105 protein-coding genes, 1 tRNA gene, 1 other RNA gene and 1 pseudogene (1 of these 108 only partly in view) are annotated in these 114,378 nt (G+C 70.6%); 69 read left to right on the top strand and 39 right to left on the bottom strand.

Features of this window, described 5'->3' with window-relative positions; genetic code table 11:
* Positions 1-78 precede the first annotated feature (78 nt).
* The gene (locus KSO97_RS07235; RefSeq protein WP_232677452.1) at positions 79-777 is read right to left on the bottom strand and encodes a hypothetical protein; all 699 of its coding nucleotides are present in this window, start codon (positions 775-777) and stop codon (positions 79-81) included.
* Positions 778-890: 113 nt separating this feature from the next.
* Between KSO97_RS07235 and KSO97_RS18255 the strand changes: the two genes are divergently transcribed.
* From KSO97_RS18255 to KSO97_RS07255, 4 genes are all read left to right on the top strand, one after another.
* Positions 891-2,957 (top strand): histidine kinase, encoded by a 2,067-nt coding sequence (locus tag KSO97_RS18255; RefSeq protein WP_232677453.1) that lies wholly within the window; start codon positions 891-893, stop codon positions 2,955-2,957.
* Positions 2,954-3,607, top strand: a complete 654-nt coding sequence (locus KSO97_RS07245) for a response regulator transcription factor (protein ID WP_232677454.1) — start codon at positions 2,954-2,956, stop codon at positions 3,605-3,607. The genes KSO97_RS18255 and KSO97_RS07245 overlap by 4 nt, the downstream gene beginning before the upstream one ends.
* 131 nt (positions 3,608-3,738) lie before the next feature.
* Positions 3,739-5,226 (top strand): GTPase HflX, encoded by a 1,488-nt coding sequence (gene hflX, locus KSO97_RS07250; RefSeq protein WP_232677455.1) that lies wholly within the window; start codon positions 3,739-3,741, stop codon positions 5,224-5,226.
* A gap of 32 nt (positions 5,227-5,258) precedes the next feature.
* Positions 5,259-6,287 (top strand): hypothetical protein, encoded by a 1,029-nt coding sequence (locus KSO97_RS07255; RefSeq protein WP_232677456.1) that lies wholly within the window; start codon positions 5,259-5,261, stop codon positions 6,285-6,287.
* On the opposite strand, the gene KSO97_RS07260 is transcribed toward KSO97_RS07255, so the two are convergent.
* The gene (locus tag KSO97_RS07260; protein ID WP_232677458.1) at positions 6,284-6,790 is read right to left on the bottom strand and encodes a hypothetical protein; all 507 of its coding nucleotides are present in this window, start codon (positions 6,788-6,790) and stop codon (positions 6,284-6,286) included. The two genes, KSO97_RS07255 and KSO97_RS07260, sit on opposite strands and share 4 nt — an antisense overlap.
* A 146-nt stretch (positions 6,791-6,936) precedes the next feature.
* Between KSO97_RS07260 and KSO97_RS07265 the strand changes: the two genes are divergently transcribed.
* Positions 6,937-7,653 carry an SGNH/GDSL hydrolase family protein gene (locus KSO97_RS07265; protein ID WP_232677459.1) on the top strand — a complete coding sequence of 239 codons (717 nt, stop codon included), beginning with the start codon at positions 6,937-6,939 and terminating at the stop codon, positions 7,651-7,653.
* A gap of 65 nt (positions 7,654-7,718) precedes the next feature.
* Positions 7,719-9,695, top strand: a complete 1,977-nt coding sequence (locus KSO97_RS07270; RefSeq protein WP_232677460.1) for an ATP-dependent DNA helicase — start codon at positions 7,719-7,721, stop codon at positions 9,693-9,695.
* Between the two features lie 22 nt (positions 9,696-9,717).
* On the opposite strand, the gene KSO97_RS07275 is transcribed toward KSO97_RS07270, so the two are convergent.
* From KSO97_RS07275 to lexA, 4 genes are all read right to left on the bottom strand, one after another.
* Positions 9,718-11,058: an alkaline phosphatase family protein gene (locus KSO97_RS07275; protein ID WP_232677461.1), complete on the bottom strand. Its 1,341-nt coding sequence runs from the start codon at positions 11,056-11,058 to the stop codon at positions 9,718-9,720.
* Positions 11,059-11,119: 61 nt separating this feature from the next.
* Positions 11,120-12,826 (bottom strand): alkaline phosphatase, encoded by a 1,707-nt coding sequence (locus KSO97_RS07280; protein ID WP_232677462.1) that lies wholly within the window; start codon positions 12,824-12,826, stop codon positions 11,120-11,122.
* 26 nt (positions 12,827-12,852) lie between these two features.
* Positions 12,853-14,526 (bottom strand): MXAN_6640 family putative metalloprotease, encoded by a 1,674-nt coding sequence (locus KSO97_RS18445; protein ID WP_374198475.1) that lies wholly within the window; start codon positions 14,524-14,526, stop codon positions 12,853-12,855.
* 249 nt (positions 14,527-14,775) lie between these two features.
* Positions 14,776-15,540 (bottom strand): transcriptional repressor LexA, encoded by a 765-nt coding sequence (gene lexA / locus KSO97_RS07285; RefSeq protein WP_232677463.1) that lies wholly within the window; start codon positions 15,538-15,540, stop codon positions 14,776-14,778.
* 311 nt (positions 15,541-15,851) lie between these two features.
* Here lexA and KSO97_RS07290 point away from each other — a divergent pair, with 311 nt between their 5' ends.
* Positions 15,852-16,235 carry a LysM peptidoglycan-binding domain-containing protein gene (locus KSO97_RS07290; protein ID WP_232677464.1) on the top strand — a complete coding sequence of 128 codons (384 nt, stop codon included), beginning with the start codon at positions 15,852-15,854 and terminating at the stop codon, positions 16,233-16,235.
* Between the two features lie 138 nt (positions 16,236-16,373).
* On the opposite strand, the gene KSO97_RS07295 is transcribed toward KSO97_RS07290, so the two are convergent.
* The 5 genes from KSO97_RS07295 to KSO97_RS07315 form a co-directional block, all read right to left on the bottom strand.
* Positions 16,374-17,549, bottom strand: a complete 1,176-nt coding sequence (locus tag KSO97_RS07295; protein ID WP_308188268.1) for a sn-glycerol-3-phosphate ABC transporter ATP-binding protein UgpC — start codon at positions 17,547-17,549, stop codon at positions 16,374-16,376.
* 4 nt (positions 17,550-17,553) lie between these two features.
* Positions 17,554-18,408: a carbohydrate ABC transporter permease gene (locus KSO97_RS07300; RefSeq protein WP_232677465.1), complete on the bottom strand. Its 855-nt coding sequence runs from the start codon at positions 18,406-18,408 to the stop codon at positions 17,554-17,556.
* A 2-nt stretch (positions 18,409-18,410) separates the two neighbouring features.
* A complete protein-coding gene (locus tag KSO97_RS07305; RefSeq protein WP_232677467.1) occupies positions 18,411-19,343 on the bottom strand; it encodes a carbohydrate ABC transporter permease in 933 nt (310 codons plus the stop codon).
* A complete protein-coding gene (locus tag KSO97_RS07310) occupies positions 19,340-20,653 on the bottom strand; it encodes an extracellular solute-binding protein (RefSeq protein ID WP_232677469.1) in 1,314 nt (437 codons plus the stop codon). Before KSO97_RS07310 ends, KSO97_RS07305 begins: the two co-directional genes overlap by 4 nt.
* 87 nt (positions 20,654-20,740) lie before the next feature.
* Complete coding sequence (locus KSO97_RS07315) at positions 20,741-21,703, bottom strand: alpha/beta fold hydrolase (RefSeq protein WP_232677470.1); 963 nt, start codon at positions 21,701-21,703, stop codon at positions 20,741-20,743.
* Positions 21,704-21,858: 155 nt separating this feature from the next.
* Here KSO97_RS07315 and KSO97_RS07320 point away from each other — a divergent pair, with 155 nt between their 5' ends.
* The gene (locus KSO97_RS07320) at positions 21,859-22,689 is read left to right on the top strand and encodes a triacylglycerol lipase (protein ID WP_232677471.1); all 831 of its coding nucleotides are present in this window, start codon (positions 21,859-21,861) and stop codon (positions 22,687-22,689) included.
* 94 nt (positions 22,690-22,783) lie between these two features.
* On the opposite strand, the gene glpX is transcribed toward KSO97_RS07320, so the two are convergent.
* Entirely contained in the window at positions 22,784-23,794 is a 1,011-nt protein-coding gene (gene glpX, locus KSO97_RS07325) for a class II fructose-bisphosphatase (protein WP_232677709.1), read from the bottom strand.
* An 84-nt stretch (positions 23,795-23,878) separates the two neighbouring features.
* Entirely contained in the window at positions 23,879-25,132 is a 1,254-nt protein-coding gene (locus tag KSO97_RS07330) for an SLC13 family permease (RefSeq protein WP_232677472.1), read from the bottom strand.
* A gap of 97 nt (positions 25,133-25,229) precedes the next feature.
* Between KSO97_RS07330 and KSO97_RS07335 the strand changes: the two genes are divergently transcribed.
* Entirely contained in the window at positions 25,230-25,895 is a 666-nt protein-coding gene (locus tag KSO97_RS07335) for a DUF4245 family protein (RefSeq protein ID WP_232677473.1), read from the top strand.
* On the opposite strand, the gene KSO97_RS07340 is transcribed toward KSO97_RS07335, so the two are convergent.
* The 3 genes from KSO97_RS07340 to KSO97_RS07350 are packed head-to-tail and all read right to left on the bottom strand — an operon-like array spanning position 25,892 to position 29,111.
* Complete coding sequence (locus KSO97_RS07340) at positions 25,892-26,146, bottom strand: exodeoxyribonuclease VII small subunit (RefSeq protein ID WP_232677474.1); 255 nt, start codon at positions 26,144-26,146, stop codon at positions 25,892-25,894. The two genes, KSO97_RS07335 and KSO97_RS07340, sit on opposite strands and share 4 nt — an antisense overlap.
* Positions 26,146-27,420: an exodeoxyribonuclease VII large subunit gene (gene xseA, locus KSO97_RS07345; RefSeq protein ID WP_232677475.1), complete on the bottom strand. Its 1,275-nt coding sequence runs from the start codon at positions 27,418-27,420 to the stop codon at positions 26,146-26,148. The genes KSO97_RS07340 and xseA overlap by 1 nt, the downstream gene beginning before the upstream one ends.
* A 32-nt stretch (positions 27,421-27,452) precedes the next feature.
* On the bottom strand, positions 27,453-29,111 hold the full coding sequence (locus KSO97_RS07350) for an FAD-dependent oxidoreductase (RefSeq protein WP_232677476.1): 1,659 nt from the start codon (positions 29,109-29,111) through the stop codon (positions 27,453-27,455).
* 67 nt (positions 29,112-29,178) lie between these two features.
* Here KSO97_RS07350 and truA point away from each other — a divergent pair, with 67 nt between their 5' ends.
* From truA to KSO97_RS07365, 3 genes are all read left to right on the top strand, one after another.
* Positions 29,179-29,991: a tRNA pseudouridine(38-40) synthase TruA gene (gene truA, locus KSO97_RS07355; protein ID WP_232677477.1), complete on the top strand. Its 813-nt coding sequence runs from the start codon at positions 29,179-29,181 to the stop codon at positions 29,989-29,991.
* Entirely contained in the window at positions 29,984-30,595 is a 612-nt protein-coding gene (locus KSO97_RS07360; RefSeq protein ID WP_232677479.1) for a class I SAM-dependent methyltransferase, read from the top strand. Before truA ends, KSO97_RS07360 begins: the two co-directional genes overlap by 8 nt.
* 119 nt (positions 30,596-30,714) lie before the next feature.
* Positions 30,715-32,229 carry a metallophosphoesterase gene (locus KSO97_RS07365; RefSeq protein WP_232677480.1) on the top strand — a complete coding sequence of 505 codons (1,515 nt, stop codon included), beginning with the start codon at positions 30,715-30,717 and terminating at the stop codon, positions 32,227-32,229.
* 116 nt (positions 32,230-32,345) lie between these two features.
* On the opposite strand, the gene KSO97_RS07370 is transcribed toward KSO97_RS07365, so the two are convergent.
* On the bottom strand, positions 32,346-33,125 hold the full coding sequence (locus KSO97_RS07370; protein WP_232677481.1) for a helical backbone metal receptor: 780 nt from the start codon (positions 33,123-33,125) through the stop codon (positions 32,346-32,348).
* Complete coding sequence (locus KSO97_RS07375) at positions 33,122-33,628, bottom strand: thioesterase family protein (RefSeq protein ID WP_232677482.1); 507 nt, start codon at positions 33,626-33,628, stop codon at positions 33,122-33,124. The genes KSO97_RS07370 and KSO97_RS07375 overlap by 4 nt, the downstream gene beginning before the upstream one ends.
* Before the next feature lie 66 nt (positions 33,629-33,694).
* On the opposite strand from KSO97_RS07375, the gene mfd reads away from it, so the two are divergent.
* From mfd to KSO97_RS07400, 5 genes are all read left to right on the top strand, one after another.
* On the top strand, positions 33,695-37,252 hold the full coding sequence (gene mfd, locus KSO97_RS07380) for a transcription-repair coupling factor (RefSeq protein WP_232677483.1): 3,558 nt from the start codon (positions 33,695-33,697) through the stop codon (positions 37,250-37,252).
* Positions 37,249-37,989, top strand: a complete 741-nt coding sequence (locus KSO97_RS07385) for a hypothetical protein (protein WP_232677484.1) — start codon at positions 37,249-37,251, stop codon at positions 37,987-37,989. The genes mfd and KSO97_RS07385 overlap by 4 nt, the downstream gene beginning before the upstream one ends.
* A complete protein-coding gene (locus KSO97_RS07390; protein WP_232677485.1) occupies positions 37,986-38,393 on the top strand; it encodes a MazG nucleotide pyrophosphohydrolase domain-containing protein in 408 nt (135 codons plus the stop codon). Before KSO97_RS07385 ends, KSO97_RS07390 begins: the two co-directional genes overlap by 4 nt.
* A gap of 138 nt (positions 38,394-38,531) precedes the next feature.
* Positions 38,532-39,671, top strand: a complete 1,140-nt coding sequence (locus tag KSO97_RS07395; protein ID WP_232677486.1) for a collagen-like protein — start codon at positions 38,532-38,534, stop codon at positions 39,669-39,671.
* A 100-nt stretch (positions 39,672-39,771) separates the two neighbouring features.
* Positions 39,772-40,350 (top strand): hypothetical protein, encoded by a 579-nt coding sequence (locus KSO97_RS07400; protein ID WP_232677488.1) that lies wholly within the window; start codon positions 39,772-39,774, stop codon positions 40,348-40,350.
* 18 nt (positions 40,351-40,368) lie between these two features.
* Here the strand turns inward: KSO97_RS07400 and KSO97_RS07405 are convergent, their stop codons facing one another.
* A complete protein-coding gene (locus KSO97_RS07405; RefSeq protein ID WP_232677489.1) occupies positions 40,369-41,454 on the bottom strand; it encodes a glycosyltransferase in 1,086 nt (361 codons plus the stop codon).
* 11 nt (positions 41,455-41,465) lie between these two features.
* A complete protein-coding gene (locus KSO97_RS07410; RefSeq protein ID WP_232677490.1) occupies positions 41,466-42,035 on the bottom strand; it encodes a tetratricopeptide repeat protein in 570 nt (189 codons plus the stop codon).
* Positions 42,036-42,245: 210 nt separating this feature from the next.
* Between KSO97_RS07410 and KSO97_RS17860 the strand changes: the two genes are divergently transcribed.
* The 12 genes from KSO97_RS17860 (at position 42,246) to KSO97_RS07475 (ending at position 54,774) form a co-directional block, all read left to right on the top strand.
* The gene (locus KSO97_RS17860; protein ID WP_269782144.1) at positions 42,246-43,586 is read left to right on the top strand and encodes an exosporium glycoprotein BclB-related protein; all 1,341 of its coding nucleotides are present in this window, start codon (positions 42,246-42,248) and stop codon (positions 43,584-43,586) included.
* A gap of 132 nt (positions 43,587-43,718) precedes the next feature.
* Positions 43,719-44,858 carry a hypothetical protein gene (locus KSO97_RS17865; protein WP_269782145.1) on the top strand — a complete coding sequence of 380 codons (1,140 nt, stop codon included), beginning with the start codon at positions 43,719-43,721 and terminating at the stop codon, positions 44,856-44,858.
* A gap of 96 nt (positions 44,859-44,954) precedes the next feature.
* Positions 44,955-46,115, top strand: a complete 1,161-nt coding sequence (locus KSO97_RS07430; protein ID WP_232677492.1) for a TetR/AcrR family transcriptional regulator — start codon at positions 44,955-44,957, stop codon at positions 46,113-46,115.
* 214 nt (positions 46,116-46,329) lie between these two features.
* A complete protein-coding gene (locus KSO97_RS07435; RefSeq protein WP_232677493.1) occupies positions 46,330-47,766 on the top strand; it encodes a hypothetical protein in 1,437 nt (478 codons plus the stop codon).
* Positions 47,767-47,877: 111 nt separating this feature from the next.
* The gene (eno, locus tag KSO97_RS07440) at positions 47,878-49,155 is read left to right on the top strand and encodes a phosphopyruvate hydratase (protein WP_232677494.1); all 1,278 of its coding nucleotides are present in this window, start codon (positions 47,878-47,880) and stop codon (positions 49,153-49,155) included.
* 302 nt (positions 49,156-49,457) lie between these two features.
* Positions 49,458-50,030, top strand: a complete 573-nt coding sequence (locus KSO97_RS07445) for a septum formation initiator family protein (RefSeq protein WP_232677495.1) — start codon at positions 49,458-49,460, stop codon at positions 50,028-50,030.
* A 43-nt stretch (positions 50,031-50,073) separates the two neighbouring features.
* The gene (locus KSO97_RS07450; protein WP_232677496.1) at positions 50,074-50,592 is read left to right on the top strand and encodes a DUF501 domain-containing protein; all 519 of its coding nucleotides are present in this window, start codon (positions 50,074-50,076) and stop codon (positions 50,590-50,592) included.
* The gene (locus KSO97_RS07455) at positions 50,589-51,518 is read left to right on the top strand and encodes an exopolyphosphatase (protein WP_232677497.1); all 930 of its coding nucleotides are present in this window, start codon (positions 50,589-50,591) and stop codon (positions 51,516-51,518) included. The genes KSO97_RS07450 and KSO97_RS07455 overlap by 4 nt, the downstream gene beginning before the upstream one ends.
* A 57-nt stretch (positions 51,519-51,575) precedes the next feature.
* Positions 51,576-52,724 carry a peptide deformylase gene (locus KSO97_RS07460; protein ID WP_232677498.1) on the top strand — a complete coding sequence of 383 codons (1,149 nt, stop codon included), beginning with the start codon at positions 51,576-51,578 and terminating at the stop codon, positions 52,722-52,724.
* A complete protein-coding gene (locus tag KSO97_RS07465) occupies positions 52,724-53,944 on the top strand; it encodes a glycosyltransferase family 39 protein (RefSeq protein WP_232677499.1) in 1,221 nt (406 codons plus the stop codon). Before KSO97_RS07460 ends, KSO97_RS07465 begins: the two co-directional genes overlap by 1 nt.
* A gap of 11 nt (positions 53,945-53,955) precedes the next feature.
* Positions 53,956-54,028, top strand: a tRNA-Leu gene (locus KSO97_RS07470).
* A gap of 53 nt (positions 54,029-54,081) precedes the next feature.
* Positions 54,082-54,774, top strand: a complete 693-nt coding sequence (locus KSO97_RS07475) for a cyclopropane-fatty-acyl-phospholipid synthase family protein (protein ID WP_232677501.1) — start codon at positions 54,082-54,084, stop codon at positions 54,772-54,774.
* A 16-nt stretch (positions 54,775-54,790) separates the two neighbouring features.
* On the opposite strand, the gene KSO97_RS07480 is transcribed toward KSO97_RS07475, so the two are convergent.
* The gene (locus tag KSO97_RS07480; protein WP_232677502.1) at positions 54,791-56,989 is read right to left on the bottom strand and encodes an acyltransferase family protein; all 2,199 of its coding nucleotides are present in this window, start codon (positions 56,987-56,989) and stop codon (positions 54,791-54,793) included.
* Between the two features lie 201 nt (positions 56,990-57,190).
* Here KSO97_RS07480 and KSO97_RS07485 point away from each other — a divergent pair, with 201 nt between their 5' ends.
* The gene (locus KSO97_RS07485; RefSeq protein ID WP_232677503.1) at positions 57,191-58,048 is read left to right on the top strand and encodes a Bax inhibitor-1/YccA family protein; all 858 of its coding nucleotides are present in this window, start codon (positions 57,191-57,193) and stop codon (positions 58,046-58,048) included.
* A gap of 159 nt (positions 58,049-58,207) precedes the next feature.
* Here KSO97_RS07485 and KSO97_RS07490 read toward each other — a convergent pair whose 3' ends face one another.
* Positions 58,208-59,215, bottom strand: coding sequence for an SGNH/GDSL hydrolase family protein (locus KSO97_RS07490; protein ID WP_232677504.1), 1,008 nt, complete (start codon positions 59,213-59,215; stop codon positions 58,208-58,210).
* Between the two features lie 81 nt (positions 59,216-59,296).
* On the opposite strand from KSO97_RS07490, the gene KSO97_RS07495 reads away from it, so the two are divergent.
* Positions 59,297-60,694: a cystathionine beta-synthase gene (locus KSO97_RS07495; protein ID WP_232677505.1), complete on the top strand. Its 1,398-nt coding sequence runs from the start codon at positions 59,297-59,299 to the stop codon at positions 60,692-60,694.
* Positions 60,695-60,788: 94 nt separating this feature from the next.
* On the opposite strand, the gene KSO97_RS07500 is transcribed toward KSO97_RS07495, so the two are convergent.
* The 5 genes from KSO97_RS07500 to KSO97_RS07525 all read right to left on the bottom strand — a co-directional run bounded on the left by KSO97_RS07500 (position 60,789) and on the right by KSO97_RS07525 (position 65,352).
* Entirely contained in the window at positions 60,789-61,187 is a 399-nt protein-coding gene (locus KSO97_RS07500; protein WP_232677506.1) for a hypothetical protein, read from the bottom strand.
* Positions 61,184-61,594: a flagellar export chaperone FliS gene (gene fliS, locus KSO97_RS07505; RefSeq protein ID WP_232677508.1), complete on the bottom strand. Its 411-nt coding sequence runs from the start codon at positions 61,592-61,594 to the stop codon at positions 61,184-61,186. Before fliS ends, KSO97_RS07500 begins: the two co-directional genes overlap by 4 nt.
* Before the next feature lie 184 nt (positions 61,595-61,778).
* Positions 61,779-63,113 (bottom strand): flagellar filament capping protein FliD, encoded by a 1,335-nt coding sequence (gene fliD, locus KSO97_RS07510; protein WP_232677510.1) that lies wholly within the window; start codon positions 63,111-63,113, stop codon positions 61,779-61,781.
* A 112-nt stretch (positions 63,114-63,225) separates the two neighbouring features.
* Positions 63,226-64,353, bottom strand: coding sequence for a flagellin (locus KSO97_RS17870; RefSeq protein ID WP_269782147.1), 1,128 nt, complete (start codon positions 64,351-64,353; stop codon positions 63,226-63,228).
* Positions 64,354-64,533: 180 nt separating this feature from the next.
* Positions 64,534-65,352, bottom strand: coding sequence for a sigma-70 family RNA polymerase sigma factor (locus tag KSO97_RS07525; protein WP_232677512.1), 819 nt, complete (start codon positions 65,350-65,352; stop codon positions 64,534-64,536).
* Between the two features lie 311 nt (positions 65,353-65,663).
* Between KSO97_RS07525 and KSO97_RS07530 the strand changes: the two genes are divergently transcribed.
* From KSO97_RS07530 to csrA, 5 genes are read left to right on the top strand one after another with little or no spacing between them, the layout of a single operon-like run.
* Positions 65,664-66,143: a flagellar protein FlgN gene (locus tag KSO97_RS07530; RefSeq protein ID WP_232677514.1), complete on the top strand. Its 480-nt coding sequence runs from the start codon at positions 65,664-65,666 to the stop codon at positions 66,141-66,143.
* Positions 66,144-66,151: 8 nt separating this feature from the next.
* A complete protein-coding gene (gene flgK, locus KSO97_RS07535; protein WP_232677516.1) occupies positions 66,152-67,558 on the top strand; it encodes a flagellar hook-associated protein FlgK in 1,407 nt (468 codons plus the stop codon).
* Positions 67,555-68,445 carry a flagellar hook-associated protein FlgL gene (flgL, locus tag KSO97_RS07540; protein ID WP_232677517.1) on the top strand — a complete coding sequence of 297 codons (891 nt, stop codon included), beginning with the start codon at positions 67,555-67,557 and terminating at the stop codon, positions 68,443-68,445. Before flgK ends, flgL begins: the two co-directional genes overlap by 4 nt.
* A 44-nt stretch (positions 68,446-68,489) precedes the next feature.
* Positions 68,490-68,912 (top strand): flagellar assembly protein FliW, encoded by a 423-nt coding sequence (gene fliW / locus KSO97_RS07545; protein ID WP_232677518.1) that lies wholly within the window; start codon positions 68,490-68,492, stop codon positions 68,910-68,912.
* A 50-nt stretch (positions 68,913-68,962) separates the two neighbouring features.
* On the top strand, positions 68,963-69,208 hold the full coding sequence (csrA, locus tag KSO97_RS17875) for a carbon storage regulator CsrA (RefSeq protein WP_269782148.1): 246 nt from the start codon (positions 68,963-68,965) through the stop codon (positions 69,206-69,208).
* A gap of 2 nt (positions 69,209-69,210) precedes the next feature.
* Here csrA and KSO97_RS07555 read toward each other — a convergent pair whose 3' ends face one another.
* From KSO97_RS07555 to KSO97_RS07575, 5 genes are all read right to left on the bottom strand, one after another.
* The gene (locus KSO97_RS07555) at positions 69,211-70,143 is read right to left on the bottom strand and encodes a Ku protein (protein ID WP_232677519.1); all 933 of its coding nucleotides are present in this window, start codon (positions 70,141-70,143) and stop codon (positions 69,211-69,213) included.
* A gap of 62 nt (positions 70,144-70,205) precedes the next feature.
* Positions 70,206-71,291 (bottom strand): beta-galactosidase, encoded by a 1,086-nt coding sequence (locus KSO97_RS07560; protein ID WP_232677522.1) that lies wholly within the window; start codon positions 71,289-71,291, stop codon positions 70,206-70,208.
* A 7-nt stretch (positions 71,292-71,298) separates the two neighbouring features.
* Complete coding sequence (locus KSO97_RS07565) at positions 71,299-72,258, bottom strand: SDR family oxidoreductase (protein WP_232677523.1); 960 nt, start codon at positions 72,256-72,258, stop codon at positions 71,299-71,301.
* On the bottom strand, positions 72,255-73,199 hold the full coding sequence (locus KSO97_RS07570; protein ID WP_232677524.1) for a bile acid:sodium symporter family protein: 945 nt from the start codon (positions 73,197-73,199) through the stop codon (positions 72,255-72,257). The genes KSO97_RS07565 and KSO97_RS07570 overlap by 4 nt, the downstream gene beginning before the upstream one ends.
* A gap of 5 nt (positions 73,200-73,204) precedes the next feature.
* A complete protein-coding gene (locus tag KSO97_RS07575; protein WP_232677527.1) occupies positions 73,205-74,536 on the bottom strand; it encodes an NAD(P)/FAD-dependent oxidoreductase in 1,332 nt (443 codons plus the stop codon).
* A 58-nt stretch (positions 74,537-74,594) separates the two neighbouring features.
* On the opposite strand from KSO97_RS07575, the gene ligD (KSO97_RS07580) reads away from it, so the two are divergent.
* From ligD (KSO97_RS07580) to KSO97_RS07640, 13 genes and pseudogenes are all read left to right on the top strand, one after another.
* Complete coding sequence (ligD, locus tag KSO97_RS07580) at positions 74,595-75,593, top strand: non-homologous end-joining DNA ligase (protein ID WP_232677529.1); 999 nt, start codon at positions 74,595-74,597, stop codon at positions 75,591-75,593.
* Entirely contained in the window at positions 75,590-76,495 is a 906-nt protein-coding gene (gene ligD / locus KSO97_RS07585) for a non-homologous end-joining DNA ligase (RefSeq protein WP_232677530.1), read from the top strand. The genes ligD (KSO97_RS07580) and ligD (KSO97_RS07585) overlap by 4 nt, the downstream gene beginning before the upstream one ends.
* Before the next feature lie 70 nt (positions 76,496-76,565).
* Complete coding sequence (locus KSO97_RS07590; RefSeq protein ID WP_232677532.1) at positions 76,566-77,258, top strand: response regulator transcription factor; 693 nt, start codon at positions 76,566-76,568, stop codon at positions 77,256-77,258.
* A 161-nt stretch (positions 77,259-77,419) separates the two neighbouring features.
* Positions 77,420-78,724: a CpaF family protein gene (locus KSO97_RS07595; protein ID WP_232677713.1), complete on the top strand. Its 1,305-nt coding sequence runs from the start codon at positions 77,420-77,422 to the stop codon at positions 78,722-78,724.
* Positions 78,724-79,593: a type II secretion system F family protein gene (locus KSO97_RS07600; protein WP_232677533.1), complete on the top strand. Its 870-nt coding sequence runs from the start codon at positions 78,724-78,726 to the stop codon at positions 79,591-79,593. Before KSO97_RS07595 ends, KSO97_RS07600 begins: the two co-directional genes overlap by 1 nt.
* A gap of 512 nt (positions 79,594-80,105) precedes the next feature.
* Positions 80,106-80,462, top strand: a pseudogene (locus KSO97_RS07605) (type II secretion system F family protein); the annotation flags it as partial.
* A 25-nt stretch (positions 80,463-80,487) separates the two neighbouring features.
* A complete protein-coding gene (locus KSO97_RS07610) occupies positions 80,488-82,038 on the top strand; it encodes a recombinase family protein (protein WP_232677534.1) in 1,551 nt (516 codons plus the stop codon).
* Positions 82,039-82,048: 10 nt separating this feature from the next.
* Positions 82,049-82,243, top strand: a complete 195-nt coding sequence (locus tag KSO97_RS07615) for a hypothetical protein (protein ID WP_232677535.1) — start codon at positions 82,049-82,051, stop codon at positions 82,241-82,243.
* Positions 82,244-83,213: 970 nt separating this feature from the next.
* Entirely contained in the window at positions 83,214-84,257 is a 1,044-nt protein-coding gene (locus tag KSO97_RS07620; protein ID WP_232677536.1) for an AAA family ATPase, read from the top strand.
* A 505-nt stretch (positions 84,258-84,762) separates the two neighbouring features.
* On the top strand, positions 84,763-85,071 hold the full coding sequence (locus tag KSO97_RS07625; RefSeq protein ID WP_232677537.1) for a hypothetical protein: 309 nt from the start codon (positions 84,763-84,765) through the stop codon (positions 85,069-85,071).
* Between the two features lie 98 nt (positions 85,072-85,169).
* A complete protein-coding gene (locus KSO97_RS07630; RefSeq protein WP_232677538.1) occupies positions 85,170-86,300 on the top strand; it encodes a hypothetical protein in 1,131 nt (376 codons plus the stop codon).
* Positions 86,301-86,405: 105 nt separating this feature from the next.
* Complete coding sequence (locus tag KSO97_RS07635) at positions 86,406-86,726, top strand: hypothetical protein (RefSeq protein ID WP_232677539.1); 321 nt, start codon at positions 86,406-86,408, stop codon at positions 86,724-86,726.
* A 383-nt stretch (positions 86,727-87,109) separates the two neighbouring features.
* The gene (locus tag KSO97_RS07640) at positions 87,110-91,705 is read left to right on the top strand and encodes a hypothetical protein (RefSeq protein ID WP_232677541.1); all 4,596 of its coding nucleotides are present in this window, start codon (positions 87,110-87,112) and stop codon (positions 91,703-91,705) included.
* A gap of 52 nt (positions 91,706-91,757) precedes the next feature.
* Here the strand turns inward: KSO97_RS07640 and KSO97_RS07645 are convergent, their stop codons facing one another.
* Together KSO97_RS07645 and KSO97_RS07650 are read right to left on the bottom strand one after the other, a co-directional pair.
* Positions 91,758-91,913: a hypothetical protein gene (locus tag KSO97_RS07645; protein ID WP_232677542.1), complete on the bottom strand. Its 156-nt coding sequence runs from the start codon at positions 91,911-91,913 to the stop codon at positions 91,758-91,760.
* 262 nt (positions 91,914-92,175) lie between these two features.
* Positions 92,176-93,039: a hypothetical protein gene (locus tag KSO97_RS07650; protein ID WP_232677544.1), complete on the bottom strand. Its 864-nt coding sequence runs from the start codon at positions 93,037-93,039 to the stop codon at positions 92,176-92,178.
* Between the two features lie 142 nt (positions 93,040-93,181).
* Here KSO97_RS07650 and KSO97_RS07655 point away from each other — a divergent pair, with 142 nt between their 5' ends.
* The 6 genes from KSO97_RS07655 (at position 93,182) to prfB (ending at position 96,422) form a co-directional block, all read left to right on the top strand.
* Positions 93,182-93,376: a hypothetical protein gene (locus KSO97_RS07655; protein ID WP_232677546.1), complete on the top strand. Its 195-nt coding sequence runs from the start codon at positions 93,182-93,184 to the stop codon at positions 93,374-93,376.
* Entirely contained in the window at positions 93,373-93,774 is a 402-nt protein-coding gene (locus tag KSO97_RS07660; RefSeq protein WP_232677548.1) for a TadE/TadG family type IV pilus assembly protein, read from the top strand. Before KSO97_RS07655 ends, KSO97_RS07660 begins: the two co-directional genes overlap by 4 nt.
* Positions 93,775-93,779: 5 nt before the next feature.
* Positions 93,780-94,229, top strand: a complete 450-nt coding sequence (locus KSO97_RS07665) for a TadE/TadG family type IV pilus assembly protein (RefSeq protein ID WP_232677550.1) — start codon at positions 93,780-93,782, stop codon at positions 94,227-94,229.
* Positions 94,230-94,237: 8 nt separating this feature from the next.
* Positions 94,238-94,675 carry a pilus assembly protein TadG-related protein gene (locus tag KSO97_RS07670; RefSeq protein WP_232677552.1) on the top strand — a complete coding sequence of 146 codons (438 nt, stop codon included), beginning with the start codon at positions 94,238-94,240 and terminating at the stop codon, positions 94,673-94,675.
* 73 nt (positions 94,676-94,748) lie between these two features.
* Entirely contained in the window at positions 94,749-95,237 is a 489-nt protein-coding gene (locus KSO97_RS07675; RefSeq protein ID WP_232677554.1) for a CAP domain-containing protein, read from the top strand.
* A gap of 66 nt (positions 95,238-95,303) precedes the next feature.
* Positions 95,304-96,422 carry a peptide chain release factor 2 gene (gene prfB, locus KSO97_RS07680; protein ID WP_232677555.1) on the top strand — a complete coding sequence of 373 codons (1,119 nt, stop codon included), beginning with the start codon at positions 95,304-95,306 and terminating at the stop codon, positions 96,420-96,422.
* 116 nt (positions 96,423-96,538) lie between these two features.
* Here prfB and KSO97_RS07685 read toward each other — a convergent pair whose 3' ends face one another.
* Positions 96,539-97,174 (bottom strand): hypothetical protein, encoded by a 636-nt coding sequence (locus tag KSO97_RS07685; RefSeq protein ID WP_232677556.1) that lies wholly within the window; start codon positions 97,172-97,174, stop codon positions 96,539-96,541.
* Positions 97,175-97,224: 50 nt separating this feature from the next.
* Here KSO97_RS07685 and ftsE point away from each other — a divergent pair, with 50 nt between their 5' ends.
* From ftsE to KSO97_RS07710, 5 genes are all read left to right on the top strand, one after another.
* Positions 97,225-97,914: a cell division ATP-binding protein FtsE gene (ftsE, locus tag KSO97_RS07690; RefSeq protein WP_232677557.1), complete on the top strand. Its 690-nt coding sequence runs from the start codon at positions 97,225-97,227 to the stop codon at positions 97,912-97,914.
* Positions 97,915-97,931: 17 nt separating this feature from the next.
* Complete coding sequence (gene ftsX / locus KSO97_RS07695; protein WP_232677561.1) at positions 97,932-98,846, top strand: permease-like cell division protein FtsX; 915 nt, start codon at positions 97,932-97,934, stop codon at positions 98,844-98,846.
* A 67-nt stretch (positions 98,847-98,913) separates the two neighbouring features.
* Positions 98,914-100,191, top strand: coding sequence for a peptidoglycan DD-metalloendopeptidase family protein (locus KSO97_RS18260; RefSeq protein WP_232677562.1), 1,278 nt, complete (start codon positions 98,914-98,916; stop codon positions 100,189-100,191).
* A gap of 45 nt (positions 100,192-100,236) precedes the next feature.
* Positions 100,237-100,716, top strand: a complete 480-nt coding sequence (gene smpB / locus KSO97_RS07705; RefSeq protein WP_232677565.1) for an SsrA-binding protein SmpB — start codon at positions 100,237-100,239, stop codon at positions 100,714-100,716.
* A complete protein-coding gene (locus tag KSO97_RS07710) occupies positions 100,709-101,644 on the top strand; it encodes an amidohydrolase family protein (RefSeq protein ID WP_232677567.1) in 936 nt (311 codons plus the stop codon). Before smpB ends, KSO97_RS07710 begins: the two co-directional genes overlap by 8 nt.
* Here the strand turns inward: KSO97_RS07710 and KSO97_RS07715 are convergent.
* Both KSO97_RS07715 and KSO97_RS07720 read right to left on the bottom strand, forming a co-directional pair.
* Positions 101,631-105,413 carry a SpoIIE family protein phosphatase gene (locus KSO97_RS07715; RefSeq protein ID WP_232677569.1) on the bottom strand — a complete coding sequence of 1,261 codons (3,783 nt, stop codon included), beginning with the start codon at positions 105,411-105,413 and terminating at the stop codon, positions 101,631-101,633. The genes KSO97_RS07710 and KSO97_RS07715 overlap by 14 nt on opposite strands.
* Entirely contained in the window at positions 105,410-105,799 is a 390-nt protein-coding gene (locus tag KSO97_RS07720) for an STAS domain-containing protein (RefSeq protein WP_232677571.1), read from the bottom strand. Before KSO97_RS07720 ends, KSO97_RS07715 begins: the two co-directional genes overlap by 4 nt.
* Before the next feature lie 126 nt (positions 105,800-105,925).
* Here KSO97_RS07720 and KSO97_RS07725 point away from each other — a divergent pair, with 126 nt between their 5' ends.
* The 4 genes from KSO97_RS07725 (at position 105,926) to ssrA (ending at position 109,520) form a co-directional block, all read left to right on the top strand.
* Positions 105,926-107,095 carry a serine hydrolase gene (locus tag KSO97_RS07725; protein ID WP_232677573.1) on the top strand — a complete coding sequence of 390 codons (1,170 nt, stop codon included), beginning with the start codon at positions 105,926-105,928 and terminating at the stop codon, positions 107,093-107,095.
* On the top strand, positions 107,092-108,459 hold the full coding sequence (locus KSO97_RS07730; protein ID WP_232677575.1) for an NAD(P)/FAD-dependent oxidoreductase: 1,368 nt from the start codon (positions 107,092-107,094) through the stop codon (positions 108,457-108,459). The genes KSO97_RS07725 and KSO97_RS07730 overlap by 4 nt, the downstream gene beginning before the upstream one ends.
* A 25-nt stretch (positions 108,460-108,484) precedes the next feature.
* On the top strand, positions 108,485-109,126 hold the full coding sequence (locus KSO97_RS07735; RefSeq protein ID WP_232677577.1) for a maleylpyruvate isomerase family mycothiol-dependent enzyme: 642 nt from the start codon (positions 108,485-108,487) through the stop codon (positions 109,124-109,126).
* A gap of 24 nt (positions 109,127-109,150) precedes the next feature.
* Positions 109,151-109,520, top strand: a transfer-messenger RNA (tmRNA) gene (ssrA, locus tag KSO97_RS07740).
* Positions 109,521-109,806: 286 nt separating this feature from the next.
* Here ssrA and KSO97_RS07745 read toward each other — a convergent pair.
* Positions 109,807-110,238: an Hsp20/alpha crystallin family protein gene (locus KSO97_RS07745; protein ID WP_232677584.1), complete on the bottom strand. Its 432-nt coding sequence runs from the start codon at positions 110,236-110,238 to the stop codon at positions 109,807-109,809.
* Between the two features lie 62 nt (positions 110,239-110,300).
* On the opposite strand from KSO97_RS07745, the gene KSO97_RS07750 reads away from it, so the two are divergent.
* Both KSO97_RS07750 and KSO97_RS07755 read left to right on the top strand, forming a co-directional pair.
* Positions 110,301-110,648 (top strand): MerR family transcriptional regulator, encoded by a 348-nt coding sequence (locus KSO97_RS07750; protein WP_232677585.1) that lies wholly within the window; start codon positions 110,301-110,303, stop codon positions 110,646-110,648.
* A 95-nt stretch (positions 110,649-110,743) separates the two neighbouring features.
* The gene (locus KSO97_RS07755; RefSeq protein ID WP_232677587.1) at positions 110,744-111,148 is read left to right on the top strand and encodes a hypothetical protein; all 405 of its coding nucleotides are present in this window, start codon (positions 110,744-110,746) and stop codon (positions 111,146-111,148) included.
* A gap of 122 nt (positions 111,149-111,270) precedes the next feature.
* On the opposite strand, the gene KSO97_RS07760 is transcribed toward KSO97_RS07755, so the two are convergent.
* Positions 111,271-111,954 (bottom strand): TetR/AcrR family transcriptional regulator, encoded by a 684-nt coding sequence (locus KSO97_RS07760; RefSeq protein WP_232677589.1) that lies wholly within the window; start codon positions 111,952-111,954, stop codon positions 111,271-111,273.
* Between the two features lie 126 nt (positions 111,955-112,080).
* On the opposite strand from KSO97_RS07760, the gene KSO97_RS07765 reads away from it, so the two are divergent.
* The 3 genes in view from KSO97_RS07765 to KSO97_RS07775 are tightly spaced (each overlapping or abutting the next) and all read left to right on the top strand, a layout consistent with a single transcriptional unit that may run on beyond the window.
* Positions 112,081-113,214, top strand: coding sequence for a VOC family protein (locus KSO97_RS07765; protein WP_232677598.1), 1,134 nt, complete (start codon positions 112,081-112,083; stop codon positions 113,212-113,214).
* The gene (locus tag KSO97_RS07770; RefSeq protein WP_232677600.1) at positions 113,211-114,158 is read left to right on the top strand and encodes a fumarylacetoacetate hydrolase family protein; all 948 of its coding nucleotides are present in this window, start codon (positions 113,211-113,213) and stop codon (positions 114,156-114,158) included. Before KSO97_RS07765 ends, KSO97_RS07770 begins: the two co-directional genes overlap by 4 nt.
* Positions 114,158-114,378 carry the beginning of a bifunctional 3-(3-hydroxy-phenyl)propionate/3-hydroxycinnamic acid hydroxylase gene (locus KSO97_RS07775; RefSeq protein WP_232677602.1) on the top strand. Its footprint extends 1,303 nt past the window's final position, so only the first 221 of its 1,524 coding nucleotides appear in the window; the start codon lies at positions 114,158-114,160; its stop codon lies beyond the right edge, outside the window. The genes KSO97_RS07770 and KSO97_RS07775 overlap by 1 nt, the downstream gene beginning before the upstream one ends.

Genomic DNA, 114,378 nt, shown 5'->3' on the forward strand with positions numbered 1-114,378 from the left:
CGGGTCAACGCGAAACCGACCGTTGACCCGTCTCCAGGTAGAGACGGGTCAACGGCGTTGTCGGGTCTGGCGGACGGGTCAGCGGTTGATGGTGCTCTTCCCGAAGGCCAGGCCGGCGAAGGCGACGATCAGCCAGAGTCCGCTGGAGACGCCGGGGAAGCCGGGGAGACCGAACGCGGCGACGGTGACGACGACGGGCAGGATCGGCAGGATCGAGAAGATGCCGATCCATCGCGAGACCAGGCGCTCGCGCAGCGACATCCAGACGACGGCGCCGGCGGCGACCGTGACGCCGAGGTAGCCGATGTAGGCACCGAAGTCGTTCAGCACGTAGAGGACGTAGAGCCCCTGCTTGTCGAAGGCGCCCTCCTCGTTGCCGAGGTAGAGGCCCAGCGCCCCGCGCCAGCCGTACCCGAGCGAGAGCGCGCCGGCCGCCGCCGTCAGCCCCAGCGGCACGACGCGCGCCGCGGTGCTGGCGAGCGCCCTCGGCTCGACATGACGGCGCCACGCGGCGGCGAGCACGAGCAGCAGCGCGACGGTGATGTAGCCGACGACGACGCTGGCGTGCGCCTTGCCCGAGCTGATCTCGTCGACGACGTCGACCGTGTAGGTGTCGTCGGCGTTCCACGACGTCGGGTGGATGTCGAGCACGAGGGTGCCGACGATCGCGCCGACGCCGGCGGCGACGCCGAGCAACGGCCACCGGCCGCGGCCCAGCGTCGAGCCGGCGTTGACGGGGGAGTGGGACGGGGCGGGAGTGGAGATCGATGTGGTCATGGACAGACCATCGGGCGGGAGGGATCCCAGGACCCAGGGACATGCGTCCCGACCTTCGGGGAGGCTCGCCCGGTTCTGTTCCGGGATGCCGTTCGGGCTGCCAGCATGACGACGTGCCCGCCTCGACCACCCCGCTCGACGACCCCGGCGCGCCGGCGGGCGGCGCCTCCGGCGGAAGTTCGGACGTCGTCCACGTGCGCGCGGCGGCAGCCCTCGTGGCGGTGGGCGCGATCGCGACCGTCGCCGCGTCGGTCCTGCGACTGCTCGCCGAACAACGAGCGAGCGATCTGCAGCCGATGGGGTATGCGAACCTCGTCATCGGCTTCACCTGGCCACTCGCGGGGTGGGTGGTCGTGCGATCGAGCCCCCGCAACGCCTGCGGGTGGCTGCTGCTCGCCACGTCGTGGCTCGCGGTGTACGGGCTGATCGGCGAGTACTCGGTCTGGAGCCACTACGTCGCCGCGCTGCCCGGAGCGGTGGTCGCCGACTGGGTCTCCTCGTGGGGGTTCGCGGTCTACCTCCTGGTGCTGCCGCTGGTGCCGATGACCTTCCCCGACGGCCGGTTGCCGTCGCCGCAGTGGCGCCCCATGGCCGGCGTGGTGATCGCCGGGGCCGTGCTCATCGCGGTGGCCCGGATGTTCGTCCCCGGTGGCAGCGACATCAACGTCGAGATCGAGAATCCGCTCGGCATCCACGGCATGGACTGGCTCAACTACCTCGTGCTCGCCGGAGCGCTGGTCTGCAACGGGCTCGGCATCCCGGCCGGGATCGTCGCGATCGTGGTGCGCACCCGGCGGGCTGTCGGCATCGAACGCATCCAGCTCCAGTGGCTGATGCTCGGCGGCCTCATGCTGCTCATGGGCATGGTGATCGGCCTGATCCTGGGCAACGACGCACTGTTCTCGGTGGGACTGCTCGGCCCGCCGGTCGCCGTGGGGGTCTCGGTGGTCCGGCACCGTCTCATCGACGTCGATCTCGCCCTGCAGCGCACCGCGGTCTTCCTCGCCGTCGTCGTACTCGTCGGAGCCGGTGGCGCGTGGCTGCTCCTGCGTCTGGATCCCGGCGTGACCGCGACGCGTGCCGGTGTGCTGCTGGTGGCCGGGCTCGCTGTGGCGATCGTCGCCGTCTGGAGCCTCACGCAGCGGTGGATCGACCGGCGCTGGTTCCCTCACAGGCAGACCGCCGCCTCCCTCGGCGCCCGCGTGCTGATCGCCGCGCGTGACGCCGGCGAGCCGCAGGAGGCGCTGGAGTCGTTGGTGCGGGCCACCGCCGCGACGCTGCGCCTGCCCTATGTCGCATTCGTCGGCGCGCGCGGTGACCGCACCGCCTCCGGACTGCGGCCGGACCGCGTCGTCTCGCTCGACGGCGTCGCGATGGGTCGGGTCGTCGGCGTCCTGGAGGTGGCGCCCCGCGCCGGCGCCGAGGGCTTCTCGCGCAGCGAGCGGCAGGTGCTGGAGCAGGGCGCTGCCCAGGCCGCGATGCTCGGCTACGCGGCGACGCTCGTGGCCGACGTCGCGTCGAGCCGGCGCTCGATCGTCGCGGCCCGGGAGGAGGAGCGTCGTCGACTGCGCAACGACCTCCACGACGGCGTCGGACCGAGCCTGGCGGGCATCGCCCTCCAGGTCGACGCGCTGGCGGTGGGTCTCGACGTCGAGTCGCCCGACGCCGCGGCGCGGGTGCGTGCCGTCCGCGACCGGATCCGCGACGCCGTGGCCGAGGTGCGCGCGGTCTCCCACGGCCTGCGCCCACCGGTCCTCGACCAGCTCGGTCTGGAGGAGTCGCTGCGCCAGCTGGTGCGCGGCGCCGAGCCGATCGGCGGCGTGGCCGACGTCGGTGACCTGGGCGAGGTCTCCGCGGCGAGCGAGGTGGCCGCCTACGCGATCGCCGCCGAGGCGGTGGGCAACGTCGTCCGTCACAGCGGTGCCTCGCACCTGCGCGTCGAGGCCGATCGGGTCGGCGAGGAGCTGCGGGTGCGCGTGGTCGACAACGGCCGCGGCATGCCCGGCACCGTCGTCGGCGGGGTGGGCACCGCGAGCATGCGGCAACGGGCCACCGAGATCGGCGGCCGGGTCGTCCACGAGCCCAACCCCGGCGGCGGCACCGCCGTCCTCGCCGTGCTGCCGGTGCAACCCGCGCCGCCCGGTGCGGTACCACCCGAACTCGCAGGAGCCCGACCATGATCTCCGTCCTCGTCGTCGACGACCACGCGCTCTTCCGAGCCGGCCTGACCTCGGTGCTCGAGGCGCTGCCCGACGTCGCACTGTGCGGCGAGGCCGACAGCGGGGAGACGGCGCTCGAGCAGGTCGCGACGCTGCGCCCCGACGTCGTGCTGATGGACCTGCGGATGCCGGGCATCGGCGGCCTCGCGGCCACCGCCCGGATCGCCGATCAGCACCCCGACGTCGCCGTCGTCGTGCTGACGATGAGCGAGGATCCCGACTCGGTGTTCGCCGCCCTCCGAGCGGGCGCGCGCGGGTACCTGCTCAAGGAGTCCGGCGCGGATGACGTGCACCGCGCGCTGACCGGCGTCGCCCGCGGCGAGGCGGTGTTCGGTCCACGCGTGGCCGAGCAGGTGCTGCGCTTCTTCGCCGCCGGGCAGGTCGGCGGCGGTGGCACCGAGGCGTTCCCCGACCTGACGGCGCGCGAGCGCGAGGTGCTCGACCTGATGGCGCGCGGACTGGACAACGCGAGCATCGCGCGACGGCTCTTCCTCTCGGAGAAGACCGTGCGCAACCGGGTCAGCGACATCCTCGCCAAGCTCCGCGCGCGCACCCGCGCCGAGGCGATCGCCCGGGCGAGGGACGCCGGATTGGGCACCGAACCGGGCTGAGGGGAGTCTGTCCGATGGGCTCCGGCTTCCTCGGCCTCCTCGATCGCCGTAGGTCGTGGTCTGGTCCTGCGGGTCCGGTGGACCGATATCGGGTCGCGGCCCGCACAGGTGCGACCTAGGCTGGGCCACGTATGAGCAACCAGACTGAACACTTCACCCTCGACGACGAGCTCGAGGAGACCTCCGACTGGCTGGACGGCGACGACTTCGTGTCGGGCTACGCCGATGAGCCCGACCCCGAGGAGGAGCTCACCCTCGGCGCGATGGAGCTCGCCGAGCGGCATCAGCTGCGCCGCGTCGCCGCACTGCGCACCGAGCTCGAGGACATCACCGAGGTCGAGTACCGCCAGCTGCGGCTCGAGCGCGTCGTCCTCGTCGGCGTCTGGACCGAGGGCAGCGTGCAGGACGCCGAGAACTCGATGGCCGAGCTCGCCCTCCTCGCCGAGACCGCCGGCTCGGAGGTGCTGGAGGCGATCTACCAGCGCCGTACCAAGCCCGACCCGGCCACCTACGTGGGTCGAGGGAAGGTGGAGGGGCTCGCCGAGATCGTCCAGGCCACCGGCGCCGACACCGTCATCTGCGACGGCGAGCTGGCGCCGAGCCAGCTGCGCAACCTCGAGGACCGGCTCAAGGTCAAGGTCGTCGACCGCACCGCGCTGATCCTCGACATCTTCGCCCAGCACGCGAAGAGCAAGGAGGGGCAGGCGCAGGTCGAACTCGCCCAGCTCAACTACATGAAGCAGCGCCTGCGCGGCTGGGGTGGCAACCTCTCGCGTCAGGCCGGTGGTCGCGTGGCGGCCGGTGCGGGTATCGGCGGTCGCGGTCCCGGTGAGACCAAGATCGAGACCGACCGTCGTCGCATCAACGACAAGATCGCCAAGCTGCGTCGCGAGCTCAAGGCGATGGCCGGCACCCGCGCCACCAAGCGGGCCGACCGCCAGCGGCACCGCATCCCCAGCGTGGCGATCGCCGGCTACACCAACGCCGGCAAGTCCTCGCTGCTCAACCGCCTCACCGACGCCGGTGTGCTCGTCGAGGACGCCCTCTTCGCGACCCTCGACCCGACCACCCGCCGCACCACCACCGCCGACGGCCGCATCTACACGATGAGCGACACCGTCGGTTTCGTCCGGCACCTGCCCCACCAGCTGGTCGAGGCGTTCCGCTCGACCCTGGAGGAGGTCGGCGACGCCGACCTGGTGCTGCACGTCGTCGACGGCTCCCACCCCGACCCCGAGGGCCAGATCACGGCCGTACGCGAGGTCTTCGCCGAGATCGGCGCCGACTCGGTGCCCGAGATCATCGTGGTCAACAAGGCCGACGCCGCCGGCCCGCTGGTGCTCGCCCGTCTCCAGCAGCGCGAACCGCACAGCGTCGTGGTCAGTGCGAAGACCGGGCAGGGCATCGCCGCAGCCCTGGCGCTCGTGGAGAGCGAGCTGCCGCGGCCGGGAGTGGAGTTCCACGCCCTGCTGCCCTACGAGCGCGGCGACCTGATCAACCGGCTCCACCAGCACGGCGAGATCGACTCCCTCGAGCACACCGGCGAGGGCAGCCTCGTCCGCGGTCGCGCGAACGAGGATCTCGCGGGCGAGCTCGCCCCCTACGCCGTCACCGCCTGACGGGCGTCCTGTCGGGCCGTCATGATGGCGCCGTGACGTCGCGCCAGCGCAGCCTGCCGGAGATCGTCGACGCCCTGATCGCCGCGGGGCTCGTCGACGCCGGACGGCGTGCCGCCGCGCTCGACGTCCTCGCGGCCGACGAGGCGGCCGTGGAACCGGGCGCGGGTGCGCCGGCGAGCGGACCCGTGCCGCAGCACCGCTGGTGGGTCGAGGTGGCCGGCTACGTCGGTGGGGCGATGGTGCTGGCCTCGGTCGCGGTACTGCTCGCCCAGACCTGGTCGGACCTCTCGTTCGGCGCCCAGAGCGGGCTGCTCGTGGTCGTGTCCCTGACGCTGGCCGTCGCAGCCGGGATGGTGCGGGGGCGTGACGCAGAGGACCGCGCCGATCCGGTGCGCCGCCGTCTCGCCGCGACCCTGGGCACGGCCGCGGTGCTGGCCGCATCGGGCCTGAGCGCGCTGGTCGTCGACCGTGTCCTCCACGACTACACGGCCTGGCCAGGCGCGGTCGCCGGAGTCGTCCTGACGGTGGGTGGCCTTCTCGCCTATCGCCACGCGCCGAGCGTGATCGGCCAGGGCGTGGTGCTGTGGGGAGTGATCCAGACCGCCGTCCTCGTGCTCGAGGATCTCGCTCGAGATGCCTTCGATGTCGTGCCGGCGAATCTCGACGTCGCTGCGCTGCTGCTGCTCACCGGGCTCGCCTGGTGGTGGCTGGCATCGCGCGGCACGTGGCGAGAGGACGTCGTGGCGCGCGTGATCGGTGCGATGCTGCTGGGTCTCGGCTCCCAGTGGCCCGTGATCGACGGGGAGCATCGGGAGTGGGGATATGCGCTGAGCGTCGCGGTCGCCGTCGCAGCGTTGGTGGTCTACCAACGCCACGGGCACTGGAGTCGGTCCGCGCTCGGCATCACGCTGCTGGCGCTCACCGTCCCCGAGGCGCTGATCGACTGGACCGACGGCGCACTGGGCGGTGCGGGCATCCTCCTGGTCTGCGGCCTCGCCCTGCTCGGAGCCGCGACGGCAGGCCTGGGTCTGCGCCGTCGGAGCGAGGAGCCGGCCGGCTAGGTGGTCGAGGATGCCGCCGACGCCTCGTCGCACGCGGTGGCGAAGTCATCGAGGAGGCGCCTCTCCGCGCTGATCAACGCGGCGACCTCGCTCGACGACGGTCCGGACGACCCGGCGCCGTCCTCGATCAGGCGCTGGGCGGCGGTGCGGGTGCGGCTCCAGGCTCCGATCAACGCCGTGGCCGCATCGAGGAGGGAGGCATCGACGTCGGCGTCGCCGATCTTGTCGGTGGCCGTGGCGATCGCGGCTGCGTAGTCCTGCACCACGCCGGGGCCCGAGCGGGACCCGCTCAGCTCGGCCTGCGATGAGTCCAGCGAGGCTCCGGTGAGCTGCACGACCCGGCAGGCGGACGCCGTCGCCTCGGCGCGCTCGCGCGCCTCCTCGTCGGCACCGTCACCGCACGCCGCGAGCGTCGCGAGACCGAACGCCGCCGCGACGACGGGCGCGGTACGAGCGAGGTGAGCGGTGCGGAAGGCGCGAGGTGGGCGTGAGGTGGCCGGCATGAGCGCCGCCTACCCCACACGCGCCGTGAACACACGTCGGGTGCGGTGCGCCGCAGATACCGAGTCGAATGACTAGACCGGTCTAGTCATTCGACTGCCCCGACGGACCATGGTGCGAGAGACCTGCGAGCCAGAGAATCTCTGGTGTGTCCTCGGGGGTCGCTGCGCGCGTTCGGCGCGACATCATGCCGGCGTTGCTCGCCTCGGCACTCGCCGTCGCGCTGACCGGCTACGTCGTCGTGCGTGCCGAGGGGGACGACGTCGGTCGGTGTCGCGCCTTCGCCGACGCGTCGGCGTCGCGGCTGGCCCACGAGGCGCCCGCCGTGGGAGCGGGACGCGTCGTGGTGATCGGCGACTCCTACTCGGTCGGTCTCGGCCTGGACGATCCCCTGACGTCGTGGCCGAGCCGGCTCCCCGGTCGGGTGCGCGTCGCCGGCTTCTCCGGGTCCGGGTTCAGCGCTGCGGCGAGTCCCTGTGGCTCGGTCTCCTTCGCCGACCGCGCACCGGTCGCGGTCTCGCCGGGTGCCGACATCGTCGTGGTCGAGGGCGGGCTCAACGACTGGGACCGCAGCCCAGGCGAGATCCGCACCGGCTTCCGCGCGCTGATGTCGACGCTCGAGGCTCCGGGACGGCGCGTGCTCGTCGTCGGCCCCGCGTCGGCGCCGGCGCGCGTCGCGCAGGTGCCCCGGGTCGACGCCCAGCTGCGGCGTCTCGCGCGGGATGCCGGGGTCGCGTACCTGTCGATGGCCGACCTCGACCTGACCTACCTCGCGGACCGCCTGCACCTCACTCCTGCGGGCCACGACACGTTCGGCGCACGCGTCGCGGACGCCGTCCGATCTCTGAATCGCCCCCTCGCCTGATCGCGGCGCCGGGAGCGGGGGACGGCGCGAGCGGGGCGACGCGCGACCCCACTACTGTGTCGCGGGTGCCTGAACCTCGACCATCCGTGACCGAGGTGCTCGCGCAGGCGGTGTCGGCGCTCGGCGGTGCCGAGCGCGCGGGGCAGGTCGAGATGGCGGAGGCCGTGGCTGCCGCGCTCACCGGAGAGCGGCACCTCGTCGTCCAGGCCGGTACCGGAACCGGGAAGTCGCTGGCCTATCTCGTGCCCGCCCTCGTGCACGACCAGCGCGTCGTCGTCGCGACGGCGACGCTGGCGCTGCAGCACCAGCTCGTCGAGCGCGACCTGCCGAGACTGGTCGAGGCGGTCGCAGACGTTCCCGGCCTCGACACCAGCTACGCGGTGCTCAAGGGCCGCTCGAACTACGCCTGCCTGCACCGCATCCGCGAAGGCGTGCCGGACGACCAGGGCACGCTGGTCGACGTCCCGATCGGCTCGATGGCCGAGAAGGTGCTCGAGCTGCGCTCGTGGGCGGAGGAGGAGCACGAAGTCGGGGGCTCGGGCGAGCGGGACGCCGCTCCCCGACACACCGACCGCGAGTGGCGTCAGGTCAGCGTCGGTCACCGCGACTGCCTCGGCGCCCAGAAGTGCCCGTACGGCACCGAGTGCTTCGTGGAGCTGGCACGGGAGAAGGCGCACCGCTCGCACGTGATCATCACCAACCACTCCCTCCTCGCGATCGACGCGATCGAGGGAGTGCCCATGATCCCCGACTACGACGCCGTCGTGATCGACGAGGCGCACGAGCTGTCCGCCCGGGTCACCCAGGCCGCGACCGACGAGCTGAGCGTGCCGGACGTCGAGCGTGCGGCACGGCGATCCCAGCGCCACGTCGACGGGCCCCAGGCCGACGATCTCGCCGATGCCGCGGGGGCGCTGCGCTCGGCGATCGAGGGCGCTCGGCCCGGCCGCTTCGTCACCACGCCCGACGAGGTCGCTGATGCTCTCGAGCTCGTGCGCGATGCCGCCCGGGCCTGCCTGTCGGCCTATCCCAAGGGCGGCGCCGACGACGGGCCGGATGCGGGGATGACCCAGGCCAAGGGGTCGGTGCAGGAGGTGTTCACGATCGCCGAGCGGATGGCGGCCGGGGCCGAGCGCGACGTCCTGTGGTTGAACGAGGGCGGCGAGCGGATCCCGCCGCGACTGTGCGTCGCGCCGTTGGAGGTCTGGGGGCAGATGCGCGACCGGCTGCTCGCCGACAAGACGGTGGTGATGACGTCGGCGACCCTGATGCTCGGCGGCGACTTCGGTGCCGTCGCCACCACCGTGGGACTCAAGCCCAGCGAGCGCGTGTTGGACGCCGACGTCGAGATCGCGCCCGAGGAGGGCGTGGAGCCCTGGGTCGGGCTCGACGTCGGATCGCCGTTCGACTACCGGCAGCAGGGCATCGTCTACGTCGCCCGGCATCTCCCGCCGCCGGGCCGAGACGGACTGATGCCCGCGCATCTCGACGAGATCGTCGAACTCGTCGACGCGGCGGAGGGCCGCACGTTGGGGCTCTTCTCCAGTCGTCGCGCCGCCGAGGCGGCGGCCGAGGCGGGGCGCACCCGGCTCCCGCACCTGACCACGCTCGCGCAGGGCGACGCGCAGCTTCCCGGGCTCGCGCGCCAGTTCGTCGGCGATCCGCACACCCGCCTCTTCGGCACCCTCAGCCTGTGGCAGGGCCTCGACGTGCCGGGCGACACCTGCCAGCTGGTGCTGATCGACCGCATCCCGTTCCCGCGTCCCGACGATCCGCTCATGAGCGCGCGCCAGCAGGCCGCCGACAAAGCCGGAGGCAACGGCTTCATGCAGGTCGCTGCCACGCACGCGGCGCTGCTGCTGGCCCAGGGTGCAGGTCGTCTCATCCGGACGACGAGCGACCGCGGTGTCGTCGCGATCCTCGACTCCCGGGTGTCCACGGCTCGCTACGGCTCGTTCCTGATGAACAGCCTGCCGCCGATGTGGCCCACCACCGACGCCGCGCTCGTGCGGCAGGCGCTCCGCAGGCTCGCGGGGTCCTGAGGCCGGCGGGGGCGAGACCCGCTCAGGCGAGCAGGTCGACGCCGTCCCAACCGCCGCGGGGCGCACCGGAGAGGCCGAAGAAGGACGCGACCGTCGGGGCGACGTCGATGGTGCGCGCCGTCCGCGTCGAGGCTCGGCGACGAGGCACCGCGGAGTGGCCGCCTCCGATGAAGAACGGGATCGCGTGCGTCGCCGGGTGGCCGTGGTTGCCGGGGATCGGGTTGTCGGTCACGGGGTCGGGATCGCTGAAGCGCCAACCCGCCTTGCAGTAGACGAGCACCTCGCCGGCCTCGGGCCCCAGCCGCAGCTCGGGCTCGCGGCGGTCGTGGGCCACGAGCACGCCCTCGACTCGTTCGGCGACCGCGCGCATGCGGCGGATCGCCTTCTCGCGCTGGTTCCTCGGGCCGGTCCAGTAGAGGAGGTCGGCACCGCCGTTGCAGGCGATCTGCACCTTCCCGCGCAGGAACGGGTCCTTGTCCAGGGGGCCGGCGAGGGACACGACACGGTGTGGCAACGACCAGTCCATCGAGTGATCGGCGAGCACCACGACGATCGAGTCCTGCCACTTGCCACTCGACTTGAGTCGTCCGATGAACTGCCCGATCAGCGCGTCGGTGCTGGCCAGGGCGATACGCCGCAGCGCCTTGATGCCGACCCCGCCGGTCACGTCGGTGTGCCCGAACCGGTCGATGTCGCCGAGGTTGACGAACATCAGGTGGGGGTCGACGTCGTCGAGCATCGCCAGCGCCGCACGCATGGTGAAGACGTCCGGGGCGTGGCCCGAGATCGGGATGATCGGCGCCGGCTCCCAGCGCGCCGTCGCCCGGCCGCCGAAGACCCCGTAGAGGTAGTCCTTGGAGAGCACCGTTCCCGTGCGCAGCCCGTTGCGACCCATCCGCTCGATGACGGTGTCGACCTTGATGTCGCTCGGCCGTTCGATGGTGCGGACGTCCTTGAGCTTGCGGTCGTAGATCGTGTTGGACGGCACCCCGGTCCGGTCGGGGCGCACGCCGGTCATCATCATCACGTGGTTGGGGATGGTCTCCATCACCGGCATCGACCGCGCCTGCGGGAACCGCAGCCCGCCGTCGCGCAGCTTCTTCAGGTTCGGTGTCAGGCCACCGTCGATCTCCTCCGGCAGGCACCCGTCGATGACCAGCACATAGGCACGCTTGGCTGTCCGACGTCCCCGCCCGGGTGCGGCGTCCGCGATCGGCGCGCCGGCCAGTGCTGCGGTGGAGAAGGCGATCGCGCCCCCTGCCGCGCCCAGCAGCGCCCGACGTCCCGTGGCGATCTCGGCGGCGCCGCGCTCGAACGGCGTCGGCTCTCCGGTCGGTCGTCGGGGGGTGCAGCAGTCGCTCATCGAACTCTCTCCTGTGCTTCGCGGCGGCGTGCGTCGCGGTGTGTCGGGTGCGCGTCGGTGCTCATCGAACGGGCTTGGAGACCTGGGTCACCGTATTGGTGCCGACCTTGGTCGCGTAGGACGCCGACCAGCGGATCGAGGTGTTCTTGTCGGCACGGTCGCCGATCACGTACCAGTCCATCTGGGCCCGCTTCGCCGTCAGGTCCAGCACGGAGAAGCCGTGGTCGTCGAAGTTGAGGTACTTCAGGTGACGGTTGTTCAGCCGGATGACGGCCTCGACGGCGAGGCTCGCGGTCCGGCGCGGCGCGGCGATGAGGTCTTTGAGGTTGTTCGAGGTCACCGAGCTGCACACGAACTCCACCCCGGCCGAGCCGGAGAGGGGGTAGGAGCCGACGTCGAAGGGCAGGTCGGAGGCCCACCCGGAGTGGATGTCGCCGGTGACGAAGAGCGCGTTCTGCACCTGGTGGTCGCGGATGTGCTGCACGATCTCGCGGCGATCGGCGGTGAAGCCGTCCCACTGGTCGACGTTGTAGGGGAACCCGTCGCTCGGCAGCAGACCGGTGACGTCGTTGATCGGGCCGAGCAGGTCGCCGGGCACCTGAACGAAGGTGATGGGCGCGATCATCACCGGGTTTCCCACCACCTTCCACAGCGCATCGGTCTCGCTGAGGGAGCGCTTGAGCCAGCGCATCTGCGCCTTGCCGGTGATGGTGCGGTCGGGGTCGCTGACCTCGGCCTGGATCGCCGGCACCGGCGTCGGGGCGAGGGTCTCGACGTTCATCGACCGGTAGGTACGCAGATCGAGCATGCTGAACTCGGCGAGCTTGCCGAACCGCAGCCGGCGGTAGAGCCGGGTGCCGTCCCCGAGCTCGGCGGTCGCGTTCATCCGCACGGGCATCCACTCGTCGTAGGCGCGGTGGGCGCGGGCCCGGCGACGCAGGTAGTCGCCCTCGCGGCCGGGCTGGTGGTTCTCGGCTCCGCGGGCCCACTGGTCGTTGGTGACCTCGTGGTCGTCCCAGGTGATGATCCAGGGGAACTTGGCGTGGGCGTCCTGCAGGTCGGGGTCGGTCTTGTACTGGGCGTGCCGACGTCGGTAGTCCTCGAGGGAGACCATCTCGCGCCGCGGGTCGTGGGTGCGGATGTCGCGGTCGTTGAAGCCGTAGCCGTACTTGCCCGGGCCGTACTCGTAGAGGTAGTCACCCAGGTGCAGGACGGCGTGCAGGTCGTCGCGCTCGGCCAGGCCGCGATAGGCGGAGAACCACCCCGCCTGCCAGTTCGCGCAGCTGACGACGCCGAAGCGCAGGTTGCCCGGGGAGGCGTTCTCGGCGGGAGCGGTCCGCATGCGGCCGACGCGACTGCGCTCACCGCGATAGGTGAAGCGGTAGTGGTACCAGGTGGCCGGTCGCAGCCCATCGACGTCCAGCTTGACGGTGTGGTCGCGGCTCGGGCCGGTGACGAACGTGCCACGGTTCACGATCGAGGTGAACCCGCGGTCGCGGGCCACCTCCCAGGTGACCTCGACGCGCGGGCCCTTGCCCGAGCCGGGCGTCGACGACGCCGTCGGGGTGACGCGGGTCCAGATCACCACGCGGTCGGGCAGCGGGTCGCCCGAGGCGATGCCGTGCCGGAAGTACCGGGGACGGTCGGGGCGCGCTGCCTCGGCGGCACGGGTGCCCGACACGGCGACGGCGACGGCACCGGCGGTGCCTGCGGTTCCGGTCGCCAGGACGGCGCGGCGGTCGAGGGCGCGAGGAGGTGGGGTGCTCACGGGAGGATTCAACGACCTGACACGTGTCAGGTCATGGTCGTCTCAGGCGAATCCGCCAGGAGATCACCTGAGGATCGCGCGATGTTCACCTCCGAGGGGCACACCGAGGGCATCACCCGCCCGGACGCACCGCCGTCGCGGTGAGCTGGACGGCGCGCCCGTCGTCGCGGGAACGCCCGCGGCAGGAGAACGTCGTGCCCTGCTGGCAGCGGTACCTCTCGCCCCCGTTGACCAGCGTCACCTCGACCGCCTTGACCGTCGAACGGGTCAGGTTGACCTGATGGCTGACGCGCCCCTGGGCGTTGAGGCTCAGCACGATGCGGCGCGGAGCGGCGTCGTGGCGGATCACCGTGATGCGCGCGGCCGCTCCCCGCGCGGGCGGGGCCCCGCCGTCGAGGCGGAGCCGCAGTCGCCACTGACCGCGCAGCGTCGGAGCCGAGGGCCCCCGGGAGGGCGGCGCCGTCAGGTNGTTCCTCCTGGACGGCCCGGGTGGTCGCCGACGTCAGGTGGTCGAGGCGGAACGAGCGGGTCGTCGACCTGCTCGCCGCCGTCAGGCGCGTGGTCGCGGCCAGACGGGCGCTCGGGTACCGACCCGCACGACCCTCCGCGAAGGTGCGGCCGGGCATACGTGCGTCCTGTGCGAAGTTCGCGAGCGCAGCGCCGAGGCTGGTGCCGCGACCACGCAGCACGGCGCTCAGCGCCTGGAGCGAGTACTCGCCGCGTCCGCCGGGCGCAGCGTCCATCCGGCGCCAGACGTCGCGCACCAGGGTCGGGAGTCCGCCCGCCGCCGCCCGGTAGCGCTCGGTGAGGTGGCGGAAGACGATCCACACCCCGTAGGACCACGACCCGCCGATGTCGTCCCACGGCCGGTCCGGGGTGCTGAGCGGGCTGGAGCGCAGGAACTGGCGGTTGTCGTCGACGTCGTCGAACAACTCGTCCTCCGCCCAGGCCGCCGTCGCCTCCATCAGCCAACTGTCGGCCGCGTAGTCGTAGGCGAACTGGATGGCATGGAAGTACTCGTGTGCCGCGGTCACCGAGAGGAGCTCGCGCGGGTCGCCGTCGAACTGCGACGTCGCGTAGTCGTTGTCGAGCACGCAGTAGGCCGGCTGGGGGCCGCGGCCGGGGTTGGGCGCGTCGGTGGCGCAGTAGCCGTACAGGCCGTCGCGACCCACGTCCGAGAGGTAGACGTCGAGCCGCCCGTCGCCACCGGTCGCCCCGTCGGTGACCGGTGCCCGGTAACCGGCGGCGATGTAGGCGCGATGGACCGACGTCACGACGTTCCGGGTGAGGGAGACCTGATCGGGCACGCCGTCGCCGTTGCGGTCCGCGGGCGGTGGGGCATCCACACCCGTGGCGACGTAGTGGACGCACACGACGTCGGAGCACAGCGGCGGCTCCATCGCCTGCTCGTAGCCGTCGCCCTGCGGATCGCTCGGGTCGTCGGGCCGGGCGAGCAGGCGGTCCACCTGCCTCCGCGCCGCGATCGGCAGGGTGTCCCGGCGCAGGGACAGATCACGCAGCGCCAACGTCCGGTCCGGCGCGGCCTCCAGGATCGCGAGCGGGTCGGCCGAGTCCTGCGCGACCAGCCCGGTCGCGCCCGCGGGCCGCGGCCCGGTGGGCTCCGCCGTCGCCGGCGCGCCCGCTGTCGCCGTCAGGGTGAGAGCGATCAACACGACGAGAGCGACGAGGCGGGCTGGCACGCGCCCGACCCTACGCGGCAGGTCCGCGCCGGTGGTCGAGGTCGCGCGGCGGTTCAGGAGCGGGCGTCTCGGACCCCACCGGTGGTCGAGCTTGTCGAGACCCTCACCGGGTTTCGTGACGCGGGTCGACACTTCGTACCGGTTCCTGAGGAGCCGAGGGACGAGGCGTCTCGAAGGGCAGTGTCGACCCGCTCCTCAACCTCCTCGCGCTACGCGTCCGCTCCTTCGTCGCGGACGCTGCGCTCGGACTCAGACCTTCCGGAGGACTGCGGTGACGACGCCGAGGATCGAGGCGTGCGTGCCGTCGATCGGCTCGAACGCGGGGTTGTGGGGGAGCAGCCAGACCTGGCCGTTCTTGCGCTGGAGGGTCTTGACGGTCGCCTCGCCGTCGAGGAGCGCCGCCACGATCTCGCCGTTCTCGGCGGTCTGGGCCTTGCGGATGACGACGTAGTCGCCGTCGCAGATGGCGGCCTCGATCATCGACTCGCCTGAGACCTCGAGCAGGAAGAGCTCGCCGTCTCCGACCAACTGACGGGGGAGCGGGAACACCTCCTCGTAGCGCTCCTCGGCGAGGATCGGACCACCTGCGGCGATCCGCCCCAGCAGCGGCACGTGCGTCGCCGCGGCGACGACGTCGCCGATGCCGGTCTCGTCGACGCTGGACTCCTCGGCACTGGAGATCGAGCGCCGCGCGGCCATCACCTCGGGCAGGAACACCTCCAGCGCGCGGGGCCGGTTCGGGTCGCGCTTGAGGTAGCCCTTCTCCTCCAGGACCCGCAGCTGGTGGGCCACGCTGGAGGTGCTGGTCAGGCCGACGGCGGCGCCGATCTCACGCATGCTCGGCGGATATCCGCGCTGCTCGATGCTGTCCTTGATATGGGCGAGCACCCGCTGCTGGCGCGGCGTGAGACCCGTCGCGTCGGGGGGCCCGTCGGGGAGTTCGCTCACGCGTCGGTCGGCCCTCGGAGGGGTCGAGGACGCCGGCTCGCCGTGCGGGTCGTCAGGAGTCGCCATGCCCCGCAGGCTCCCACGTCCGGACGCACAGTTCAAACACATGTTCGAAGCGGGCGTGTCGCGTCGAGCGACGTCGTTCGAGCGGGTTGTTCGACAATGTGTTCGAAGAAGGGCTTGATTTCATTCGAACACCTGATCTAGTCTCGCTCATGTGTTCGATCGAACGTCTGATCGAACCTCCGGTCGGCCGGATGGCCGAGTGCCGACGAGCCGGCTCGTTGTCGGTGGTCGCCACTAGACATCGGAGCAGGCCGACAAGCCGTACCCGTTCACAGCATCGCCCACCGCCCCTCCTTCCCCAGGAGCACGTCATGACCACCACCACCGCCGTCCTCCACCCCGACGAGCTGAGCGACTTCGAGGCCGTCTTCGCCGCGTCCGCGGCGCGACGTGTGCCGACATACCGGCTGACCCGTCGTGGTCGCCTGGTCGTCTTCGGCTTCGCCCTGGTGATGCTGGCGGCGATCGGTATCGCGTTCGCCAGCGGCTCGATGGCGACCGAGGAGAAGGCGGTGACCGAGACCATCGTGGTGGCGCCTGGCGACACGCTGTGGGACATCGCCGGTGAGGCCGCCGCGGTCACCGGCACCGACGACGTGCGGGAGATGATGCGCCACATCGAAGGCCTCAACGACCTCGACGGCGTCTCCCTGGCCGTCGGCCAGCGTCTGATCGTTCCGACTGCGGCGCAGTAGCGCGGCCCCTGGACCCGGACCGGTTCGGCCTCGACCCCTGAACCGGTCCGGACCCAGGGGCCGNCCGAGGAGCCGACTCCATCAGGAGTCCGCCCTCGGCCGTCGTGCTGTGCAGTCGTGCGCTCGCCCGGGCCGTCGTCAGCCGACCGTGAGGTTGGCTCCCGACGCGGGGTCGAAGAGGTGCATCGACGAGGTGTCGATCCAGATCTCGGCCTCGTCGCCCGCGGTGACGCCGCTGGAGGCGTCGAGGGAGACCACGACCTGGGTACGCAACGACTCTCCGTCCAGGTCGCGCTCGAGCTGAGCGAGCTGCTCGGTGACCTCGTCGGGGGCCTCGAACGGCAGGTAGGCGTAGGCCTGGTTCCCGAGCCACTCGACGACGTCGACCTGCGCACGGAAGGTCGACCCACCGCGCTCGGTGTCGAGTACCGAAGCGTCCTCGAAGTGCTCGGGTCGGATCCCCGCGATCAGCGGGCCGCTCACGCCCAGCCGCTCGACGGCGTCGGCGACCATCCGTGCCCTCTCCTCGGGCAGCTGCACGGTGCCGAACGGCAGGGTGACGGTCGGCCCCTCCACGGTGGCCGGCAGGAAGTTCATCGGCGGGGAGCCGATGAATCCGGCGACGAAGAGATTGACCGGCTTCTCGTAGAGCTCGCGCGGGGTGGCGAGCTGCTGGAGCACGCCACGCTTGAGCACCGCCACGCGATCACCGAGGGTCATCGCCTCGGTCTGGTCGTGGGTGACGTAGACCGTCGTGATGCCCAGGCGCTTCTGCAGACGAGCGATCTCGGTCCGCATCTGGCCGCGCAGCTTCGCATCGAGGTTGGAGAGCGGCTCGTCGAAGAGGAAGGCATCGGCGTCGCGCACGATCGCGCGACCCATGGCCACGCGCTGGCGCTGCCCGCCGGACAGGTTCCCCGGCTTGCGATCGAGGTGCTCGTCGAGCTCGAGCGTCTTCGATGCCTCCCGCACCTTGGCGTCGACGGTCGCGTCGTCGACCTTGGCGAGACGAAGCGGGAACGCGATGTTCTCGTAGACGGTCAGGTGCGGGTACAGCGCGTAGTTCTGGAACACCATCGCCAGGTTGCGATCGCGGGGAGCGAGGTCGTTGACCCGTTTGCCGCCGATCACCATGTCGCCGGAGGTGATGTCCTCCAGGCCGACGATCATCCGCAGCAGCGTCGACTTCCCGCAGCCTGAGGGACCGACCAGGATCACGAACTCGCCGTCGGCCACGTCGATGCTGACGTCGTTCACGGCCGGGAACCCGTCGCCGTACTTCTTGACGATGTTCTTCATCTCAATGGAGGCCACGGGCTTATCCCTTCACGGCGCCGGAGGTGAGCCCGGCGACGATCTTTCGCTGGAAGAGCAGGACGATGACGATGATCGGGATCGTCGAGATGACGGCACCCGCCGCGAGCAACGACGCCGGCCGGTTGAACGGATCGGATCCCACGAAGAACGACAGCGATGCCGGGATCGGTCGGGCGTTCTCGGTCGAGGTGAGCGAGATCCCGAAGACGAAGTCGTTCCAGGCGAAGAAGAACGTGAGGATCGCTGCGGTGAAGACCCCCGGTGCGGCGAGCGGCACGATGACGCGCCGGAACGCCTGCCAGGACGTGGCGCCGTCCACCTGGGCGGCCTGCTCCATCTCCCAGGGGATCTCGCGGAAGAAAGCGGAGAGCGTCCAGATCGCCAGCGGCAGCGTGAACGACATGTAGGGGATGATCAGGCCCGGCCAGGAGTCGTAGAGCCCGATCGTGCGCCACATGTCGAACAGCGGCCCCACCAGCGAGACGACCGGGAACATGGCGAACGCCAGCGCCATCGAGAGCACCAGCTTCTTGCCCCGGAACTCCAGTCGCGCGATCGCGTACGCCGCGAGAGTCGCGATCGCGACGGAGAGCAGCGTCGCGATCAGGCTGATGCCGATCGAGTTGAAGATCGCGCGTCGGAACTGGTCGTTGTCCCAGACGTCGCGGTAGTTCGCCCACCCGGCGAAGTCGCCAGACGCCGGGAAGAAGCCCGGGCTCCCGTTGGTGATGGCGATCTGGGACTTGAAGGAGAGCGAGATGATCCAGACGACGGGTAGGAGACACCAGGCGAGGATGAGGACGCAGCCGAGCGCCGTGCCGCTGCGACGGAGCCAGTTCGGGGTGGTCGCGGCCATGGTCAGCCCTCCTGCCGTGCTTGGGCGAGGTCGACTCGGAAGAGTTTCACGATGACCACCGCGATCAGCAGGACGGAGAGGAAGAGCAGCACCGACAACGCCGACCCGATGCCGAGCTGGAACTGCTCGATGGTCTGGCGGTAGGTCAAGAAACTGATCGACTCGGTGTTCACCGCGCCGTTGGTCATCACGAAGATGTTGTCGAAGATCCGGTAGGCGTCGAGCGCGCGGAAGAGGACGGCGACCATGATCGCCGCACGCATGTTCGGCAGGATCACGCGCGTCATCCGCTGCCACCAGCTGGCGCCGTCGACCTTTGCCGCCTCGATCATGTCCTCCGAGACCTGCGCCAGGCCCGCGAGGAGCAACAGCGACATGAACGGCGTCGTCTTCCAGATCTCCGAGACGCAGATCGCGATGACCGCCGGCGTCTGCTCGCCGAACCAGTTGAAGTCGGCGCCGACGAACGGCAGCCACTGGTTCACGAAGCCGTTCTGGGCGGTGAAGGCGAACTGCCAGGCGAAGCCGGAGACGACCGTGATGATGCCGTAGGGGATCAGGATCGAGGTGCGGATCACGCCGCGGGCGAAGATCACCCGATGCATCACCAGGGCGAACACGAACCCGATCACGAGCTCGAACGCCACCGTGACGACCATGTAGAAGACGGTGATGGCGGTGTCGCGCCACAGCAGCGGGTCGGTCAGCGCGACGATGTAGTTCTCCAGGCCGACGAACTCACGATCGTCCGGCGCCGTCAGGGAGTAGCTGAACAGCGAGAGGTAGAGCGCACGCAGCATCGGGAACGCCGTCACCAGGAGCATCAGCACGATGGCCGGTGCCACGAGGCGGCGGCCGAGCCGGGCCTCGGCGCGCGAGCGGTCGGAGACGGCGGGTCGAGCCTGGCTCCGCGTGGCCGTGGCGTGGGCGTTCACAGCAGCGCCTTCCCGTCCAGGACGTCGCGCAGGAACCGCGCCGACTTCGCCGGAGTGTCCTGGTCGACCGAGGTCGGTGAATGCCACCGGGCCTGCACCGCCGCCGAGATCAGGGCATAATAGGCGCTCTTCGGACGCGGTCCGCCGTCCTGCAGGCTGTCCTGCCAGAGCTTGAGCAGATCGTCGGGGTACTCCGACAGCTCGGGGGAGGAGTACACCTCGGCGCGCGCCGGCATCAGACCCTCGTCTCGGGCCAACGCCTCCTGTGCCTGGGACGTCGTGACGCACTGAGCGGCCTCCAGTGCCCACTCGGGGTGCTGGGAGTAGGCGCCGACGCCGATGTCGATGCCGCCCACCGGAGGACGTGACGCTTCACCGGCGACCGTGCGCGGGTAACGGACCCACCCGAGGTCGTCGAACTCGTCTTGGGTCAGGGAGCCGTCGTCGACGAGACCGAGGTAGTTCTTGTAGACGAAGGTCCAGTTGACCATGAACTCACCGGGGCCCTCGGCGGGGAACATCTGCCCGAGGCTGGTGCCCTCGTTGGAGACGCTGAGGTCGGGCTGGGCGGCCGAGGACTCGGCCAGCTGCTCGATGATGCCGGCGGCGGCGCGGCCCGCATCGGAGTCGATATCGACCTGCGCATCCTTGCCGGCCTCGGTGTCGGAGACGATGTCGCCGCCCGCGCCGAGCACCATCGCGTTGATCCAGACCATGTAGGCCTCGTACTTGTTGGCCTGGACCCCGACCGTTCCGCCGGCCTTCGCCGCGGCGTCGATGACCTCCCCCCACGTGACCTGGTCCGACATCGAGAGCCCCGCGGCCTCGGCGAGCGACTTGCGGTACCAGAGCACCTGGGTGTTGGCCCACTGCGGCGCTGCGTAGACCTTGTCCTCCCAGGTGACGGTGTCGAGCGGTCCGTCGAGCACGCCCTCGGTGACCGCGCGCGCGGCGTCCTCGGGGAACTCCTGCAGCCACCCCGCGCTGGCGAACTCGGGGACGAAGACCGGATCGAGACTCATCAGGTCGGTGGAGGAGTCGCGCGCGGCGAGCCGGCGCGCGAGCTGCGTGCGCTGGTCGGTCGCCCCGCTGGGCAGCAGTTGGATCTGGATCCGGTAATCCTCGGTGCTGCACTGCTCGGCGAGCTTGGTGAGGGTCGCGACACCGTCGGGATTGACGTACCAGTTGAGGACGTCGTCCTCGGAGCCGCACGCGGCCAGCAGGCTCGCTGCCAGCGCGAGCGTCGCTGCGGGCACGACCCGGCTCGCGCGGATCGCGCGATGCCGACGGCGGTGGGGGGAACGCCGCATCAGATCACCTCCGAGTGTGAGCGTCCTCACAACCTCCACGGTCCGCCGGAGTTTGTCCACCCCCTCCCGGCGACAGGCGCCGTCCGGCTAGCAGGAGGTCGCGCGGTCGGCGGTGCGCCGGATGCCGCGCGCGACGAGGTCGTGCAGCGCGGGCGGAAGGTCGTGACCCATGCCGTCGATCAGCATCAGCTCCGCGCCGCGGATCGCAGCGGCGGTGGCCCGCCCACCTGAGACGTGCACCATCTTGTCGGCGGTGCCGTGCACGACGAACGCCGGCACCCGCAGCGCCCGCAGGGCCGCCGTCCGGTCAGGCTGGGTGAGGATCGCCGCCATCTGACGCAGGACGCCCGCATTGCTGACCCCGCGGTCGAAGGTCTCGCCGGCCCGCTCGACGATCTGCTCGCGCGGCGTCGGGTAGGCGGGAGAGGAGATCAGCGTCCAGACCGCCACCGAGCCCTGGATGTAACCGTCACGGCCGCGACGGGAGGAGAGCAGGGACGGCACCAGGCTGGGGTGCTGCCACCCGGCGGTACGGCGCCCGGTCGTCGACATGATGCTCGTCAACGACCGCACGCTCTCGGGATGGGCGATCGCCAGGGTCTGCGCGATCATCCCGCCCATCGACACCCCCGCGACATGGGCCGAATCCAGCCCCAGGTGCGCGAGCAGCCCGACGACGTCGTCGGCCATCGCCCGAAGCGGGTAGGGGGTCGGTGTCGGGAGCCCCGCGAACGCACGTACCAGGGTCGAGCGCCGCACGCGACCCTGAGCGCGGCTGGACCGGCCGACGTCACGGTTGTCGAAGCGGATCACGTAGAAGCCGTCGACGGCGAGCAGCCGGCACAGGTCGTCGTCCCACCAGGTCATCGGGCAGCCGAGCCCCATCACGAGCAGGAGCGGCTCGTCGGCCGGGTCGCCGAAGGTCTGGTAGCACAGCTCGATCTCGGCGGAGACGGGCGCGAAGAGCTCCTCGGAGACCAGGACCTCGGCACGCCGGGCCACGATCTCGGGGTCGTGGGCGCGGTGGGAACGAGGTGCGCGGGTCGGCATGGGCCGAGTGTGGCGCATCGAGGTTGCACCCACATCACCACCCGGTCAGGCGGTCTGATCCGTTCGGGCCAGGGCGCGGATGGTCCGAACACGGTCCAGACCAGATCCACGAAGGTGCTGCGGCGCACGGTTACATGGTCGTAATCTCCCCGACCATGACCGACAGCCCGCTGGCCTCCTTCCTGCTCCCCGACGGGTTCGCGAGGCCTGGCCTGGCAACGCTCCTCAACGAGACGAGCCTGGGCCCGGAGCTCGCGCGCTACGTCCTGCGAGCCCACGACCAGCGTCTGAGCCGGCTCTCGCGCCCCCACCACCGTCGCCCCGCGCACCGGGCGACCGAGCCCGTGCTGCTGGTGCCGGGCTTCCTCGCGGGCGACTGGACCCTCACGTTGATGGCCAAGACGCTGCGCGAGCGCGGCTTCCGTACCTACCGTTCCGGCATCACCGCCAACGTGGGATGCACCCTGGACGCCGCCACCCTGCTGGAGAGCCGGCTGGAGGAGATCGTCGATCGCACCGACCGCCGCGTGCAGATCGTCGGGCACAGCCTCGGCGGCATGCTCGCCCGCGGCATCGCGGTGCGTCGTCCCGATCTGGTCTCGGGCATCGTCACGATGGGCAGCCCGATGCTGGCCCCCGGCGCGCACCACGGCCTGCTCTCCCGCGGGGTCGAGGCCCTGGTCGCCCTGAACCGGTTCGGCGTGCCCGGCGTGATGTCGGCGGAGTGCGTGGCGGGCTCGTGTGCTCGGGAGAGCTTCGAGGAGAGCCGCGAGGCGATGCCGGACGGCGTCGGTTTCACCGCGATCTACTCCCGCCGCGACGGCATCGTCGACTGGCGTGCCTGCGTCGACCCCGAGGGCCACCCGGTGGAGGTGACGGCCTCGCACGTCGGGATGGCCGTCGACCCGCGCGTCATCGACCACGTCGGCGCTGCGCTGCGCCGTCAGGCTGACGTCGCCAGCACGCCGTCGCTGCGGATCGCCTGACCCACCGTTCTGCGTTGACCCGTCTCTATCTGAAGACGGGTCAACGTGAATCGGACGGTTGACCCGTCTTTACTTGAAGACGGGTCAACGCAGATCAGGCGCCGAAGTCGATGGCGGCGAACGGCTTGAGCTTCTCCAGTCGGTGCTCGGCGGAGATGGTGCGGATCGTGCCGCTGCGCGAGCGCATCACCAGCGACTGCGTGCTGGCACCGCCCGCCCGGTAGCGGACGCCGCGCAGCAGCTCGCCGTCGGTGATGCCGGTCGCGACGAAGAAGCAGTCGTCGCCGGTGACGAGGTCGTCGCCGGTCAGCACGACGTCGAGGTCGAGGCCGGCGTCGAGGGCCTTCTGCCGCTCGGCGTCGTCCTGGGGCCAGAGCCGACCCTGGATCGTGCCGCCCAGGCACTTCATCGCGCAGGCGGCGATGATCCCCTCCGGGGTACCGCCGATGCCCAGGAGCAGGTCGATGCCGGTGTCGGGGCGCGCCGCCATGATGGCGCCCGCGACGTCGCCGTCGGTGATGAACTTGATCCGGGCACCGGTCGCACGGATCTCGTCGGCCAGCTGCGCGTGGCGCGGCCGGTCGAGCAGCACGACGGTGACATCCGAGGGGCGGGAGCCCTTCGCCTTGGCCACGTTGTTGATGTTCTCGGCGACCGAGTAGCGCAGGTCGACGACGTCGGCCGCCTCCGGCCCGGTGACCAGCTTCTCCATGTAGAACACCGCGGAGGGGTCGTACATCGTGCCGCGCGGTGCGACGGCGAGCACCGAGATCGCGTTGTTCATACCCTTGGCCGTCAGCGTCGTGCCGTCGATCGGGTCGACCGCGACGTCGCACTCGGGGCCGGTGCCGTCGCCGACCTGCTCGCCGTTGAAGAGCATCGGCGCGTCGTCCTTCTCGCCCTCGCCGATCACCACGGTGCCGCGCATGCCGATCGAGGAGATCATCACCCGCATCGCGTTGACGGCGACGCCGTCGGCGTCGTTCTTCTCCCCGCGACCGACCCAGCGGCCGGCGGCCATCGCCGCGGCCTCGGTGACCCGCACGAGTTCCAGCGCAAGGTTGCGGTCGGGAGAGGACGGTGCGACGGCGAACTCGGGCGGCATGCTCATGGCGCGGATCCTATCGGTCTCCGCGGCACCTTCCGGGCGCCGTTCAGCGGCGGCTGACCCGCCTCGGAGCAGGCGTGCTCACGACGTCACGGCCAGTACCGCGACGGCGACCGTCACGCTCACCGGCGTCAGGAGGAGACCGATCCGATGCAGCTCGCCCAGGCGTACAGGCGCGTCGCAGGCGGCCATCGTGCGGCGCCAGAGCAGGTTGGCCAGCGACCCCGACAGGGTCAGTCCCGAGCCGACGTTGAGTCCGATCAGGGCCGCCAGCACCGCGACGTCGCCCAGTGGCGCGACCAGCGGTACCACGAGCAGCGTCGCGGAGAGATTGGTGAGCAGGTTGGCCAGCGCCGTCGCGACCGCGGCGATGACCAGCAGGTCGACGAAGCCGATGCCGGCCGGCAGCAGGGAGGTCACGGCGTCGCCGAGCGCCCCGACGCTCAGGGCGGCGACGACGAGACCCAGCGCGAGCACGAGGAGGGAGAACTCCGGGCGTGCCGCCGCGACGGCGTCCGGCACGGCGATGAGGCCGCGCCGGGCGGCCCACGCCGTCAGCGTCACCGTGGCGATGCCGGCGACCCAGAACGGCTCGACGTGCCAGGGCGATGTCGCGACGAAGCCGACGAGCATCGAGGCGACGACGGCGGCGGGAACGATCGGGAGGGTCGGCGTCGAGGTCGGAGTGCTCGGCACCGCGTCGGGTGGCGGCGGGCACCCGCCCGACGGCGCCAGCTCGCGGCGCAGCAGCAACCGCAGGCCGACGTACTCGACCATCAGCACCGCGGTCAGCACCGGCGCCATCGCGAGCGCGAACCCGGCGAAGGAGAGCTCGAGGTGGGGAACGGCGAGCAGGTTCGTCAGGTTCGAGACCGGGAGGAGCAACGACGCGGAGTTCGCCATCCGCAGGCAGGCGTACCCGCCGGGGGACACGGGGTATCCCGGCCGCCTCGCAGCGGCCACCACCACCGGTGTGAAGAGGACGACGGTCGCGTCGAGGTTGAGCGTGGACGTCACGGCTGCCGCGATCACGAACGCGACGGTGAACACCCGCACCGGATCGCCGTGGATCAGTGCGCCCAGCGCCTCGAACAGCCCCGCGCGGCCGCAGATCTCCGAGATCGTCAAGATGAACGCCAGGAACAGCACGACAGGCGCCAGGTCGAGCACGGTGCGCCGCGCGGCGTCGAGTTCGAGCACGCCGGTCGCGATGACCAGCAGTGCCGCCGCGATGGCCACGCCGCCCTCGACGGCCCGACGCGGGTTGCGATAGGCGATCGCGAGCAGTGCCGCGAGACCTGCCAGGGCGATGAGTTCACCGGCCGTCGACGACACGATCACGCACTATCGCACCTCTGACGCCCGCGACCGCCGCGGGCCGCCACCCGGTCGGCGTGGTGGCCGGGGCACGGGGGTGCGCGAGAATGGTGGGGTGAGCCAGCAGACCCCGACCGCGTCGGATGCAGCCGGACAGGAGCCGTCCGGGCGCCCGGGCCGCTACCCGCGCACCTTCGGCGGGCTGATCGCCTCGATGATCGTCATGGTCGCGGTGGTGCTGGCGTTCGTGTTCGCGCGCAGTCTGGTGACCGACGAGCCCGACATCCGGACCCCGGATGCGGTCGAGTACCTGCCGGCCATCGCCCAGGTGCAGACCGGCGACTACGACGCGGTGTATCCGTCGAGCCTGCCCACGGACTGGCGGGTCACCGGCTTCACCTTCGCCCCGGGGGACCGACCCTCCTACGGCCTCAACCTGTTCACCGACGACGGGCGGTTCGTCGGCATCCGCCAGGCCGATCGCGACGTCGAGGACATGCTCGCCGAGTTCGTCGACCCCGAGCCCCGTGAAGGCGAGGCGCTCGCCGAGCCCGTCCTAGGAGCCACCTGGACGAGCTGGTCGGACGCCGGTGGCGACCGCGCCTACTCCGCCACCCTGGCCGAGCTCGGCGCCAGCGGTGACCAGACGGTGGTCGTGTTCGGCGACGTCAGCCTGGACCGGCTCGCGGAGCTCGTCACCCTGCTCACCATCGACCCGGTGCCGGATCCCGAGCGTCCGGCGACCGGTGGCGGGTCGACGTCGGGTCCCGCCGCCGACTAGTCGGCCGCGCGGTCGCCGCGGTCCAGGACGGCGTCGAGGCGGGCCCGAGCGCCGTCGAGCCAGTCCTGGCACACGACCGCCAGCTTCTCGCCGCGCTCCCAGAGCGCCAGCGACTCCTCCAACGGCAGGCCGCCTGCCTCGAGACGACGCACGACGTCGACGAGCTCCTCGCGCGCCTCCTCATAGGAGGGGCGTTCGGTCGCCGCCGATGCGGCGTCTGCCGGGCTGGAGGATGTCTTCTTCGCTGGCATCAGTGCTCGCTCGATTCGTCGGGGTCGGGGTCGTGCTCGGACGGGGACGTCGAGGTGGCGCCGTCGACGGTCGTGATCTCGGCGTGTACCCGGCCGTCGGCGACCCGCACGCTGACCGCGGCTCCGCTGGCCAGCCCCGCGATCGAGGTGACGACGTGACCGGCGTCGTCCTGCAGCACGGCGTAACCGCGCTCGAGGGTCGCCAGCGGGGAGAGGGCTCGGGCGCGTGCACGGTGGTGGTCGATCTCGTCGGCGGCGCGGTCGAGGCGGTGGCCCACGGTGCGTCGGGCGCGGTCGAGCAGTCCGTCCACCTCGGCGGCGTGCCGGTCGAGCAGGGTGCGCGGATCGGCCAGCACCGGTCGCGATCGGAGGGCGTCCAGGCTCGCCTGCTCGCGGGTGAGACCGGCCAGCATCGCCCCGCGCAGACGTTCGCGCGCCGTCATCACCGCCGTCGCCTCGGCCGCGACGTCGGGCACCACGATCTTGGCGGCATCCGTGGGGGTCGAGGCGCGGACGTCGGCCACGAGGTCGAGGAGCGGTTGGTCGGGCTCGTGCCCGATCGCCGAGACCACCGGCGTGCGGACGGCAGCCACGGCGCGCAGGAGGCCTTCGTCGGAGAACGGCAGCAGGTCCTCCACCGACCCGCCGCCGCGGGCCACCACGATGACGTCGACAGCGGGGTCGGCGTCGAGCCGCTCCAGCGCCGCGATCACCTCCGCAGCCGAGCGGGGTCCCTGCATGGTGGCGTGCAGGGTGCGGAACGCGACGGCGGGCCAGCGCCGCGTCGCGTTCTCCACGACGTCGCGCTCCGCGGCCGAGTTCGGCGCCGTCACCAGGCCGACCGTGGTGGGCAGGAACGGCAGCGGTCGCTTGCGCACCGGGTCGAAGAGCCCCTCGGCGGCCAGCAGCTGGCGCCGACGTTCGAGTTGGGCGAGCAGCTCGCCGAGGCCGACCATGCGGATGTCGCGCGCCTGCAGCGAGAGCGTGCCGCGGTTGGGGTAGAACGACGGCTTCGCGTGCAGCACCACGCTCGCCCCCTCCACCAACGGCGTGGCGAGGGAGTCGAGCAGCGCCCGCGGCGCGGTGACCGGGATCGAGATGTCGGCCACCGGATCGCGCAGGGTCAGGAAGACCGTGTTGATGCCGGGACGGCGGCTCAGCTGCGCGATCTGTCCCTCGACCCAGACTGCGCCGAGGCGGTCCACCCAGCCGCCGATCGCCAGCGCGATCTGGCGGACCGGCGCCGGCTTCTCCGCGGAGGTCTCCAGGGCCACGCCCGAATCCTGCCGGATCCCGCTGGATCCGGTCAGTCCCCGGCGAGCCAGCGGTGCACCGACGGAACGACCGAGGCGCCCTCGCCCGAGGCGGACGCGACCCTCTTCATCGAGCCCGACCGCACGTCTCCGACGGCGAACAGCCCGCCGATCGCCGTCGCCAGCGGCTCCGGCGGCCTCTCGCCGTCCCACAGATCGGGCGGTAGGTCGGCACCGGTCAGCACGAAGCCGTGGTCGTCGCGGGCGACGGCGTCGGGGAGCCAGTCGCAGGTCGGCGCCGCGCCGAGCAGCAGGAAGAGCGCTTGGGCGTCCTGGCGGGAGACCTCGCCGCTGACGACGTCGCGCAGGTCGAGCCACTCCAGGCGGGCCGCGCCACCGCCCTCGACGACCTCGCAGTGCGGCCGCACGGTGATGCGGGGGTTGTAGGCGATCTCGTCGATCAGGTACTGCGACATGGTCGCCGCCAGGGAGTCGCGGCGGATCACGATCTGCACCGACCGGGCGAACCGCGCGAGGTGGAGTGCCGCTTGGCCGGCGGAGTTCCCGCCGCCGACGACCACGATGTCGTAGTCCTCGCACTCGCGTGCCGCGCTCATCACCGAGCCGTAGTTCACGCCCAGCCCCACCAGCGACTCGACCGACTCGCAGCCGAGCTTGCGGTAGGCGACACCGGTGGCCAGCACGACGCTGCGTGCGCGCACCGTGCCGCCGTCGGTGTGCACCAGGTGCGGCCCGCCCTCGCGCATCTCCAGCCGGTCGACCGGCCAGCCGGTGAAGAAGCGGACGCCGAACCGGATCGCCTGGTTCCGGGCGCGCTGGGCCAGCCGCATCCCGGAGATGCCGCGCGGGAAGCCCAGGTAGTTGCGGATCATCGAGCTCGTGCCGGCCTGGCCGCCGACGGCCTCGGCCTCCACGACCACCGTGCTGAGCCCCTCCGAAGCGGAGTAGACGGCGGCCGCCAGCCCGGCCGGCCCCGCTCCGATGATGACGACGTCGACCACCTCGTCGACGTCGATGTCGGACGGCGCGCCGTAGATCGACGTCGCGACGTCGCGCACCGAGCGCGCCACGATCGGAGCGCGATGCATCGCCGACACCACGGGGTGCCCGGCGGGGTCTTCGGCGAGCTGCGCGAGGAGGGCCGCGCCGACGTCCGAGGTGGGCGCGTAGACCCGGGTCGGGAGTCCCATCCGCTCGCACAACTCGCGGATCGCCGTGCTCAACGCCCCGCCGTCGGACACGATCCGGACGGTGTCGACCTCTGGCGTGGCGACCGTCGAACCCCAGTCGGAGAGCAGCTCGGTGATGGCGCCGTGGAACTCCTCGTCGCGGGGACCTCGCGGCATCAGGAGGAAGGCGTCGAACTTGCCCTTGGCGAGCCCGGGGCGCAGTTCTGGAGCCTGCTCCTGGAAGTGGTCGTAGGGCGCGGCGATGACGCGTCGGGCGGTGGGCGTGAGGGCACGCCACGCGCCGAAGGCGGCGAGGGCGTGGGCGTCGGGCAGTTGCCCGTCCTGCACGATGAGGGCCACCTGCCCGCGGCCGGCCCGGACGCGTTCGATCTCGGCCAGGGCGTCGGCGCACGACGCCGCGAACCGGACGTCGTAGTCGGCGGCGTAGCGGCCGAACTGGTCGCGCAACGTCGCGACGTGATGCTCGGAGACGAGCAGGATCACCGGCTGGTCGATCGCCATGAGACCCACGCTACTGAGAATCTCCGGCGGTGGGAGCCCGCACCGCGACGGGTGGGAGACTGGCCCCGTGAGGCTGCGGATCGACCTCGCCTACGACGGCGCCGGGTTCAAGGGATGGGCTGCCCAACCCGGACTCCGCACCGTGCAGGGCGAGCTGAGCGCCGCACTGGCGACGGCGTGGCGGGTGCCCGCGGTCGCGGTGGTGTGCGCGGGACGCACCGATGCCGGTGTCCACGCGCGAGGTCAGGTGGTGCACGTCGACGTGCCCGACGACGTCCCTCCCGAGCAGGCCAGGCACCCCACGCTGCTCCGGCGGCTCAATGGCATCCTGCCGCCCGACGTCCGGGTGCGGTCGCTGCGCGAGGCACCGATCGGCTTCGACGCGCGATTCGGAGCACTCTGGCGCCGCTACGCCTATCGGGTCGCGGATCGCCCCGACCTCGTCGACCCGCTCACGCGGGGTCACGTGCTGGCCTGGACCCGCCCACTCGACCTCGACGCGATGAACACGGCGTCGGCCCTGCTGCTGGGCCGCCACGACTTCGCGAGCTTCTGCAAGCAGCGCGAGGGCGCGACGACCATCCGCACCCTGCTGGAGTTCGACTGGCGGCGCGACGAGACGGGAGTGGTGGTCGGCGGAGTCAAGGCCGACGCGTTCTGTCACTCGATGGTGCGGGCGCTGGTGGGCTGCCTGCTCGCCGTCGGAGACGGGCGGCGCGAGCCCGCCTGGGCCGGCGAGGTGCTGGGCGCCGGCCGCCGCGACGCCGGCGTCGCCGTCGTCCACGCGCACGGGCTGACACTCGAGGAGGTCGCCTATCCGCCGGACGACGAGCTGGTCGCCCGGGCCGAGCAGACGAGAGCGAAGCGAGCCCATGTCTGACCAGGACCTGGAGCACTACTTCAGTGCCGACCCCTCGGTGCCGTTCGAGCGTGAGCGGATCCGGGTCGAGGTGTGGGATCGCGATCTTTCCCTGGACACCGGCTCCGGCGTATTCGCCCGCGGCCGGCTCGACGTCGGCACCGCGGTGCTGTTCCGCGAGACCGAGCCACCCGTCGACGTCGATCGGGTGCTCGACCTGGGCTGCGGGTACGGCGTGATCGGGCTCGCGATCGCCTCCCACCTGCCGAAGGCGCAGGTGACGGCGGTCGACGTCAACGAGCGAGCCCTCCTGCTGGCCCGCGAGAACGCCGAGAGGCTCGGCGTCGCCGACCGCTTCACCGCCTCGACACCGGACGCCGTCGCGCCCGACGCCGTCTTCGACGAGATCTGGTCGAACCCGCCGATCCGGATCGGCAAGCAGGCCCTGCACGAGCTCCTCCTGGCCTGGCTCCCACGCCTGTCCGAGGGCGGACGTGCCGTGCTGGTGGTCGGCAAGAACCTCGGCGCCGACTCGCTGCAGCGCTGGCTCGCCGAGCAGGGTTGGCCCGCCGACCGGCTGGCGAGCGCGAAGGGCTTCCGTGTGCTCGAGGTGCGCCGCGCCTGACGCGGGTCCGGCCGATCATCGAGCTCGTCCCGGTCATCGAGCTCGTCCCGGTCATCGAGCTCGTCGAGATGGCGCGAAGTTCACCCGCTGGCGCTCCACGTGCGGTAGGACTGACGCCGATGTGCCAGGTCAATCTCACCCGACGCCAGCTCGGCCGCTATGCGGCGCTGGTCAGCGCGACCTTCCCGGCCGCGGGGGTCGCGGCCTACGAGACCGGGTGGAGCCTGGAGGCCGAAGCTGCGTCGTCCGGGCTCGCCGTCCCGATGCATCTGGAGCTGGTGACCGTCACCGACACGACCGCGACGATCACCTGGTTCACCGGGGATCCGACCCGGCTCGACGAGTTCGGTCGGCCGCGTCCGGTGAAGGCACCGGGGCGGGTGCTGATCGGCACCAGTCCGGTCCCGACCCGGTGGACCGAGGTGGGGCGCCATGCCGCCACCGCCTACCACTACGTCGAGATCACCGGCCTGAAGCCCGGCCGCACCTACTACTGGCGCGCCGAGAGCAACGGCCTCCCCGCCATCCCGACGTCGCTGACGCCGACGCAGCCGATCGCGGGAGCGGCTCCGTTCCGGTTCACCACGTTGCGCCCGCCGCCGGGCGAGGAGATCGGTCGCGTCGCCTGGCTCAACGACCTCCACTTCGGCGAGCAGGTCGCGGGCCTGGCCTACAGCAACGCGGCGCTGCCCGGGGGCGGCATCCCGGCCGGCTTCCCCGTCGACCCCGATCACCCCTACTGGCGGTTCATGGGCCAGGGCGCGGTGCGCGACGCCAAGCGGCGCGGCTGCACGGTGCTGTTCGCCAACGGCGATCTGTCGAACGAGTCCGAGAAGGGTGCGCTCGGCGAGTGCAAGCGCACCCTCGACGCGTTCGGCACCCTCGGACTGGACCCGCGGCGTCAGCGAGCAGGCGACGACTGGATCCGTCCCGACGGTCAGCGTCGCTACTTCGTCACGCGTGGCAACCACGACATCGTCCGCGACGTCGCGGGCCACCGCGGCCTCGTCGACCGGTTCGACGACGCGTTCTCGGCCGGGTTCGACCGCGGCTCCCAGCACTTCTCGGTCTCGGTCGGGAACGCACGTGCTCGGTACCGCTTCGTCGGCCTCGACTCCAACGACGGCCAGACCACCGGAGTACTGCGTGCCTCCGAACTGGACTACCTCGACGCCGAGCTCAGCCGCGGCGAGGCGACCATCCCGCTCTTCCACCACCCGGCCAGCGCGGCCGCGACGCTGACGACGATCCCGCCCCTGCTCGGTGCGCTGCCGCCCGACAACGCGCAGCGGTTCCGCCGTCTGCTGGGGCGCCACGACAATGTCGCCGGCGTCTACGCCGGCCACACCCACCGCACCAGCCTCTCGCGCAATGTCGAGACCGGCAGGCTGCCGTACTTCGAGGGCGGGGCGGTCAAGGAGTACCCCGGCGGGTTCACCGTCGTCCGCCTCTTCGAGGGCGGCTACATGGTGAACTTCCACAAGACCCGCAGCCCCGATGCCCGGGCCTGGTCCGAGCGCTCGCGCGGTGAGTACTACGGCCTGGCGCCGATGTATCTGCTCGGCGGGCTCGGCGAGCGCAACTGGGTGTACCGGATCGACGCGCGACGTCGCGAGCGCGCGACATCTCGTTGACCCCGACGGTGGTTGAGGAGCCCCGCGAGGAACGAGCGGGGCGTCTCGAAACCCCTGACAGCCGAGGTCGGCGCTCGCCTCACCGGGTTTCGTGACGGCCTCGTTCCTCGGCCTCCTCAATCACCGGGGCAGCGCAGGCGGGCGGCCTCCAGCAGCGACGGCCCGTACCAGGTCAGCAGCCGGCCCTCCACGAGCTCGGTGGGGACGGTGAACGCCTCGGGCCCGTCGTCGGCTGAGAACACATAGGGCTCGTCCGGCAGCAGGACGACGTCGGGGGAGCGTTCCTCGATCTGCACGACGTCGACGCCGGGGTAGCGGCTCAGATCGGCGAAGACGTTGACCCAGCCCAGGCGGCGGCACAGGTCGGAGGTGAAGGTGTCGCCGCCCACCACGATCCACGGGTCGCGCCAGATCGGGATCGCCACGCTGCGCGAGGGTGGAGCCGACTCCCCGCACCAGGCCTCGCGTGCGCCGTCCAGCCACGCGGGCTCGGGCCACCCGAACGCTGCGAAGATCCGGGCGATCGAGGCGAGGGCTCCCGGCACGGTGTCGATCTCGGTCACCCAGACGGCGACGCCTGCCTCGCGCAGTCGACGCACGTCGAGCTCGCGGTTCTCCTCCTTGTTCGCCACCACGACGTCGGGCGCGAGCGCGCGGATCGTCGCGAGGTCTGGATTCTTGGTGCCGCGGACCCGTGTCACTCCGCGGGCGTCGAGGTCGCCGGGGTGGGTGCACCAGTCGGTGGCACCGACGAGCGCATCCGGACGCACCGAGACGAGCGCCTCGGTCAGCGAGGGCACCAGCGAGACGACGCGCCGCACCTCGCCGTCCGGCAGGACGACCGACGCCCCGAGGTCGTCCTTGTGCGTTCGCGCGGGCGTCCCCGACCCGGTCACGAGCGTCGCAGGGTGAGCCCGGTCGCGAGGGGGCGTACCCAGGCGTCGGTCGCGATGGCCTCGTCGATGGCGGACGCGAGGTCGTCGGGGATGGCGACGGCCCGGCGCGACTCCAGGGAGACGTGCACGTACATCAGCTCAAGGAAGCACGCGATCGTCGCGCGCTCCTCGTCGATGACGAACGAGGCGAGGTGCAGCGCCTTGTCCGAGCGCTCCACCAGCGCGGCGCGCGTCGTGTAGTGCTGCCCGTGCCGCATCTCCGAGTGGTAGCCCAGGCGCTGCTCGACGGTGAAGAACGAGAGCCGCCTCTCGTCGAGGTACCGCTGCCCCATGCCGAGGCCCTCCAGGCGCTTCCACGGCGCCCAGATGCCCCAACGAAAGTAGGAGGTGACGTTCATGTGGCCGTTCTCGTCGATGTCGTCGTCCTCGACCCGCCGGTCGAACTGGGCCGCCAGGCCCATCGCACGCTGCACGGTCTCGGGGTCGCGAACATCGCCAGTCACGACGGTGACGGTAGCGGCGGGCCTCCTCGCCAGCACTGTCGGAGTGCGCCAGTAGTCTCGGCAGACGTGTCGCTGTCTGGTCTCTCCGACCTCGTTCTCGCCGAACCCACGCTCGCCGGTGCGCTGGCCGAAGCCGCGGACGGGAAGGTGCGCACCGCCGACCTGGTCGGACCCGGCGGCCTGCGCTCGTTCCTGGTCGACGGTCTGGCGCGCACCGGCCGCACGGTGCTCGCCGTCACCGCCACGACCCGCGAGGCGGAGGAACTGACCGCCGAGGTGGCCGACCTCCTCGGCACGCACGCCGTCGCACACTTCCCGAGCTGGGAGACGCTCCCGCACGAGCGGCTCAGCCCGCGGAGCGACACCGTCGGCAAGCGGCTGGCGGTGCTGCGCCGGCTCGCTCACCCCAGCCCCACGAGCTCCGGCGACGAGGCGACCGGCGCAGTCCGCGTCGTCGTCGCACCGGTCCGCTCGCTGCTGCAGCCGCAGGTGCGCGGCCTGGGCGACCTCGCCCCGGTGGAGGCCCGTGCCGGTGACACGATCGAGCTCGAGGAGCTCGCCGCTGGCCTGGCGGGTGCCGCCTACACGCGCGTCGACCTGGTGGAGAAGCGTGGCGAGTTCGCCGTACGCGGCGGCATCGTCGACGTCTTCCCGCCCACCGAGGAGCACCCGCTTCGCGTCGAGCTGTGGGGCGACGAGGTCGAGGAGATCCGCACCTTCTCCGTCGCCGACCAGCGCACCCTGGAGAAGGTCGACCGGCTCTGGGCGCCGCCGTGTCGTGAGCTGCTGCTCACCGACGACGTGCGTGCCCGTGCCGCCGAGCTGGGTCGCGAACACCCCCAGCTGCTCGAGCTCACCGACAAGATCGCCGCGGGCATCGCGGTGGAGGGCATGGAGTCGCTCGCGCCGGTCCTGGTCGACGAGATGGAGCTGCTCGTCGACGTGATGCCGGCCGACAGCCACGTCCTGGTGCTCGATCCCGAGCGCGTGCGCAGTCGTGCGCACGACCTCGTCGCCACCAGCGAGGAGTTCCTCGGCGCGAGCTGGGCCGCGGCCGCCTCGGGCGGCACCGCGCCGATCGACCTCGGTGCGGCCTCCTACCGCTCGCTCGGCGACGTGCGGGAGCGTGTGCTGGATTTGCGCCACGGGTGGTGGAGCTTCAGCCCCTTCGGCCTCGACGGGGACGATGGATCGGCGGGTGGAGGCGACGGCGACCGCATCACGGCGCTCCCGTCGGCCGCCGCGCCGTCCTACCGGGGCGAGGTCGACAAGGCCCTCCACGACCTGGACGCCTGGCGGTTGGGGGGCCACCACGTCGTCGTGGTGCACCCCGGCCACGGGCCTGCCCAACGACTCGTCGGGGCCGCCCCGGAGCGGGAGATCCCCGCGATGCTCGCCGACGACGTCGCCACGGCGCCGCCGATCGGCACGGTCACCGTCACCTGCGGTGCGCTCACCCAAGGCTTCGTCGACCCGGTCGCCAAGGTCGCGGTCGTCACTGGCGAGGACATCTCGGGCCAGAAGGGCGCCTCCACCCGTGACATGCGCAAGATGCCCGCGCGGCGCAAGCGGCAGATCGACCCCCTCGAGCTGAAGACCGGCGACTACGTCGTCCACGAGCAGCACGGGGTCGGTCGGTTCGTGGAGATGAAGCAGCGCGAGGTCCAGGGCGCCGTCCGGGAGTACCTCGTCCTCGAGTACGGATCCTCCAAGCGGGGCGCCCCGCCGGACCGGCTCTTCGTGCCGGCCGACGCCCTCGACCAGGTCACCCGCTACGTCGGTGGCGAACAGCCCAATCTCGACCGGCTCGGCGGCGCGGACTGGGCCAAGCGCAAGAGCCGCGCCCGCAAGGCGGTGCGGGAGATCGCCGCCGAGCTGATCAAGCTCTATGCGGCGCGTCAGGCCAGCAAGGGGCACGCCTTCGGTCCCGACACGCCCTGGCAGCGGGAGTTGGAGGACGCCTTCCCCTTCACCGAGACCGCCGACCAGCTGAGCACGGTCGACGAGGTGAAGTCCGACATGCAGCAGGTCGTGCCGATGGATCGCCTCGTGTGTGGCGACGTCGGGTACGGCAAGACCGAGATCGCCGTCCGGGCGGCGTTCAAGGCGGTGCAGGACGGCAAGCAGGTGGCTGTCCTGGTGCCGACGACCTTGCTGGTGACCCAGCACCTCTCGACCTTCGCCGAGCGGATGAGCGGCTTCCCGGTCACGGTCCAGGGGCTGAGCAGGTTCCAGACCGACAAGGAGGCCAAGGCGGTGATGGCGGGCATCGCCGACGGCAGCATCGACATCGTCGTGGGCACCCATCGCCTGCTCAACCCCGACATCCGCTTCAAGGACCTGGGTCTGCTGATCGTCGACGAGGAGCAGCGCTTCGGCGTCGAGCACAAGGAGCAGATGAAGCGGCTGCGCACCTCCGTCGACGTGCTGGCGATGAGCGCGACGCCGATCCCGCGCACCCTGGAGATGGCGATCACCGGCATCCGGGAGATGTCGACGATCACCACTCCGCCCGAGGAACGGCACCCGGTGCTGACCTACGTCGGGGCCTATGAGGATCGTCAGGTGATCGCGGCGATCCGGCGCGAGCTGCTGCGCGACGGTCAGGTCTTCTTCATCCACAACCGGGTCAACTCGATCGAGAAGGCCGCCGCCCGCATCCGCGAGTTGGTGCCGGAGGCACGGGTGGCGACCGCGCACGGTCAGATGAACGAGAAGGCGCTGGAGCAGACGATGCTCGACTTCTGGGAGAAGAGCTTCGACGTCCTGGTGTGCACCACCCTCGTCGAGTCCGGTCTCGACGTGTCGAACGCCAACACGATGCTCATCGAGCGAGCCGACACCCTCGGCCTCTCCCAGCTCCACCAGCTGCGCGGCCGTGTCGGCCGCAGTCGCGAGCGGGCCTACGCCTACTTCCTGTATCCGCCGGACAAGCCGCTGACCGAGACCGCGCACGAGCGCCTCGCCACGCTGGCCCAGCACTCCGACCTCGGCGGGGGCATGGCGATCGCGATGAAGGACCTGGAGATCCGCGGCGCCGGCAACCTGTTGGGCGGTGAGCAGTCGGGCCACATCGCCGACGTCGGCTTCGACCTCTACGTCCGCCTGGTCGGCGAGGCCGTCGCCGACTTCAAGGGCGAGGGCGAGCCGGAGCTCAACGAGGTGCGCATCGAGCTGCCCGTCGAGGCCCACCTGCCGCACGACTACATCCCGAGCGAGCGGCTGCGGCTGGAGATGTACAAGCGCTTCGCCGAGGTGCGCTCCGACGAGGACGTCGACGCCATCGCCGAGGAGCTGCTCGACCGCTACGGCGAGCCGCCGGTCGAGGTGGTCTCCCTGCAGCTGGTCGCCCGGTTCCGGGCGCGGGCGCGCCAGGCCGGCATCGGCGAGGTCACCATCGCCGGTCGCAACGTGCGCTTCGCCCCGGTGAGCCTCCCGGAGTCGCGCACCATCCGGCTCCAGCGGCTCTATCCGAAGTCGATCGTCAAGCAGAGCGTCGACACCGTGCTGGTGCCGCGTCCGGGCACCCCGGGCGCGACCGGCAAGCCGCTGGAGGGGATCGCCCTGCTTGAATGGGCGCGCGGTGTGATCGACGCCGTCCTCGACCCGAAGGAGACCCCGTGAGGTCCCAGCACCCTCGCACCCTCCGTGCCCTCGCCGTATCAGCACTCGGCCTCTCGCTCACCGCGTGCGGCGTCGCCGGCACCCAGTTCGAACCGGGAGTCGCCGCCCAGGTGGGCGAGACCACGCTGCTGGTCAAGGAGGTCGACGCGCCGATCGCCGACATCTGCGCCTACTTCGCCGATCAGGCCGCGACCCAGGCGCCGCTGCAGGGTGCTTCCTCCTTCCCCCGCGCCCAGATCAAGCAGAAGCTCACGGCTCTGCTGATCCAGCGCGCGATCGTCGAGCAGGTCATCGCCGAGACGGGTGCCGAGCTGGGCGCCGACTACGGCAGCGCGTTGGCCGACCTCGCCGACGTCTACGGCGATGCTCCGGAGGAGCAGACCGAGGCCATGGGTGTGGGAGACGAGGCGGTCACCTACATCAACATCGGTCTCGGCGCCATCGGCTCGCAGTTGCTGGAGGACGAGGGCACGCAGGCCACCGATCCGGGTGCGGCATTCCAGCGCGGTGCTCAGGCCGTGCAGGAATGGATCGAGAGCAACGACGTCGAGATCAATCCGGTCTACGGGCTCAAGGTCGACGGCGGCGACGTCGTCCCGGTCGCCGACGACGTCTCGGTCGCGGTGAGCCCGTTCGCGGCGCTCGCAGCCACCGACACCGAGGCAGCCGGACCTGACGAGCAGGCCGAGTTCAACCGCTACGTGGCCTCGCTGCCCGACACCCAACGCTGCGGTTGAGTCACACGTCGGCCGTCGGCGAGCTCGTCGCGATGATGCGACGGCTGCGCGTCGAGTGCCCGTGGAAGACCGAGCAGACGCACGCCTCGCTCCTCCCGTACCTGGCCGAGGAGGCCGAGGAGGTCGCCGAGGCGGTCGCCGAGTTCGACGCGACGGGTGATGCGGCACATCTCCGGGAGGAGCTGGGCGACCTGCTGCTGCAGGTCGTCTTCCACGCGGCCGTCGCCGAGGAGCGAGGCGACTTCACGCTGGACGACGTCGCCCGCACGCTGATGGCCAAGTTGCGGCGTCGCAACCCGCACGTCTTCGACCCGGCGAGCCTGGGGCGGGCGGATGACGCCCCGCCGTTGACGGCGGCCGAGGTGGATGAGATCTGGCAGCAGGTCAAGCGCGCCGGCGGCTGACCAGAGCCCCGTCGTAGCCCGCTCGGGCCATCCTCGGCGCCGACCGGTCGAACTTGCCCGGCAACGGCGAGTACGCCGCAGTGGCGCCCGTACGTTGGGACCTCGAGCTGTGAGGGCAGCTCTGAGGAGGGAGCACCGATGCGTGCGCACAGAGTCCACTTCGCCCCGATGGCGGCCGTCTTGTCGGTGTCGTTCTTCGCGACCGGGGTCACCGTCGCACCCGCGCAGGCGGCCGCGCGCAAGACTGCGAGTGTCGACAACCTGGTCATGTGCATGGACCGGTCGGATGGGACGCTCCGTCTGGCCAGCAAGCGCAACGGCCCCGGACGGGGTACCTGCCCCAAGGGCGAGCGTGTCCTCACCTTCCAGCCCGAGCTCACCGTCGGTCCACCGGGAGCCGCCGGCGCCACGGGCGCTCCGGGCGCGACCGGAGCTGCTGGCGCACCAGGAGCGACTGGTGCTCCCGGTGCCACCGGCGCAGCCGGCGGGATCGGGCCGACCGGCGCCACGGGCGCTACCGGTTCGATCGGGGCCACGGGTGCGACCGGAGCTCCTGGCGCGACCGGAGCTGCTGGTGTCACCGGTGCGACCGGCTCGATCGGTCTGACGGGAGACATCGGTCCGACGGGACCGCAGGGGCCGACCGGTGCCACAGGTGCCACCGGTCCCCAGGGCGACCTCGGGCCGACCGGTGCCACGGGTGCCACGGGTGCTCCGGGCACCTTCGCCGAGCTGGTCACCTATGACGTCGTGGCCGCACCGACCTACGTCGTCGGTCAGCTCGTGACCTACGGCGGCGGTACCTACCTGGTGAACACGGCTCCGCCTACCGGCGCCCCGATCTCCTCCCCGGACTACACGACCATCGCAGCCCCTGGCGCGACCGGTAGCGCTGGGCCGACCGGCGTCGCGGGACCGACCGGCGCGGCCGGCGACCCCGGGCCGACCGGTTCGGCGGGCGGCGGATCCGCACCGAGCTACGTCGTGCGCTCCAACGCGATCGCCAAGGGTGGCAGCGCCTGGACGATCGCCTACGCCGACTGCGGCGCGGGCGGCACCGCGCTCGGCGGTGGATTCAGGACCACGGCCAACGACGGCAGCACCAGCTATCTCTTCTTCGGCGACTCCTACCCGGCGGCCTCGGCAGCGGGAGCGGCTGTCGCCGATGGCGCCGGCGCGGCGCGGTACTGGGCGGTCGAGACCTTCTTGGACTCCTCGTCACCGACCGCGAGCGAGAGCCTCGATGTCTTCGCCACCTGCGTGAGCGTCGTCCCGTAGCGATCGCGAGCGCGCGCCGGCGCCGTCGCTGGACGGCGTCGTATGCTCGCCGCCGGCGAGCCTCGACGATGGGCTGCGCCCACGCGAGAGGGGACGGTCGATGAGGCATCGCGGACCGGCGAGGTCGGCGGCGTACGTCGTCGCGGCGTTGGTCGCCGTGGCCGTACTGGGTGGCTGCTCCAACGGCGACGCCCCGGGGGAGCCGGGCACGCCCGAGGACAGCGCCACGCAGACGACCAGCCCGGAGGACGCGCTCATCGCGACGGGGCTCGAGCAGATCGAGGGCGGCAAGTTCGCCGAGGCCGAGGTGACCTTCCTGAGCCTGATCACGCTGGATCCCGACAACGTCTACGGGCTCTACAACCTCGGCTACCTGGCACAGACCCAGGGCAACACCAGGTCGGCGATCGTGCGCTACACCGAGACGCTGAGCGTGGACGGCGACTTCGCGCCGGCGCTCTACAACCTCGCCCTGCTGACCGAGGCCGACGACGTCCGCGCGGCGGTGCTCCTCTACCGCCGAGCCGTTGCGGCCGCGCCGGACGACGCGGCGGCGCACATGCGCCTCGGTTTCGCTCTCCAGCACCTGGGCAAGCAGCGCGAAGGACAGCAGATGGTGGACCGGGGGATCGAGCTCGACCCCGCGATGGCGGACGTCGAGCCCCCGCGTTACCGCTGACACCCACCCGTCGGGGCGTCAGGACGTGAGCTTGTCCTGGCACCAGGCGAGATTGGCGCGGAGCCGGTCGTCGTCCGGCCTGACCTTGAGCGCCTTCTGCGCTGCGATCGCGCCGTCGGCGTAGCGGCCGGTCCAGTAGGAGCTGATCGCGAGCTCGTCCCACGCGCGCCACGAATAGGCCTCGGAGTCGACGAAGAGCGCCTCGCCTCCGGGCAGGGGGAGCTTGGTCGCGGGCCGCGCGTAGAGCAGAGCGACGGAGTAGCGCTCGCGCAGGCGCTCGATCCGCGCCAGCTCGATCAAGGGTTCGGCTCGCCACGGGCACGCCTGGTGGGCCGCGAGGAAGGCGTCGAGCACCTCGGTCACAGGGCGCTGGAGCCCTTCGAGGAGCCGAGCGGTCTCGAACAGCGCGCAGTAGCGCTCCTGGTCCCAGCCGCGCGGGTTGGCGATACGGATGGCGTAGGCGGCGAGCGCGCGCTCGGGCTCGCCGGCGTCGCGCCAGGACTGGGCGAGGTAGAACTGCAGCCGGGGATTGTCGGAGTCCTCACGCAACGCGTCCTCGATCAGCGCCGCGTCCTTGCGGTAGGTGTCGGGGTCGTGGGCGCGGGCGCCGTCGTGGGTCACGAGCACCCCGGGGGACGTCAGCGTGCCGTGGCTGGCGCTCTCCAGCGCCAGGTACTCGTGGATCGGCCCCTCCCAACGCCACGGCCGGTCGAGCCGGACGAGCGCGAGCCGTGCGTAGGTCGTCGTCCCGTAGGTGACCGAGAGGAAGTAGCCGTCGTGGCCGAGCTCCGGCAGCGCGTCGGGGACGTCGACCAGTTGCTCGTCCGCGTCGATCCACAGCACGTAGTCGTCGTCACCTGCGTTCGAGGAGGCACGCGCCAGGTCGAGCACCTCCTGGCGGTTATGACCGAAGTTGACCCACGGGCGCTCCACCACCTCGCCGGGGACGCCGGCGAGGCAGGCGCGCACGAGGTCCTGGGTGCCGTCGGTCGAGCCCGTGTCGGCGATCACCCACCAGTCGATGAACGGACGGACCGACCGGAGGCAACGCTCGATGACGTGTGCCTCGTTCTTGACGATCATCATCAGACCGATGCCGGGCATGACCGCCCCGCTCAGTCGTAGGTCGGCGGCTCGGCGTTCGCCAGAGCCGGATTGAGCTCGAAGCCCCGGTCGAGCATCTCCTGGCCCTCGGTCTTCTCGCCCAGGTGGATCAGGGCGTATCCGAGCCGGACGTGGCTCGCCGCGTCGTCCGGGCTGGCCTCGATCACCCGTCGGTACAGCGCGACCGCCGCCTCGAGGTCGTCGGTCTCGGTGAGGATCGCGAGGTTGAACAGCGCGGGCGCGAAGGCGTCGTCGGAGGCGAGCGCCTGCTCGTAGCGCTGACGCGCCTCGTCGTCGCGACCCTCGAGTTGGGCGATGTAGCCCAGGTTGTAGTGGGCGTACACGTTGCTCGGGTCCAGGGCGAGCACCGAGGTGAATGTGCCCTGAGCGCCCGCGTAGTCCTGGGCCTGGATCTGGGTCAGTCCCGTGGAGATCAGCGTGGTGGTCGCATCGGCGGCGCCGGTCGAGGAGGTGCCGCCGGCCGGCGCCGCGGCGGGATCGTCGTCCGCGCACCCGGCGACTCCTGCGGCCAGGGCACCGACGAGGGTGAGCGCGGCGAGGCGATGCGGGGTGCGCGACATGGGGGCTCCAGGAGGGCGACGAACGGGTGACGGTCGGTCGGGCGGAGCATAGGTCACCAGGGCGCTGCGCGGATCCGCCCGGCGCATGCCGGTCTGCAGGCCGTCCGCTGGCATCTGGTCGAAACGGTGGCGCAGGGGGCCTCGGGAACTCATACTCCTCGAAGGAGGTCGGACGCCCGGGTCTGACGCCTTGATCACTGGAGGACCGCGATGGCGGGCACGTCTGCGTTGCGCAAGAGTCTGTTCTCGGTGGCAGTGATGGCCACGGTGGGCTCCTCGCTGCTCGTGTCCACCCCCTCGGCAGGTGCCGCAGGTGCGGTCGTCGGCTGTGTGGACCGCGCCGGTGAGGTGCGCATCGTGAAGAAGGCCCGAGCGTGTGGGCCCGGCGAGCGCGTCGTGCGGTGGTCGACCCGTGGCCGACCGGGCCGTGACGGTGTCGACGGCACGTCGATCACGACCGGTGTCGGAGCGCCCACGCGCCGTGACGGTTCTACCGGCGACTACTACATCGACACCGACACCGGCGTGATGTACGGCCCGAAGACCGCGAAGGGCGCGTGGCCGACGGTCTACCAGCTCGGTGCGGGCGAGACGGGCGCCACCGGTGCCACGGGCGCGCAGGGTGCGGCCGGTCCCGTGGGCGCGACCGGCGCGACCGGAGCCGCGGGCGTGAACGGTTCGGCCGGCCCTGTCGGCGCGACCGGCGTCACGGGCGCGACCGGCGCCATCGGCCCGACGGGTGCTCAGGGTGCGACGGGCGTCGCGGGCCCCACGGGTGCGACCGGGGTCACCGGCGCCACGGGCGTCACCGGTGACATCGGTCCGACGGGCCCGACCGGGCCCACCGGGGCGACCGGGGCCACCGGGCCGACCGGCGTCTCGGGCTCGGACGGCGCGACGGGCGCCACCGGGGTGACTGGTCAGATGGGAGACCTCGGGCCCACGGGACCGACAGGGGTCACCGGCGCCGAAGGCCCGACCGGACCCACGGGGCCGACCGGTTCTGCCGGGCCGACCGGTGCGCCCGGCGCTGCCGGGTCCGGCGCGATCCTGACCAACAGCTCCGGAGCCGACGCTCCGTTGACGACCATCGCCGGCGGCCTCCAGGGCATGTCGTGGGTCGCGCCGCCGTCCGGCTCGGGCGGAGTGAGCACACCGCTGACCGGGGGAACCCTGGACGCGACCGGCGACGCCGGCCGGTGGGTCCAGAGCATGCCGCGCGACACGACGGTCACGTCGATCTCGGGCTTCGCCTCGACCACGGTCGCCCTTACCTTGGTCGGCTCGACCGCCACGATCACCGCTCAGCTCTACGCCTCGCCGTCGCCGGGCAACACCCTGACGCCGGTGCCAGGGGCGTCCTGCACGATGGCGCCGCCCCTGACCGGGGTCCTCGCGATCGGGACCACAACGAGCTGTGTCACCTCTGGGCTCGCGATCCCGATCACCGCGGGGACGCAGATGGCGATGGTCTACTCCGCGGCCGCGACGGGACTCAGCTTGATCAACACGGTGACGGTGCACCTCTCCGGTGGTATCGCCGTCTCCTGACCGAGAATCTCGGCCCGAGCGGATCGCTGGTTCTCGTCGCTGGCGTACCTGCTCGGTTCGCGAGTAGCGTCCGACGTCACCGGACCGTGGTCCCGCTCGAGGGATCGCGGCCGCTGGCTGGAGGTGGCTGGGATGTCGCGTCGTTGGTTCGGTTCGCAGGTCACGTTCTCGTTGGCGGTGATGGCGACGTCGGCGTCGGCGTTGCTGGTGACGGTTCCGGGTGCGGATGCCGCGCGTCCGAAGCTGGTGGGATGCGTCGATCGCGCGAGTGGCGAGGTGCGTATCGTCGATCGTGCTCGTCAGTGCGAGCGTGGTGAGCGTTCGGTGGCGTGGCGAGTGCGGGGGCCGCGTGGTGCTGACGGCGCTACCGGCGCCCGTGGTCCGGCTGGCCCTGCCGGACCGGCGGGGATCCAGGGCCCGGCGGGTGTGACGGGTGCGCAGGGTCCGGCAGGTGTGACGGGTGCGGCCGGCTTCCCCGGCGCTCCGGGCGCTGCCGGTGCGACGGGCGCGACCGGCGCGATGGGGAGTATCGGCATCACGGGCGCGACGGGTCCTGCTGGCCCGACCGGGGTCACTGGAGCGACCGGCGCGACGGGGGTGACGGGTGACATCGGTGTCACGGGACCGACCGGTCCGGTGGGTGTCACGGGTGCGACGGGTGCTGACGGCGTGACCGGTGCTGCGGGCCCGACCGGCGTGACGGGCAGCATCGGGGTCACCGGACCGACGGGTGAGGTGGGTGCGACCGGCGAGGTCGGACCGACGGGAGCGACCGGCCAGACGGGCGTCACCGGCCCGACCGGACCTGCGGGAGCGGGCCAGCCGCTGCTCGCACTGCGACGGGACTCCGCGTCGACGACGCCCAACGCCGACCTCGGCGTCGACAACTTCGTCACCGTCCACAACTCGATCGGTGCCGTGGTCAACCCGTTCGGCGGTGTGACCGTCTCGACGTCGGGCCTGCACCAGATCTCCTTCGGTTGCAACGTCGCACCGACCGCGGCCGTGACGACGTCCTACGGCGCGGGGGTCAACCCCCGGCTCGCCATCTACGACAACGGCACCGAACTCGCATCGGCGCCGGTATCGATCTTCAACGTGAACGCCGCGCTCCTCCTGACTCTGCGCGCGCCGGTCAGCGGACGCGTCGTGGCCGAGAGGACGGCCACCCTCGCGGCCGGCGACGTCCTGACCTTCGAATACCGGGCGGTCGGGGCCCCGAACGCGTTCAACCTGGAGCAGTGCGAGGTCACGGTGGAGCGCCGCAGCTGACGACATCTCGGTCGCGGTGAGCACGCTCTCGCAGGTGACGGCTCCGACGCTGCGCTGGTCGGCGAACTGCGATGAGGCGCGTCCTACAGTGAGGAAGTGGTGAAGGCGTCGAAAGGCGAGGAGACCAGGGCACGTCTGCTCCACATCACGATCGACGCCCTCCGCGATCTTGAGGTCGAGGATCTGCTCTCGGCCGTCGGAACGCGGGAGATCGCTCGGAGAGCCGGTGTCAGTGCCGGCACGCTGTTCCATCACTTCGACTCTGTCGAGGGCCTCGCCGACGCGGTGCTGAACGCGATCTACGACCCGGACTGGGAGCCCGCTGTTCAAGGACCGCGGCAGGTGAGCCACATCGCCTCGTCGCCGACGCTGCCCCAGGACTCGATGGCGTTCCATCGCAGTGAGTTCAACCGGCTCCTCGATGACCCTCGGCAGCGCGTGCGGGTGGGGCTGTGGGCATTCGGCGGCGATGAGGCGCGGTCGCGGTACGGCTCCTTCCTCCGTCTCACCGATGCGAGCTATGCAGCGGGTGCTCGCGAGTACTTCGACAACATCGGTCAGGAGATGCGCCCGCCGTTCACTGTCGAGGATCTGGTCGCGGCGCACGTGTCGTTGGTGCGCGGAGCGGTGATCCACGCCGCGGCCGATCGCGACGCCGCCGATCCTGACCGACACGCGCGCAGCGCCACGGCGCTCAGCCTGGTGATGATGCGGACGCCGGGCGACGATCGCGACCTCGACGACCAGCTCATCGTCCTGATGGGTCGCCGGGACGCCCGAGCCGGCCTGCCCGCCGACGTCCGGGCTCGGGCTCTGGCCGTCGCGGAGGCGCTGTTCGTCGAGCTCGGCTACGAGACGACCTCGTTGGTGGGAATCGCGAGGGCGGCCGGCGTCGGGGCGACCACGCTGTACAAGGCCTTCGGGAGCAAGGCGCAGGTCGCGCTCGACCTGATCGCACGGCGCGCCGAGGAGATGGTGTCGCCCGACCCTGAGCGACGCTGCGCCGACGTGGTGGCGGTGATGATCCGCTGCGCGTCGTACCTCGAGCCGTTGCTGGTCGACCTGGCGCTCGGCAACGCTGTCGATGACGCGCACCCTCTGGTCGCTGCGCTCGCCGAGGACGGCGCGGAAGCGGGCAGCATCGGCGAGGCGTTGCTGGTGTTGGGACGGCGGGTTCGCGTGGCCGGCGCATCGCCCCCGCCCGAGACCGTCGATGCTCTGGTGGCGTGGCTGCGCAGCGCGGTCACTGTGGTCTAGACGTGTGGGCGATCGTTGTTGAGCGACCGCTCGGTTTGGAGCGACTTTCCGGCTTGTTGGTGGGGGGTCGTGGAGCGGAATCGATTCCGGGTCTGCGGGGCGGGCGATCCGGTTCGCTGTGCTCTCGCGGTCGGCTGATACTGAGCTGATCGTGGGCCCCAGCGCCTGATCGTTCCGTGGCTGGTCGTTGAGTGAATTCTTGAGAGGTCTCCCCGTGTCTGACATGTCTCGTGGTCGCCGTTCGTTGTTGTCGCTGGCGGTGATGGCGACGTCGGCATCGGCGTTGTTGGTGATGGTGCCGGGGGCTGATGCTGCGCCGAAGAAGCGGACGTTGGTCGGCTGTGTGGATCGTGGCGGTGAGGTGCGGATCGTCCGGGTCCCGGGTGGTTGCGAGGCCGATGAGCGGGTGGTGCGCTGGGAGGCGCGGGGCAAGAAGGGCAAGCCCGGTCCGGCGGGTGCGGATGGTTCCTCGATCCTGACCGGTGATGGTGTTCCTGCTGCGGGTCTTGGTGAGGCTGGCGACTTCTACATCGATACCGACACCGGTGTGCTGTACGGCCCGAAGACGGCGTCGAACTCCTGGCCGACGGTGTATCAGCTGGGTGCGGGTGCGGCGGGGCCCCAGGGTGCGACCGGCGCTACGGGTCCGGCTGGCGCGACGGGAGCTGCGGGCGTCAATGGTCCTGCGGGTGTCACGGGCGCGACCGGCGCCACGGGTTCGGTCGGGCCGCAGGGCGCGACCGGCGCGACGGGGGCCACGGGTGCTGGAGCCACCGGAGCGACCGGAGCCACGGGTGCGACCGGCGCCACCGGCCCGACGGGGGCTACGGGTCCGACCGGGATCGGCATGACGGGCGCCACCGGGCCGACAGGCGCGACGGGTGCGACAGGCGCCACCGGTGCGACCGGGAACACCGGGTTGATCGGGGTCACCGGTGCGACCGGGCCGGCGGGTGCGACCGGGCCGACCGGTGCCACGGGCCCGACCGGCGGGGGCGGTCCCACGGGCGCGACGGGCCCCGCTGGGACGTCGATCATCAGCGGCGCTGTCGCTCCTACGAGTGCCGACGGGAACAACGGCGACTTCTACGTCGACACCACCAACAACCTGCTCTACGGCCCGAAGGCGGCGGGCACATGGCCGACGCCCGGCATCTCGCTCGGCGGAGCCAGCGGTGGCACGACGCTGCTCGTCGACGCTTGGGTCGGCTCGCCGCAGACGACGTTCCCGCTGTCAAACGGCTCCAACCAGCCGACGACCAAGGTCGTGTTCGGCACCGAGGTCGCTGACACCGGCGATGCCTGGGACGGCGACGAGTTCACCGCCCCGAGTGCGGGTCTGTACCTCGTGGAAGCGCAGACCGTCTCGCCGGACCATGCCACCCCGTCCAGTACGGTCGGCTTGTACCTCCAGGTCAACGTCGTCGGCGACAGCTCCTACGACCGATCGATCTTCAGCCACTACCCGCCGACTACTGCCGGCAGCAACCTTCCATCCGGGCTCAGGGGCATCAGCGCCGTCAACGGCACGATCCCGCTAGCGGCCGATGAGAAGATCTACGTCGGTGCGCTCGGCGCCAACAGCTCGACTCCTACGACGGGCACGCGCGCGACCCCGGCCAGCCGGATCCGGATCTACAAGGTCGGCTGAACCGCGCGCCTGAGCCGGCTTCCGACACCCGGTGAGACCCGGTGTCGGACGCCGGCCCGCCCGGCCTAGGCTCGGCTCGACCATTCGTCACCGAATCCAGGAGCAGTCCCAGTGGCCAGCATCGAAGCCGTCGGCGCGCGCGAGATCCTCGACTCCCGCGGCAACCCCACCGTCGAGGTCGAGGTGCTCCTCGACGACGACTCCTTCGCCCGGGCCGCCGTGCCCAGCGGCGCCTCCACCGGTGCCTTCGAGGCCGTGGAGCTGCGTGACGGCGGCGACCGCTACGTCGGCAAGGGCGTGCACCAGGCCGTCTCCGCGGTGATCGACACGATCGGCCCCGCCCTCGAGGGCCTGGACGCCGACGACCAGCGCCTCGTCGACCAGACGATGCTCGGCCTGGACGGCACCCCGAACAAGGCGAATCTCGGCGCCAACGCGATCCTCGGCGTCTCTCTCGCCGTCGCGCGCGCGGCCGCGCAGTCGGCCGAGCTGCCCCTGTTCCGCTACGTCGGGGGCCCCAACGCGCACGTCCTCCCGGTGCCGATGATGAACATCCTCAACGGCGGTGCGCACGCCGACACCAACGTCGACATCCAGGAGTTCATGATCGCGCCGATCGGCGCACCCACCTTCGCCGACGCCCTGCGCAGCGGCGCCGAGGTCTACCACGCGCTGAAGTCGGTGCTGAAGAAGCAGGGCCTGGCCACCGGAGTGGGCGACGAGGGCGGCTTCGCCCCCGACCTCGCCTCCAACCGCGCTGCGCTCGACCTCATCGCCGAGGCCATCGGCAAGGCCGGCTACACGCTGGGCTCCGACATCGTGCTCGCCCTCGACGTCGCAGCCACCGAGTTCTGCACCGACGGCGTCTACACCTTCGAGGGCGCGGGCAAGTCCGCCCAGGAGATGACCGCCTACTACGCCGACCTCGTCGCCTCCTACCCGATCGTGTCCATCGAGGACCCGCTCGACGAGGACGACTGGGAGGGGTGGAAGTCCATCACCGACGAGCTCGGCACGAAGACCCAGCTGGTCGGCGACGACCTGTTCGTCACCAACGTCGAGCGCCTCCAGCGCGGCATCACCGGGGGCCAGGCCAACGCGCTCCTGGTGAAGGTCAACCAGATCGGTTCGTTGACCGAGACCCTCGACTCCGTCGAGCTGGCCCACCGCAACGGCTACCGGTGCATGATGAGCCACCGCTCCGGTGAGACCGAGGACACCACGATCGCGGACCTGGCCGTGGCCACCAACTGCGGACAGATCAAGACCGGTGCCCCGGCCCGCTCCGAGCGCGTCGCGAAGTACAACCAGCTGCTGCGCATCGAGGACCAGCTCGGCGACGCCGCGCGGTACGCCGGCGCGGGGGCCTTCCCGCGCTTCACGCGCTGATCGCCACACCCACACGCTGACGAGGCGCGCCCGAACTCGCGCCGTCCCGCCGGGAGCGGTGAGTCTGAGGCGGTTTGACGCACGTCGACCGTCCCGGACTCACCGCTACCCCGGCGGCTGAGGACCCGGCGGTGAGTCTGAGGCGATTCGCCTGCCACTATCCGTACCAGACTCACCGCTCCCGGTGCCGTCCCGCGACACCAGCCGACCGGCCACGGCAGCACCCGCTCCGCGGCGCCCGGCATCTCCTCCTCGGCGTTTCGGACCGGAATCGCATGCACCGCTGGGCGAGGATGGACCACATGGCTTCCCCGAGCGATAAGCGCCGTCCTGCGCGCACGCCGTCGCGGGGGCCACGACGGACGGCGGCGACGTCAACCCGCCCCGCGCGTGCCAGCATCCCCCGTCGCCCCGACCCCGTCGTCGCGACCCGCTCCCGGCCGACCAGCCGGGCCGTGATCCTGGTGCTGGTGCTCGCCGTGCTCGCGGTGTCCTACGCCTCCTCGTTGCGCGCCTACCTGCAGCAACGGGCGCACATCACCGACCTGCAGTCGACCATCGACGAGCGCGAGCAGCAGATCGACGTGCTCGAGCGCGAGAAGCGGCGGTGGTCCGACGACGAGTACATCCGCGCGCAGGCGCGCGAGCGGCTCGGCTACGTCAAGCCCGGCGAGACCCCGTTCGTCGTGCTGGAGGACGGCAGGCCACTGCAGACCAGCAGTGCGCTGAGCGAGCCGCGCACCGAACCCAGCGTGGACGAGGCCTGGTGGGACAAGGCGTGGGCGACCATGGAGGTCGCCGGCAAGCCCCCGCGGAAGGCCACGCCCCTCCCGGAGACGAAGGTCGCCGACCCCGAGGGCGCGCCCCGGGACTGAGCCCGACGTGCGCGGCTCGGACCGCGCGCACGACAATGGCACGGTGATCGACGCCGACGACGAGGCCACCATCGCGCTCCAGCTGGGGCGCCCCCCGCGCGCCATCCACGGGGTGGGCCACCGCTGCCCCTGCGGCAACCCGGACGTCGTGACGACCGAGCCGCGCCTGCCCGACGGCACGCCGTTCCCCACGACGTTCTACCTGACCTGCCCCCGGGTCGCGTCGCTGATCGGCACGTTGGAGAACTCGGGCCTGATGAAGCAGATGCAGGACCGGCTCTCCGAGGACGAGCAGCTCGCGGCGTCCTACCAGGCCGCCCACGAGTCGTATCTGGCGTTCCGCGCGGGTCTGGGCGATGTCCCGGAGATTGAGGGGATCTCCGCCGGCGGGATGCCTCGCCGGGTCAAGTGTCTGCACGTGCTCGCCGGCCACGCTCTGGCCGCAGGCCCGGGCGTGAACCCGCTCGGCGACGAGGTGTTGGAGCTGCTCGGGGAGTGGTGGGCCTCGGGGCCGTGCGTGCGGTCGGGAGCCGACGTCGTCGAGGACGCGGATCCCGCGTGAGCACGATCGCCGCGATCGACTGCGGCACGAACACCATCAAGCTCCTGATCGCCGAGATCGCTCCCGACGCCGGTCTGGTCGAGCGGGTGCGTGCGGCCCACATGGTGCGTCTGGGGGAGGGCGTCGACCGCACCGGTCGTCTCGACGACCAGGCCCTGGTGCGCACCTTCGCCGCCGTCGACGACTTCGCAGGACTCATCACCAAGCACGGGGTCGAGCGGATCCGGTTCTGCGCGACCTCGGCCAGCAGGGACGCCGAGAACGCCGAGGTCTTCACCGACGGCGTGCGAGCGCGGCTCGGCGTGGAACCCGAGGTCGTCTCGGGTGCCGAGGAGGCCGCTCTCGCATTCGGTGGCGCCGTACGCCACCTGCGCGCTGATCTCGACAGCGCGCCGGGCCCCGTGCTGGTCGTCGACATCGGGGGAGGGTCGACCGAGCTGATCCTCGGCGACCCGTCCGCAGCGACGCCGGAGTCGGCGTTCTCGATGGACATCGGGTCGGTCCGCCTGCACGAGCGGCACCTGCACAGCGATCCGCCGTCCGCTGCCGAGATCGCCGCGGTGCGCGCCGACATCGACGCCGGCCTCGCCGCCTGCCCGGTCGACCCCGCCCAGGCGCCGACGGTCGTCGGCGTGGCCGGCACGGTCACCACCGTCGCCGCGGGCGTCCTCGGGTTGGCCGCCTACGACCGTGCCGCCATCGACCGGTCGCGCCTGCCCGTCGAGGCGGTCGGATCGCACGTCGCCGGCCTGGTCGCCATGACCGTGGCGGAGCGGCGCGCGTTGCCGTGGATGCACCCAGGGCGTGCCGACGTCATCGGAGCGGGGGCGCTCATCCTCGAGCGGGTGCTGGCGCGCGCGACCACCACCGAACTGCTCGTCTCCGAGGCCGACATCCTCGATGGCATCGCCTGGTCCCTGGTCTGACGGCGGCTGCCGCCCACCAGGGCCCGGCGTCGCACCGAGCCTGCGAGAATGCCTGGCGTGACCCGCCCCGACAGCACCGCGTACGCCATCACCGTCCTCGGCCACGACCGCCCCGGCATCATCGCCGAGACCACCGAGCGCCTCGCGGACCTCGGCCTCAATCTCGAGGACTCCACGATGACGCTCCTGCGGGGGCACTTCGCGATGATGCTGATCTGTGCCGGAGGGGTCGGCGGGCCGCAGATCGAGCAGGCGCTCGCGCCGCTCGCTGCCGACGGCACTCTCTCGGTCACGGTGCGTGCGGTGCCGGAGGAGCAGGCCGCGCCGGTGGCAGGCTCGGGATGGGTGCTCACCGTGCACGGCGGGGACCGTCCGGGCATCGTCTCCGCGGTGGTCGCCGAGGTCGCCCGCGTCGGCGGCAACATCACCGACCTCACGACGCGCCTGGCCGGCGACCTCTATCTCCTGATCGCCGAGATCGACCTGCCCGCGTCCGCCGACGCTGCGGCGGTGGAGCAGGCCATCGGTGCGGCCGCGGCCGCCGTCGGCGGCGGCGCCGCCCCGGGGCCGGCGGGCGCGCGGGCCCGCCGCCGGCGTCGGCGCGACCCTGCGCCCGGCGGAGACCGACGAACTGTGAGCGAGACGAGCAGCGGCCTGCACCCGGTGGTGCAGGCCTGGACCGAGGCCGACCTCGGTGTCGCGGGCCGCGTGCGCGACGTCGTCCGTGCGCCCGACCCGGTGCTGTCGACGCCGGGAGCCGACGTCGACCCGACCGCGCCGGACGTCGTGCAGCTGGCGGCCGACCTGGTGGCGACGATGCGGGTCAGTCCTGGTTGCGTCGGCCTCGCGGCCAACCAGGTCGGTGTCGGCGTGCGGGTGTTCTGCGTCGACGTCTCCGAGCACCCCAAGACCCGCGACAACCACGGCACCTTCGTGCTGTGCAACGCCGAGGTCGTGGAGTCCAGCCGCAACGAGAAGGCGCGGGAGGGCTGCATGAGTGTGCCCGACCTGACCGGTGACGTGAAGCGGGCCAGCCGGCTCGTCGTTCGCGGCCAGATGCCGGGCACGGGCGAGCAGGTCGAACTCGCCGCCACGGCGTTCGAGGCCCGCGCGTTGCAGCACGAGATCGACCACACCGACGGCCTGCTCTTCCTCGACCGCGTTGCGGGCGCGCACGCCGTCTACCAGCGCCAGACCTACCTCTGATGCCCGCGGCGACCCGCGTCCGCCGCGCGGTCTCCACGCTCGGTGGCGCGCCGGCTCTGCTCGCTCTCGGGCTCGTCGTGGTCGCGGGCGCCACCATCCGCATCCTGGCTCATGCCGGTGTGGCGTACTCGCCGGCGGACGAGGGGGTCTACGCGGCGTTCTCGTGCGGCGTGGAACGCGGTGGCCTGGGCGTCTACCCGGACCTCGTGCGCGGGTACCTGGCCGACCCCGGCGCCCACGTGTTCCCCTCCCCGATCCGCTGGGGCCAGGTCCTTCTCGGGGCGCTCGCGTTCGAGGTGCGCGGCTGCGACCCGGCCGCCCTGGCCTGGGTGAGCACGTTCGCCGGCATCGCCATGATCCTGCTGGCCGCGGCGATCGCCGGGCGCCTGTGGGGGCGCTGGGCGGCCGTCGTCGCCGCGATCCTGGTGGCCGCCTCGCCGCTGCAGCTCCACCTCGGTCGTCGAGCCCTCGGCGACGAGCTCGTCGGGCTGGCCGGGCTCGCGGCGGTGGCTGCCGCGTGGTGGTGCCTGCGATCCTCGGATCGACGGGCCAGACTCGCCTTGGCGCTCGCGCTGACGGTGATGCTGGCGCTCAAGGAGGTCGCCGTCCTGCTCTTCCCGGCGATCGCGCTGTGCCTCGCGGTGGGGTGGTGGCGACGGCGCCGGGTGGGCTGGGGCGACGTCGTGGCGCTGACGGCGCCGCTGGTGGTCTGGGCCGGCGTCTACTCGCTGCTGGCGCGCTCGTTCTCCGCGGTGCCCGACACCCTGCGTGCCGTCACCTCGACCATCGAGGCGCCCTACCCGCGCGACTACCAGTCGGGCCCGCCGCACCGGCTCCTGATCGATCTCCTCGCGCTGGCGCCGGTCGCCACCGTGCTGGCGATCCTCGCCGTCGGGCTCCTCGCCGATCGCGCGAGACGCGGCGCGGCCGAGGCACGGGTGGTCGCCGCGACGACGGCCGCGGCGCTGCTGCCCTACCTCCTGGTGTCGTCGAAGTCGGTGCGGTTCGTCGTCGTGGTCGACTCGCTGATCTGCCTGCTCGCGGCCTGGGCGATCGTGACGCTCGCACGACAGGGACGAGGTGGCCGGATGCTCGGTGCAGCCCTCACCGCGGGCGCGGTCCTCGCGCAGGGCGCGATCTTCTGGGCGTTCTCGATCCGCGACGAGATCTACGACCCGGTCACCTACGAGATCCTGCGTTCGCTCGGCATGATTCCGTAGCGAACGGCAACGCCCCCGTATCCCAATGGCAGAGGAAGGCGCCTTAAAAGCGCTGCAGTCTGGGTTCGAGTCCCAGCGGGGGCACTCCCACGTCGTGGTCTTGACTTCAGGTCGACCTGAAGCGTGAGAGTGGGGGCATGAACCACGCACACGGTCACGGCAGCTCGCACGGGGACACCCCGACGGATCTCGAGCAGATGTTCACCCAGACCTTCTGGGACGAGCGCTACGCCTCGTCCACCCGGGTCTGGTCCGGCCAACCGAACCGACGACTCGTCGAGGAGCTCGAGGCCCTCCCGGTCACCGGTGCCGGCGTGGCGGTCGACGTCGGCTGCGGAGAGGGGGCGGACGCCGTCTGGTTGGGCCGGCAGGGGTGGCGCACCATCGGCATCGACGTCTCCCAGGTCGCCGTCGACCGCGCGACCGCCCACGCCGCGGACGCCGGCCTGGCCGAGCAGGTGAGCTTCGAGCGGGCCGACGTCTACGCCGGCGACCCGGTGCCGGGACCGGCCGACCTGGTCACGTCGTGCTTCATGCACACTCCGCCGGAGTCCTTCGACCGCATCTACGCGGCCATCGCCGACGCCGTCGCGCCCGGCGGCACGCTGGTGGTGCTGGCCCACCACCCCGACGACGCGACGACGGGGCTGCGCAACCCCGAGCTGAACGCGTTGCTGATCGGCCCCGACCAGGTGCTGGCCGTGCTCGAGGCTCACGCCGCCGCGTGGGACGTCGCCGTCGCCGAGGGCCGCACTCGCTCCCAGAAGCTGCCCGAGGGCGGCGAGGTGATCGTCACCGACACCGTCGTCCGCGCCGTGCGTCGCGCCTGACGCCCGAGGCGCGTGCTCAGTCGGTCCAGATCCCGAGCTTCTTGCCCAGCGGCTCGGCCAGGTCGGCGGCGTAGGTCGCCGAGATGTGGCCGCGGTCGCGGTAGGAGAGCGTGTCGCCGATGACGACCGGGCACTCGTCCTGCCAGCACAGCCACGGCACGGGGCTGACGTAGTCGATCCCGACGGTCTCCGCCGCGCGCACCGAGGCGTCGGAGTCGACCTCCTGGCTGGGCAAGGGGTCGAACATGCAGTCGCCGAGGTCCGGGTCGCCGGTGGTCAGGCAGTCGCCCGGGTCGCCGGGGTTCTTGGGTGCGTCGCGGAGCAGCACGACGCGGTCGGCCAGGGGGACGAGACGTTCGAAGATCCGGGCGAACCCCTCTTCGGTGAGTCGCACCCGGTCGGGGTGGTCCTGGCGCACCTGCTCGCCGTCGTCGGCGAAGATGACGGGGTTGGGTCCGCTCGTCGACACGACGACGAGCGCGGGGTCGAGGTCGGCGATCTGGTCGACGGCCCAGTCGCGGAAGTCCTGGCACTCGTCCCACGGCGCCATCGGCGTCTGCGGGTCGGCGTCGCTGATCACAAGGTCGGCGCCGGTGCAGTTCGGCTTGACGAAGTAGTAGGTGCGGTAGCCCTCGCGGGTGGCGATCTTCTCGAAGGCGGGGATCCACATCCGGCCATGGGAGTTGCCGAGCACCACGATCGATCGGTCGGCGTCGGTGTCGCCCCGCGGACAGAGCTCACGGATGTCGGTGCCGTAGTCGCACGGCGCCACCGACGGGATGTCGTCGCGCAGCGTCAGCAGGTCGGGGCGCAGGGTCTTGGGCACCGGGTGCCCGTTGCGGGCAGCGACCACGGATGCCTGCACGAGCGCGATCACGTCGCTCTTGCTGATCGTGACGTCCTCGTCGTCCTCGATGCCGGAGTTGCTGACGGTGATCGCCGGCCCTTCGCCGACGATCTGGGCCGAGGCGTAGGCGTGGCCGGCCCCGCACGAGGCCGCGACGAGCACCACCGAGGCAGGGTAGAGCGCGAGCGACCGCGGCCGGGTGAAGCGGCGTGCGTCGCGGAACGGCGTCTCGACGAACCGGTAGGTCAGCGCGGCGAGCACGAAGGTCGCCGCCACCGCGAGCCCAGCCTGGACCGCGGTCAGCGGCTCGCCGCGGTGCAGCTCGGGCAGCACCAACAACGGCCAATGCCACAGGTAGAGCGAGTAGGACCAGTCGCCCACGACCCGCAGGGGGCCGACGCCGAGCGCCCGGATCGGCAACGGTTCGCGAGCGTGACCGCCGGCGCCGGCCAGCAGCACCGCCGCCGAGCCCAGCACCGGCAGCAGCGCGGCGACGCCGGGGAACGGCGTCGACTCGCCGAAGCGCACGCAGGCCACCGCGATCGCCGCGAGCCCGGCCAGGCACAGCAGCGCGCGGACGGCGGCGCTCATCCGCCCGGCGACCGCGGTCGCCACCAGGGCGGTGAGCGCGCCGACGGCCAGCTCCCACGCGCGGGCCGGGGTGGAGAAGTAGGAGGCGATGGGGTCGGTGGAGGTGAGCCAGAGCCCGTAGCCGAAGCTCGCCGACCCCACGATCACCAGCACCCAGAACACCGTCACCCGTGGCATGTCGTCGCGGACCGCCCGCGAGCGGCGGCCTCCGGCCTCGGCGCCGCGCGCACGCCGTCGGGCCAACCACACGCAGGCGATCAGGACGAGGGGCCAGACCAGGTAGAACTGCTCCTCGACCGCCAGCGACCAGTAGTGCTGCAGGGGGGACGGGCCGTCCTCCTGCGCGAAGTAGTCGGTACCGACGGCCGCGAAGCGGACGTTGGCGGCGAAGAACGTGGCCCACAGTGCGTCCTTCACGACCTCCAGGGCGTCGACGACGCTGATCCACAGCACGCTCGCCGCGAGCGTGACCACCGTGACCAACGTGGCGGCGGGCAGGATGCGCCGCGCTCGGCGCGCGTAGAAGTCGCGCAGTGAGACCCGACCGTCGCGGGCGACCTCACGGAACAGCAGGTGGGAGATCAGGAAGCCGCTGATCACGAAGAAGACGTCGACACCGACGAAGCCGCCCGGCAGGAACGTGACCCCGGCGTGACCGGCGATCACGGTCAGCACGGCGATCGCGCGCAGACCCTGGACGTCGCCGCGGAATCCGGAGCTCGGAGCCGATCCGGGCGCCGCGTGGCCGTGCGACCGGGAACTCATCGGGCGCGACATCCGCCCTCCTGAAGTGTGTTGGCCGGTCGTGGAGCGTCCCCGCAGGCTACCAACCAGGACGCGGGGGAACTTCTCGACCCTGCGAGGCGTTACCTGCTGATGAGAGGCCCGTCTAGACTGGTCTCGGACGAGCGAGCCGTCAGTGCGGCCGTCACAGGGGCGGTCACATCAGGCGGTCACACGGCCTCCAAGGAGGAGACCATGCAGAGCAACAACCCCATCTTCCGGCGCTCGGAGGAGTTCAGCCGCGCCGGGTCCAACCAGACCTACACCGGTTACGGCGACCCGTCCGCCTGGGGTGGACAGTCGCAGGGCTCGACCGCGACCGGCTACCAGCCGTACTCCGCCCCGCAGGCTCCGGCCCGCGCGGACCGGATGACCATCGACTCCGTCGTCCAGGCCACCGGCATCTCGATCGCCGTGGTGATCGCCACCGCGATCGCGACCTGGGTGGTCACCCCCGACATCACGGCTGAGAACGTCGACAACCTGGGCCCGCTCTTCGCGGCGCTGGCCATCGGCTCGCTGGGCGCGTTCGCCCTCTCGATGGTCAACTCGTTCAAGCGCGTGGTCAGCCCCGCCCTGGTGCTGCTCTTCGCGGTGTTCGAGGGCGTCGCGCTCGGGGCCCTGTCGAAGGTCATCGACTCCACGCTGACCGACCCGGTCGTCATGCAGGCGGTCATGGGCACGTTCGCGGCCTTCGCGGGCACGCTCGCGGCCTACAAGTTCTTCAACATCAAGGTCGGCCAGAAGTTCCAGACCTTCGTCATCGCGGCGATGTTCGGCATGGTGGGCCTGGGCCTGATGGAGCTGATGCTGAGCCTGTTCAACGCCAACATCGGCCTCTTCGGCTTCGGCCCGCTCGGTGCCGTCACGGCCGTCATCGGTCTGGTGCTCGGTGTCTTCATGCTGATCCTCGACTTCGACTTCGTCGAGCAGGGTGTCGCCAACGGCATCCCGGAGAAGGAGTCGTGGCGGGCCGCGTTCGCCATGACCGTCAGCCTGGTCTGGATCTACACCAACCTGCTGCGTCTGCTGGCCATCCTCCAGCAGGACTGAGGACGCGCCGCGACACCGCGATTTTGACGTCGCGCCGCTGCACGTCGAACGGAACGGCCCCGGGTTGATCCCGGGGCCGTTCTGCGTCTGCGGTCGAGAGCGGACCCGGTGGTCGAGCTTGTCGAGACCGCGCATCTCGACAAGCTCGATGACCGGGGCTCAGGCCTCCGACGCCTCCGGAGCGGTGCCCTCGGTCTGCGGACGACGTCGGCGGTGCCGCAGCTCGACCCACCGACCGCGGACGCCGAGGCGCTGACCACCGACGTCGGTGCCGTCGAGTTCGGTGCCCTCCTCGTTGACGGCGCGCAATGCCGCTCGAGTGATGGGCAGAACGCCCTCGCCACGGCCGACCTGCGGCTCGGCCTCGTCGTCGGGCGCCAGGCCGAGGGCGGCCAGCACCGAGGGAAGGAAGAGCCGCACCAGTGCGCGGTAGCCCGCCGCGGAGGGGTGGAACTGGTCGGGTCCGAACAGCAGCGCCGGCGCGGCCTCGAACTCCGGGCCGAGGATCGAGCCGAGCGAGATGGTGCGGCCACCCTCGTCGAGGACGGCGATGGTCTGGGCCGCGGCCAGCCGCCGCGACCACGTGCGCGCGACCTGCTTGAGGGGCGAGGCGATCGGCTGGATCGTGCCGAGGTCGGGGCAGGTCGCGACGACGACACTCACGCCGGCCTCGCGCAGGCGCCGGACGCCGTCGCGCAGGTGGGCCACCGACTGCGAGGGCTTGACCAGGTGGGTGACGTCGTTGCCGCCGATCAGGATGAGGGCGACGTCGGGCTCGATCGGCAGCGCGCGGTCGATCTGCGCGGCGAGATCGGCCGAGACGGCGCCGACGACGCAGAACGTCCGCAGGTAGATGCGGCGGTCGCCCTGCTCGGCGACACCGCTGGCCAGCAGTGCGCCGGGGGTCTCCTCGACGTGGTCGACGCCGTAGCCCGCGGCGCTGGAGTCGCCGAGGAGCGCGATCTTCAACGCTGGTCCGGGCCGCCCGCGGCCGTACCAGCCGCTCGGGTCCGGCACCGGGTCCGGCAGCGGGTCGCCGATGGTCTTGCGAGCCAGGCGCGCCTCGGTGCGGAGGACGCCGAAGATGCCGAGGCCGAGGACCGACAGGCCCCCGCCGCCATAGACGGCCGCGGAGGCGAGTTTGCGCGCCGCGGCAGCCTTCCCCATGTCCCCACTCTACGAACGGGCGACCCACCCGCGGGGAGCGGCACGGAGGTGGGGGCGTGGCGCGACCTCTACGGTGGAGTCATGCAGTACGTGAACTCGCTCCTGGACCTGATCGGCGACACGCCCCTGCTGCGACTCGAGCGCACGCTGGACCGGCCAGATCACGCTGCCGGGAGCGGACCGCTCGTGCTGGCGAAGGTCGAGTACCTCAATCCCGGCGGTTCCGTGAAGGACCGCATCGCCACGCGGATGATCGAGGCCGCCGAGGCGTCGGGCGCGCTGCAGCCGGGTGGCACGATCGTGGAGCCGACGTCGGGCAACACCGGCGTGGGGCTGGCGATGGTGGCGCAGGCGAGGGGCTACCGCTGCGTCTTCGTGTGCCCGGACAAGGTGAGCGTCGACAAGCGCAACGTGCTCAAGGCCTACGGGGCGGAGGTCGTGGTGTGCCCGACCGCGGTCGCGCCGGAGCACCCCGACTCCTACTACAACGTCTCCGACCGGCTGGCCTCCCAGCCCGGCGCCTGGAAGCCCGACCAGTACTCCAACCCGCACAACCCGCGGTCGCACTACGAGACCACCGGGCCGGAGATCTGGGACCAGACCGAGGGGCGGATCACCCACTTCGTCGCCGGTGTCGGCACCGGCGGCACGATCAGCGGCGTCGGCCGGTACCTGAAGGAGCGCAACCCGGCGGTGCAGGTGATCGGTGCCGACCCGGCCGGGTCGGTCTACTCCGGCGGCACCGGGCGGCCGTACCTCGTCGAGGGCGTCGGCGAGGACTTCTGGCCCGAGACCTACGACCGCTCGGTCGCAGATCGGATCATCGAGGTCTCCGACGCCGACTCCTTCTCCTTCACCCGCCGCCTCGCCCGCGAGGAGGCCCTGCTGGTCGGTGGCTCGTCGGGCATGGCGGCGTTCGCCGCCCGTCAGCTCGCTCACGAGCTCGCCGGTACGCCCGAGGGGGAGGACGCCGTCATCGTGGTGCTCCTGCCCGACTCCGGCCGCGGCTACCTCACCAAGGTCTTCAACGACGAGTGGCTGGGCCAGTACGGCTTCTCCGCGGGCCTGCCGACCTCGTCGCGCACCGTGGGACAGGTGCTGCGCGGAAAGTCCGGCCGACTGCCCGACCTCGTGCACACCCACCCGTCGGAGACCGTCGCCGAGGCGGTGGCGATCCTGCAGGAGTACGGCGTCTCGCAGATGCCCGTGGTGCGGGCGGAGCCGCCGATCGTGGCGGCCGAGGTGGCCGGCTCGGTCTCGGACCGCACGCTGCTCGACGCGCTCTACGCCGGCCAGGCCCGGCTGACCGATCCGGTCGAGCAGCACATGTCGCCCGCGTTGCCGACCATCGGTTCCGGCGAGGACGCTGCCTCCGCCGTCGCCCTCCTGGAGTCCGCGGACGCCGTGCTCGTGCACGAGGACGGCAAGCCCGTCGGCGTCCTGACCCGCCAGGACCTCCTGGCCTTCCTCGCCCGCTGACGTCAATCAGGTTGACCCGTCTCGAGATGGAGACGGGTCAACCTGACGGGGAGGACGAGCGGACGTCTCCTCGGTGTCCTGGGGGGAGGCGACCTCAGATGTACCGCTCGACGTACACGGGCGTGATGCCGTGCGTGCTGGTGGCCTGACCCACGGCATCGACGACCGCCTGCTGGCGGCCGACGGCGGTGAGCACCTCGGCCATCGTGGTCATGCAGTCGCGTTGCCGGGCCAGCAGCTGCTGCGCCCGCTCCTGGAGGCCCTGCGGGATCGGGCCGTAGTCGGCCGGCACGTCCCAGGGGTCGCAGGCGACCACGGAGTTGTTGGCGAGCCCTCGCTCCACGCGCATCACGTCCAGCTCGAGCCGGTCCAGGGTGACCTCCCAGGCCGCGTACGGCGTGTGGGGATCGAGGTCGTCTCCCATGAGACCGGAGGTGCCGGAGGCGACGGGCGAGCAGGGGGTCTGGCGCGCGGTGAGCACCGCGGACCTCACGCCACGTTCGCCGTCTGGAGGGCCGCCTCACGCCAGGTCTGGGCGAGGTCGGTCACCAGACCGAGGCAGGCCTCGGTGAGAGCGAGATCCTTGCGGATGTTGGCCCGGACCAGCTGGGTGTGCAGGAAGTCGTAGATCGAGGCGAGGCCGACCCCGCCCTCCCACGACTCCACCTGCAGGCTCGCGCGCAGCTCCAGCACGATGTCCTGGGCGTGCACGAGCTGACGGTGCGCCTCCTGGACGTCGCCGGCGCGCTGGGAGTCCACGGCGCGGGTGACATCGAGCACGAGTCGCTCGAAGAGCATGACGAGGAGGCGAGCGGGGCTGGCCGTCGCGATCGAGGCGTCGAGGTAGGCGCTGCGAGCGCCGCTGGCGCCGGTGCCGTTGGTGAACGGGTTCTGGGTCATGGGGTGCCTTCCTTAGCTTCCCTGGTGATTCCCTGTGTGCTGCCCGGGCGATCCGAGAACGATCCCGGCCTGCGCTGGGCGGTGCTCGGGATCCAGGGGAGTGGAGTTCCGCATCCGTGCGGCGTGCTCCCCATGGCGATCAGATCGGCCGTCGGTCGCCCGTTCTGAGGCGTTGGGCGAGGCTCTACTGGTTGTTGGACGGCAGCGACGCGAGCTGACCGGTGAGCCATGACGACTGGTTCGACATCGTGCTCAACGCCGTCTCCAGCGCGGTGAACTGCCGCTCCAGGGTGGTGCGGCGCAACTCGAGCCGGCGGTCCCAGTCCTCGATGGAGTCCTGAAGGCGCGTGATGCCGGCGCGACGCCCGGTGATCGCGGACGTCAGCGTTCCCTCGGTCGCGTCGCTGGCGCCCTTGGCGACCTTGGCGACGCGGTCGGCGAAGCCGTTGCCGGACGTGGTGAAGCGTTCGGCCACCCCGACCGGGTCCGCGGCATAGGCCTGGCTGAACGCCGTCTGGTCGAACTGCACCTTGCCCTCGCGTGTGACCTGGATGCCCAGGCCCGCCATCGATGAACCGTCACCGGGGTAGACGGCGTCCAGCAGCGCCGAGCGCAGCGACCGCACGGTCGCGTCGCCGGTCAGGGTGCCGGCCTTCTTCGTCGTGGCGTTGTAGGCCGACTGGGTGTCGATGTCGGTGAGCAGCGCGTTGAGGTCGGAGACCAGGCCCTGCACGGAGGCCGCGAGCGAGGTGGTGTCGCGCGCGACGCTGACCGAGGACGTCGTCCCGATCGTGGTGGTCGCGGCCAGGGTGATCGAGATGCCCGGCACGAGATCGGTGAAGGTGTTCGAGGACGACGAGGCCGTGATGCCCGAGCCCAGGTCGATGGCCGCGTCGGTGCCGGCGCGCACGGTGCCGCCGCCGAGAAGCGGATCGCCGTTCTGCGCCGTCAGCTCGAAGTCCTGGGCAGCGCCCGTGGCGACGGACTCGACGAGGAGTCGGTAGGAGCCGTCGGCGACCTTGACCGCGCTCGCGCGCAGTCCGGTGGCGTTCTCTGGATCGTTGATCGCGGCGACGAGGCCCGCGAGCGTCCCGTCGCCGGTGTCGAGCTCGACGGGACTGCCGTCGAAGCGGTCGAGGCGCACGGTGGTCGATCCACCGGTCACGACGTCGGTCAGAGCCGCGGCGTCGTTGAACCCGACGCGGTGGGTCTGCGCCACGCTGGTGACGGTGACCGAGAGGTTCGTCGGTCCGGCGCCGGCCCCGGTCTTGACCGAGATCGAGGCGTGCGACGAGGTCGCGGTGACCGGTGACCAGGCGGCCTCCTTGGCCAGTGCCTCGGACTTGCTGCGCAGCAGCGCCACCTTGGTGTTGAGCGACTGCAGTGCGGTGACGACGGACTGTTCGGTGGTGACGCGGGATTCGAGCCGGGTCTGGGGCGCGGCCTCCAGCTGCATGAGCTGGGTGATGATGGTGGCGCTGTCCAACCCGCTGGCGAGCCCGCTGATGCTGGCGGCCATCGGGCCCTCCTCTTCTCAGAGCTGGATCGGGACGAAATCTGCGGTACCACGTGGCGCGGACGGGTGGTCCGCGCCACGTGGCGCCGAGATGGTGGCCGGGTGGTGGCCGCGATCAGCCGCGGGGCAGCGACAGCACGCTCTGCGGGGCCGAGGTGGCCTGCGCGAGCATCGCGGTGCCGGCCTGGGACAGGATCTGCGAGCGCGTGAAGCTCATCATCTCCTGGGCCATGTCGGTGTCGCGGATCCGGCTCTCGGAGGCCGAGAGGTTCTCCACGGCCACGTTGAGGTTGTTGATGGTGTGCTCGAAACGGTTCTGGACGGCACCGAGGTTGGCGCGCGCCGTCGAGATGTTCTTGATCTGGACGTCGATGGCGTCGATCGCGTTGCGAGCGTTGGCGGCGGTGTTGAACTGGATGCCGCCGGTCACGGCCGTACCGGCCGCGCCGCCGGTGCCGGGCGCCGTCACGGCGAGGGTGCCGCCGTTGGTGGCGTTGACGACCAGCTCGTTGTCCTGGTTGACCGTCGCCCGGAAGTTGGCGGAGAAACCGCTGTCGCCGTTGAGCTTGTCGGCGACCTGCTGCACGCTGGTGAGGCTGCCGGCAGCGCCCATCGCGACCGTCGACGTGGCCGCGACGCCCGTGGTGGTGAACGTCCAGTTGCCGGTGACCGCCGTCGGGGTGACCACGGCGTACTCGTTGCCGCCACCGGTCGTCAGAGCGGCGGAGACCGCGGAGACGTCGGCGGTGTCGAAGTTGAACGAGATGACGTCGTTCGAGGCGTTCGAGCCCGCGCCCACCTGGAACTGCAGGGTGTTGGCGGAGCCGTCCAGCAGCTTGGTGCCGTTGAAGTTGGTCGATCCGGCGATCCGGCTGAGCTCGTCGCGCAGCTGGGTGACCTCCGTGCCGATCGCCGCGCGGGCGTCGCTGCTGTTGGTGTCGTTACCCGCCTGGACGGCGAGGTCACGCATGCGCTGGAGGATCGAGTGAACCTCGGTGAGCGCACCCTCAGCGGTCTGGACGACGGAGATGCCGTCCTGCGCGTTGCGGACCGCGACCTTCAGACCGCCGACCTGCGAGCGCAGGCCCTCGGAGATGGCGAGGCCGGCGGCGTCGTCGGCGGCCCGGTTGATCCGGAAGCCGCTCGACAGCTTCTCCAACGACTTCGACATCTGTCCCTGGGTGACGGACAGGTTGCGGTACGAGTTGAAAGCGTCGGTGTTCGTGTTGATGCGAAGACCCATGATGGTTCCCTCCTTGGTGAGTCCTGGCTCGAGCCCGTCCATGGGCTCAGCGGTCTCATCGGTCGCGGTCGATGCGGGTTGAGACGATTCCGAGAAGTTCTTCTGGCGACGGGGCCCGAGGCTCTCGTCGGCGCTCGTGCACCTCGACCACTGGTGGTCGAGGTGGGCGAGGCCGGGAGCTCAGGCGGAGTGCAGGCGCGGCGCGCGGCGCTCGGCGTGGCGGGTCGCGACGGACTGGAAGTAGGCCATGCGACGCTGCGCCGCGCAGCCGTCGGGGCGCACGTGCGGGGTGACGAGCTCGGGGTCGAGCGCGGAGTTCATGGCGTCGCGCAGCATGACCAGCGCCTCGGCGCGGATCTGGGAGACCCGTGACTCGGTGACGCCGAGCGTCTCGGCGATCTCGGCCATGGGCCGCTCGCCGAGGAAGTACTCCTGGACGACGACGCGCATCCGCTCGGGGAGCTCCTCGATGGCGTCGACCAGGTAGTCCAGGCGCTCGCGGTGCATCGCGGACTCCTCGGGCGTGGGCGTGCCGCTGACCAGTAGGTCCTCGTAGGAGGTCTCGGTGCCGCCCTGGAGCGAGAGCACGTTGGCGCGGGCCAGGTCGGAGTCGTTGCTCTCCACCTCCGAAAGACTGATCCCCAGGTTCTGCGCGACCTCGGCGTTGTCGGCGACACGGCCGAGCGACGAGGCGAGGGTGGAGCGGGCGGCATCGATGTCGCGGGCCCGACGTCGCACCGAGCGCGATGCCCAGTCGATGCCGCGCAGCTCGTCGAGAATCGCGCCCCGCACGCGGCTGGCGGCGTACCGGGTGAACGGGACGCCCCGGTCCTCCTCGAACGCCTGCGCGGCCTTGACGAGCGCGAACAGACCAGCGGACTGCAGGTCGTCGCGGTTCACGTGGGCCGGTACCCGGCCCATGGTCTCGCGGACGATGTGACCGACCAGGCCCATGTGCTGCCGGACGAGCTCCTCGAGAGTTTCCTTCGACGCGCCCATGATGCGCCCCCTTTGAATCCGTCTGCCGGTCTCCCCCCTGAAGCCCGGCGTCGAGGGAAGTCTGTACTCGCCACCCCCTGGCTGGGGAGACCTTCGACGCAGGTCCGACCGAACGATTCGCGGGGCCTAGTCACGGGCCTAGTCCCCTACCGACGGTATGTCGACGACGGGATGGGTTCGGCGTGCTCCGACCCCTCAGGTGGGCCGCGTGGAGGGCGATGGACTGCGTGACCCTCTGCGTCCGCTGCAGCCAGCATCGGCTCGTCACCTCCCCACCAACCCGTCATCGATCCGAGTCAGGAGTGGATCTCGTGGAGAAACTGTCACTCGTGCTCTGGCAGGAGCGTGAGCTCCTCGACGACCTGCTGTTCCGCCTGGAGGTCGAGCAGCTCGTGCTCGCCTCGGGACGGACCAACCACCTCATGCGTGCGGCGCGCGACGTCGAGGCGACGCTGCAGCAGTTGCGCGAGACCGAGGTCCTGCGCGCCGTCGCCGCCGACCTCGCCGCCGAGCAGCTGGGTCTGGCGCCCAACCCGGCGCTGAGCGAGCTCGCCGCCGCGAGTCCCGAACCGTGGAGCACCGTGCTCGCCGACCACCGTGAGGCCTTCGAGTCCACCACGCGCCGGATCATGGAGCTGGCCGATGCCAATCGCGACCTGATCACCAGCGGATACCGCTCGGCGCGCGAGACCCTGATGGCGCTCGGCGACCCCGCGCCGCACGCCTACAGCCCCGACGGCAGCGCGGTCGCCGCGCCGACCGCGTCGCGGCTGCTCGACCGGAGCATCTGAGTCTCGCCATGGCCGGTTCGCTCTCTGGACTCAACACGGCGCTGAGTGCGCTGCAGTACAACCGCGTGGTGATGGACGTCGCGAGCAACAACGTCGCGAACGCCGGCACCGACGGCTACGTACGACGTCGCGCGGTCGGGGAGTCGATTGGCTCCTCGGCGGTTCCGGCGCTGTGGTCGCGCGTGCCCGGCGCCGAAGGCGGCGTCGGCTCGGGCGTACGGGTCGGCTCGATCGACCGGATGGCTGATCCCTATCTCGACGCGCGCGCTCGCCGCGAGCACGGCGCGCAGTCCTACCTCGACACCCGCTCGGCCGTGCTGCAACGCGTGGAGTCCGGCTTCGGCGAGCCCGGCAACGCCGGTGTCGCCGCCGCGATCACGGCGTTCCGCAGCAGCTGGCACGACCTGGCCAACTCGCCGAACAGCGAGGCCGCGCGTGGTCTGGTGATCTCGCGCGGGCAGGCCCTGGCCAGCGCGGTCAACGCGCAGGCGAACGCGCTCGACGCGGAGATGGGCGACCAGCGTCTGCGGCTGCTGGGCCACGTCGTCGACGTCAACACCACGGCCGCCGAGCTGGCGGCCACCAACCGGGCCATCGCGACGGCGCGGCTCGACGGCGCCGACACCGGCTCCCTGGCCGATCAGCGCGACCAGTTGGCGCTGCGCCTGGCCGATCTCGCCGGAGGTACGGCGACGGCGCGCGCGGACGGCGGCTTCGACGTCACCGTGAACGGCGTCGCCCTGGTGACCGGTTCCCAGGCCGGGACGCTGGCCATCGCCTCGGGCGTCACACCTGCAGGCGCCGCCGACGGCGCACCGGTCACGTTCGCCATCACGATGGGCCCGACCACCACCACGGTGCCGGCGGGGCTCTCCGGGGTCGTCGGGGCGACGGAGGAACTGCTCACCACCACGCTCCCGGGCTATGCGGCCGACCTCTCGACGGTCGTCGCCGGGCTCGCCGACCAGGTCAACACCGTCCACCAGGCCGGTTACGACCGCACGGGCACCGCCGGCCAGCCGTTCTTCACCTACACCGCCGGCAACGCCGCGGGCACGCTGGCGGTGGCCATCACCGACCCGAGCGCCGTCGCGGCGTCCGGGGTCGCCGGTGGCGCGGTCGACGGCTCCAACGCCGCCGCGCTCGGCACCGCGGGGTCGGCGGAGGAGTCCTACCGCCGGCTGGTCACCGGATTCGGATCGCAGGTCGCCTCGGTCAAGCAGCTCGCCGCCACGCAGCGGCTGCTCACCGCGCAGGTCGACAACGCCCGTGAGCAGCTGTCGGGCGTCAGCCTGGATGAGGAGATGGTCACGATGCTCTCGGCCCAACGCGCCTACGAGGCGGCCGCCCGGGTGATGACGGTCGTCGACTCGGTGCTCGACACCCTGATCAACCGCACCGGGGTGACCCGATGAGCGGGATGCGGGTGACGCAGGGAATGCTGGCGAGCCGGTCGCTGACCTCGCTGCAGACCAGCCTGTCGCGCTTGGCGTCGGTGCAGGAGCAGCTCTCGACCGGGCGCGTGGTCAACCGTGCCTCGGACTCTCCGACCGATGCGGCCGCGGCGATGCGACTGCGCACCAAGGTCTCGGAGCAGGAGCAGTACAGCCGCAACGTCGCCGACGGACTCGGGTGGCTGGGGCAGGTCGACAACGCCCTCGGATCGCTGGCCGACGGCGTGCGGCGTGCGCGCGAGCTCGGCCTGCAGGGAGCGAGCACGGGCTCGACGAACCAGACCGCGAGGGACGCGCTCGCCACCGAGGTCGACCAGCTGCGACAGTCGCTGATCGGCACCGCGAACACCTCCTACCTGGGCCGGCCGATCTTCGGCGGCGTGACGCCGGGCGACGTCGCCTTCGACAGCACCGGTGCCTACGTGGGCACGCCGGGGCAGGTGATGCGCACCGTCGCCGACGGCGTGAAGGTGCGCGTCGACGTCGGGGGCACCGACGTCATGGGCTCGAACGGCGACTCGCTCTTCGACGACCTGACGGCGCTGTCGGCCGCGCTGCGTGCCGGCGACGCGACCGCGATGCGCGCCACGCTCAGCGATCTGTCGGGGCGCCTGGACACGATCAGCGCGACCCAGACCAAGGCCGGTGCCTCCTTCAACCAGCTGGAGGCGGCCTCGCAGAGTGCGCAGGACGCCGTGGTGTCGTTGAGTGCCTCGCTCTCGGAGATCGAGAACACCGATCTGGCGAAGGCGACGGTGGAGCTGAAGCTGCAGGAGGTCGCCTACCAGGCCGCACTCGCCTCGACGGCGCGCGTCATGCAGCCGAGCCTCGTGGACTTTCTGCGATGATCGCGACGAAGGCGCGACCCGCCGACGTGACCCAGAGGAGAACCATGACCGCGCCCGACGCGCCCGCCTCCGACACCGCGACGTCCGACATCCCGGTGATCGAGCTGGTGCACCCGTTGCCCGGCTTCCCCGAGGCGCGATCGTTCGCGCTCGTGCAGCTCGACGACGACGGCGTGCTGTGCGCGTTGCGTTCGGTGGAGGACGCCGACCTGCGCTTCCTGGTGGTACCGCCGCAGGCGTTCTTCCCCGACTACGCGCCGGTCATCGACGACGCCACGGTCACCGATCTCGCGATCACCTCCGCCGAGGAGGTCCTGGTGCTCGTCATCCTCACGGCCGGCGACTCGCTCGCCGACACGAGCGCGAACCTGCTGGCGCCGGTCGTGGTGAACACCGTGACGCGGCGCGCGGCCCAGGTGATCCTCGACGACTCCTCGCTCTCGATCACGACGCCGTTGATGGCGTGAACAGCGAACGGCAACCGCGCAACTGCGCCCGAGCCCGGTAGCGTGACGTCATGCTGGTCCTGAGCCGCCGTATCGGCGAGAGCGTCGTGATCGGCGACGACGTCACCGTCACGGTGCTCGACGTGCGCGGCGACGTCGTGCGGATCGGCATCGACGCACCGCGCTCGGTGGCGGTCAACCGGGCCGAGCTGCTGGCCGAGCTCGAGAGCTCCAACCAGGCTGCCGCGTCGCCGAGCGAGACCGCCGTGGCCTCGCTCGCGGATGCGTTGAAGCGGCGTCAGCCGCCCACCGCCTGAGCTCAGCCGGCCTTCTTCGCCGGCTTCTTGGCGGCCGCCTTCTTCGCGGCGGTCTTCTTCGGCGCTGCCTTCGTGGCCGGCGCCTTCGCGGTGGTCTTCTTCGACGTCGTCTTCGCGGCCGGTGCGGCGTCGGTGTCCTCGCCGCGTGCCTTCTTGGCGGCGTCGACCGAGCGCTGCAGGGCCGCCAACAGGTCGACGACCTCGCCGGAGGACTTCGTCGACGTCGGGGTCCGCTGGATCTCCCCGCCCTCGATCTTGGTCCTCACCAGCGCGTGCACGGCGTCGGCGTAATCGTCCTCGAAGTCGGCGGGGTCGAAGTCGCCCGCGAGGGTCTCGACCAGCATCGTGGCCATCTTGACCTCGGAGTCCTTCACCTCGCCGATGTCCTCGAGGTTCACGGAGAAGTCGGGCGTGCGGATCTCGTCGGGCCACATCAGGGTCTGCAGCACGATCACATCGCCGGCGTCGGTCTCACGCACCCGCAGCACCGCGACGGTGGTGCGCTGGCGCAGCGCCACCGTGACGACGGCCATCCGGTCGGCGTCGAGCAGGGCCTGACGCAGGAGCGCGTACGGCTTGGCGCCGGTCTTCTCCGGCTCGAGGTAGTAGCTCTTCTCGAAGAGCAGCGGGTCGATCTGGTCGGCCGGCACGAACTTCTCCACCGCGATCTCGCGCGAGGACGTCGAGGGCAGTTCGGCGAGGTCGTCGTCGGTCAGGACGACCATCTCGCCGTCCTCGGTCTCGAACCCCTTGGCGATCTCGGAGTAGGCGACCTCCTCGCCGTCGATCGAGCAGACCCGCTGGTACTTGATCCGCCCGCCGTCGGAGGCGTGCACCTGCCGGAAGGAGACGTCGTGGCTCTCGGTGGCCGAGTACAGCTTGACCGGCACGCTGACCAGGCCGAAGGAGACGGCGCCCTTCCAGATCGCTCGCATCGGGCCAGTATGGCGCGCTGGCGGGTCGTGGCGTCACCCTCGGAGGGGCGGCGGGCGTCGCCCTATCTGCGTCGCAGCGCGGCGAAGGCAGGCTTGGGACGCCACCGCGCGTCGAGCAGCGTGCCGAAGTTCTGCTCCCGGTCGGCGCGGAGCAGACCGTTGTCGCGGATGGAGTAGATCAGGATGGGCCCGATGTAGCGGCGGGGTCGGCTGGCGGCGAAGAGCTCTCGCAGCAGACCGAGCTGACGCGCGGGGCTCACGCCGCCCGGTGTCGACGTCGGCGCGCCGACCTCGGTGAACCAGATCGGCTTGGCCCGGTCGCCCTCGGCCAGCATGATCCGCCGCACGCGGGCGACGTCGGACCAGGCTTGGTCGGGGTCGGCGGCGATGCCGTCGCGGCCCGGACCGTAGGTCTGGCTGACGCCGTCGTTGAAGAGGTAGGGGTGGAGTGCCACCGCGTCGAACCAGCGGTCGGCGCCGCGGTCGTAGAGACCCTGGACGAACGTCGGCGGGCTCATGCTGAGGGGGCCGTCCTGGCCGCGTGAGACCCCGGCGGCGAGGATCGTGGCGTGCGGCACGACTCGCCGGATCGCCTGGGCTGATGCGCGCAGCAGCGGCACGTACCGGTCCAGCAGCAGCGCCGAGGGGCTGATCAGCCCGAAGAACAGCGGCAGGTTCGGCTCGTTCCAGATCTCGTAGTGCGTACCGCGGTAGCGCTGGGCGAGGGTGCCCATGAAGCGGCCGAGGTCGGCGGCGTCGATCGGGGGCGCGGTGAAGAAGGGAAGACCTCCGGCCCAGACCGGGGTTCCCCCCACGTTGAACAGGATGGCGATCCTGCGCGCGCGTGCCTCGCGCACGATCCGATCCAGCGTCGCCCACCGGAAGACGCCGGGGCGGGGCTCGATCTCGTTCCAGGCGACCAGCACGCGCAGCCACCGGCCGTGGGTCTGGGCCACCGCGTCGAGCTCGCGGCGGAGCGCGTTGGGGGAGAGGTCGAGGAACGTCGCGCCCTCGGTGAAGCCGTAACCAGCCGGGTGCGGCGGTATCGGCCGGACGTCGGCGCGCGCCGGTGCTGCCACAGCCGTCCCGACGCTCAGGGTCAGGCTGAGGCCGAGCGCCACGAGCGCCGACGTGATACGACGAGTCATCGGGCCACTACTCCGAGCTGCGTAGCGCCCGGGCGGCACGCCAGGCCTCGAACGCCTCGCGACTGGTCTTGGCGGGCGTGTAGCCGAACGTGGTGCGCAGTCGGTCGTTGGCGAGCACCGGGCGGAACTGGAGGAACCGGGTCTGCTCCGGGCCGTAGGCCACCAGCCCCACCGGCTTGAGGACGGCGAGCACGCCCTGCAGCAGCCGGGTCGGCACCGAGACGGCGCGCTTGCCCAACGCGGCGGCGATCTCGTCGATCGTCATCGCGCCGTCCCCGGCGACGTTGGTCGGCCCGCACACGGCGTCGGCGGGGCCGGTCGCGGCCCGTTCGATGATCGCCGCGACGTCCTCGTCCCAGATGAACACGAACGGCGAGTCCGCTCCGCCGACCTTGAGCAGGAACGGCCAGTCGAAGAGCGCGGTGATCTGGTTGTCGACGCTCTCGCCGAGGATCGTACCGATCCGCAGCACCGCCTGCTCCAGGTGGGGGTGCCGTTCGGCGATGTCGGCCAGCGACTCCTCGACCAGCCGCTTGTGGTGGGAGTAGGCGAACTCCTCGTTGCCGCGCACCGGGTCGCCCTCGCGGAGCCAGGGCGGGTTGTCGCGGTGGTAGCCGTAGGCGGCGCCGCTGGAGGACACCACGATGCGACGCACCCCGTGCGCCAGGCAGGCCTGGACGACGTGGTGGGTGCCGGTGACGTCGACGGCGAACTCCAGGTCGCGATTCGAGCCCTTGCCGGGCGTCACGATCGACGCGAGGTGCACCACCACCTCCGGTCGGCTGCTCGCCACGACGGCGTCGACCAGGTCGGCGTCGGTGACGTCGAACCGCGCCCAGGTGGCGCCGTCGGGCAGAGCCTCGGGCTCACGCAGGTCGGCGACGACGACGTCGTGCCCGGCGGCCGTGAGCCGTCGGACGGCGGCCGTGCCGAGGAAGCCGCTGCCTCCGGTGACCAGGATCTTCATGCGGTGCCTCCGATGGCTGCTCGGTCCGCGCCGGCGCCGGCGCGGCGCGTGCGCACCGCCCACCACTGGGCGAGCGCCAGCCCGGCGATGATGTCCCAGATGCCCCAGAAGGCGGCGACCAGCGCCATCCCGCCGAGGCCGTCGAAGTAGGTGAAGACCAGCAGGAGGCCGAGGCCCGCGTTGCGGACGCCGACCTCGAAGGTCATCGCCTGCACGCTGCGTTGCGGGAGGCGGCTGGCACGGCCGATCGTGTAGCCGAGTCCGAGCGCGACGGCGTCGTGCAGGAGAACGGCCAGCAGCACGATGCCGACGTAGTCGAGGAAGATCGACCAGTTGTTGGCGATGCCGATGCCGATCACGGCGGCGAGCGCCAGGAACGAGACCGGGCCGACGACGCTGTGTGCGCGGGCGGCGAACGCGGGCCAGACCCGGGCGATGGTGACGCCCGCGACGAACGGCACCCCGATGACGAGCCCGACCTCGACCAGCATCTCGACCGCGGAGAGGTCGATCTTCTCGAGCAGCGCCTCCCCGGTCGGGTGCAGGCCGCCCCAGAAGGCGACGTTGAGCGGCATCAGGAAGATCGCCAGCAGGTTGCTGACCGCCGTCATCGACACCGAGAGCGCGACGTCGCCGCCGGCCCGGTGGGTGAGCACGTTGGAGACGTTGCCGGGTGGGCAGCAGGCCACCAGGATCATGCCGAGCGCCACCGAGCCCCGGACGTCGAGCAACAGGGTGAGCCCGAAGGTCACCGCGGGCAGTGCGATGAACTGCGCGAGCACGCCGATCGCGATCACGCCCGGACGGCGCAGCGCCGCGGCGAAGTCGGCGATCTTGGTGTCGAGCGCGACGCCGAACAGGATCGCGCCGATCACGATCTTCAGGGTCGTCAGCGATCCCTCGTCGAAGGCGATCCGGATCTCGTCGACGTCGGCGAGCATCGGCGTCACGTGGACGCCCCGGCCAGTCCGGCGATCTCGCGGCGCACGGCGCCGCGGTAGGCGTCCTTGTTGACGTAGTAGCTCATCCGCTCCAGGCCCAGGTAGCGGTAGCCGCCGCTGAGGTCGGGGTGGTCGGCGTCGATGCGTCGTTCGAAGGCAGCGACGGGGCGGCCCTCGCGTGACGCGGCGAGGTAGGCCGCCACCATCTCGGCCTGCTCGTAGCGGCCCTGCCACCCGATGCCGGACGCCTCGATCATGCCGAGCACGAAGAGGCCGCGGGCGGCCTCGCCGCGGGCGAAGACGTTGAGGTAGAGGTCGGGCGATCCTCCCGAGCCGGGCCCGTCCCACGCGAGGAGAGCCGGGTCGAGGAACGGGTAGTGCAGCGAGTAGCCCGTGGCCAGCAGCACCACGTCGTAGGGGGCGTGGGAGCCGTCGACGAACACGACGTCCTCGCCGTCCATCCGGGCGATGTCGGGCTTGACCGACAGGTCGCCGTGGCCGAGGTGGTGCAGGATCAGCGAGTTCACGATCGGGTGGGACTCATAGATCGCGTGGTCGGGTGCGGGGAACCCGAACTTGACCGGGTCGCCGGTGAAGAGCTTCAGCACGCGGGAGTCGATGAACTGCTTGATCTTCGGCGGCAGCGGCCTGCCCTGGTTGAGCGTGTCGGCGGGCTTGCCCAGCACGTACTTCGGCACGAAGTGGTAGCCGCGACGCACCGAGATGTCGACGCTCGCCGCGTGGTGGACGGCGTCCACGGCGATGTCGCAGCCGGAGTTGCCGGCGCCGACGATGAGCACCCGCTTGCCGGCCAGCTGCTCGCCGCGCTTGTAGCGGCTGGTGTGCCAGATCTCCCCGGAGAAGTCGCCGGCGAAGGTGGGCACGTTCGGCTCGGACAGCGTGCCGTTGGCGACCAGCACTCCGGCGTGGCGCTCGACGCGCTCGGTGCCGTCCGGACCGCGCGACGTGACGGCCCAGGCGTCGCCGTCGCGTCGCACGTCGAGCACCTCGGTGTCGAACCGGTAGCCGGCGCGCAGGTCGAACTCGTCGGCGAAGGCGCCGAAGTAGGCGGCCAGCTCGCGATGGCTGGGGTAGTCGGCGACGCCCTCGGCCATCGGGAACTCGGTGAACTGCGTCGTCGTCCGCGAGGAGATCAGGTGGGCCGACTCGTAGACGGTGCTGCGCGGAGCATCGATGTTCCACAGTCCGCCGACGTCGGGTCCGAGCTCGTAGCCGGACCACGGAAGGTCGCGGCGCTGGAGGTTGCGGGCCGCGGCGAGGCCCGTGGGGCCGGCGCCGATCACGGCATAGCTGAGCTGGGTCACGTCCTCGGGCACAGGGGGATCGTGCCAGAGCGGAGGGTGCGCGGGGAGCGATGCGGGCATGATGACGGATATGCCTGTCACTCCCTCCCGGCTGCTGCCGATGCTCGCCACCAAGGGCGACCACGTGCCCGGCGGAGCGGAGTGGTCGCACGAGGTGAAGTGGGACGGCGTGCGTGTGCTCGCGTCGGTGCCCGCACGGGGTGCCGACGGCGGCTCCGCCCGGCTGGTGAGCCGCAACGGCAACGACGTCAGCCTCAGCTGGCCCGACGTCACCGACCCGGCGTGTCGGCCCGCGCGACTCCACGACGCGGTGTTCGACGGCGAGATCATCGCGATGAATCCGGCCGGGGTGCCCGACTTCCGGGTGCTGCAGGAGCGCGTGCACGTGCGCAACGCCCAGACCGTGGCACGCCTCGTGACCCGGGTGCCGGTGACCTTCATGGTCTTCGACGTCCTGCGGCTCGGGGGCCGCGACCTCACCGGGCAACCGCTCGAGACCCGGCGGAGCGCGCTGACCGACGCGCTGGACGGCGGCGCCTGGCAGGTGCCGCCCGCCTACGACGACGGCGCGATGCTCTTCGACGCGACCCGTGCCCAGGGGCTGGAGGGGATCGTGAGCAAGCGGCGCGACTCCCGCTACCGGCCCGGCGAGCGGTCCGCGCACTGGCTGAAGTTCGCCCATCGGCACCGCGGCTCGTTCGTCGTCGGCGGCTGGCGCCCGCAGGAGGGCACCCGCGACCGCCTCGCCGCGCTGCTGGTCGGCGAGCCGACGCCGTCCGGACTCCACTACCGGGGTCGGGTGGGCAGCGGGATCGGGCCGGCGCAGGGCCGGGTGCTGGCCGGGCTGGTGGCCGGGCTGGAGCGCGCCGACAGCCCGTTCGCCGACGGCGAGCACGGGGTGCCGCGCGCGGACGCCGTCGGCACGCGGTGGGTGGAGCCGGTGCTGGTGGTCGACGTCGACACCCACGGTCTGGGCTACGAACGACTGCGCCAGCCCTCGTTCCAGGGCGTGCGCGCCGACCTGACCCCCGAGAGCCTGCTGGGAGACCGGACGGGGGAGGAGGCGTGAGCGAGATCCACGTCGACGTCGAGGGCCGCACCCTCAAGCTCACCAACCTCGACAAGGTGCTCTACCCGCGCACCGGCACCACCAAGGGCGAGGTGCTCGACTACTACGCGCGGATCGCGCCGACCCTGCTGCCGCATCTGCGCGACCGCGCCGTGACCCGGATCCGCTGGCCGCACGGGGTGGAGGGCGGCAGCTTCTTCGAGAAGAACGCACCGGCCGGAACGCCGTCGTGGGTGCGGACGGCGCGGGTGCCGACGAGCGGGTCGCGGGGCGAGAGCCGTCACGGCGACCACCTCGTGTTCCCCGTGGTCGACGATCTCGCCACGCTGACCTGGCTGGCGAACCTCGCCGCGCTGGAGCTGCACGTGCACCAGTGGCGGGTCGGACGCAACGGGCGCCCACGCAACGCCGACCGCATCGTCGTCGATCTCGACCCCGGCGAGCCCGCGGGGCTGCCGGAGTGCTGCGAGGCCGCCCTGTGGGCGCGCGACGCCCTGGCCGAGCGCGGCCTGACGACGCGCCCCGTGCTCAGCGGCAGCAAGGGCCTGCACCTCTACGCCGACCTGCCCTCGCGGCTGCCGCCGGAGGAGTCCACGGCCCTGGCCAAGGAGGTGGCCGAGGAGCTGCAGGCCGCCCACCCGAAGGCCGTGACGGCGACGATGGCCAAGGCCAAGCGCGGCGGCAAGGTGTTCTTCGACTGGTCGCAGAATGCCGGCTCGAAGACCACGGTGGCGCCCTACTCGCTGCGGGGCCGCGAGCGCCCGTTCGTCGCCGCGCCGGTCACGTGGGCCGAGGTCGAGGAGGGCGCGAGCGACGACCTCGGTCTGGAGCAGCTGCGCTACGAGCAGGTACTCGACCGCGTCGCCGACCTGGGCGACCTGTTCGCCGTCCGACCCGCCTAGCCCGTCTGCCGGGCTCGGCGTCGGCTCGGCGCGGGCCGGGGAGGGGGAGGGCCCCACTATGCTGCGGGCCATGAGTCAGCGGGTTCTCGTCGTCGAGGACGAGGAGGACATCGCGTTCCCCCTCGTGCGGACGCTGGAGCGCGAGGACTTCTCCGTCCGTCACGTCGAGACCGGCGCGGCGGCCCTCGCGGCGATCGCCGAGGCCGACCCGCCCGAGATCGTCATCCTCGACCTCGGCCTGCCCGACGTCGACGGACTTGACGTCTGCCGGCAGGCCCGCGAGGGCGGTTACAACGGCGCGATCATGATCCTGACGGCGCGCGCCGGCGAGCTCGACCGCGTCGTGGGGCTCGACTACGGCGCGGACGACTACCTCGCCAAGCCGTTCGGTCTCGCCGAGTTCCACGCGCGGGTGCGGGCCCTGTTGCGCCGCACCGGGGCGACCGCCGAGCGCGAGCCGTACCGGTCGGGCGACGAGGCCGGGCTGCGCATCGACGTCGACGCGCGCCGGGTGTTCAACGGCGAGACCGAGCTCGCCCTCACCGGCAAGGAGTTCGATCTCCTCACCATCCTGGCCGCGCACAAGGACAAGGTCGTCTCCCGCGGCCGGCTGATGGCCGACGTGTGGGACGAGAACTGGTACGGCTCGACCAAGACGCTCGACGTCACCGTCGGCCGGTTGCGTCAGAAGCTCGAAGCCGCCCAGGTCGGCGAGAAGGTCGTCGCCGTCCGCGGCGTCGGCTTCCGGCTCGAAGGAGCCTGACCCGGTCGGCGCACTCCGTCCGCGGAGAGCCGCCTCACTGACCACACGAGCCACCAACTTCCACAGATTCGCCGTGATCGGTGGATCGAGGTGGAGCCGGCAGGCCGATCTCGCTTACGTTCGATCTCAGACCCAACTCGGGAAAGGGGTCGCCGGTGGTGATGTCGCACGCTCAGACGGAGGCGTTGCAGGCACTCGACGTGTCGGTGCGCGCCGCCGTGCGCGAGCAGGGGATCGACCCGCAGCGGGACGGCGCGGTGGTGCGCCGGATCGTGGAGGAGACGGTCGCGGCCCACGACGCGCGGAGCCTGACCGGTGCGGTGACGCCGCTGGGTGACGCGAACGTCGCCGCGGCCGAGCTGATGGCGCGGGTCGCCGGCTTCGGTCCCCTGCAGCCCCTGCTGGACGACCCGACGATCGAGGAGGTCTGGGTCAACGACCCTAGCCGGGTGTTCGTCGCTCGCAACGGTCGCCACGAGCTCACGTCCCTGATGCTCACCGAGTCGCAGGTGACCGAGCTGGTCGAGCGGATGCTGACGGCGTCCGGGCGACGCCTCGACGTCAGCAGCCCGTTCGTGGACGCCGCACTGCCGGGCGGGCACCGGTTGCATGTGGTGCTCCAAGGCATCAGCCGCGGCTTCACGGCGATCAACATCCGCAAGTTCGTGCTGCGTGCGCATCGCCTCGACGAGCTCGTGTCGCGCGGCAGCCTCAGTACACGGGCGGCGGCCTTCCTCGACGCCAGTGTGCGGGCCGGGCTGACGGTCATGGTCAGCGGTGCCACGCAGGCCGGCAAGACGACCATGTTGAACTGCCTGGCCGGCGCGATCCCCGGCGGCGAGCGTGTCGTCAGCGCCGAGGAGGTCTACGAGCTCCAGGTGCCGCACCACCCCGACTGGGTCGCTCTCCAGACCCGTCAGGCAGGTCTCGAGGGCACCGGCGAGATCGCCCTGCGCGACCTGGTCAAGGAGTCGCTGCGGATGCGGCCCAACCGCATCATCGTGGGCGAGGTGCGAGGTGCCGAGGCGCTGGACCTCCTGCTCGCGCTGAACTCCGGCCTCGCCGGCATGGGCAGCATCCACGCGAACAGCGCCCGGGAGGCGCTGATGAAACTCTCCACGCTGCCGCTGCTCGCGGGCGAGAACATCAGCTCGTCCTTCGTCGTGCCGACCGTCGCCGCGTCCGTCGACCTGGTCGTCCATCTCGGGCTCGACCGGCAGGGTGTGCGCCGCGTCGACGAGATCGTCGCCGTGCCAGGGCGCGTCGAGCACGACGTCATCGAGGTCGAGCCGCTCTTCATCCGGCGGGGCGCCGAGCTCGCTCGGACGCCCGGCATGGCACCGCGTCCCGAGAGGTTCGAGCGACTCGGCGTCGATGTCCATGCGCTGCTCAACGGGACGACGACACCGGTCGCGACCAGGCATGACGCCGCGCCGGAACCACCCGCCTGGGAGCGAGCAGGCTGATGGGGGTCGTCGTCGGACTCGGTGTGGGACTCGGGCTGGTGCTCGTGTTCTCAGCTTTCGCCGTGCCGCGCGAGGTCGCCGAGACGGGCGTGGGAGCACGCGCTCGCGACCATGGGCGACTCGCCCGGCTGCTCGCCGAGTCCGGTTCGTCGACGTCGAGCCCAGCCGGAGTCGTCGTTGCCGGTGCGGCGTCCGCCCTCGCTGCTGGAGCCGTCGTCCTGGTGCTGACGGCGACGCCGACGATCGCCGCCACCTTCGCTCTCCTGGCCGCAGGTCTCCCGATCGCCGTGCTCGCAGGCCGCGCGCGCCGACGTCGTCGCGAGCTCGCCGAGGTCTGGCCGGACGCCGTCGACAACCTCGCCTCGGCGGTGCGGGCGGGTCTGGCGCTGCCGGAGGCGCTGGCGGGCCTCGCGGATCGCGGGCCCGAGCAGCTGCGCCCGGCGTTCGCCGCCTTCGCTGCCGACTACCAGGCGACCGGGCGCTTCGAGGACTCCCTGGACCGACTCAAGCTGCGCCTCGCCGACGGCGTGGGGGACCGCGTCGTCGAGGGGCTGCGGATCGCGCGGGAGGTCGGCGGGAGCGAGCTGGGCCGGCTCCTGCGCAACCTCTCCGGCTACCTGCGCGACGACCTGCGCACGCGCGCCGAGCTCGAGGCGCGCCAGTCCTGGGCGGTGGCGAGCGCGCGCCTCGCCGTCGCGGCGCCATGGGTGGTGCTGCTGCTGATGTCGGGCCAGCGCGAGGTCGTCGCGCGGTACCAGAGCCCGGCCGGAGCGATCGTGCTCGCCGTCGGCGCGGCGCTCTGTGTCCTCGCCTACCGGACGATGTTGCGGATCGGCCGACTCCCCGAGGAACGGCGGGTGCTGACATGACACCCGCGGCCTGGGGTGCCCTGCTCGGTCTGACGACGAGCGCGGCAGCGTGGCTGGTGGTGGCCCGCGTCGCGGTCATCCGGCGTCCGCCGCTCGCCGATCGTGTCCTGCCCTATGTGCCGGAGCTGCGCGCGTCGCGACCGGCCCCGGCTCTCGGTCAGCCGGGAAGGTCGGCGTGGTGGCGTGGTCGCCTTCAGGTGGCTGGCGGCCTGGTCGAGCGGACGCTCGGGGGCAACCTGTCGATCGACCGTCGCCTCGCGCGTCTCGGCGGCTCGCTGACCCGCGCCGACTTCCGTGTCGAACAGGTGATCTGGGGGCTGTGCGGGGTGGGCGCTGTGGCGGCCCTGGTCGTGCTCCGCTCCGTGGCGACGCCGGTCTCACCGGTGCTGGCCCTGCTGCTGGTCGCGGCATCAGCCGCCACCGGCGTGGTGGCGCGCGACACCTGGCTGACCTCCCAGGTACGGCGGCGCGAGCAGCGCATCGCCGAGGAGCTTCCTGCGCTCGCCGAGCTGATGGCGCTCTCGGTCGCGGCCGGCGAGACGACGGTGGCGGCGCTGGACCGGGTCGTGCGGCGGAGCACGGGTGATCTCGCCCAGGAGCTGGCCGGGGTGCTGGCCGCCGTCCGCACCGGAACGCCGATCACCAGCGCACTCGACGCCCTCGCCCACCGCACCGGGCTGCCCGTGCTCGCGCGCTTCGCCCACGGGCTCGCCGTCGCGGTGGAACGCGGCACGCCGATCACCGACGTCCTGCACGCCCAGGCCGCCGACGTCCGGGAGTCGAGCAGACGCTCCCTGATCGAGTCGGCGGCTCGTCGCGAGGTGCTGATGCTGGTGCCTGTCGTGTTTCTCGTGCTGCCGACCGTCGTGCTCTTCGCGTTGTTACCTTTACCGGGTGAACCAGCAAGGCGCGCGAGCACTCATCTACGTCCGAGTCTCGAAGGACGACACCGGCGAGGGCAAGAGCGTCCAGCGCCAAGAGGAAGACTGCCGAAAGTTGGCAGAACTGCGCGGCTGGAACGTTGTGCGAGTCGAGACGGACAACGCGATCTCCGCCTACGGCAAGGTCGCGCGGCCAGGCTGGTCGGCTGTCCTCGAAGCGATCGAGCGCGGCGAGGTGGACGTGGTGATCGCCTGGCACCTCGACCGCATGACCCGCAACATGCTCGACCTCGAAGAACTGTGCCTGCTCGCTGAGAGCAAGGGTGTCGGAGTCGCGACCGTCTCGGGCGACATCGACCTCACCACCGACGTGGGGCGGATGGTCGCTCGCATCCTCGCCGCCGTTGCTCGCGCCGAGGTGGAGCGGAAGGCCGCGCGCCAGAAGCGCGCGAACCAGCAACGTCGAGCGGAGGGCCGAAATTGGTCGTCCGGCTGGGCGCCGTTCGGCTACGAACTCGACAGAGAGACGGGCCTATTCGTCATCGTTCCCGAGGCCGCGGAACTGGTGCGCCAGGCAGCGAGCGACGTACTCGACGGCAAGGCTCTGCGGGCAGTCGCTCGCGATTGGGCAGCATCGGGCGTCTCGACGCCCCGCAATGCGACGGGAGGCTGGACGCACAACGCTGTTCGGTCGGTGCTGACCAACCCGGTGCATGCGGGCTTCGTGACCTACAAGGGCGAGATCGAAGGCAAGGGCCTATGGGAGCCGATCATCACTGAGGGGGAACACCATCAGCTAACGGCTCTGCTGACCAGTCCTGAGAGGAGTCGTCACGGCGTCCCAAGTCGGCGTGGTCGCCGGCCCCACCACCTACTAACGAACATCATCAAGTGCTCGAAGTGTGCGAAGCCCATGCAAGGCCGCGTGACCAGCGGCAAGCCCTCCTACTCCTGCCCCGACTATCACGTCTCGGTCGGTCGCGAGGATGCTGATGCCCAGGTCCGCGCCGTCCTTGCATTCACTGATCTGGTGATGCTCCACGCAGTGCTCCCCCAGGTGGGGGAGATGGAGAGCGAGGGCGCCGATGCGCTCATGACACAGATCAGCGCCGCGGAGCAACGGCAAGTGAAGATCGCCGAGCGCTGGGCCTCTGGCGCGATTCCAGACCCGGCCTTCGACGCCGCGAACGATGCCTTGAATGTTGAACTGGAGGATCTACGGGCGCGCCTCGCGGAGACAGAAGGCAGTCGGCGCGGTGCTGAGCGCATCCGCGAGCTATCACGCGCACACTTCGACTCTCTCGACCTCGACGGGCAGCGGACCGTGTTGGAGTCGATCCTCGACATCACTGCCCACGTGCGGGACAAGTCAGTGCGCAGTGCCCCGCTCGATCAGGTCATCTCGATCTTCGCCACCCAGGCTGACGGCAAGCCGGTCCGGCTCTACGGCGAGCATCCCGACGCCCGCCAGAGGGAGATCGAGTTGCGCACGGCTTGGAACGCCGAGCAGGCCGAAAACGAGCCCTACCGATTCCGTCACCTCAGGTCGCTCAACTCGGACTAACCTCAATCCCGTGGAGCAGTACAACGCAACAGTTACCCGCGACGGCGCCTTATGGCTGATCGAGGTCGAGGGCATCGGAGCCACTCAGGCAGAAACCTGGGACGAGATTCCAGTTATGGCCGCCGACGTCATCGCCGCTATGACTGACGAGCCCGCCGACTCGTTCGACCTACTTGTGACCCTCCACGGCGCCCTGCCTGTCTGACGGTGCGCCTCGTAGGAGGCCCAGGGAGCCCTTCTCCGCGCCTCGCAGGCGTTCGCCGGGGGATTGATCCAATCGGGACTCAGAGGCCGTTAGATCGCAGATTACGAAGTAATCGAATCTTTACCGACTTCGATGTTGTAGAACATGCCTCTCGCTCGGACTATACCTAGTAGAGGTACGGGCAACTGTGACGAGATCGTTGCCTGATCTGATCCTATAAAACAGGCGTCTCGCTCGGACTATACCTAGTAGAGGTAGTCGTAGCAGTGTGACCAAATCGTCACGCCGGTCATGGAATATTTCTGGCCGGTCGCTCGGACTATAGAAGTAGACGCGGACGATACTCCAAGCTCGTTGGCGTCTCTCAGGGGTCGAGGTTGATCCCGTCGGGTGGCAGGTGCTCCGTCTCTGTTCGATGCGCCCTTTCTGTGGTGGCGCTCCAGAGGCGGGGCACTTGCCTTTAGCTCGTATTGCAACCCAAGCGATCAAGATCCCGAGAGGGGGTGAATCGCATGTCCACATATCTGGATAGCGCGCAGGTCGCCGAGATCGCTGGCATTTCGCCAGCGGCCCTCCGCTCACGCCGGCTCCGCGACCACGTACACCCCAGAACGATCAAGTTGGGCGGAGTCGTCGTGTACCCGTCCATCGCCGAGGTTCTCGCCTGGGTCGACACCTGGCAGGACGGTCGACGCGCTGGCTCGGTCTAGTCCGACCAGGCGGCTTTGTCGGGCGACTCCCGCATAATTCTCACTACGCCATCCCGCCGACGCTGCCGCCTACCGACCGAAGCACGGGCGCCGTCGAGCGGCCTGAGCCGGCGGAGTTACCCGGTGCGCTGACGTAGATTTCTCCCTCGAATTTCCCAACCGATTGGAAGCCCATTGCAAGAGCCCCATCCCGCCGACGCGATCACCCACCGACCGAAGTGGTTGGACGACGATCGTCCAACTGTCATTCAACTCCGCGAATGCGTTGCGCAACTGCGCCAATTGAAGCACTACATGATCGACCGCCACGAGATCGACATTCTCGATCGAATGAGCCACCTCCTCCGCGGAAACATCCAGTGAGTTCCTTCACCCCGCTCGCCTCCGTACTCACCGAGTCCTACGAGGACGCCTTCCTGATCGAGGATCTCGTCACCTCTCGGGCGACGTACCTCACAGGGGAACCCAAGGCGGGCAAGTCACTCCTGACCGCCGGGATCATCCGCGCCCTGGTGGAAGGCCATGCCGACTTCCTCGGGCAGCGCATCCATCGGCGAGTGGACTCGGTGCTCTACCTGTTCACCGACGACGGCGCCGACTCCGAGTTGAAGGATCGACTGGCCGGCACGGAGGCATTGGAGGCGGTCACGGTGCGCGAGTTCCACAACGCCTCGGAAGGCGACTGGAGCGACGTGCGGGCCTACTTGGCCGAGAACCCCGTGGGTCTGGTCGTGGTGGACACCATGCTTGGGACGTTGGCGCCGTCGAGCGACATCGCCTCCTCGTCGGCTGCGTCTCAGTTCGTCTCAGACGTCCGTCAGCTGACGCAGGCGGGTGTCCCGGTCCTTGTGGTCACCCACACTCCCAAGGGGCCGGGAGAGGGCCTCTCTGTGGCCTCCTCGGTGATCGGAGGGCGTGCTCTCGCGGCTGGTGCTCGTGGAGTGATCGCACTACGTCGGAGCATTCGAGACGGCATCACCGTAGAAACGGCCATCAATCGCGCTCGCCGAAACCTCAGGTTCAAGGTCGAGGTGTCGTCAGAGCCAGGATCGGCGGTGCCTCGGTGGCGTCGGAGTGAGGTGGCCGAGACGTCGCCCAGGGTGCGCGTCGACTGGAAGGCAGACCTCGCCGAGCGCGTCGTAAACGAGCAGCCCACGGCGACGACGTTCGCCCAACTCGGCGCCCTCTACGCGGCGGAGGTCGGCAAGCAGGAGGGGACAATCAGGAGGGGCCTGTCGGCCCTGGTGAGGTACGAGGGCGGCACGTGGCGCCGGGTGACGGAGACCCTCCGAGCAGTCGCCTGATGGGTGTCATGTCACGCGGCGCCCTTAGTAATTACTACTGACAACACCTCAAATACGCGGGGGCGTTACGCACCCCCCGCACCCCCCGCGGTGCTTCTAGGTGGCGAGAAATACCCGAGCCTGACGGCTCGGAAGATCGCTCACTAGTACACCGCTAACGACGTTGCGACCTCGCTCGCCGGGGGCCTCCGGCCCCGGCTGATCTGGCACGCCCTCTACCGGCTTGCCCTTTCTCGCCATCGACGTCAGTTCACGGTCGGGCCGGAGGCCCGACACACCCGCTCGCCAGTTACGAGAACGGAGACTCGCTTGCCCTACCAGTACCCGCCGCCCCTGGCGGAGCCCGAGGCGATGTGGCGGCATCTGCTGCCACTCGCACCCGGCGAGCCACGCCGACGACGCCGCGACGCCAGCGACATCGCAGTCGGCACTCATCACACGTTCATCACCGAGACGGCACCCGTGCGACGTACCCGACGACAACCAACCACCACCAAGGAGATCAATGTCCAACACAAAGAAGCCCAAGGCCGGCAAGGCGGGCGCAGGCAAGCTCGTAATCACGGACGACACCACCACCGAGCTGGGTGACGCCGAGTCGGAAATCTTCGACGCCGCCATGCGGCTGACGTTCGCGCAGGCCGCGGGCGTCGCGGTTCTGATTGACCTCAACGACACCCAGACGCTCGCCGTTCAACAACTCGTGCTCGACGCACTTCGCAATGGGATCAACTGTGCGTCAGAAGTGTTCGAGCTGCGCACCAAGGACTTGGTAGTCGCAGCGATCGCCGAGTCCAACCCCAACGCTGCCTGACCTCCACCAGCCCGGACCCCGACCAACCCCGAATGAAGGATCAACCCACCTTGACGAAGTACCAAACCAAGCTTCACGCCGCCGAAGCGAAGCGCCTTGTGGCAGCGATTGAGAACCACCACCTCGTAGCCGAGTGCTGGGATCGCAACGCCGCAGCCGCCGAGGCCAAGGCGGCAGCCGAGAAGGCTGTCGCCGACATCGAGGCCGGATGGAAGCGGGGCGCCGACGTCGAGCCCGCTGTACACGCGGAAGCGGTCTCCGCCCACGCTCAGGCCTCCGCGATCCGCGACGCCGCCCGAGCCGCCTTCAAGGCTGCCGTCGAGCAGACACGCAACGTCGACAAGCGGGTAGCCGAGGCTGTCGCCGAGACGATCAAGCCCCTGCTCCCTGGCGTCACGGTGCTCGCCACCTTCGCCGACATCGAAGAGGCCCCAGCGGCGAACGAGCGGCCCGTGGTGATCGTGCGCCAGGTGAAGGAGTCCAAGACGGACGCGACCACGGGCGAGCTGATCGCAGAGGTTCACCTGGAGCAGTTCGTGCCGACCATCTACGCCGATGCTCCGGTGCTCAACATCGAACTCCTCGACGCCATCTCAACCTCGCGGACGACTGTGATCCACACGACAAGCGACAAGCATTCGCGCCCCGTACCTGGCGGGGTCGGCCAGTATCGACTTCGCGTCAAGGTGAGCACGTTGCCCGTCGACACGCTGCCCTTCATCGCGACCGTCCAAGACGACGTGCACACGCTCTCGGCGATCGGATGTCGCCTGGCGACTGCTCTCGCGTCGACCACCCTCGTGCCCGAGGAGGGCTCAGACTGGGCTTGGTTGAACGACAACGTCTCGAACTCGCCCAGCCAGCGCGGGGGAGTGTTCTCTAGCCGGCGCTCGTGGCAGTCGGTCCCGTTCGACTCGCTCTCGCACACCGTGGAGCACGTCGGCACCGAAACGATCGTGTCGGTGTCCGGCAGCATGGAGGTGCGCGGGCAGGCGCTCAAGGGACCGGAGAGGCTGGCCGGCCTACAGGCGGCTTGTGCCCCCGAGGTCGGCACGCTCGTCGCGGGCCTGGGCGTCGTGGAGTCGGTGACCGTCGAGCGTGACCCGAACTTCGTCCCGCCAGAGAAGCACCCCGGCGCGACCGGCTACATCTGGCGCGCGGTTCTCAAGTCGACCCGATTCGCACCGTCGACCGCGGTGCAGGCCGCTATCGAGACGCGAGCCGCCTGACAGCCCCGTAGACGCGAGAAGGGCGCCCCGGAGTCCGCAGACTTCATCGGGGCGCCCTCTGGCGTTTCAGGCGGCTCGCTGAGCCCCTGGGGCCATCGCGAACACGTGCCAGCCGACCTGATCGGCTCGGTAGATCGCGGTGTTGATCTCGTCGTCGAGCTCGACGTCATGCAGGGCAAGGAACGCCGCAACGGCCTCGAAGTCAACAGCGCTTCGCTGCCAGTCGTTCGCGGACACCCACACGGCCCCATCGGCATCGCAACCACCACGAGCGCAGCCCTCATCGGCTCCGCCGCAACCCTTGTTGTCGAGCACGTACTGCATGTCTTCCCCCGGTCGTCTGTCGCGGCACCGTGCCAGCGATTCGAGACCGATTTCTACTGGCTGGAAATGGACCCGCGCAAGCGAATCGGGAAACTCGGCTGAACTAATTTTCGACATATTACTAGACACAATACTAGGCGCAATCACGGGAGCACCTCCGGATTCCCTCGCTCTAGTAATCTGAAACCAGGAGAACGGCCTGTCTCTCGATCCAGTGGGCGAATTTCGACCCTGTAACTGTGGCAACTTCTCGCCTGCTTAGACGTAGCGGTGTCCCTCGACTTTCTAAAGGGGTCATACCCCCAGGGGTCTCTACGCCTAGCGCCGCACCTTCGGAGGGCGCTGTCTGCGCTTCTCCGGTGCCCTTCTCGCGGCCTATCGCACACTCGACGCGCCATCTATCCGGCGCGTTCTCTAAGGCTCTCAGATCCGCTCTGAGGGCCTTCTGTCATTTCAACTACTCACACTGAAAGGAGGCAACTCATATGAGTGATTCTCCTAATGCACAGGTGGTTGGTCGCATCGCTATCAAAGTGATGCCCGATACATCTGACTTCCGCCGTCAGCTCAAGGCTGATCTGTCGAAGATCGAGAAGTCGGCTCGCCTCGACATCAAGGCTCAGCTCGACGCTTCCGCCTTCGAGCGGCAGGCGCGAGATTCGGCCCGTGACTCGAAGCGCTCGATGGAGCGCACGTTGGACGACGTACGCGCCGAGATCCACACCGACGTCAACGCGGCGTCGCGTGCGGCTTCGCAGGCCAACCTCACGAGGCTCACCCGCACTCGCGTGGTCGAGATCCTTCCCCGCGTCAACGAGGTCGCAGCCGCGAAGGCAGCCGCGACCCTCGCGGCGCTCTCGGGCACTCGCGCCCTGTCGACGGCGTTCGGCGACTTCGCCGACCTGATCGGCAACCTCGACAAGTCGCTGCCGAAGATCGCCGGCCTGTCGCTTGGCATCGCTGACCTGACGACCGGCCTTCTGGCCGGCACGAGCAACGCGCTGGCCTACTCGGCATCGCTTGCTCAGATCGGCGGAACAGCTCTGGCGCTCCCCGGGATCTTGGGCGGCGTCGCCATCGGCATCGGATCGACTGTCGCAGTCCTCAAGGACTTCAACGAGGTCATCCCCGAGGCCAGCAAGGCGCTCTCTCGTCTACAGGATCAGATGTCTGCGCGCTTCTGGGCGCAGGCTGAGGCACCGATTCGCGGGCTCTCTGTTCTCTTCCCTGAGATCCGTCGCAACCTGCTCTCGACGTCTGACGCGCTCGGCGACTTCTTCGGCAATCTGGCTGGGTCTGCTGTTCGGCAACTCGCGGGCCAGTTCGATGCGATGTTCGCGGATCTCATCAAGAGCATCCGCATCGCAGCGCAGAGCACTGATGCCTATGTCGACATCATTAAGAGGCTCGGCACGGTCGGCGCTTCCATGCTCCCCGATCTCGCTACTTGGGTGGCCGAGGTTGCCGAGGGGTTCAGCGAATGGCTGGGCAGGAAGGGAACTGCTGGCCTTCGGGCCTACGTAACCGATGGCGTTGCCGCTCTACAGGATCTCGGCAACGTCCTCCGCTACACCGGCAGTTCCCTGGCTGGCCTCGCTCGTGCTGCCGAGGCCGCAGGCGGCGGGTCTCTCAAGACCCTCGCGAACTCGCTCAAATCCGTCTCGGACGAGATCAACTCTCCGGCGTTCCAGCGCGACCTGACGGGCGTGTTCCGCTCGGCCCACGAGGCGATGCAGGCCATCACCTCAACCTCTGGGCCGGCCTTCCGCTCGCTGATCAGATCGCTCGCCGATCTGCTGACCACGGTGCTGCCCCAGGCGGGCGCCACCACAGGTGCGGCGCTTCGCGATCTGTTCTCGGCGATCGATCAGCCGGCGGTCACCAGCGCTCTGGTGTACGCCTTCGATCAGCTCGACGTCGCGATCGGCAACATCACCCCGGCGTTGCCGTCGATGGGCAAGGCCCTGGCCGCGATCGCGGTCACTGTGGCCGATCTCGGTGCAGGTGTCTCGTCGGCTCTTGGGCCGGCGCTCGACTTCGTGTCTGAGGCTTTGGTCGACCTGTCGGCGGATCTCCGTCCGCTGATCGGGTCGCTTACCGATCTGGTCTCGACGCTGGTCTCTGGGGCTGGCCCGGTGCTGGTCTCCACGGCTGGCCTGCTGGGCAACATCGCTGGGTCGATCACGCCCGTGGTGGATGGCCTCAATGCCACCGCAGAGGCCCTAGGAGCCGTCCTAGGCCCCGCACAGGGCGCAGCCGCCGCATTGGGCGGCATCGCAGTTGTGGCGGGCGGAGCGGCCTTCCTAGGCACCGCTTTGCGAGGGAAGATCCTCGCCGCCTCGTCGGGCATGGCCTCGCTCGCAGCCTCCAGTCGTATCGCCGAGCAGGCGATGTTCCGCACGGCTCTGGCTACCGAGCGGGCTGCCCTTCGGATCACCCCGCTTCGAGCCGGCCTCGCCGGCATCGGACTGGCTTCGGCAACCATGGCCGACAAGGTTGGTCTGTCGAACACCGCCATCGGTGCGTCGATCGGCCTGCTCGGTGGCCCCTGGGGTGTCGCGATCGGCGCAGCAGCCGGCTACGTAGCCGACCTGACGGTCGCCACCAACGCGGGCGGCAGGTCGCTGGAGGAGTACACACGCGCGCTTCGCAACGGCGTCGCCGCGTTCTCGTTCGCCGAGTACACCGCGGGCATCAAGGGCATGGAGCAGTCCCTCCTGAACCTTGAGGGCACCCTGTCTCGTGCTCAGCTCGCGGCGCCGTACTTCGATCAGCAGCGCGACGCGATCACCGGAGCGAACGCGAGCCTGACGGTCTACGCCCAGGCCTTCACCTCCCTGGGCAACGCGCTCGGCGTCGCAGTGCCCGAGTTCGACGGCTCCGCCGCGAGCATCCGCGCTCTCGATGCGGCAGTGGCTCAGATGCTCCCCGCGCTCGATCTGGCGGGCGTATCGGTCACTCAGCTCGCGATGGCCCAGCGCATCGCCAACGGCGACGCTGGCCTGCTCTCTGGTGCGTTCGCCTCTCAGAAGCCGCCGCTCGATTCCCTCATCGGCTCGATCCAGAAGGCCGCGGGTGTCCAGCGTGACGAGGCGGCTGCCGTCCGTGATGCCATCGCAGCACGGCAGGAGTACACCAACGCCGCGCTGAGCGCGTTCTCGGCTACGACCCGATGGGGTCAGGCCGTCGCGGATGCGAACCGTCACCTCAAGGACACCCGCAAGGGCATCAGCGAGAACACCGCGTCCGGTCGCGCCAACCGCCAGGTGATCGACGCGCTTGCCCAGGCGTGGAACGCAGGCGGCGAGCAGGTGCGCAACACCCAGGGTCGATACAAGTCGGCCCGCGAGGAGTTCATCCGCGTCACCGCTGCCCTGACGGGCAGCAAGCGCGAAGCCCGAGCATTGGCCGACGACCTCTTGGTCGTGCCCGATCGGATGGCCTCCGCTGGTGAAGGTGCTCGTCGTCTACGGAAGAACCTTGAGGATCTCGACCGAACGAAGGTCGAAATGCCCAACGTCGAGCGAGGAGTCACCACCTCGATCCGCGTTGCCGAGAACAAAGCGTTCCAAGGTTCCAAGGCGATCAAGGAGAACATCGAGCGCGAGATCAAACGTGCTCGTGCTGATCTCTCTCAGTTGCAGGCGTCGATCCGCAACGCGATCAACCAGGCCAAGAGCATCGCCACCTCTGGCGGTCGCCAGGTCGGCGCGAACCTCAAGGCCGGGATTATCGCTGGCTTCGCTGGCACCGCTGCCGCACTGGCTACCCAGGCCGCTGGCGCCGTCCGTGCTGCCATCGCTGCCGCCAAGGCGGCGGGCGCCATCCGTTCTCCGTCTCGCAAGATGATGGAGGTCGGTGGCTACCTCGCTGACGGTCTCGTGGTCGGCATGCGCCGCAAGGCGGGTGACGTCAAGAAGGCCGCAGGCGGAGTGGTCAAGGGTGCTGTCAACGAGGGCATCACCAAGATCTACGGCGTCTCAGACGGCATCGCCCGCGCCATCGGCAAGGCGATCGACGAGGCTCGCGGCAAGGTCCGCAAGAAGCCCATCAAGACCGACGTCCAGGTCAACTTCGGTAACCCGATCAAGGCCGGCGTCCTCTTCGTTGGCGGGCTCCAGCAGTACCTCAAGGCGATCACCGACAAGGTGGGCGTCGAGGGCGTCAAGCTGATCCGCAACTTCGAGGACCGGCTCAACCGCTACCGCGATCTCGTCAAGGAGCGGATGAAGCAGGTCGGCGACGCAGCCGACGCCGCGCTCGTCAAGCAGCGCAAGGGCATCACCGAGCTCTCCAATCGCTACACCAAGTTGGTCTCCGAGCTGGAGCGGGTACGCAACAAGTACAAGCAGCTCCAGCAGGAGGCGCGCGACTACGCCAATCAGGTGCGCGATGCAGTGATCGCGTCGGCCAACCCGACGCAGATCCAGTTGGAAGAGGGCCAGAAGCTCGACTTCTCGGTCATCGAGTCCAACATGAGCAAGGCGCGCGACGAGGCGCTGGAGTTCGCCGCAGTGGTCAAGAGCCTCGCGGCGGCAGGTCTGAACAAGGACTTGCTCCAGCAGATCGTCGATGCAGGTCCGACCGCTGGCCTTGAGACCGCTCGGCAAATCTTCCTGGCGGGCAAGGAGGGCATCAAGTCCCTCAACGCTATCCAGAAGGACTTGGAGATCGCGGGCAAGGATCTCGGCAAGACGGCTGCCATCTCCGTCTTCGGTGCCTCGATCATCGAGACCGGCAGGCAGCTCTCCTCGCTTGAGACCCAGTTCAACAAGCTCAAGCCGAAGCTGGAGAAGTCGCTCACCAAGCTGATGAACGGCCTCATCGCTGTCATCAAGGCGAAGAACAAGGAGCTCAAGGCAGAGCTCGCCAAGGCTGAGGCGACTGCTAACAGCAAGTCGGGCTCGGTCTCGTCGGCTTCGACCACGAAGACCGCAGCGGCCCGCGTCGCATCTGCCGGTGGTGGTCAAGTGATCGCTGGCCCGACGCTGATCTACAACGCGTCGGGTGGCGCGAGCCTCACCGCCGAGGAGCAACTGTTCACGGCTGCCGATCGTGGACGTCTGTTGCTGACCGCATAGGCCGAGGGTTGCCCCCGTCTCACCTGTGGTGGATGGGGCGGGGGCCTCACCCCTAGCGCCAGGCGCGAAGCAGTTGCGCGAGCGCGCGGATCACCTCCGCCCGCCTAGCGGGCTCAACGCCTCGTAGTGCGATGGTGGCGAGGGCGAACTTGAACAGGGCGAGCGCGACGATCGTGGAGGCCGCGCTGATCGCGATGAACTCGGACATCTCGAACTTCCTGACGCTGACTGCAATGCGGAACCGGAGGCCGCAAACGTCGGGTTGGAAGTCCGGCGTCGCCTCTGGGTTCGGCATCTCCCGACCGGGCGTCAGACCAGCAATTCGGAGGAGCCGTAACGCCAACGACTGTAGCGCGTGAAGGGCGGGCAACTGGCGGGTAGCTCGGTGTGTCGAGCCCGTCTAGGTAGGCAATTAAGAAGCAGGAGAGCCCCCCTTGCCTGTAGTGGGTGGTGCGGGGGCCTCTCGGCGTCTAAGGGGTAGCGAGGCGGAAGGCCCCGTCGTTGACCATCATCACAATCGCGATGGCGCATTGGACGATCGCCCGCGCGTCGGGGACCCCGTGGTTGTCGCCCTCGCCATCCGCATGCCGACCGCGCTGGCCGTGGGCGATGGTCCGGGCCAATTGCATGACAGTTTCGCTGCCATCGAGTTCCGCGAATCGCGGTCCACTTCGGAACTGCGATGGTCGCGCCTCGGTCACCGCCATCTCCCACTTGGTGGGGTTGTCCTCGTAGGTCCGGATGATCTTGTGTAGGCCCGCCGCTGAGTCCTGAGGACAGATCACCGGACGCAAGGCCGCCTCAGCCGCCTGGAAGGCCGCGTGCGCCGCAACATCGGGCTCGGGCGTAATGCCGTAGGCGGCATTCCACGCGCGCGTGAGACAGGTGCTAACGGTGGGGGAGACCTCCGAGACTGCTCTTTCAATGCTTTCGCGTGACGCAGGGTCGACCCGGTGTTCCAGCCAGCGTCCATCGGCGCGTACCCGATACGCCGACCGACCCCGACGAAGAATTGTCTCAAGTGATGTCCGGCCATTCGGGTCGAACTCGCGCAGCGTCAGCGAAATCGTTTCCAGCATTAGGTTTGAGTCAGCCCGACATTGGTGGATCAACTTCGAAAGGGCCATGCTCCGCCAGTCGATCGAGGGTTCGCGGGCCGTGATTCTCAGAAGGTTCAGGATGGCCCGCACCCGGTATCCCTTCGTGCCACTCCCCGGCATCAGGAGAACGGTTGTCAGCCAATCCTCTAGTTCGCCGAGGAGATGCGTCGGCACGTCGTCGTAGTGCATCTCAAGCTCGACTTGCTGCTCAAAGTCATCGGGGTCCCAGGCCACGCTCATAGACGGTAGTCGTTCGGACCGACACGCACGGTGCGCTGCCGGTAATAGACAGAAGGTATTCGCGTTCTTCCCCGGTGCTGTCGGGCTCTCCCTCACCGCTCCCTGATGACCCCTGTGGTCGACGAAAGGAACACCGATGAATCTGACTCGCCTCTACGCCACGGCGCTGACGGTGCTCGTCGCGCCACCCCGTCGTCGCGACGAACGTGGCGACGTCCCGGGGTGGGTGCTCGTCACGTTGATGAGCGTCGTCCTGATCGGCGCGATCACCGCCGTCGCGGAGCCGCAGTTGAAGAGCATGGTGCGCAACGCCCTCAACTCGGTGCGATGACGAGAGTCGGGCGTCGAGCCCGACACCGCGGTGACCGCGGTGCCGCGGTCGTCGACGTCGTCCTGGTGCTGGTCGTGCTCGTACCGCTGGTGCTCGGCGTCCTCCAGGTGGCGCTGGTGATGCACGTGCGCAACACCATGGCCTCGGCGGGCGCCGAGGGGGCGCGCTACGCCGCAGCTCTGGGCCGCACCCCCGCCGACGGCGTCGCCCGCACCCGCGTCGAGATCGACCAGGCGGTCAGCGCGCGCTACGCCGACGACATCGACGTCCGCGTCGTCAGCCTGGGCGGCGTGCCCACCGTGCGGGTCGTCGTCCGGGCGCAGGTGCCGGCGCTCGGCCTCGGTGGACCTGCCGTCGACGTCGAGGCCGTCGGGCACGCCTTGCTGGAGAGGCCGTGACGGCCATGTCACGAGCGAGCCGGCGCTTCCGTGACGAGCGGGGCAGCGCCCTCCTCGAGCTGGTGGCGGTGGGCTTCGTGCTGATCCTGCCGCTGCTGTGGCTCGTGGTGGCGATCTTCGAGGTGCAGGGTGGTTCGTTCGGCACGACCACGGCGGCACGGTCGGCTGCCCGTGCCTATGCGCTCGCCCCCGACGATCCGTCCGGACGACGCGCAGCGCTCGCCGCCGCCCGGCAGGCGCTGCGCGACCAGGGCCGCGACGAGGCGGTGCGGGTACGGGTGACGTGCCGGCCCTTCCCGGGCGACTGCCACCGCGGGACGTCGGTCGTCACCGTGCGCGTGGAGACACGCGTGGTGCTGCCCCTGATGCCCGACGTGCTCGGCTCGAGTCGCCCGAGCTTCGCCCTCGACGCCACCCACACGGTGCCGATCGGGCAGTACGTGGAGGGGCCGTGACGCCGCGCGTGCGCAGGCGGCGACGCGAGCGCGGCAGCGCGATCCCGCTGATCCTCGGCTTCGTGCTCCTCCTCGCGATGACCGTGGGCGTCGCCGTGGACGCGAGCGCGGCCTTCCTCCAACGCCAGGGCCTGGCGAGCCTCGCCGACGCCGCCGCGCTGCACGGTGCCGATGCGGGCGCGCAGGGCCGCGAGCTCTACACCACCCGGCTCGGACGGCGCCCGCTCGCGCTGAGCGCCGACGTCGCGCGCACCGGCGTCCGCGACTACCTGGCCCGGTCGGGTGCGTCGCGGGAGTACCCCGGGCTGAGGGTCGCGGTGCGCGTCATCGACGACGAGGTGGTGGTCGAGCTGACCGCGCCGCTCGACCTGCCGATCCCCGTGCCGGGTGCGCCGTCCGCGCCGCGGGTGAGCGCCACGAGCTCGGCCCTCGTCGACCCCGAGTGAGACATCACGCGGAGAGGGCAGAAATGACCGATCGGCCCATGCGCGGTCACCGCCGCCGACCTAGCCTCGAGGCGTGCACCGTGTCTTCGGATTGGTCCTGGTCGCAGGCTTGGCGACGAGCCTGATGCTGCACGTCGGCGAGCCTCAGCAGGAGGAGAGGGATTCGGCGGCGACGCTCAGCGCCGCCCCGTCGGCGCCCGCGCGCTACAAGACCGACGTCCTGAAGGTGACGAACCGCAAGCGGGGCGCGGGCGATCTCCGCGCGCTGCGTGCGAACCAGTGCCTGGCGAAGGCGGCGCAACGGCAGGCGCAGGCCATGGCCGACCAGCGGCGGATGTACCACCAGGACCTGGGCCCGGTGCTCAGCCGGTGCGGCATGCGGATGGTCGGGGAGAACGTCGCCTACGGATACGGCAGCGGCAAGGCCGTCGTCGATGCCTGGATGCGCTCGCCGGACCACCGCGCGAACATCATGCGGGGCGGCTTCCGGCTGCTCGGCGTCGGAGCGGTGCGTTCGCGCGGCACGTGGTGGGTGGCCCAGGTCTTCGGCACCCGCGCGTGAGGATGCCGCGGAGCCCATCGCGCCGCGACTTCGGCCGAGTGCGGCCCGCGCAGTAGCCTGCGCTGTGTGGCAGGCCCCGAGTACGACACCGAGATCAAGCAGCTTCAGTCGACGATGAAGACCATCGGCCAGGTGCTCGACCTGGACGCGATGCGCGCCGAGATCGACGACCTCGGTGTCCAGGTCGCCGCACCCGACCTCTGGGACGACCAGGACAACGCCACCCGCGTCACCGGCCGGCTCTCGCTGCTGCAGGGCCAGGTCGAGCGGTTCGAGGAGCTACTCAGCCGCATCGACGACCTCGGCGTCCTCGTCGAGCTCGCGCAGGAGGAGGGCGACGCCGACACCCTCGCCGAGGCCGACCGCGAGCTCGGCGCGCTCAAGAAGTCCGTCGAGGCGCTCGAGGTGCGCACGCTGCTCAACGGCGAGTACGACGCCCGCGAGGCGATCGTGACGATCCGCTCCGGCGCCGGTGGCGTCGACGCCGCCGACTTCGCCGAGATGCTGATGCGGATGTACACGCGGTGGGCCGAGCGCAACAAGTTCCCCGTCGAGGTCTTCGACGTCTCCTACGCCGAGGAGGCGGGCATCAAGTCGGCCGAGTTCGCCATCCACGCGCCCTACGCCTACGGCACGCTCTCGGTCGAGGTCGGCACCCACCGTCTGGTGCGGATCAGCCCGTTCGACAACCAAGGCCGTCGCCAGACCTCCTTCGCCGCCGTCGAGGTGGTGCCGCAGCTGGAGCAGACCGACGAGATCGAGATCGACGAGAACGAGATCCGCACCGACGTCTTCCGCTCCGGCGGCCCGGGCGGGCAGTCGGTCAACACCACCGACTCCGCGGTGCGCCTGACCCACCTCCCCACCGGCATCGTCGTCAGCTGCCAGAACGAGAAGAGCCAGCTGCAGAACAAGGCGGCGGCGATGATCGTGCTCAAGGCCAAGCTGCTGGCGAAGAAGAAGGCCGAGGAGGCCGCGCTCAAGAAGGACCTCAAGGGCGACGTCGCCGCCAGCTGGGGCGACCAGATGCGCAACTACGTGCTCAACCCGTACCAGATCGTCAAGGACCTGCGCACCGGCTACGAGACCGGCAACCCGCAGCCCGTGTTCGACGGCGAGATCGACGACTTCCTCGAGGCCGGCATCCGCTGGCGCCGCGGCAGCGAGAAGGCCGACGCGAACTGAGGTTGACCCGTCTTGAGATAGAGACGGGTCAACGCCCGGAACGAGGTTGACCCGTCTTGAGATAGAGACGGGTCAACGCCCGGAACGAGGTTGACCCGTCTTCACGTAGAGACGGGTCAACGCGAGGGTGGGGTCGCCGCGACGAGCACGGCCCCGCACCACCGCTCGGCGGCGGTGATCACCGGAGCGACGTCGCCACGGCGGTTGAGCGAGCACACCAGCCAGGCGTCGCCGAACAGGCCGCGGAAGGTGACCTGAGGTCCCTTGCCGGTGCGACAGGTCAGGGCGAGGCTGGGGGAGCCGAACGCCGGAGCGCCGTCGATGGGCCGGCACGTGGCGCCCGCGCGTGCGGTCTCGATCAACTGCTCGGCCCGCGCCGGCGTCACCGGCGGTGCGAACACCCACGCACGGGCCGTGGCGCCCTTGCGGTCCCAGCGGCACCCGAACTCGTGGGCGATGTCGGTGACCTTCGGCGTGATGCGGGCCAGCTCCCCGTCGTCGTAGGCGACGGCGTCGGTGGCGTCGCCGCCCAGCGCCTCGACCACCGCCGTCTCGGCGACCTCGGCACAGAACCCGGCCCGGGCGACGGGCATCGTCGCGGTGTCCAGGTCGGGCAGCGGGGGAGCGGTCACCGGCGCGCTCGGCTCGTCGACGTCGTCCGCGGATCGCAGCGCCGTCCCCGCGACGACGGCGAGCGCGGTGAGGAGCACCGCGACGACGCCGAGCGTGATCGACGTCGCAACACGGGGCACGCCGACACGATACGGAGGTCGGGTGTGCGTCGTGCCGTAACGTCCCCGAGGTGATCCGCTTCGAGAAGGTGACCAAGTCCTACCCCGGTCCGGGCCGCGCGGCCCTGGAGTCGGTGTCGATCAACGTCGACAAGGGCGAGTTCGTCTTCCTGGTGGGTCCGTCGGGCTCGGGCAAGTCGACGGCGTTGCGGCTCGTGCTGCGCGAGATGCGGCCCACCGGCGGCAAGGTCTTCGTCGCGGGCAAGGAGATCAATCGGCTCGCCACGTGGAAGGTGCCGCGGCTGCGCCGCCAGATCGGCACGGTCTTCCAGGACTACCGGCTGCTGCCCACCAAGACGGTGTCCGAGAACGTCGCGTTCGCGCTCCAGGTGATCGGGGCGTCGTCGAAGGAGATCCGCACCGCGGTGCCCGAGACGCTGGAGCTCGTCGGTCTGGCCGACAAGAGCGCGCGGATGCCCGAGGAGCTCTCCGGTGGCGAGCAGCAGCGGGTCGCGATCGCTCGCGCGATGGTGAACAAGCCGATGATCCTGATCGCCGACGAGCCCACCGGCAACCTCGACCCCGCGACGTCCGCGGGGATCATGGGGCTGCTCGACCAGATCAACACGGCCGGCACCACGGTGCTGATGGCCACCCACGACTACGGCGTGGTCGACCAGATGCGCAAGCGCGTCGTCGAGCTCGCCGAGGGGCGCGTCGTCCGCGACGAGGCGACCGGCGTCTACGGCTTCCAGCACTGACGAGGATCTCGACAACCATGCAGATGCGCCATGTCTCCACCAACCTGCGCCAGGGGCTTCGCCGCAACCTGTCGATGCACGTCGCGGTGGTGCTCACCCTGTTCGTCTCCCTCAGCCTGGCCGGCATGGGGGTGCTGCTCAGCAAGGAGGCCAACCTGATCACCCGCGCGCTCGGCAACGAGCTGCAGGTGCAGGTCAACCTCTGCGTGCGCGACTACCCCGGCAACCCCTCGTGCGTCGGTGAGGTCACCGACGAGCAGAAGCGCGAGATCGTGCGCCAGATCGAGGCGAGCCCGGAGGTCGACAGCTTCTACTTCGAGTCCAAGGAGGAGGGCTTCGAGCGGCTCAAGGTCCTGCTGGGCTCGGAGCAGTTCGAGGGCACGACGCCGTTGGTGACGGTCAAGGACATCCCCGAGGCCATCTGGATCACGCTGAAGGATCCCGACGAGTCCTCCGGCATCGTCGAGGCCCTGCAGTACCTCGACGGCGTCGGCAACATCCAGAACGCCCGTGAGCTGATCGGGCCGATCTCGAGCATGATCGACGGTCTGACCTACGCGACCTGGGCACTCGCCGCCGTGCTGCTGGCCGCGGCGATCCTGCTGGTCGCCAACACGATCCGCCTCGCAGCGCTCGCACGCCGCAAGGAGATCGAGATCATGCGTCTGGTGGGCGCCTCGCGGATCTTCATCGCCCTGCCCTTCCTGCTCGAGGCGCTGGTCAACGCCGCGATCGGCGTGGCGCTGACCGGCGGGGTGCTCGCCGCGTTCACCAAGTTCGGCATCATCGACGGCCTCGACGCCCAGTTCGACGCGCTGCCGTTCATCGGCTGGCCCGAGTACTGGGAGACGCTGCTGCTCGTGGCCGTCGCCGGGCCGGTGCTCACGTTGGTTCCGACACTCCTGCTGACGCGCAAATACCTCAGACTCTGACCGCGCTGCCGTACCGTCGAGGCGTCCACTTCCCCGGACAACTTCCCCGAACGCCGAAGGCTGACCTGTGCGCTACTTCCCCAGCGCGAAGCGCCAGCACCTGGTGGCCAGTGTGGTCGCCGTGGTGTCGCTGGCAGCACTCGCCAACCCGCTCGCCCATGCCGACGAGGACGACCGGCTCAAGAGCAAGCAGCGCGAGGTGCAGAGCCAGATCGATCGTGCCCAGGACAGCCTCGCCGAGGCCAGCCGGGACGCCGCGAAGGCGCAACGTGCCTTCGTCTCGGCCAAGCAGCGCCTCGGGGCGGCGCGGCGCAACCTGAGCGCCGTCACCGAGCGGCTGGTGGCGGCCCGGGAGCGCGACGCCGAGCTCCAGCAGCAGTTGGAGGAGGCCGAGGCCGAGCTGGCCGCCGCGAACGCCGACCTCAGCGACGGCAAGAAGGCGATGCGCGCCCAGCGCGCCGCTGCGCGCGCGAACGTGCTCTCGGTCTTCACCCAGGGCGACCCGCGGCTGCGGGCGATCAACGGCTGGTTCGAGAGCGACAGCGTCAGCGACCTGATGCGGCAGCGCTTCGGCGAGCAGATCGTCGTCGACCGCAACGGCGACCTCTGGCGGCACCTGGCCGACGTCAAGACGCAGCTGGCCCTGCAGAAGCAGCGGGTCAAGACCGCCACCGAGCTCGTCGAGTCCAAGCGCGAGGACGCCGCGGCGCAGCTGACGGCGATGCGCAAGCTCTACGACCAGTCGCGTAGCGCGAAGCTGCGCGTCGACGATCTCGTGACGTCGTCCAAGGCCGCGCAGGTCAAGGCGATCCGCGCCAAGTCGCGCGACCGCCGCCTGCTGGCCGAGCTCGAGCAGCGGGAAGCCTCGATCCGCCAGCGCCTGGTCGAGCTGGCCCGCCAGGCCGCCCTGCGTGCCCAGCGCAACGGCACCGGCTTCACCGGCGACAGCGACGGCTTCCTCAGCTACCCGGCCAACGGCCCGGTCACCTCTCCCTACGGCTACCGGATCCACCCGATCTACGGCTACTACGGCCTGCACAACGGCACCGACTTCGGGGTGCCGTGCGGGGGAGCGCTGTACGCCGGCGCCGCGGGCACCGTCATCGACGTCTACTACGACAGCGTCTACGGCAACCGGCTCTACCTCAACGTCGGCATCGTCAACGGCAAGAACCTCGTGCTGGTCTACAACCACGCCACGAGCTACCGCGTCGGCGAGGGCGCGCGGGTCGGCCGCGGCGACGTCATCGGCTACGCCGGCTCGACCGGCTGGTCGACCGGCTGCCACCTGCACTTCACGGTGCTCGCCAACGGCAATCCCGTCGACCCGATGAACTACCTCTGATCGGCCGGGATCAACCCGGTTGCGCTGCTTTGGGATGATGGTCGGATGGCCAGGGAGCAGGGGCGCAAGCTGATCGCGCAGAACAAGAAGGCGCGTCACGACTACGCCATCGAGGACACCTTCGAGGCCGGCCTGGTACTCCAGGGCACCGAGGTGAAGTCGCTGCGGATGGGCCGGGCGTCGCTGGTCGACGGCTTCGTCGACATCGACCGCGGCGAGGCCTGGCTGCACGGCGTGCACATCCCCGAGTACTCCCAGGGCACGTGGACCAACCACGCGGCTCGGCGCAAGCGCAAGCTGCTGCTCAACCGGATCGAGATCGACAAGATCGAGCGCCGCATCTCCGACAAGGGCCTCACCGTCATCCCGCTCTCGCTCTACTTCCTCGATGGCCGCGCCAAGGTCGAGATCGGCCTGGCGAAGGGCAAGAAGTCGTGGGACAAGCGCAACACGATCGCCGAGCGCACGGCGCAGCGCGAGGTGGAGCAGGCCGTGGGCCGGCGGATGAAGGGCATGCGTGACTGACCGCGCGCCGGCTCCGGTGGGGCTTCACGATCGCGAGCCGGTCGAGCGGACCCGTGCCTTCTGGGAGCGACTCGGGCTGCCCGGACTGTTCGACGTCCACGTGCACTTCCTGCCGCCGTCGATCGAGCGCGCCGTATGGCGCGTCTTCGACGAAGCAGGACCGCTGATCGGCCGCGACTGGCCGATCCGCTACCGCCAGTCCGTCGAGGAGCGGCTGGAGTTGCTGCGCGCCTTCGGAGTCCGGCGCTTCCCGACCCTGCCGTACGCGCACAAGCCGGGCGTCGCGGGCTTCCTCAACGCGTGGTCGCGCGACTTCGCCGCCGAGCACGACGACGTCCTGTGGACCGGCACCTTCTATCCCGAACCGGACGCCGCCGCCTACGTCTCCTCGCTGATCGCCGACGGCGTGGCCCTGTTCAAGGTGCACCAGCAGGTCGGCGGTTTCCACCTCGACGACGCGCACCTGGACGACGTCTGGCCGGTGCTGGAACGCTCGCGCACCCCGGTTCTGATCCACGCCGGGTCGGGCCCCGTCGGCACGGAGTTCACCGGGCCGGCCTCGATGGCCCGACTCCTGGAACGCCACCCGGGACTGGTCGTGATCGTCGCGCACCTCGGGGCGCCCGAGTGCCTGGAGTTCGCCGATCTCGCCGCTCGGTTCGAGTCGATCTACCTCGACACCTCGATGGCCGTGAGCCCGTTCTTCGGCGAGCACTTCGACCCTGCCGTCGTCGAGCGCCTCGCCGGCCTGCGCCACCGGGTGCTCTTCGGCTCCGACTTCCCGACCCTGCCGTTCGCCTACGTCGAGCAGCTCGAGGCCCTCGCCGCGCTGGGGAGTCTCGACGACCGACTGGACGACGCGTGGTTGCGCGACGTCTGCTGGCACAACGCCGCCGCGCTGTTCGCGGAGTCGCTCACTCCCAGGTGAAGGTGCACCAGACCGACTTGCCCTGCGCGAGCCGGTGGATGCCCCACGAGCTGCTGATCGCCTCGACGATGTTCATGCCGCGGCCGTGCTCGTCGTCGTCGTCGGGTCGCTGACGACGCGGGCGCAGCAGGGTGCGGTCGAGTACCTCGAGCAGGACCTGGCCGGCGGCGTCGTCGGTGGGGGGAGTGCAGGTGATGCGCAACGTGATCGGTGGCCGCGCATGCAGCACGGCGTTGGTGACGAGCTCGCTGACGGCGAGCACGGCGTCGCCGATCACCGAGGCGGGTGCGCCGCACTCGTGCAGGTGCTCGGCGACGGCGTCGCGTGCGCGGGCGGGCGCCGAGTCCTCATGATCCAGGCGCAGGGTGGACGTCGCGCCGGTGGGGACCGGGCTCACCCGCACCAGTAGCAGGGCGACGTCGTCGTCCACGGTGTCGCGCGCGAGCCGACTGACGACGGTCTGAGCCAGGTCGTCGACCCCTGCCTGGTGGTGGTCGACGATGAGGGTCTCCAGCCCGTCGATGTCGGCGAAGAGGTCGTGGGCTCGACGCTCGACGAGGCCGTCGGTGTAGAGCGCGAGTGTGTCGCCCGGCTCGATGGCGAGCGTCCGCGGTTCGACGCCGAAGAAGCCGGCTCCCAGCGGTGGCCCGCTCGCCGTCAGGCGGCGGGCGCCGCCGGGGCCGACCACGAGCACCGGGAGGTGCCCGGCGTTGGCGTAGCTGACCGTCTGCTCGCCGGTGTCGACGACGGCGACCACGCACGTGACGATCTGCTCCTCGCGGAGCTCCTGCACGAGCATGTCGAGCTGTTCCAGCAGTTCGGTGGGCGGAAGGTCGATGCTCGCGAACGCCCGCACGGCGGCGCGGAGCTGGCCGGTCGCTGCGGCAGCCCGGACGCCGCGGCCCATCACGTCGCCGATCACCAGCATCGCCCGACCCGCACCGAGGTCGATCACGTCGTACCAGTCCCCACCCACCTGGGTGCCCTCGGTGCCCGCGCGGTAGTGGGTGGCGATCTCGAGCCGGTCGATCTCGACGGTGTGGTCGGGCAGCAGAGCCCGCTGGAGCGCATCGGCGATGTCGCGCTCGCGAAGGGCGGCGGTGTGCTCGGCCTCGGCGGCGATCAATCGCTCCTGGGTGGCGCGCTGCTCGGTGATGTCTTGAAACGAGCCCCGGATGACCCGGCGACCGCCGTCGGAGAGGTCGCCCCGCACGGAGAAGAGCCGCTCGGCGCCGGAGGGGAGCACGGCCCGGGTCTCGTAGGCGATCCGGTCCCCGGGCTGGGCTGCCCTGAGGATCGCCAGCACCCGGTCGACGTCGTCGGGGTGCACGACGTCGGTGATGACGCGGGTTGTCCCGCGTTCGCGCAGGTCGGCCTCGGTGAGCTCCAGCATCGTCATGAACTGGTCGGAGGCGGTGATCGTGTCGTCGTCGAGGTCGATCTCCCAACTGCCCATCGACGCGAGCCGCTGGGCCTGGTCCATCTGGTCGCGGCTGCGCTCGAGCACGTCGCGCACGCGGGCAGCACGGTCGAGCGCGAGGTTGACCCGCACGCGGGCGAGCAGCTCGCGCGCCGAGAACGGCTTGACCAGGTAGTCGTCGACACCGGCGTCCAGCGCCTCGAGAGTGCCTTCCTCGCCCGCACGGGCCGAGAGCATCACCACGGGCACGACGGTGAGCACGGGATCGGCCTGCATCGCGCGCACCAGGCCGAAGCCGTCGAGCCGCGGCATCATCACGTCGGTCATCACCAGGTCGGGGACGTCCTCGCGCAGCAGCTCGAGCGCCTCGATCCCGTCAGCCGCGGTCCGCACCAGGTAGCCCTCCTGGCGGAGCAGGCCAGCGACGTAGCCGCGCATGTCGTCGTTGTCGTCGACGACCAGGATCCGCCCCAGAGCGTCGTCCTCCGACGGTGCCGCGTCGTCGTGCGTCGCGCCGTGGGTCTCGCTCCACGACGCGACGTGGGTCGTCACCCGGGCCTCGTGGCGCTGGGCGACGGCGTCATGGTCGGGGCGTGTCTCGCTGACCTGCTGGGGCGGCAGGTGGTCGCGGCCGCGTGGGACGCGCACCGTGAAGGTCGTGCCGACGTCCAACGTCGAGGAGACCTCGACCGTGCCGCCGTGGGCCGTGACGAGCTCGTGCACGAGCGCGAGGCCGATGCCCGAGCCTTCGTGGGAACGCGAGCGCGCACCGGTGACCCGGTGGAACCGGTCGAAGAGGTGGGGAAGCTCCGTCTCGGGGATGCCGGTGCCGGTGTCGGAGACGCGCAGCTCCACGTGGTCCTCGCGCTCGGCGACCTGCACCGAGACATGACCCTCGAAGGTGAACTTCATCGCGTTCGACACCAGGTTGAGCACGACCTTCGACCAGTGGTCATGGTCGAGGTAGGCCTCCGCCGAGGCGCAGTCGATCTGCAGTCCGAGGCCGACCCGCTCCGCGACGGAGTCGAACATGCTCACCAGCTCGGCGGTGTAGCGCCCGACGTCGGTCGGCACGAACCGTGCGTCGTCCTCGCCCGCCTCGAGCCGGGAGTAGTCGAGCAGCGTGTTGACCAGCTGCAGCATCCGCTGGCCGTTGCGGGTCACCACGCTCAATCGCTCCCGGTGACGGGGGGTCAGCGGTTCGTGGGTATCCCTGAGGGCGTCCTCCGCCGGACCGAGGAGCAACGTGAGGGGCGTACGGAGCTCATGACTGACGTTCGCGAGGAAGTCGGTCTTGGCCTGGTCGAGTGCGGCCAGGGCGTCCGCTCGTCGGCGTTGGTCCTCGATGGCGCGTGCGTCGGTGATGCCGGTGGACAGGTGGCCCGCGATGAGGTCGATGAAGTCCCGGTAGGAGTCGTCGAAGGGGCGGTGCCGGTTCGCCCCGATCACGAGGACGCCGTAGGGGTGGTCCTCGGTGGGCTGGGCGATCGGCGTCACGAAGACGAGCCGAGGCGGAAGCTCCCAGGCGCCGGTGGGCAGCGTCGCCGCCGTCGCCTCGTCGATCTCGACCGTGACGGACTCGCGGTGCCATCCGGCCGCGAGCGGCCATGGACCACCCTCGGCCACGTCGAGCACCGTGGGGAACCGGGGATGAGGGAGCTCGAAGCCGGCGTGGCCCGTCAGGTGCGCGCTCGTCCCGTCCGCGTCGTAGAGGTAGACCGCGACGAACGGCAGCGACGCAGGGTTGGTCGCAAGCCGTTCGCACGCCGCGCGCACGGCGTCGGCGGTCGTCGCGGCCACCCCGGTGCGCACTCCCAGGTCTCGCAGGGTCGTCATCCGACGCTCGGCGATCACCTGGTCGGTGACCTCCGCGACGACGCAGAGCATCCCCGCGATCGTGCCGTCGTCGTCGGGCAGTGGGCTGTAGGAGAAGGTGTGATAGGTCTCCTCGGCGTAGCCGCTCCGCTCCAGGAAGAGCTTGAGCGCCTCGTCCCAGGTCGCCTCGCCGGCCTGCATGACCTGGTCGATGCGGGGCTCGATGTCGGCCCAGATCTCCGACCACACCTCGCTCGCGGGTCGGCCGAGGGCCCAGGGGTACTTGGTGCCGAGGGTGTCGCGACGGTAGGCGGAGTTGCAGAAGAACGTGAGCTCGGGACCCCACGCCATCCACATCGAGAACTTGCTCGTGAGCAGGATGCGGACGGCGTTGCCGAGGCTGAGCGACCACTCCTCGGGAGGACCGACCGGCGTCGCGTCCCAGTCGACGGCGAGCAGGTCGCGTCCCTCCTGACCGGCACCGGCGAGGAACTCGCGCATCGAGCCGCCGTGCGCGCGCTTCGGAGCGCTCACGTCAGGTCCGTTCCGGCCGGCGCGGGCGGGTTCCCCTCGAGGTCGTCGAGCCGATCCACGATCGTGAAGACCCGGTTGAGGGCCGTCAGGTGCAGGAGTCGCGCGACCGGGGGGCTGGGGCTGAGCAGTGCCAGGCCTCCCCGGAACAGGCGTGCCTGGCGCTGCGCACCCACCAGGACGCCGAGACCGGTGGAGTCCATGAACTCGACGCCGCTCAGGTCGATGACGACGTCGGGGCGCTCGGCACCCATGATCCCGCGGAGCGTGAGGCGGAAGGCGGCCGCCGACGTGAGCTCGACCTCCCCGGTCACCCGGACGACGATGCGGCCGCCGACGTTCTCGACGTCGAAGGAGCACCGTCCGGGTGGCTCCGGCGTCTCGGTCATGGGCGGACCTTCTCAGACCGGGGCCGTCCGCGGATTCACCCGTTTCTACGGTGTCGAGCGATCCGCGCTCCTGCTCGGACCTCGGCGCCTCTCGCCACGAACTGGAACACGTTCTAGGGTCTGCGCATGGACGTCACTGTCGATGGAACCTGCGCGGGCGAGTTCGAGCCCCTGCGTGACCTTCTGGCCCGCAATCTCGCCGATGGCACGGACGCCGGCGCCGCCGTCGCGATCGTGCGAGACGGCGAGCTGGTCGCCGACATCTGGGGTGGAGAGGCGCGCCCCGGGGTGCCGTGGGAGCGCGACACGCTCGTGCAGGTCTGGTCGATCTCCAAGACGATGGCGGCCCTGACCGTGCTGACGTTGGCCTCGCGCGGTCAGATCGACCTCGACGCCCCGGCCGCGGAGTACTGGTCGGCCTTCGGCGTCGAGGGCAAGGGCGAGATCCCGGTGCGCCACCTGCTCGGGCACACCAGTGGCCTCCCGGGCTGGAGCGTGCCGGTCTCGGTGGACGACCTCATCGACCTCGAGCACACCGAGGCGCTGCTCGCCGCCGACGCGCCCTGGTACGAGCCCGGCAGCGCGCCGGCCTACCAGCTGATCAACCACGGTCACCTGCTCGACGGCGTGGTGCGCGGTGCGACCGGGCGGCCGCTCGCCGAGATCTTCCACGAGGAGATCGCCGGACCGCTGACGGCCGGGCCGGGCGGCGAGAGCGGCGGCGACTTCTTCCTCGGTGTGCCCTCGGAGCGGCTCGGCGACGTCGCCGACCTGATCGCTCCGACCAGCTCCTCGATCGACTTCGCGGCGCTGCCGCCCGACGCCTTCATCCTGCGCACGGTCGCGAACCCGCTGCTGACGGCGGACGTGTGCAACAGCGAGGCGTGGCGGCGCGACAACGCCGTGGCCGGCGCGGGGGGCCACGCGAACGCGCGCGGCGTCGCGCGGATCCAGGCGGCCATCTCCCACCACGGGGAGGTCGGCGGCGTCCGTCTGGTCGACGAGGCCACCGTCGCGCGGATCTTCGAGATCCAGAGCGAGGGCGTCGACCTGGTGCTGGGCGTCCCGATCGCCTACGGAATGGGCTACAGCGTGCCGACGCCGTCCGCCCCCGCGATCCCGCAGGGGCGGGTGTGCTGGTGGACGGGCTACGGCGGCTCGATCGTCGTCAACGACCTCGACCGGCGCACGACCGTGGCGTTCACGCCTAACAAGCTGCACGACCACATGGTCAGCTCGCCCCGCACCGACGAGTACGTCCGCACCGCCTTCGCCTGCCTGGAGAACACCCGATGAGCACCCAGCACGCCACCCCGCACGTCGCGATCATCGGGGCGGGCTGCTCCGGCATCACGACCGCCAAGCGCCTCAAGGAGTACGGCGTCTCCTACGACCAGTTCGAGATGAGCGACGACGTCGGCGGCAACTGGTACTTCAAGAACCCCAACGGCCGCTCGGCCGTCTATGAGTCCCTGCACATCGACACCTCCACCCAGCGTCTGCAGTTCGAGGAGTTCCCGGCGCCCGCGGACTACCCCGACTTCCCGCACCACACGCTCATCCACGACTACTTCCGCTCCTACGTCGACCACTTCGGCCTGCGGGAGGCGATCGAGTTCAACACCGAGGTGACGCGTGCAGCGCGCATCGGTGGCGACGCCGGCGCGGGCTGGGAGCTCACGCTCTCGACCGGTGAGACGCGCACCTACACGGACCTGATCGTCGCCAACGGCCACCACTGGGCGCCCCGGATGCCGGACTACCCGGGCGAGTTCGACGGCGTCCTCATGCACGCGCACTCCTACGTCAGTCCTTTCGACCCCGTCGAGATCCGCGGCAAGCGCGTGATCGTCGTCGGGATGGGCAACTCGGCGATGGACATCGCCTCGGAGCTATCGAACCGGTGGATGGCCGAGAAGCTCTACGTCTCGGCGCGACGTGGCGTCTGGGTGCTCCCGAAGTACCGCAACGGCGTCGCGGCCGACAAGGTGATGGCGCCACCGGACATCCCCAAGGACGTCGCGCTGGCCGCCTCGCGTGAGTTGATCCGCAACCTGGTGGGCAACATGAGCAACTACGGGTTGCCCGAGCCCGACCACGAGCCGCTCTCGGCCCACCCCTCGGTCAGCGCGGACTTCCTCACCCGTGCCGGGTCCGGCGACATCCACATGCTCGCCGCCATCGAGCGGCTCGACGGCAGCACGGTCCACCTGGTCGACGGGACGTCGGTCGAGGCCGACGTCATCATCTGCGCGACGGGCTACGACATGAAGTTCCCCTTCTTCGAGGTCGACGAGAACGGCGTCGGCGAGGCGGACCTGCACCCCGACAGCGAGCACCGCTACCCGCTGTTCAAGCGGATCATCAAGCCCGGCGTCGAGCACCTCTTCTATGCCGGGCTCGCGCAGAGCTCGCCCACGATCGTGAACCTGGCCGAGCAGCAGTCGAAGCTGATCGCGCAGCTGCTCACCGGGGAGTACACGCTGCCCGACGTCGCCGAGCAGCAGCGGATCATGGTCGCGGACGAGGCGGCGCACTTGGAGCAGTACTACGCCTCGCCGCGGCACACGATCCAGATCGACTTCGCCCGCTACTGCGTGGACCTGAACGCCGAGCTCGAGGCGGGTCGCGCACGGGCGAGCCTTGCGGCGACTTCCTGAAACATCGCCGACCGAGACTGGTGCCATGGACGAGAACGCCGCCTGGGAGTTGATCGCGCGGGAGCGTCGCGCGTTCGCCGACGTCCTCGACGGGTTGGCACCGGAGGACTGGGAGACGCCGAGCCTGTGCGAGGGCTGGAGCGTGCAGGACGTCGTGGCGCACACGATGGTCGGGCCGACGGCGTCGGCGCGGGAGTTCCTCGCAGCCATGCTGCGTGCGCGCTTCCGGTTCGACGCCGCGAACCGCAGGCTCACGGCGTCTCGCCGTCCGCTCGGCCCCGATGGCGTGGTGGCGGTGCTGCGCGAGCACGCGGAGAGCCGCTTCACCCCGCCGACGCACGACTGGCGCGCGCCGCTGACCGACCTGTTGGTGCACCGACTCGACGCGCTGGTGCCGTTGGACGTCGCGGCGCCGGCCTCGCTCGACGTCTGGCCGACCGTGCTGGAGTTCCTCGCCTCGCCCAAGGCGCTGCGCGGCTTCCTCACCGCGCCGTTGCCCGACCTGACCTTCGCCGCGACCGACGTCGAGTGGGGGAGCGGGACGGGTGCTCGCGTCGAGGCGCCGGCCGAGGTGCTGGCCCTGGCGATGACTCGGCGCCACACCAGCCGGCTCGACGAGCTGACCGGACCCGGAAGTCAGGTGCTCAGGACCTGGGCCGCCCGGTAGACTCGGGATCGTCACAACTCAAGAGGGGCTGATCGGTTTCGACTTGGGACGTTAGTTCCAGGGGAAGCGGGTCGAGAAGCCAGCGTCATCTCGTAAACGATCGCTGGAAACCAATAACTGCCAACGCTAAGCGCAGTTCGTTCGCTCTCGCCGCCTGAGCGGTGATCGGACCGTCAGACCGGGCATCCGTCTCCGTCCCGGACCCTGGCGTCATCTAGGAGACTTGCTGGTCGACTGCCGTCGGGGTGGTTGATCGGGACTCAAACCCGACTGAGTCTGTCGGCGACGTGTCAGTGCGAGCGCCGGGACTGAGAAAACGCCTTCACTGACTGCACCCGGAGAAGACCTGGATCGACGCTCGAGGACCGGGGTTCGATTCCCCGCAGCTCCACCACCACGAGGTCTTCGCACAGCGGCGACGACTTCTTCGCACAATGAGCCGGGCCGGCGGGGACGCCGGCTCCAGCCCTCTTGTGAGCGGCGCCTTCCTTCCGGGACGGCGCCGCTCCTGCTGTCGCCGTCGTCGAGCGCGAGCCAGTGGCTCGCGGTCGACTCTCGGCGCTTCTCCAATCTCGTGTCGGGTGGTGAAGGCGAGGCGGTGCTGTCACGTGCGACCGGCCCGCCCGCGCCCGTGAGGACGTCGAGCGGGCCGGGCGCGTGGGACAGCGGCGCCGGCTGCCTCATGAAGTGATGGCGGCATGCTCCCGGTCGTTGGCCAGGGTCTGGATCTGGATCTTGCGGGGCTTGGCCCTCTCCGCCAGCGGGACGACCAGGCGCAGCACGCCATCGGCGTACCGGGCCTCGATGCGCTCGAGGTCGAGGTTGTCGCCCAGAACGAGTTGGCGGCTGAAGTGACCCTTGGCACGTTCAGTGGCGAGCATCTCCCAGTCGCCGTTGCGAGCCACGCGTTCGGCCCGGACGGTCAGGACGTTGCGTTCGATGTCCAGGTCGATGCTGTCGCGCGCGACGCCGGGGAGATCGAACTCGAGCACGAAGGTGTCGTCCTCGCGCCAGGCGTCCATCGCCATGGCTGCAGGACGGTTGGTTGTGCCCAGCAGCTGCTGGGTGATCCGGTCGAAGTCGCGGAACGGGTCAGCGGTACGAAGAAGCATGGTGTCCTCCTAGTCATGTCGAGTCGCCAGATCTCTTCTAGCGAGTGCAGATTTTATGTAGCATGGGAATCAACTCAGGGCAAGGGGAAGTGATGAGCGATTCTCGAACTCCGCTGTACGCCATCTCGGTCGCGGCCGACCTGGCCGAGACCAGCATCCAGAATCTGCGTTCCTACGAACGGCACGGTCTCGTCGAGCCCGGCCGCACCGAAGGAGGAACGCGCCGCTACAGCGATCACGACGTGACGCAACTGCTGCACATCCGCTCGCTGCTCGATCAGGGCCTGAACATCGCCGGCGTGCAGCGTGTCCTGCGCCTGGAAGCGGAGGTTGCCGGCCTGCGCGCTTCTCTCCTCCGCGACGACGCCGGCCCGGCGGACAGCGCCTCGGGCGCACGAGACAGTCGCTAGTCGAGGCACGTGTCGCACGGGAAGAGCGATCTATGTGACGAGATCGACGAGCTCGCCACCTTCGGTCATCGGTCTGCGAGGGCGGATCCGGGTCCGTGGTCGCTGATGTCTTCCCGGATTGGGCTGCCACGGTGCAGGAGCATGTCGGGGCCGCAACCACGCCCGGACGACGGGTGTGGGCCTACATCGAGGCGAACGTCGATCCGTTCGCCAGCTCCGAACAAGCTGTCGCCACCGCATTGGCACGGGTCGTCGACCCGAGCGTTCTGCGCGGGCCGATGAAGGAATTCCACGCCCAGCTCCAGGTGCCGCTGCGAGATGCGCTGACCGCGCTCGGGGAACCGGAGGTCGCGTCGATGGCCGAGATCATCGATGCGCTCGTTGTCCAGGCCGCCCGCTCCGACGGTGAACGCATCCTGTGCAGCGGCGGTCAGCTGCCGCGCGAGCAGGTGCTGGCCCGCCTGCGACGGCTCATCGGCGGGTACCTCGCACTGGACTGACGTGGCGCACGTCGATCAGCCGCTGCTCCGATGCCCGCGCGCAGAACCGCGCCGAGGAGGACGCGAGGAAGATCGCTCGCGCCGCCGATCCGCGTTGCGCGACCGCCACGCATCAGGTCGTGTCAAACAGGCGGACGCGGTCGATCCGGCACCACCCGCGCCACGAGCTCGTCGATGGCGGGCAGCGGGGCACGGCTGATCGCCGTCGCCTCCTCGACCGGGACGCCGAACATCCGGAGCAGGTCCTCGGTCACCTGATCGACCAGGGCCGCGTCGTCGCGGTCGGGGTGGTCGTGGATGGCCTGACCGAGGGCGAGCGCGGCACCTCCGACGACGAGGAGGGCCGAGTACGGATCCGCCAGGGAGAACCGTCCGGTCTCGCAACCGTGCGTGATGTCGCGCAGCGCGCGAGGGCCGAGCCCCAGGTCCGAGGTGATCAGGGTGGTTCCTCGCGACAGGATCACCCGACTCAGTTGCGGCTCGACCCGATGGATGCGCCCGGTCAGGCGGAAGCTGTGCGCGAAGACCTCGGCAGGATCGTCGACGTCGTCGCTCCAGGCGTCCAGCACGACACCCTGCAGTTCCAGGGCCGCATCGACGGCCGCCCGGAAGAGATCGTCCTTGGTGTCGAAGTGGTTGTAGAAGGAACCCAATCCAACGTCGGCGAGCTCGGTGATCTCCAGTACGGCGACGCCGGTCCGGTCCTCGGCGAGCAGCTGTTGCGCTGCTCGGATCAGCGCTGCTCGTGTCTGGGCCCTGCGCCGCTCACCACGGCTGCGCGCCGCCGCCGCGACCGCGTCAGACATGCACTCCTCCTCGCGTCGACCGCAGCCTACTGCTCGGCCACCACAACTGACGGTTTCGTCAAAGACGATTGACGCCCGAGGGATCGTAAGTGATGATTTCGTCATTCACGATGACGAGGGCGAGACATGAACACGCATCACACGCACAGCGATCTGCACAGCGAGCAGGGCGCCCGGCCGGGCGAGCACCCGGGGCGGGCCGCCGACCCCGTCATCAAGGTGCGAGACCTCGCGTGGCTCGAGTTCGAGAAGCCGGACCTGGCGGGCGCGGAGGTCTTCGCGCATGCCTTCGGATTCACGACCAGCTACAAGGACAACGTCGAGGTCCACCTGCGGGGCACCGTTGCTGGGACGCCGGCGGTCATCGTGCGCCGCGGCGCACGGTCCCGATTCACCGGACCGGCGTTCCTGGCCGCCGACGATCGAGACCTCCTGCGCCTGGCTGATCGCGTCGGCGCTGCCGTGAGCGCGCTTCCCGAGCACCTGGGTGGCGCCACCGTCGACACCATCGACCCGAGCGGCGCTCGTGTGCGTGTCGTCGCGGGGTGCCACGAGCTCCCGACCCTTGCATCCCAGGCCCCGCTGGTGGTGAACGCGGGCGCCGAGACCCGCCGGACCAACGCGACCCAGCGTCCGGCGCGCGTGCCGGCCCAGGTCGAGCGGCTGGGGCACGTGGTGCTGCAGTCGACCCGCTATCGGGAGGCGCTGGACTGGTATCTGCGCCACCTCGGGCTCATCGTCAGCGACTTCCTCTACTACGAGGGCCAGCGGCATAAGGGCCCGACCATGAGCTTCATCCGGTGTGATCGCGGCAGTGAGCCCGTCGACCACCACACACTCGCCATGACGTTGGGTCCACGGACCCGGTATGTGCACTCGGCCTACCAGGTCGCCGATCTGGACGCGCTCGCCGCCGGCGGGGAGTACCTGCTCGATGCCGGCTACCACCGCTCCTGGGGCATCGGCCGACACATCCAGGGGAGCCAGATCTTCGACTACTGGCGCGACGACAAGGGGTTCCTGGTCGAGCACTTCACCGATGGCGACCGGTTCGACAACACCCTCGAGCCCGGCTGGGCCCCGATGACCGCGTCGGGGCTGGCGCAGTGGGGGCCGCCCGCCTCGGCCGACTTCCTCGGCATCAGACCGGGCCGCGAAGCACTCGGCGAGGCCCGCTCCATCCTCTCCGCCCTGCGGAGGTCCGACAACGAATTCGACATCACCCGCCTACGCGGGCTCCTGAAGGTGGCCAACTCATGAGCATCGACATCATCCGCACCGGAGACCGCTGGTACGTCCAGAAGTCGGAGACGACGGGCACGCTCGTCGACACGGATGCGGCCACCACGGCCGAGTTGCTGGGAGCCCACGACGCCATCGCCGCGGCGGTTGCCGGAGCCGATGCTGCGCTTCCCGGCACGCCGCTTCAGTCTCCGGTCACGGCGCCGTGTCGGGTGGTGGCGCAGATGACCAACTTCGTCAGCCACATCACGGACTCGGGCATGAACCCCGACGTGGTGCCGATGACGTTCTTCCGCAAGACCTCGCACTCGATCAGCGGCCCTGTCGACGACATCGTGAAGCCCGACCACGTGCGCTTCCTCGACTACGAGGTCGAGGTGGGCCTCGTCATCGGCGAGCCGGTCCCGGTCGGGACGACGATCACTCAGGCGACGATCGCCTCGCACGTCGCGGCGCTCGTGATCACCAACGACGTATCGGCGCGAGACCTGCAACTGCCCAAGACCCAGTTCTTCGAGGCGAAGTCCTACCCGACATTCACCCCGACGGGTCCGCGCCTGGTCGTGCTGGAGGCGGGGGACTGGAACCACTTCGAGCAGCTTCGGCTGACCCTCTCCGTCAACGGGGAGACGCGCCAGGACGCGGTCGTGGGGAAGGACATGCTCTACAAGCCGTTGGAGGCGCTCCGGGGCTTGGCCCGGTTCCAGCCCCTGTCCACCGGCGACCTCGTGCTGACCGGGACGCCTGGCGGCACCGCGCTCGTCGCCCCACCCAAGCCGATCGAGATCATCGGCGCGCTGCTGCCGCCGGCGGTGAAGTGGAAGGCGTTCTTCAAGGCCCAGGCCAAGAACCCGAAGTACCTCGCGGACGGCGACGTCGTCGAGGTCGCCGTGCGCACCGACGACGGCGCCCTCGACCTGGGACGGCAGCGCAGCACGGTGCGACACTCACGGAAGCCCTGATGGCCGACGACGCAGCCGAGCCCCAGGTCGTGGTCGTCGGCGCAGGGCCGACCGGGGTCAGCGCGGCCATCCTGCTCGCCCGTGCCGGCGTGCGGACTCTCGTGCTTGAGCGGTGGAGCGACGTCTTCGCCCAGCCGCGGGCGGTGCACCTGGACGACGAAGTGCACCGCATCCTGGGCGCGTTGGGTGTCGCGGAGCGCTTCGCCGAGATCTCGACCCC

The organism is Nocardioides sp. R-C-SC26 (assembly GCF_021246465.1).
In the GTDB taxonomy this organism is placed as follows: domain Bacteria; phylum Actinomycetota; class Actinomycetes; order Propionibacteriales; family Nocardioidaceae; genus Nocardioides.

Excerpts from the sequence above, each read along its gene's own strand:
- KSO97_RS07235 (WP_232677452.1), bottom strand. The coding sequence starts at position 777 with ATGACCACATCGATCTCCACTCCCGCCCCGTCCCACTCCCCCGTCAAC.
- KSO97_RS07245 (WP_232677454.1), top strand. The coding sequence starts at position 2,954 with ATGATCTCCGTCCTCGTCGTCGACGACCACGCGCTCTTCCGAGCCGGC.
- hflX (WP_232677455.1), top strand. The coding sequence starts at position 3,739 with ATGAGCAACCAGACTGAACACTTCACCCTCGACGACGAGCTCGAGGAG.
- KSO97_RS07260 (WP_232677458.1), bottom strand. The coding sequence starts at position 6,790 with ATGCCGGCCACCTCACGCCCACCTCGCGCCTTCCGCACCGCTCACCTC.
- KSO97_RS07275 (WP_232677461.1), bottom strand. The coding sequence starts at position 11,058 with ATGAGCGACTGCTGCACCCCCCGACGACCGACCGGAGAGCCGACGCCG.
- lexA (WP_232677463.1), bottom strand. The coding sequence starts at position 15,540 with ATGGCGACTCCTGACGACCCGCACGGCGAGCCGGCGTCCTCGACCCCT.
- KSO97_RS07290 (WP_232677464.1), top strand. The coding sequence starts at position 15,852 with ATGACCACCACCACCGCCGTCCTCCACCCCGACGAGCTGAGCGACTTC.
- KSO97_RS07300 (WP_232677465.1), bottom strand. The coding sequence starts at position 18,408 with ATGGCCGCGACCACCCCGAACTGGCTCCGTCGCAGCGGCACGGCGCTC.
- KSO97_RS07310 (WP_232677469.1), bottom strand. The coding sequence starts at position 20,653 with ATGCGGCGTTCCCCCCACCGCCGTCGGCATCGCGCGATCCGCGCGAGC.
- KSO97_RS07315 (WP_232677470.1), bottom strand. The coding sequence starts at position 21,703 with ATGCCGACCCGCGCACCTCGTTCCCACCGCGCCCACGACCCCGAGATC.
- KSO97_RS07320 (WP_232677471.1), top strand. The coding sequence starts at position 21,859 with ATGACCGACAGCCCGCTGGCCTCCTTCCTGCTCCCCGACGGGTTCGCG.
- glpX (WP_232677709.1), bottom strand. The coding sequence starts at position 23,794 with ATGCCGCCCGAGTTCGCCGTCGCACCGTCCTCTCCCGACCGCAACCTT.
- KSO97_RS07340 (WP_232677474.1), bottom strand. The coding sequence starts at position 26,146 with ATGCCAGCGAAGAAGACATCCTCCAGCCCGGCAGACGCCGCATCGGCG.
- KSO97_RS07350 (WP_232677476.1), bottom strand. The coding sequence starts at position 29,111 with ATGGCGATCGACCAGCCGGTGATCCTGCTCGTCTCCGAGCATCACGTC.
- KSO97_RS07360 (WP_232677479.1), top strand. The coding sequence starts at position 29,984 with ATGTCTGACCAGGACCTGGAGCACTACTTCAGTGCCGACCCCTCGGTG.
- KSO97_RS07365 (WP_232677480.1), top strand. The coding sequence starts at position 30,715 with ATGTGCCAGGTCAATCTCACCCGACGCCAGCTCGGCCGCTATGCGGCG.
- KSO97_RS07395 (WP_232677486.1), top strand. The coding sequence starts at position 38,532 with ATGCGTGCGCACAGAGTCCACTTCGCCCCGATGGCGGCCGTCTTGTCG.
- KSO97_RS07400 (WP_232677488.1), top strand. The coding sequence starts at position 39,772 with ATGAGGCATCGCGGACCGGCGAGGTCGGCGGCGTACGTCGTCGCGGCG.
- KSO97_RS07405 (WP_232677489.1), bottom strand. The coding sequence starts at position 41,454 with ATGCCCGGCATCGGTCTGATGATGATCGTCAAGAACGAGGCACACGTC.
- KSO97_RS07410 (WP_232677490.1), bottom strand. The coding sequence starts at position 42,035 with ATGTCGCGCACCCCGCATCGCCTCGCCGCGCTCACCCTCGTCGGTGCC.
- KSO97_RS17860 (WP_269782144.1), top strand. The coding sequence starts at position 42,246 with ATGGCGGGCACGTCTGCGTTGCGCAAGAGTCTGTTCTCGGTGGCAGTG.
- KSO97_RS17865 (WP_269782145.1), top strand. The coding sequence starts at position 43,719 with ATGTCGCGTCGTTGGTTCGGTTCGCAGGTCACGTTCTCGTTGGCGGTG.
- KSO97_RS07445 (WP_232677495.1), top strand. The coding sequence starts at position 49,458 with ATGGCTTCCCCGAGCGATAAGCGCCGTCCTGCGCGCACGCCGTCGCGG.
- KSO97_RS07465 (WP_232677499.1), top strand. The coding sequence starts at position 52,724 with ATGCCCGCGGCGACCCGCGTCCGCCGCGCGGTCTCCACGCTCGGTGGC.
- KSO97_RS07475 (WP_232677501.1), top strand. The coding sequence starts at position 54,082 with ATGAACCACGCACACGGTCACGGCAGCTCGCACGGGGACACCCCGACG.
- KSO97_RS07480 (WP_232677502.1), bottom strand. The coding sequence starts at position 56,989 with ATGTCGCGCCCGATGAGTTCCCGGTCGCACGGCCACGCGGCGCCCGGA.
- KSO97_RS07485 (WP_232677503.1), top strand. The coding sequence starts at position 57,191 with ATGCAGAGCAACAACCCCATCTTCCGGCGCTCGGAGGAGTTCAGCCGC.
- KSO97_RS07490 (WP_232677504.1), bottom strand. The coding sequence starts at position 59,215 with ATGGGGAAGGCTGCCGCGGCGCGCAAACTCGCCTCCGCGGCCGTCTAT.
- KSO97_RS07495 (WP_232677505.1), top strand. The coding sequence starts at position 59,297 with ATGCAGTACGTGAACTCGCTCCTGGACCTGATCGGCGACACGCCCCTG.
- fliS (WP_232677508.1), bottom strand. The coding sequence starts at position 61,594 with ATGACCCAGAACCCGTTCACCAACGGCACCGGCGCCAGCGGCGCTCGC.
- fliD (WP_232677510.1), bottom strand. The coding sequence starts at position 63,113 with ATGGCCGCCAGCATCAGCGGGCTCGCCAGCGGGTTGGACAGCGCCACC.
- KSO97_RS17870 (WP_269782147.1), bottom strand. The coding sequence starts at position 64,353 with ATGGGTCTTCGCATCAACACGAACACCGACGCTTTCAACTCGTACCGC.
- KSO97_RS07525 (WP_232677512.1), bottom strand. The coding sequence starts at position 65,352 with ATGGGCGCGTCGAAGGAAACTCTCGAGGAGCTCGTCCGGCAGCACATG.
- flgK (WP_232677516.1), top strand. The coding sequence starts at position 66,152 with ATGGCCGGTTCGCTCTCTGGACTCAACACGGCGCTGAGTGCGCTGCAG.
- flgL (WP_232677517.1), top strand. The coding sequence starts at position 67,555 with ATGAGCGGGATGCGGGTGACGCAGGGAATGCTGGCGAGCCGGTCGCTG.
- fliW (WP_232677518.1), top strand. The coding sequence starts at position 68,490 with ATGACCGCGCCCGACGCGCCCGCCTCCGACACCGCGACGTCCGACATC.
- csrA (WP_269782148.1), top strand. The coding sequence starts at position 68,963 with ATGCTGGTCCTGAGCCGCCGTATCGGCGAGAGCGTCGTGATCGGCGAC.
- KSO97_RS07555 (WP_232677519.1), bottom strand. The coding sequence starts at position 70,143 with ATGCGAGCGATCTGGAAGGGCGCCGTCTCCTTCGGCCTGGTCAGCGTG.
- KSO97_RS07560 (WP_232677522.1), bottom strand. The coding sequence starts at position 71,291 with ATGACTCGTCGTATCACGTCGGCGCTCGTGGCGCTCGGCCTCAGCCTG.
- KSO97_RS07565 (WP_232677523.1), bottom strand. The coding sequence starts at position 72,258 with ATGAAGATCCTGGTCACCGGAGGCAGCGGCTTCCTCGGCACGGCCGCC.
- KSO97_RS07570 (WP_232677524.1), bottom strand. The coding sequence starts at position 73,199 with ATGCTCGCCGACGTCGACGAGATCCGGATCGCCTTCGACGAGGGATCG.
- ligD (WP_232677529.1), top strand. The coding sequence starts at position 74,595 with ATGCCTGTCACTCCCTCCCGGCTGCTGCCGATGCTCGCCACCAAGGGC.
- KSO97_RS07590 (WP_232677532.1), top strand. The coding sequence starts at position 76,566 with ATGAGTCAGCGGGTTCTCGTCGTCGAGGACGAGGAGGACATCGCGTTC.
- KSO97_RS07595 (WP_232677713.1), top strand. The coding sequence starts at position 77,420 with ATGTCGCACGCTCAGACGGAGGCGTTGCAGGCACTCGACGTGTCGGTG.
- KSO97_RS07600 (WP_232677533.1), top strand. The coding sequence starts at position 78,724 with ATGGGGGTCGTCGTCGGACTCGGTGTGGGACTCGGGCTGGTGCTCGTG.
- KSO97_RS07620 (WP_232677536.1), top strand. The coding sequence starts at position 83,214 with ATGCGTTGCGCAACTGCGCCAATTGAAGCACTACATGATCGACCGCCA.
- KSO97_RS07625 (WP_232677537.1), top strand. The coding sequence starts at position 84,763 with ATGTCCAACACAAAGAAGCCCAAGGCCGGCAAGGCGGGCGCAGGCAAG.
- KSO97_RS07640 (WP_232677541.1), top strand. The coding sequence starts at position 87,110 with ATGAGTGATTCTCCTAATGCACAGGTGGTTGGTCGCATCGCTATCAAA.
- KSO97_RS07645 (WP_232677542.1), bottom strand. The coding sequence starts at position 91,913 with ATGTCCGAGTTCATCGCGATCAGCGCGGCCTCCACGATCGTCGCGCTC.
- KSO97_RS07655 (WP_232677546.1), top strand. The coding sequence starts at position 93,182 with ATGAATCTGACTCGCCTCTACGCCACGGCGCTGACGGTGCTCGTCGCG.
- KSO97_RS07660 (WP_232677548.1), top strand. The coding sequence starts at position 93,373 with ATGACGAGAGTCGGGCGTCGAGCCCGACACCGCGGTGACCGCGGTGCC.
- KSO97_RS07665 (WP_232677550.1), top strand. The coding sequence starts at position 93,780 with ATGTCACGAGCGAGCCGGCGCTTCCGTGACGAGCGGGGCAGCGCCCTC.
- ftsX (WP_232677561.1), top strand. The coding sequence starts at position 97,932 with ATGCAGATGCGCCATGTCTCCACCAACCTGCGCCAGGGGCTTCGCCGC.
- smpB (WP_232677565.1), top strand. The coding sequence starts at position 100,237 with ATGGCCAGGGAGCAGGGGCGCAAGCTGATCGCGCAGAACAAGAAGGCG.
- KSO97_RS07720 (WP_232677571.1), bottom strand. The coding sequence starts at position 105,799 with ATGACCGAGACGCCGGAGCCACCCGGACGGTGCTCCTTCGACGTCGAG.
- KSO97_RS07725 (WP_232677573.1), top strand. The coding sequence starts at position 105,926 with ATGGACGTCACTGTCGATGGAACCTGCGCGGGCGAGTTCGAGCCCCTG.
- KSO97_RS07730 (WP_232677575.1), top strand. The coding sequence starts at position 107,092 with ATGAGCACCCAGCACGCCACCCCGCACGTCGCGATCATCGGGGCGGGC.
- KSO97_RS07735 (WP_232677577.1), top strand. The coding sequence starts at position 108,485 with ATGGACGAGAACGCCGCCTGGGAGTTGATCGCGCGGGAGCGTCGCGCG.
- KSO97_RS07745 (WP_232677584.1), bottom strand. The coding sequence starts at position 110,238 with ATGCTTCTTCGTACCGCTGACCCGTTCCGCGACTTCGACCGGATCACC.
- KSO97_RS07750 (WP_232677585.1), top strand. The coding sequence starts at position 110,301 with ATGGGAATCAACTCAGGGCAAGGGGAAGTGATGAGCGATTCTCGAACT.
- KSO97_RS07760 (WP_232677589.1), bottom strand. The coding sequence starts at position 111,954 with ATGTCTGACGCGGTCGCGGCGGCGGCGCGCAGCCGTGGTGAGCGGCGC.
- KSO97_RS07765 (WP_232677598.1), top strand. The coding sequence starts at position 112,081 with ATGAACACGCATCACACGCACAGCGATCTGCACAGCGAGCAGGGCGCC.
- KSO97_RS07770 (WP_232677600.1), top strand. The coding sequence starts at position 113,211 with ATGAGCATCGACATCATCCGCACCGGAGACCGCTGGTACGTCCAGAAG.